At 59.2% G+C, this 115,343-nt stretch carries 102 protein-coding genes and 2 pseudogenes (1 of these 104 running past the window's edge); 41 read left to right on the top strand and 63 right to left on the bottom strand.

Annotation, left to right across the window (positions count from 1 at the left end):
- A protein-coding gene (locus tag RYH80_RS19375; RefSeq protein ID WP_370905739.1) for a class I SAM-dependent methyltransferase crosses the window boundary here: on the top strand, window positions 1-637 show its 3' portion. 5 nt of this gene lie to the left of the window's left edge; only the last 637 of its 642 coding nucleotides appear in the window; the start codon falls outside the window, past its left edge; it ends in the stop codon at window positions 635-637.
- Between the two features lie 642 nt (window positions 638-1,279).
- On the opposite strand, the gene RYH80_RS19370 is transcribed toward RYH80_RS19375, so the two are convergent.
- A complete protein-coding gene (locus tag RYH80_RS19370) occupies window positions 1,280-3,556 on the bottom strand; it encodes a methyl-accepting chemotaxis protein (RefSeq protein ID WP_370905738.1) in 2,277 nt (758 codons plus the stop codon).
- Between the two features lie 1,576 nt (window positions 3,557-5,132).
- Here RYH80_RS19370 and RYH80_RS19365 point away from each other — a divergent pair.
- Window positions 5,133-5,558 carry a hypothetical protein gene (locus tag RYH80_RS19365; protein ID WP_370905737.1) on the top strand — a complete coding sequence of 142 codons (426 nt, stop codon included), beginning with the start codon at window positions 5,133-5,135 and terminating at the stop codon, window positions 5,556-5,558.
- A gap of 378 nt (window positions 5,559-5,936) precedes the next feature.
- Here the strand turns inward: RYH80_RS19365 and RYH80_RS19360 are convergent, their stop codons facing one another.
- A complete protein-coding gene (locus RYH80_RS19360; protein ID WP_370905736.1) occupies window positions 5,937-6,590 on the bottom strand; it encodes a cysteine hydrolase family protein in 654 nt (217 codons plus the stop codon).
- Window positions 6,591-6,801: 211 nt separating this feature from the next.
- On the opposite strand from RYH80_RS19360, the gene RYH80_RS19355 reads away from it, so the two are divergent.
- Complete coding sequence (locus RYH80_RS19355) at window positions 6,802-7,173, top strand: winged helix-turn-helix transcriptional regulator (RefSeq protein ID WP_370905735.1); 372 nt, start codon at window positions 6,802-6,804, stop codon at window positions 7,171-7,173.
- A 397-nt stretch (window positions 7,174-7,570) separates the two neighbouring features.
- On the opposite strand, the gene RYH80_RS19350 is transcribed toward RYH80_RS19355, so the two are convergent.
- From RYH80_RS19350 to RYH80_RS19340, 3 genes are all read right to left on the bottom strand, one after another.
- Window positions 7,571-8,002 (bottom strand): acyl-CoA thioesterase, encoded by a 432-nt coding sequence (locus RYH80_RS19350; protein ID WP_370905733.1) that lies wholly within the window; start codon window positions 8,000-8,002, stop codon window positions 7,571-7,573.
- A gap of 143 nt (window positions 8,003-8,145) precedes the next feature.
- Window positions 8,146-8,490 carry a cupredoxin domain-containing protein gene (locus tag RYH80_RS19345; protein ID WP_370905732.1) on the bottom strand — a complete coding sequence of 115 codons (345 nt, stop codon included), beginning with the start codon at window positions 8,488-8,490 and terminating at the stop codon, window positions 8,146-8,148.
- Between the two features lie 267 nt (window positions 8,491-8,757).
- Window positions 8,758-9,441: a ferredoxin--NADP reductase gene (locus RYH80_RS19340; protein ID WP_370905731.1), complete on the bottom strand. Its 684-nt coding sequence runs from the start codon at window positions 9,439-9,441 to the stop codon at window positions 8,758-8,760.
- 327 nt (window positions 9,442-9,768) lie between these two features.
- On the opposite strand from RYH80_RS19340, the pseudogene RYH80_RS19335 reads away from it, so the two are divergent.
- Window positions 9,769-10,242: pseudogene (locus RYH80_RS19335) on the top strand (redoxin domain-containing protein).
- A gap of 59 nt (window positions 10,243-10,301) precedes the next feature.
- On the opposite strand, the gene RYH80_RS19330 reads toward RYH80_RS19335, so the two are convergent.
- Window positions 10,302-10,673, bottom strand: a complete 372-nt coding sequence (locus tag RYH80_RS19330; protein WP_370905730.1) for a winged helix-turn-helix transcriptional regulator — start codon at window positions 10,671-10,673, stop codon at window positions 10,302-10,304.
- 193 nt (window positions 10,674-10,866) lie between these two features.
- Here RYH80_RS19330 and RYH80_RS19325 point away from each other — a divergent pair, with 193 nt between their 5' ends.
- On the top strand, window positions 10,867-11,415 hold the full coding sequence (locus tag RYH80_RS19325; protein WP_370905729.1) for a hypothetical protein: 549 nt from the start codon (window positions 10,867-10,869) through the stop codon (window positions 11,413-11,415).
- Window positions 11,416-11,672: 257 nt separating this feature from the next.
- Window positions 11,673-11,930: a hypothetical protein gene (locus RYH80_RS19320; RefSeq protein ID WP_370905728.1), complete on the top strand. Its 258-nt coding sequence runs from the start codon at window positions 11,673-11,675 to the stop codon at window positions 11,928-11,930.
- A 185-nt stretch (window positions 11,931-12,115) separates the two neighbouring features.
- Here RYH80_RS19320 and RYH80_RS19315 read toward each other — a convergent pair whose 3' ends face one another.
- The gene (locus tag RYH80_RS19315) at window positions 12,116-12,682 is read right to left on the bottom strand and encodes a restriction endonuclease (RefSeq protein ID WP_370905861.1); all 567 of its coding nucleotides are present in this window, start codon (window positions 12,680-12,682) and stop codon (window positions 12,116-12,118) included.
- A 1,301-nt stretch (window positions 12,683-13,983) separates the two neighbouring features.
- On the opposite strand from RYH80_RS19315, the gene RYH80_RS19310 reads away from it, so the two are divergent.
- Together RYH80_RS19310 and RYH80_RS19305 are read left to right on the top strand one after the other, a co-directional pair.
- Window positions 13,984-14,376: a hypothetical protein gene (locus tag RYH80_RS19310; RefSeq protein ID WP_370905727.1), complete on the top strand. Its 393-nt coding sequence runs from the start codon at window positions 13,984-13,986 to the stop codon at window positions 14,374-14,376.
- A 49-nt stretch (window positions 14,377-14,425) separates the two neighbouring features.
- Window positions 14,426-16,270, top strand: a complete 1,845-nt coding sequence (locus RYH80_RS19305) for a DUF2264 domain-containing protein (RefSeq protein ID WP_370905726.1) — start codon at window positions 14,426-14,428, stop codon at window positions 16,268-16,270.
- 1,651 nt (window positions 16,271-17,921) lie between these two features.
- Here RYH80_RS19305 and RYH80_RS19300 read toward each other — a convergent pair.
- The 7 genes from RYH80_RS19300 to RYH80_RS19270 all read right to left on the bottom strand — a co-directional run bounded on the left by RYH80_RS19300 (window position 17,922) and on the right by RYH80_RS19270 (window position 25,318).
- The gene (locus RYH80_RS19300) at window positions 17,922-19,406 is read right to left on the bottom strand and encodes an acetyl-CoA hydrolase/transferase C-terminal domain-containing protein (protein ID WP_370905725.1); all 1,485 of its coding nucleotides are present in this window, start codon (window positions 19,404-19,406) and stop codon (window positions 17,922-17,924) included.
- Complete coding sequence (locus RYH80_RS19295) at window positions 19,403-20,029, bottom strand: MaoC family dehydratase (protein ID WP_370905860.1); 627 nt, start codon at window positions 20,027-20,029, stop codon at window positions 19,403-19,405. The genes RYH80_RS19300 and RYH80_RS19295 overlap by 4 nt, the downstream gene beginning before the upstream one ends.
- A 100-nt stretch (window positions 20,030-20,129) precedes the next feature.
- The gene (locus RYH80_RS19290; protein WP_370905724.1) at window positions 20,130-21,374 is read right to left on the bottom strand and encodes a methylaspartate ammonia-lyase; all 1,245 of its coding nucleotides are present in this window, start codon (window positions 21,372-21,374) and stop codon (window positions 20,130-20,132) included.
- On the bottom strand, window positions 21,364-22,830 hold the full coding sequence (locus tag RYH80_RS19285; protein ID WP_370905723.1) for a methylaspartate mutase subunit E: 1,467 nt from the start codon (window positions 22,828-22,830) through the stop codon (window positions 21,364-21,366). The genes RYH80_RS19290 and RYH80_RS19285 overlap by 11 nt, the downstream gene beginning before the upstream one ends.
- Window position 22,831: 1 nt before the next feature.
- Window positions 22,832-23,302 carry a methylaspartate mutase subunit S gene (gene glmS, locus RYH80_RS19280; protein ID WP_370905722.1) on the bottom strand — a complete coding sequence of 157 codons (471 nt, stop codon included), beginning with the start codon at window positions 23,300-23,302 and terminating at the stop codon, window positions 22,832-22,834.
- 157 nt (window positions 23,303-23,459) lie between these two features.
- Window positions 23,460-24,266 carry a transcriptional regulator TbsP domain-containing protein gene (locus tag RYH80_RS19275; protein WP_370905721.1) on the bottom strand — a complete coding sequence of 269 codons (807 nt, stop codon included), beginning with the start codon at window positions 24,264-24,266 and terminating at the stop codon, window positions 23,460-23,462.
- 245 nt (window positions 24,267-24,511) lie between these two features.
- Complete coding sequence (locus RYH80_RS19270; protein ID WP_370905720.1) at window positions 24,512-25,318, bottom strand: transcriptional regulator TbsP domain-containing protein; 807 nt, start codon at window positions 25,316-25,318, stop codon at window positions 24,512-24,514.
- A 492-nt stretch (window positions 25,319-25,810) separates the two neighbouring features.
- Here RYH80_RS19270 and RYH80_RS19265 point away from each other — a divergent pair, with 492 nt between their 5' ends.
- Window positions 25,811-27,124 (top strand): RNA-guided endonuclease InsQ/TnpB family protein, encoded by a 1,314-nt coding sequence (locus RYH80_RS19265; protein ID WP_370905719.1) that lies wholly within the window; start codon window positions 25,811-25,813, stop codon window positions 27,122-27,124.
- 280 nt (window positions 27,125-27,404) lie between these two features.
- Here the strand turns inward: RYH80_RS19265 and RYH80_RS19260 are convergent, their stop codons facing one another.
- The 4 genes from RYH80_RS19260 to RYH80_RS19245 form a co-directional block, all read right to left on the bottom strand.
- Complete coding sequence (locus RYH80_RS19260; protein WP_370905718.1) at window positions 27,405-31,001, bottom strand: UvrD-helicase domain-containing protein; 3,597 nt, start codon at window positions 30,999-31,001, stop codon at window positions 27,405-27,407.
- The gene (locus RYH80_RS19255) at window positions 30,994-32,235 is read right to left on the bottom strand and encodes a PD-(D/E)XK nuclease family protein (RefSeq protein WP_370905717.1); all 1,242 of its coding nucleotides are present in this window, start codon (window positions 32,233-32,235) and stop codon (window positions 30,994-30,996) included. Before RYH80_RS19255 ends, RYH80_RS19260 begins: the two co-directional genes overlap by 8 nt.
- Window positions 32,232-33,026, bottom strand: coding sequence for a hypothetical protein (locus tag RYH80_RS19250; RefSeq protein WP_370905716.1), 795 nt, complete (start codon window positions 33,024-33,026; stop codon window positions 32,232-32,234). Before RYH80_RS19250 ends, RYH80_RS19255 begins: the two co-directional genes overlap by 4 nt.
- Window positions 33,027-33,548: 522 nt before the next feature.
- Window positions 33,549-34,568 carry a Cdc6/Cdc18 family protein gene (locus RYH80_RS19245; RefSeq protein ID WP_370905715.1) on the bottom strand — a complete coding sequence of 340 codons (1,020 nt, stop codon included), beginning with the start codon at window positions 34,566-34,568 and terminating at the stop codon, window positions 33,549-33,551.
- Window positions 34,569-34,748: 180 nt separating this feature from the next.
- Between RYH80_RS19245 and RYH80_RS19240 the strand changes: the two genes are divergently transcribed.
- Window positions 34,749-36,170 (top strand): FAD-binding oxidoreductase, encoded by a 1,422-nt coding sequence (locus RYH80_RS19240; protein WP_370905714.1) that lies wholly within the window; start codon window positions 34,749-34,751, stop codon window positions 36,168-36,170.
- Window positions 36,171-36,269: 99 nt separating this feature from the next.
- On the opposite strand, the gene RYH80_RS19235 is transcribed toward RYH80_RS19240, so the two are convergent.
- Window positions 36,270-36,674, bottom strand: coding sequence for an HVO_A0114 family putative DNA-binding protein (locus RYH80_RS19235; RefSeq protein ID WP_370905859.1), 405 nt, complete (start codon window positions 36,672-36,674; stop codon window positions 36,270-36,272).
- Between the two features lie 23 nt (window positions 36,675-36,697).
- Window positions 36,698-36,943, bottom strand: a complete 246-nt coding sequence (locus RYH80_RS19230; protein WP_489753340.1) for a toxin-antitoxin system TumE family protein — start codon at window positions 36,941-36,943, stop codon at window positions 36,698-36,700.
- A 450-nt stretch (window positions 36,944-37,393) separates the two neighbouring features.
- Here RYH80_RS19230 and RYH80_RS19225 point away from each other — a divergent pair, with 450 nt between their 5' ends.
- The 4 genes and pseudogenes from RYH80_RS19225 (at window position 37,394) to RYH80_RS19210 (ending at window position 45,555) form a co-directional block, all read left to right on the top strand.
- Window positions 37,394-38,314 carry a helix-turn-helix domain-containing protein gene (locus RYH80_RS19225; RefSeq protein WP_370905713.1) on the top strand — a complete coding sequence of 307 codons (921 nt, stop codon included), beginning with the start codon at window positions 37,394-37,396 and terminating at the stop codon, window positions 38,312-38,314.
- A 486-nt stretch (window positions 38,315-38,800) separates the two neighbouring features.
- A pseudogene (locus tag RYH80_RS19220) lies at window positions 38,801-39,613 on the top strand (hypothetical protein).
- 525 nt (window positions 39,614-40,138) lie between these two features.
- Window positions 40,139-42,724, top strand: a complete 2,586-nt coding sequence (locus tag RYH80_RS19215) for a PD-(D/E)XK nuclease family protein (RefSeq protein ID WP_370905712.1) — start codon at window positions 40,139-40,141, stop codon at window positions 42,722-42,724.
- Entirely contained in the window at window positions 42,721-45,555 is a 2,835-nt protein-coding gene (locus RYH80_RS19210) for a UvrD-helicase domain-containing protein (protein ID WP_370905711.1), read from the top strand. The genes RYH80_RS19215 and RYH80_RS19210 overlap by 4 nt, the downstream gene beginning before the upstream one ends.
- A 281-nt stretch (window positions 45,556-45,836) precedes the next feature.
- On the opposite strand, the gene RYH80_RS19205 is transcribed toward RYH80_RS19210, so the two are convergent.
- Window positions 45,837-46,094, bottom strand: a complete 258-nt coding sequence (locus tag RYH80_RS19205) for a hypothetical protein (protein ID WP_370905710.1) — start codon at window positions 46,092-46,094, stop codon at window positions 45,837-45,839.
- A gap of 234 nt (window positions 46,095-46,328) precedes the next feature.
- Between RYH80_RS19205 and RYH80_RS19200 the strand changes: the two genes are divergently transcribed.
- Window positions 46,329-46,583: a hypothetical protein gene (locus RYH80_RS19200; RefSeq protein WP_370905709.1), complete on the top strand. Its 255-nt coding sequence runs from the start codon at window positions 46,329-46,331 to the stop codon at window positions 46,581-46,583.
- Between the two features lie 97 nt (window positions 46,584-46,680).
- On the opposite strand, the gene RYH80_RS19195 is transcribed toward RYH80_RS19200, so the two are convergent.
- The 8 genes from RYH80_RS19195 to RYH80_RS19160 form a co-directional block, all read right to left on the bottom strand.
- Window positions 46,681-46,998: a PD-(D/E)XK nuclease family protein gene (locus tag RYH80_RS19195; protein ID WP_370905708.1), complete on the bottom strand. Its 318-nt coding sequence runs from the start codon at window positions 46,996-46,998 to the stop codon at window positions 46,681-46,683.
- A 330-nt stretch (window positions 46,999-47,328) separates the two neighbouring features.
- Window positions 47,329-48,186 (bottom strand): phospholipase D-like domain-containing protein, encoded by an 858-nt coding sequence (locus tag RYH80_RS19190; protein WP_370905707.1) that lies wholly within the window; start codon window positions 48,184-48,186, stop codon window positions 47,329-47,331.
- A gap of 109 nt (window positions 48,187-48,295) precedes the next feature.
- Window positions 48,296-50,338 (bottom strand): DUF8724 domain-containing protein, encoded by a 2,043-nt coding sequence (locus tag RYH80_RS19185; RefSeq protein ID WP_370905706.1) that lies wholly within the window; start codon window positions 50,336-50,338, stop codon window positions 48,296-48,298.
- 45 nt (window positions 50,339-50,383) lie between these two features.
- Window positions 50,384-54,055: a DEAD/DEAH box helicase family protein gene (locus RYH80_RS19180; protein WP_370905705.1), complete on the bottom strand. Its 3,672-nt coding sequence runs from the start codon at window positions 54,053-54,055 to the stop codon at window positions 50,384-50,386.
- Window positions 54,056-54,197: 142 nt separating this feature from the next.
- Window positions 54,198-55,181: a DrmE family protein gene (locus RYH80_RS19175; protein ID WP_370905704.1), complete on the bottom strand. Its 984-nt coding sequence runs from the start codon at window positions 55,179-55,181 to the stop codon at window positions 54,198-54,200.
- Window positions 55,182-55,200: 19 nt separating this feature from the next.
- Window positions 55,201-56,415: a hypothetical protein gene (locus tag RYH80_RS19170; RefSeq protein ID WP_489753339.1), complete on the bottom strand. Its 1,215-nt coding sequence runs from the start codon at window positions 56,413-56,415 to the stop codon at window positions 55,201-55,203.
- A 74-nt stretch (window positions 56,416-56,489) separates the two neighbouring features.
- The gene (locus RYH80_RS19165; RefSeq protein ID WP_370905702.1) at window positions 56,490-57,500 is read right to left on the bottom strand and encodes a DNA cytosine methyltransferase; all 1,011 of its coding nucleotides are present in this window, start codon (window positions 57,498-57,500) and stop codon (window positions 56,490-56,492) included.
- Window positions 57,501-58,006: 506 nt separating this feature from the next.
- Window positions 58,007-58,408 (bottom strand): PhiH1 repressor, encoded by a 402-nt coding sequence (locus tag RYH80_RS19160; RefSeq protein WP_370905701.1) that lies wholly within the window; start codon window positions 58,406-58,408, stop codon window positions 58,007-58,009.
- 107 nt (window positions 58,409-58,515) lie between these two features.
- Between RYH80_RS19160 and RYH80_RS19155 the strand changes: the two genes are divergently transcribed.
- From RYH80_RS19155 to RYH80_RS19140, 4 genes are all read left to right on the top strand, one after another.
- Window positions 58,516-58,824, top strand: a complete 309-nt coding sequence (locus tag RYH80_RS19155; RefSeq protein ID WP_370905700.1) for a hypothetical protein — start codon at window positions 58,516-58,518, stop codon at window positions 58,822-58,824.
- Window positions 58,825-59,205, top strand: a complete 381-nt coding sequence (locus tag RYH80_RS19150; protein ID WP_370905699.1) for a hypothetical protein — start codon at window positions 58,825-58,827, stop codon at window positions 59,203-59,205. It begins immediately after the preceding gene.
- A gap of 608 nt (window positions 59,206-59,813) precedes the next feature.
- Window positions 59,814-60,710 carry a hypothetical protein gene (locus RYH80_RS19145; RefSeq protein WP_370905698.1) on the top strand — a complete coding sequence of 299 codons (897 nt, stop codon included), beginning with the start codon at window positions 59,814-59,816 and terminating at the stop codon, window positions 60,708-60,710.
- Between the two features lie 656 nt (window positions 60,711-61,366).
- Window positions 61,367-61,762 (top strand): hypothetical protein, encoded by a 396-nt coding sequence (locus tag RYH80_RS19140; protein WP_370905697.1) that lies wholly within the window; start codon window positions 61,367-61,369, stop codon window positions 61,760-61,762.
- Window positions 61,763-61,993: 231 nt separating this feature from the next.
- Here RYH80_RS19140 and RYH80_RS19135 read toward each other — a convergent pair whose 3' ends face one another.
- Entirely contained in the window at window positions 61,994-62,521 is a 528-nt protein-coding gene (locus tag RYH80_RS19135) for a carboxymuconolactone decarboxylase family protein (RefSeq protein ID WP_370905696.1), read from the bottom strand.
- A 291-nt stretch (window positions 62,522-62,812) separates the two neighbouring features.
- Entirely contained in the window at window positions 62,813-63,430 is a 618-nt protein-coding gene (locus RYH80_RS19130; protein ID WP_370905695.1) for a peptide-methionine (S)-S-oxide reductase MsrA, read from the bottom strand.
- A gap of 525 nt (window positions 63,431-63,955) precedes the next feature.
- Between RYH80_RS19130 and RYH80_RS19125 the strand changes: the two genes are divergently transcribed.
- Both RYH80_RS19125 and RYH80_RS19120 read left to right on the top strand, forming a co-directional pair.
- Window positions 63,956-65,542, top strand: a complete 1,587-nt coding sequence (locus tag RYH80_RS19125; RefSeq protein WP_370905694.1) for a methyl-accepting chemotaxis protein — start codon at window positions 63,956-63,958, stop codon at window positions 65,540-65,542.
- Window positions 65,539-66,288, top strand: a complete 750-nt coding sequence (locus tag RYH80_RS19120) for a hypothetical protein (protein WP_370905693.1) — start codon at window positions 65,539-65,541, stop codon at window positions 66,286-66,288. Before RYH80_RS19125 ends, RYH80_RS19120 begins: the two co-directional genes overlap by 4 nt.
- A 156-nt stretch (window positions 66,289-66,444) precedes the next feature.
- Here RYH80_RS19120 and RYH80_RS19115 read toward each other — a convergent pair whose 3' ends face one another.
- From RYH80_RS19115 to RYH80_RS19100, 4 genes are all read right to left on the bottom strand, one after another.
- Complete coding sequence (locus tag RYH80_RS19115; RefSeq protein WP_370905692.1) at window positions 66,445-67,779, bottom strand: methyl-accepting chemotaxis protein; 1,335 nt, start codon at window positions 67,777-67,779, stop codon at window positions 66,445-66,447.
- 218 nt (window positions 67,780-67,997) lie between these two features.
- Window positions 67,998-68,162 (bottom strand): hypothetical protein, encoded by a 165-nt coding sequence (locus tag RYH80_RS19110; RefSeq protein ID WP_370905691.1) that lies wholly within the window; start codon window positions 68,160-68,162, stop codon window positions 67,998-68,000.
- A 121-nt stretch (window positions 68,163-68,283) separates the two neighbouring features.
- Window positions 68,284-69,540, bottom strand: a complete 1,257-nt coding sequence (locus tag RYH80_RS19105; RefSeq protein WP_370905690.1) for an ABC transporter permease — start codon at window positions 69,538-69,540, stop codon at window positions 68,284-68,286.
- On the bottom strand, window positions 69,540-70,331 hold the full coding sequence (locus RYH80_RS19100) for an ABC transporter ATP-binding protein (protein WP_370905858.1): 792 nt from the start codon (window positions 70,329-70,331) through the stop codon (window positions 69,540-69,542). The genes RYH80_RS19105 and RYH80_RS19100 overlap by 1 nt, the downstream gene beginning before the upstream one ends.
- Window positions 70,332-70,643: 312 nt before the next feature.
- On the opposite strand from RYH80_RS19100, the gene RYH80_RS19095 reads away from it, so the two are divergent.
- Together RYH80_RS19095 and RYH80_RS19090 are read left to right on the top strand one after the other, a co-directional pair.
- Window positions 70,644-71,774: a hypothetical protein gene (locus tag RYH80_RS19095; RefSeq protein ID WP_370905689.1), complete on the top strand. Its 1,131-nt coding sequence runs from the start codon at window positions 70,644-70,646 to the stop codon at window positions 71,772-71,774.
- A gap of 475 nt (window positions 71,775-72,249) precedes the next feature.
- Window positions 72,250-73,992: a cbb3-type cytochrome c oxidase subunit I gene (locus RYH80_RS19090; RefSeq protein WP_370905688.1), complete on the top strand. Its 1,743-nt coding sequence runs from the start codon at window positions 72,250-72,252 to the stop codon at window positions 73,990-73,992.
- 66 nt (window positions 73,993-74,058) lie between these two features.
- On the opposite strand, the gene RYH80_RS19085 is transcribed toward RYH80_RS19090, so the two are convergent.
- From RYH80_RS19085 to RYH80_RS19070, 4 genes are all read right to left on the bottom strand, one after another.
- Window positions 74,059-74,583 carry a DUF5518 domain-containing protein gene (locus RYH80_RS19085; RefSeq protein WP_370905687.1) on the bottom strand — a complete coding sequence of 175 codons (525 nt, stop codon included), beginning with the start codon at window positions 74,581-74,583 and terminating at the stop codon, window positions 74,059-74,061.
- A 175-nt stretch (window positions 74,584-74,758) separates the two neighbouring features.
- Window positions 74,759-75,655, bottom strand: coding sequence for a sulfurtransferase (locus tag RYH80_RS19080; RefSeq protein ID WP_370905686.1), 897 nt, complete (start codon window positions 75,653-75,655; stop codon window positions 74,759-74,761).
- A gap of 122 nt (window positions 75,656-75,777) precedes the next feature.
- Complete coding sequence (locus RYH80_RS19075) at window positions 75,778-75,999, bottom strand: helix-turn-helix domain-containing protein (protein ID WP_370905685.1); 222 nt, start codon at window positions 75,997-75,999, stop codon at window positions 75,778-75,780.
- 42 nt (window positions 76,000-76,041) lie between these two features.
- A complete protein-coding gene (locus RYH80_RS19070) occupies window positions 76,042-76,497 on the bottom strand; it encodes a hypothetical protein (protein ID WP_370905684.1) in 456 nt (151 codons plus the stop codon).
- A 111-nt stretch (window positions 76,498-76,608) separates the two neighbouring features.
- Here RYH80_RS19070 and RYH80_RS19065 point away from each other — a divergent pair, with 111 nt between their 5' ends.
- A complete protein-coding gene (locus RYH80_RS19065; protein WP_370905683.1) occupies window positions 76,609-76,833 on the top strand; it encodes a hypothetical protein in 225 nt (74 codons plus the stop codon).
- Between the two features lie 72 nt (window positions 76,834-76,905).
- Here the strand turns inward: RYH80_RS19065 and RYH80_RS19060 are convergent, their stop codons facing one another.
- Window positions 76,906-77,829 (bottom strand): NAD(P)/FAD-dependent oxidoreductase, encoded by a 924-nt coding sequence (locus RYH80_RS19060; protein WP_370905682.1) that lies wholly within the window; start codon window positions 77,827-77,829, stop codon window positions 76,906-76,908.
- Between the two features lie 258 nt (window positions 77,830-78,087).
- Window positions 78,088-79,110: an arsenic resistance protein gene (locus RYH80_RS19055; protein WP_370905681.1), complete on the bottom strand. Its 1,023-nt coding sequence runs from the start codon at window positions 79,108-79,110 to the stop codon at window positions 78,088-78,090.
- Window positions 79,111-79,419: 309 nt separating this feature from the next.
- Between RYH80_RS19055 and RYH80_RS19050 the strand changes: the two genes are divergently transcribed.
- Window positions 79,420-79,779 (top strand): hypothetical protein, encoded by a 360-nt coding sequence (locus RYH80_RS19050; protein ID WP_370905680.1) that lies wholly within the window; start codon window positions 79,420-79,422, stop codon window positions 79,777-79,779.
- A 63-nt stretch (window positions 79,780-79,842) separates the two neighbouring features.
- On the opposite strand, the gene RYH80_RS19045 is transcribed toward RYH80_RS19050, so the two are convergent.
- From RYH80_RS19045 to RYH80_RS19030, 4 genes are all read right to left on the bottom strand, one after another.
- Window positions 79,843-80,235 (bottom strand): thioredoxin family protein, encoded by a 393-nt coding sequence (locus tag RYH80_RS19045; RefSeq protein WP_370905679.1) that lies wholly within the window; start codon window positions 80,233-80,235, stop codon window positions 79,843-79,845.
- Window positions 80,236-80,336: 101 nt separating this feature from the next.
- A complete protein-coding gene (locus tag RYH80_RS19040) occupies window positions 80,337-80,588 on the bottom strand; it encodes a hypothetical protein (protein WP_370905678.1) in 252 nt (83 codons plus the stop codon).
- Between the two features lies 1 nt (window position 80,589).
- Entirely contained in the window at window positions 80,590-81,591 is a 1,002-nt protein-coding gene (locus RYH80_RS19035; protein ID WP_370905677.1) for a cytochrome d ubiquinol oxidase subunit II, read from the bottom strand.
- Entirely contained in the window at window positions 81,584-83,026 is a 1,443-nt protein-coding gene (locus tag RYH80_RS19030) for a cytochrome ubiquinol oxidase subunit I (protein WP_370905676.1), read from the bottom strand. Before RYH80_RS19030 ends, RYH80_RS19035 begins: the two co-directional genes overlap by 8 nt.
- On the opposite strand from RYH80_RS19030, the gene RYH80_RS20185 reads away from it, so the two are divergent.
- On the top strand, window positions 82,965-83,459 hold the full coding sequence (locus RYH80_RS20185; RefSeq protein WP_489753338.1) for a DUF8073 family membrane protein: 495 nt from the start codon (window positions 82,965-82,967) through the stop codon (window positions 83,457-83,459). The genes RYH80_RS19030 and RYH80_RS20185 overlap by 62 nt on opposite strands.
- A 97-nt stretch (window positions 83,460-83,556) precedes the next feature.
- Here RYH80_RS20185 and RYH80_RS19020 read toward each other — a convergent pair whose 3' ends face one another.
- Window positions 83,557-84,048, bottom strand: a complete 492-nt coding sequence (locus RYH80_RS19020) for a ferritin-like domain-containing protein (RefSeq protein WP_370905674.1) — start codon at window positions 84,046-84,048, stop codon at window positions 83,557-83,559.
- 135 nt (window positions 84,049-84,183) lie between these two features.
- Window positions 84,184-84,723 carry a class I SAM-dependent methyltransferase gene (locus RYH80_RS19015; RefSeq protein ID WP_370905673.1) on the bottom strand — a complete coding sequence of 180 codons (540 nt, stop codon included), beginning with the start codon at window positions 84,721-84,723 and terminating at the stop codon, window positions 84,184-84,186.
- Between the two features lie 804 nt (window positions 84,724-85,527).
- On the opposite strand from RYH80_RS19015, the gene RYH80_RS19010 reads away from it, so the two are divergent.
- The 5 genes from RYH80_RS19010 (at window position 85,528) to RYH80_RS18990 (ending at window position 89,631) form a co-directional block, all read left to right on the top strand.
- Window positions 85,528-86,436, top strand: coding sequence for a ZIP family metal transporter (locus RYH80_RS19010; RefSeq protein WP_370905672.1), 909 nt, complete (start codon window positions 85,528-85,530; stop codon window positions 86,434-86,436).
- A gap of 170 nt (window positions 86,437-86,606) precedes the next feature.
- On the top strand, window positions 86,607-87,323 hold the full coding sequence (locus RYH80_RS19005; RefSeq protein WP_370905671.1) for a type 1 glutamine amidotransferase: 717 nt from the start codon (window positions 86,607-86,609) through the stop codon (window positions 87,321-87,323).
- 254 nt (window positions 87,324-87,577) lie between these two features.
- Entirely contained in the window at window positions 87,578-88,714 is a 1,137-nt protein-coding gene (locus tag RYH80_RS19000) for an aminotransferase class V-fold PLP-dependent enzyme (protein WP_370905670.1), read from the top strand.
- A gap of 79 nt (window positions 88,715-88,793) precedes the next feature.
- Entirely contained in the window at window positions 88,794-89,189 is a 396-nt protein-coding gene (locus RYH80_RS18995; RefSeq protein WP_370905669.1) for a helix-turn-helix domain-containing protein, read from the top strand.
- A gap of 220 nt (window positions 89,190-89,409) precedes the next feature.
- Window positions 89,410-89,631, top strand: a complete 222-nt coding sequence (locus RYH80_RS18990; RefSeq protein ID WP_370905668.1) for a YgaP family membrane protein — start codon at window positions 89,410-89,412, stop codon at window positions 89,629-89,631.
- Between the two features lie 420 nt (window positions 89,632-90,051).
- On the opposite strand, the gene RYH80_RS18985 is transcribed toward RYH80_RS18990, so the two are convergent.
- The gene (locus tag RYH80_RS18985) at window positions 90,052-90,513 is read right to left on the bottom strand and encodes a DUF6691 family protein (protein ID WP_370905667.1); all 462 of its coding nucleotides are present in this window, start codon (window positions 90,511-90,513) and stop codon (window positions 90,052-90,054) included.
- Window positions 90,510-91,007, bottom strand: a complete 498-nt coding sequence (locus RYH80_RS18980; RefSeq protein ID WP_370905857.1) for a YeeE/YedE family protein — start codon at window positions 91,005-91,007, stop codon at window positions 90,510-90,512. The genes RYH80_RS18985 and RYH80_RS18980 overlap by 4 nt, the downstream gene beginning before the upstream one ends.
- A 237-nt stretch (window positions 91,008-91,244) precedes the next feature.
- Here RYH80_RS18980 and RYH80_RS18975 point away from each other — a divergent pair, with 237 nt between their 5' ends.
- The 4 genes from RYH80_RS18975 to RYH80_RS18965 all read left to right on the top strand — a co-directional run bounded on the left by RYH80_RS18975 (window position 91,245) and on the right by RYH80_RS18965 (window position 93,615).
- Window positions 91,245-91,490 (top strand): sulfurtransferase TusA family protein, encoded by a 246-nt coding sequence (locus RYH80_RS18975; protein ID WP_370905666.1) that lies wholly within the window; start codon window positions 91,245-91,247, stop codon window positions 91,488-91,490.
- Between the two features lies 1 nt (window position 91,491).
- Window positions 91,492-92,073, top strand: a complete 582-nt coding sequence (locus tag RYH80_RS18970) for a DsrE/DsrF/DrsH-like family protein (protein ID WP_370905665.1) — start codon at window positions 91,492-91,494, stop codon at window positions 92,071-92,073.
- A gap of 362 nt (window positions 92,074-92,435) precedes the next feature.
- Window positions 92,436-92,582, top strand: coding sequence for a DUF7512 family protein (locus RYH80_RS20180; RefSeq protein ID WP_489753337.1), 147 nt, complete (start codon window positions 92,436-92,438; stop codon window positions 92,580-92,582).
- Window position 92,583: 1 nt separating this feature from the next.
- Window positions 92,584-93,615: a sulfite exporter TauE/SafE family protein gene (locus RYH80_RS18965; RefSeq protein ID WP_370905664.1), complete on the top strand. Its 1,032-nt coding sequence runs from the start codon at window positions 92,584-92,586 to the stop codon at window positions 93,613-93,615.
- A gap of 106 nt (window positions 93,616-93,721) precedes the next feature.
- On the opposite strand, the gene RYH80_RS18960 is transcribed toward RYH80_RS18965, so the two are convergent.
- The 6 genes from RYH80_RS18960 to RYH80_RS18935 form a co-directional block, all read right to left on the bottom strand.
- The gene (locus tag RYH80_RS18960) at window positions 93,722-94,912 is read right to left on the bottom strand and encodes an MBL fold metallo-hydrolase (RefSeq protein WP_370905855.1); all 1,191 of its coding nucleotides are present in this window, start codon (window positions 94,910-94,912) and stop codon (window positions 93,722-93,724) included.
- A gap of 278 nt (window positions 94,913-95,190) precedes the next feature.
- Entirely contained in the window at window positions 95,191-95,544 is a 354-nt protein-coding gene (locus RYH80_RS18955) for a hypothetical protein (RefSeq protein ID WP_370905663.1), read from the bottom strand.
- A gap of 484 nt (window positions 95,545-96,028) precedes the next feature.
- A complete protein-coding gene (gene feoB / locus RYH80_RS18950) occupies window positions 96,029-97,894 on the bottom strand; it encodes a ferrous iron transport protein B (RefSeq protein ID WP_370905662.1) in 1,866 nt (621 codons plus the stop codon).
- Window positions 97,891-98,127 (bottom strand): FeoA family protein, encoded by a 237-nt coding sequence (locus tag RYH80_RS18945; RefSeq protein WP_370905661.1) that lies wholly within the window; start codon window positions 98,125-98,127, stop codon window positions 97,891-97,893. The genes feoB and RYH80_RS18945 overlap by 4 nt, the downstream gene beginning before the upstream one ends.
- Window positions 98,128-98,248: 121 nt before the next feature.
- Entirely contained in the window at window positions 98,249-98,680 is a 432-nt protein-coding gene (locus RYH80_RS18940; protein WP_370905660.1) for a metal-dependent transcriptional regulator, read from the bottom strand.
- A gap of 237 nt (window positions 98,681-98,917) precedes the next feature.
- Complete coding sequence (locus RYH80_RS18935; RefSeq protein WP_370905659.1) at window positions 98,918-101,209, bottom strand: efflux RND transporter permease subunit; 2,292 nt, start codon at window positions 101,207-101,209, stop codon at window positions 98,918-98,920.
- 786 nt (window positions 101,210-101,995) lie between these two features.
- Here RYH80_RS18935 and RYH80_RS18930 point away from each other — a divergent pair.
- On the top strand, window positions 101,996-102,247 hold the full coding sequence (locus RYH80_RS18930; protein WP_370905854.1) for a transcriptional repressor: 252 nt from the start codon (window positions 101,996-101,998) through the stop codon (window positions 102,245-102,247).
- 218 nt (window positions 102,248-102,465) lie between these two features.
- Here RYH80_RS18930 and RYH80_RS18925 read toward each other — a convergent pair whose 3' ends face one another.
- Entirely contained in the window at window positions 102,466-102,984 is a 519-nt protein-coding gene (locus RYH80_RS18925; protein WP_370905658.1) for a cupin domain-containing protein, read from the bottom strand.
- A gap of 686 nt (window positions 102,985-103,670) precedes the next feature.
- On the opposite strand from RYH80_RS18925, the gene RYH80_RS18920 reads away from it, so the two are divergent.
- A complete protein-coding gene (locus RYH80_RS18920) occupies window positions 103,671-104,333 on the top strand; it encodes a DUF1028 domain-containing protein (RefSeq protein WP_370905657.1) in 663 nt (220 codons plus the stop codon).
- 29 nt (window positions 104,334-104,362) lie between these two features.
- On the opposite strand, the gene RYH80_RS18915 is transcribed toward RYH80_RS18920, so the two are convergent.
- From RYH80_RS18915 to RYH80_RS18895, 5 genes are read right to left on the bottom strand one after another with little or no spacing between them, the layout of a single operon-like run.
- Window positions 104,363-105,745, bottom strand: coding sequence for an ABC transporter ATP-binding protein (locus tag RYH80_RS18915; RefSeq protein ID WP_370905656.1), 1,383 nt, complete (start codon window positions 105,743-105,745; stop codon window positions 104,363-104,365).
- Window positions 105,742-106,815: an ABC transporter ATP-binding protein gene (locus tag RYH80_RS18910; RefSeq protein ID WP_370905655.1), complete on the bottom strand. Its 1,074-nt coding sequence runs from the start codon at window positions 106,813-106,815 to the stop codon at window positions 105,742-105,744. The genes RYH80_RS18915 and RYH80_RS18910 overlap by 4 nt, the downstream gene beginning before the upstream one ends.
- Window position 106,816: 1 nt before the next feature.
- A complete protein-coding gene (locus RYH80_RS18905; protein WP_370905654.1) occupies window positions 106,817-107,884 on the bottom strand; it encodes an ABC transporter permease in 1,068 nt (355 codons plus the stop codon).
- The gene (locus RYH80_RS18900; RefSeq protein WP_370905653.1) at window positions 107,881-108,837 is read right to left on the bottom strand and encodes an ABC transporter permease; all 957 of its coding nucleotides are present in this window, start codon (window positions 108,835-108,837) and stop codon (window positions 107,881-107,883) included. Before RYH80_RS18900 ends, RYH80_RS18905 begins: the two co-directional genes overlap by 4 nt.
- 3 nt (window positions 108,838-108,840) lie before the next feature.
- Window positions 108,841-110,520, bottom strand: coding sequence for an ABC transporter substrate-binding protein (locus RYH80_RS18895; RefSeq protein WP_370905652.1), 1,680 nt, complete (start codon window positions 110,518-110,520; stop codon window positions 108,841-108,843).
- Between the two features lie 87 nt (window positions 110,521-110,607).
- On the opposite strand from RYH80_RS18895, the gene RYH80_RS18890 reads away from it, so the two are divergent.
- From RYH80_RS18890 to RYH80_RS18875, 4 genes are all read left to right on the top strand, one after another.
- Window positions 110,608-111,351: a helix-turn-helix domain-containing protein gene (locus tag RYH80_RS18890; protein ID WP_370905651.1), complete on the top strand. Its 744-nt coding sequence runs from the start codon at window positions 110,608-110,610 to the stop codon at window positions 111,349-111,351.
- Window positions 111,352-111,862: 511 nt separating this feature from the next.
- Window positions 111,863-112,177: a YbjQ family protein gene (locus RYH80_RS18885; RefSeq protein WP_370905853.1), complete on the top strand. Its 315-nt coding sequence runs from the start codon at window positions 111,863-111,865 to the stop codon at window positions 112,175-112,177.
- Between the two features lie 15 nt (window positions 112,178-112,192).
- The gene (locus RYH80_RS18880) at window positions 112,193-112,696 is read left to right on the top strand and encodes a hypothetical protein (protein ID WP_370905650.1); all 504 of its coding nucleotides are present in this window, start codon (window positions 112,193-112,195) and stop codon (window positions 112,694-112,696) included.
- Complete coding sequence (locus tag RYH80_RS18875) at window positions 112,693-113,532, top strand: CPBP family intramembrane glutamic endopeptidase (RefSeq protein WP_370905649.1); 840 nt, start codon at window positions 112,693-112,695, stop codon at window positions 113,530-113,532. The genes RYH80_RS18880 and RYH80_RS18875 overlap by 4 nt, the downstream gene beginning before the upstream one ends.
- 168 nt (window positions 113,533-113,700) lie before the next feature.
- Here the strand turns inward: RYH80_RS18875 and RYH80_RS18870 are convergent, their stop codons facing one another.
- Together RYH80_RS18870 and RYH80_RS18865 are read right to left on the bottom strand one after the other, a co-directional pair.
- Entirely contained in the window at window positions 113,701-114,351 is a 651-nt protein-coding gene (locus RYH80_RS18870) for a helix-turn-helix domain-containing protein (protein WP_370905648.1), read from the bottom strand.
- A 32-nt stretch (window positions 114,352-114,383) separates the two neighbouring features.
- Window positions 114,384-115,343, bottom strand: a 960-nt coding sequence (locus tag RYH80_RS18865) for a hypothetical protein (protein WP_370905647.1), incomplete at its 5' end; no start/stop codon positions are given.

Here is a 115,343-nt window from a genome sequence, read left to right as displayed (position 1 = left end):
GGCCGAATCGGCCGAAGACGTGCCACTAGCCGATCATCCCGACGTGAATCCGACACGTGGTCAGTGGTACGACCGCTCACTGGCGTACCTGGAAGACGAGGTCGCTGACCACCGAGAGGCGCTGGTCGCCGACGTAGATGGTCAGGTACTCGATTTGGGCTGTGGCACCGGCACTGCTTTCGAGCAGTTCCCGGAGGAGGCCGAAGTCCACGCGCTTGATCCAGAACGTGACTACCTCGCGTGGGCGACGACGAAGACGGACGGAGTCCACCTCGCTGCCGGCCAAGCAGAGTCGTTACCCTACTCTGCAGACACGTTCGACGCCGTCGTCTGTTCACAAGTGCTGTGTTCCGTCGACGACGTTCCCACCGCACTCGACGAGATCGCCCGTGTCTTGTGTTCCGACGGCCGCCTCCACTTTCTGGAACACGTCCATTCCGACGGGGTGGCGGGTCACGTCGAGTCAGTTCTGACCCCACTTTGGAAGCGTGTCGCAGACGGGTGTCGGTTGAATCGTGACACTCTCTCCCGGATCGAGGCCAGCCCGCTCACTGTGACTGATGTCGAACGGTTGTCGCTTGGCCGTGTCCCACCGACGACACACATCAGAGGGGCCGCTCGGCAGGTCGATGACTGAGTCATCCGTTCATATCGATTCTCGGCTCCACCGTCTCACCGATCGCTTTCTCGAGTCCAAGCGGGGCAACTGGCTAAACTAAACGACAGTAACCGCGACGGGTGCCACAGCGAGTCGATCGGCCTTGATTTTGAAACCACAGTATGACCACATAGGGGCCCACATAGGAGGACAGCGAATCGTTGGATCACAGCGAACCAGGCACTCGATGAACTCACTGCCTAGACTGGCCACGTAGGAAGCAAGGGCACTCCGTCTTTCCACTGAATCGCCTCTATCGCCGCCGGGAACTATCGTAATCGGTCATCGAGAACTGGGAGGGGGTGTGCATCGAGAAACGTTGCACCGTACCGATCGACCGTTGTGTCCTTGTGAGTGAGTTGGACGTGACAGTGTCCGAGCTCCGAGAGACCGCATCGTACGCTTCTCGCGTGCCCTCGTCACTGTGATTCATACTCAGTGCTTGCTGGTCGTCCATCCCTATCGTTTCGGCTGTCAGTGCAGCGTCTTGGTTCGCACCGATGAATAGGAACTCCCAGCCGTCCTCCTCCTGATACGTCTCGATGCGATCTCGAACTACGTTTTGAGGCGTTTCTGAAGCGTTTTTTGCCGTCGGTCAGGATCGGCGAGCTTGTCGGGCCGTCAGTCGCCGTCGTCGTGGCGACCGCCGTCGGCCACGACGGGAGACTGTCCGCCGTCGACGGTCCGGTCCGTGAGCTCGAACTGTTCGGCGGTTACACGCAGCGTCTCGGCTTTTTGTGCGATCCCGTCCACGGTTTCGGCGACCTCGGTGATCGTCTCCACCTGTCGGTCGGTCGCGTCGACCGCCTCTTTCGCGTCCGCCGCGTTCTGTGAGCTGATCTCTTCAACCTCCTCGATCATCGCCGTCACCTGTTCGGTCGTCGCAGCCTGATCGTCCGTCGCCCGGTTGATGTTCTGAATGCGCTGGTTCGTTTCTCTGACCGACTCCCCGATTCGTTCTAACATCTCGATCGCCGTCTGAGTCGTCTCGTTCGACTCGCGGAGTCGGGCGTTCGCCGTCTGCATCCGCTCGGCGGTGTTTTCTGTCTGGTCGCTCACCTCCGTCACCAGCTGCTCGATGTCGTCGGCACGGTCGCCCGCCTCCGCCGCCAGTGACTTGATCTCGTCTGCCACCACGGCGAACCCGTCGTTTCCGCCGTCCGTGTCCGCCCGCGCTGCTTCGATGTTGGCGTTCAACGCTAACATGTCCGTCTGCTCGGCCACGTCGCCGATCACGTCGGCGAACGCTTCGATCTGCTCGACGTGTGCGACCAGTTGTTCGACCTGTTCGACCGCCTCGCTCGTCACCGTCTCCACCTCGTCCAGTGCAACGGTCGCCCCCCGTGCGGCGTCTTCCCCCCGGTCGGAGAGTTCGACCGCGGTCTCTGCTCCCTCGGCGATCTCGTCGGTGGTCGAGGCGATCTCCTCGACGGTCGCTGATAACGCGTTCATCTCGTCGACCGCCGATTGGAGTTCCGCACGCTGCGTGTCGGCGTCGTCACTGATCGAACGGACGGTCGCAGAGACGTTCTCGCCTGCGCGTGCGACCTGATCGGCGTTCTCCGAGAGGCTGTCCATCGAGTCGGCGACCTGATCGGCGAACGTTCGCAGATCACCGACCGTTTCCGCCAGCTGATCGGAGACGTCGTTGATCGCAACCCCCAGCTGGCGCATGCTCTCGTGGTTGGCGTCAGGATCGACCTGAACGGTCAGATCGCCGCTGGCGATCGCCGCGAGCGCGTCCTGATACTCGTCCGCCTTCGACCGGAGGTGTGTCGACATCTCCTCGGCCTCGGACCGGGCCCGTTCCGCGTCCCGTTGTGCCCGTTGTGTCGCCTCGATCTCGTCTTGGAGTTCTCGGCGCATTTCGTCGACACCGCCGTACAAATCCCCGATCTCGTCCGTTCGGTCGGAGGACACCCGCACGTCTAACTCACCGTCCTCGATGCGGGCCACAAGCGACTGGAGCCGGCGAAGCGGCCGAACCGTGTGACGGGCGAAGCCGACGGCTCCGACGGCAGTCGTCACGCCCACCACGCCGAGCAGGAGCAACAGATCGAGTCCGACGACCTGGCTGAGCGCGTACGCGTTCGACCGCGGAACGTGCGTCATGACGACCCAGTCCGTGCTGGCCACCGGCGCGTGTCCCATGACTAGTTGTTGTCCGTTCATCGTCATCTGCACGACGCCCGTGCGCCCGGCGAGTCCGCGCTTGACGGCCATCGAATCGACCGACTGGTCGTCCGACGGTCCCATGTTCTGTGTCCCGACCTGGTCGCTTCGCGTCGAGAGCACTACCTCCCCGTTCGAGTCCACGATATGCATCCACCCGCCGTCCGCGGACGGTTTCGTGAGCGTCTTGGCCCACCGCTTGAGATCCACCATCATCACCACGTACCGATCGGTGTCGGGAACCGGACTGATTACGGCGATCACGTCTCTCCCGCTCGGCGCGGTGAACGTGTCCGAGACCATCGCCTGACCGGCCGACAGCTCGTCGACCTTCGTCGCCCACGGCACGTCGTTATCCTCTGGGCGTTCGCCGACGAACTGGTCGTTGGTGCTTTTCGTGATCGTCAACGCGCCGTCTCGCGGCTCGACGAGGTGGATCGCGGCCACACGCTCCGAGATTCTGTCCGAGTCGAGCTGTGAACGGAGAAACTCGGAAATCGAGTCTGACCCCGAATCATACGACCCATCCTGTATCGAGTTGAGCGTCGGTGCGCCAGACAACAAAACCGCCTGTGACCGGATGCCCTGGACCTCCTTTTCCAACGCTACCGACTGGAGTTCCGCCTCCCGGGTCAGTTCCTCGTTCGTTGATGTGCGAACATTGTCCTGTGTCGTCTGGTAGGTGTACGCGCCCGCAAGAGCCACGATGGAAAAGATCAGTGTCACACCGACCAGGAGCTTTCGCTGGTAGTTCGATAAGAACGCTTCACGGACTGTTCCCGGAACGGTCGACGCTCCTCCCGACATTTTATGGTCTACTCTGAACGCTTCGGTATAAATGACTCCCGAAATCTATCATGATTGATAATAATGAATGGGGTTGGGAATGGGTCACGCATTAATTTTTATCTCTAAAATTACAGTATCACCACCCGCGACCCCCCACACGGGGGCACAGCGATCTGCTGTCGTAGAGCGAATTCAGTGATCGAAGTGGTCGCGAGGTACTCGCTCACGCAGTCAGGTGGACAATTCCTATCGCGAGCGACGAGCGATTGCACGCACTACTGGCGACGGTGAGACAGCGCGAGGTCCCGCTGAGACAGATGGGAAGACAGCAAAAAGAGGGTGGTACCAGTGCCGACATGACAGACACCGAGCGTAAGACGATTCGAGACACGCTGATGGACAGCGAGTACGCGATGAACGACGTGCACGTCAGTGGATCTCAAGCGTGACGAAGTGGGTGACGAACACACCGGCTACGACGGACGGCACCTCGCCTGATAGGAGCCACTTTACGGCTGGTAGCTGACCATTTGTTGACGAATGTGGTTCGCCAGTCCGTTCTCCACCCAAATAACCCCTAGAAGGCTACGATTGTCTGTGTCAGACTCACCCGACATCGATATAAAAACGGGCTGGAAAAACAGTGTACCCGAGACACTCGGGGCCAATGCGGTCAGCGAAAAGAGGATCGACGCCGGGAACACCCACCAGTATGTGGGGAACTGATCGACTGGAACCCCGGCACGATAATCTGTGTAAGTCCGTACGCTACTTTGACGACCGCGTGGGAGCCACCGACACTGACCCTCCTGACCCCTACGAGTCCTGTGACCATCACCAGGAAGGCACCACACGGAGTCGACTGATGAACACTACACGGCACCGCGACTCCATTACATACTCGAATCCTCAATGCGAGATAGTGAACGTCACGGGTGCCGAGAAATCAAAGTCATTGCCATCGTCGGCGAGGGTGTGCGGAGCGCCGCCAGGAGTCGCATACCGGTGTCGCCGACGGCGACTGGCCGGGTTCCAGGATGCCCGGCCAGTAACCGAGCTAGTGCACCCGTATCCCCACACGGGCACGTTCGCGTTTCCCTCGGGAACAGGGGGAAGGGGTGGCGAGGAGCCGGGGGCACCGGGGTAAGGTGACCCGTAGCCGGACGTGTTGAAGTACTCCTGCCACCCACAAACATATAATGTCCCCACACATTTGAAACCCAAATTGACGACTCGCTCACCCGGTAACGTGACCGTAACTCCCTGACAGCATACTCACTGGACGGGTTTGACCATCGAACGCTCACACCGGATGACCGTGAGTATTATTCCTTGAACGAGGTCGTCTGCCTGTCTCTTGTGTCGGATCCGGAGCCTGCACGTAGATTGATTCGGAACCGTTCCAACACGTCGTGACCCAGCAACACCGTGACTATGACCGTGGTAGCAACGGTTATGTCTCGGCTGGACATATCGGCCCCCAATTAAATTGGGTGGAACATTCAATATATATGTGACAGACAGACTCCTAGTATACGACGCTGAACCGGCGTGGGCACGACGCGTCGCGTCGTTAGTTGAGCGGACGGCGGTGGAACTCGAACTCGTACCATGGCAGGCACCCGGGGTGCAAGCGTTATTGAATGCGCAGTTTGACAGTCAACCGTTTGTCTTCTTAGTGGTTGATCTCGAATGTGACACGGTGTATGCGGGCAGTGAGACTGTGGGTCGCCTCTTCCGACAGTGGGGCGTGCCGACCGTAGTCGCCGAGTTGTTCGAGAACGCCTACCGAACAGTCGCGAACCCGGTCGGGCGTCGTCTCCACGGTCGTGAACCGGCTGATCTTGACGGGGTCTTCTCTTTGACCAAAGCGGCACGGGCCCACGCCGAATCACTCCACCGAACCTGCCAGTCACCGGCGTGTACGAACCGCATCTAGCCCCATCGGTCGTATATCGATAAGGACGGGAGCGCTAGAGTCTCTCACCCGATTATCCCAAGATGCCCTGACGACACCGACAGACGATGCGGTCCCGACATTCTCGGCGGCGGTCGGAAGGTGCGACCACGAACTGTTCAAATTAACGGACTACCTCAGCGACACGGCGGTGGTGTTGGTCTTCTTTCCCAGCGCTTCACATCGTCGTGTACTAACGGGAGACCATGCTCCAAAATCATCCTGACGCGTTCGGGAAGACCGGCGCGACCGTGCTGGATGTGAGCTGCTGCTTTTCGATTATTGAAAAATATGCAGGCTGGCAGTCTCACATTACCACCCGACGGCGATGTCCTCACAGTCTCGCCCGATTCAGGGGCCTCAGTCGTCGGCCGAAGTGGCCGCCGTCTCACTGTCGGCAGTTGCCAGCCTCTCGGTCACGTCTTCTGTCGTGACTGTTTCGTGAGCAATGAATCCGAAATTAGTGTGGGCGGCCTCTAGAGCTTCTTCCCCCGCTGCTGCCGTCGCGTCTGTCACGGTGATCACCTCGAAACCGTTCTCGACGGCGTCTCGGAGGTGGGACTCGACACAGAGGTTCGCGCTCATCCCTGCGAGAACGAGGGTGTCGATCCCACGCTGGCGGAGCTGCGTTCCGACGTCGTTACTCCAGAACCCCGAGAGTTGCTTGTGCGGGGAGAGGACGAACGTGTTGTCGTCCGGTTTGAGTTCTGGCACGAAGTCACTGCCAGTCCCGTCCGCGTCGAACATCCGCGTGTCGAACATGATCTGATCGATCGTGTTCAGTTTCTGCCAGCTGTCGAACTCATCGTCGGTGTACTCATGTGGTGAGTAGATCACCGGCACATTACCCTCGCGGGCTGCCTCACGGAGTGAGACCAATTTCTCGACGACTGCGTTCTCCTCAACTGTCTCACCGACTTTGTCCCACACGACGCTGTCGGGTTTCAGGAAATCCACCTGCGGGTCCGTGATCAGGAGTGCGGTGCTGCTCGCGTCGATGTCTACGTCTGCCATCTGGGTTACCTCCAGTAACTTGGTACGGGTCGGTAATGTAAGAGTCCGAGGTGAGGAGATGGTAACCTCCTGTGCTACCGGTTACGTCACAGGTTTTGAACACCTGTCTCGGTTCCTGACCGGTGAATTTCTGATCCATCGTTGTCCACTACCAGACGTAATCTCGTAACGTAGGGAAACCCTTTCGACAGCCCAGATTCTGTACACTCGTATGTCCAGTAAAGACTGCCTTCCAGTGTGGTGTCGAGGTGAGGAGTGGTGTCCGGTCACCTCGACTGCGTTGTTGATCGGAAAAAAGTGGCATCCGGTTGTTGTCCAGCGACTCTTGGCGGATGGACCGATGGGGTTCAGTGAACTCCAAGACGCGGTAGATGGTGTTTCCAGCAAAGTGCTCTCCGACGTGCTAGAAGACTTAGAAGAGAAGCAACTCGTTTCACGAGAGATCGTCAGCGAAAAACCGTTCCGAGTCAGTTACTCACTCACCGACCGGGGGGCGGAACTGGAGCCAGTGATCGAGGCGATGGACGAGTGGGGACGAACGCACCTCCGGCCTGCTTCTAACGAGGAGCAGTCTATCGTCTGACCACCGGGGAGTCTTGCAAACCGGATCCAGTTGTGACCTCTCTAGATGTTCAAAGACGAAAGGAGTAGATAGTAATGGTTTCGCAGAATTATCTGACTCACGGTCATAAGAATCGTACTTGCGAATGAGTCGCAAATACACACCCGGCAGGTGTTTTTGATTTGAACCCGAGCATAGTATGTTGGTTCTGGTTGCAGCCACAGGCACCTGCCCCGCCTGTGAGACGCTATTAGAGCCCGACGCCTCCGAGGGACGGTTCGTCCCTCTCCCTCGTCCAGTAGGACACCGCCAACTCGACCGACACGAACCCACAGCAGTCAGAGACGAACATCGTCTGACGGTCGCAGAGCCTGCTGCCTCTCGACTGTCGTGAGAAACCTCCAACTGGCGTAGTACCTCAACAGGGAGCACTCTCTACGAGTCGCTCACCACGGTCTGTCTCTGGGACGACCGATGGGACCTCGACTGGATCACCCGCCTCGTCCACAGCGACCATCGTGAAGCAGGCTGCGGTCGTCTGTACAGTCTCCTCTTCACGAGGGTCACGACTCTCGACATCGACACGGACCTCCAGACTACTGCTCCCCGTCTCGTAGACGTATGCGGACAATTCTGCGACGCTTCCGACCGGGATCGGATTCTGGAAGTCCACGCTACCGATGTGTGCCGTCACACATGTCTCTCCTGCGACTGTCATCGCCGCGATTGCAGCCAGTTCGTCCATCAATCGGACGACTTCTCCTCCGTGTGTATTCTCGTAGTTGTTCGCCTGATTCGGCTGGATTCGCTCGGTCGATTCGACGTAGGTGTTGGTCACTGGGACTGTCATCGTGTATCGAGTGATCTGTCGTTGAACTGTCTGTGAGCCTGTTCGACGACGATTGGTCCGCTCGTCTTGGCGGTGGGGGTTCGAGCAATCGGAGCCAGCGGAACCGCAGGTTTCTGTCCACTACGCCCCGGTCTGACGCGAGGTCAGATGGTTTCGATATCACCACGCATCCGGGAGTGGATGGTGCAGATGTAGTAGTCGGCTTCTGCTGCCAACTCCTCCGTGTACGTAAATGCGAACGTCTGACCGTCGTCGGTCCAATCGACGCTGTCGTCACCCTCGAACTGGCCGTCGGCCGACTGTGAGAGTAACGGCGTATCGTCGGCGTTGCGGATTGCGAACGGGTGAGCGCTCCAGCCGCCATTCTCAACCGCATATCGCTGTCCGACTTCGAGACTGAAGATTGGATTGCTCTCGTTTGTTGGAGCGACAGAGCCGCTCTCGTCCTTGACGACTTCCCAAGCCCGGGCACCGACGTTGTCGATCACGATTGTGACCGACGCTGGGGACGCTGCGGTCTCTGTTGGCGTCGCTGTTTCGGTTGGACTGGCGGTCTCGGTTTCAGTCGAAGTAGGGGTGTCCGACTGCGTCTCGGTCGCGGAGGCTGTACTGGTTGCTGTATTCGTCGGCGTCGAACTCCCCTCGTCTGTCACGGCGTCAGTTGAGCCGATGGATTGGTCAGCACACCCCGCTACAGCCGGGACGAATGCGATTCCTGTCGCCCGAAGAAGTGTTCGCCGTCGTTCGTCCATTGATCAGATATCTTCGACTACGTCGTCTTCCCAGCCTTCGCTATGGATGCGTTCTTCGGGCGCCCCGAGGTCTCGAAGCGTCTCTTTCGTCTCGACTACCATCGGCGGCACACCACAGACGTAGAAGTCACGCTCGGCGAATTCGGAGAACAGGTCCGAGAGGTGTTCTTGAACGTAGCCCTTTCGTCCTGTCCACTCCCAGTTCGGGGCAGAGAGTGTCACCGTCACGTCAAGCGATCCGTGGTTCGCAGCCAACTCGTTCAGCGTCTCTCGGTGGATGATTGTCTCCTCACGACTCTCACCGAACACTACGTGTGCGTGCCCTGTTCCCTCTTGGAGATACTGTCGAAGGATGGAGAGAAGGGGAGTGATCCCGGTGCCGCTGGCGAGGAGAGCGATATCTCGATCCTGATCGGCCAGCGTCAGGTTGCCTTCAATCGGACCGAGCGTCACCACGTCACCAGGCCGCTTCGTGTGCATGTACGACGAAGCCAATCCATCCTCGTACCGCCGGATCGTCAACGTCAGTTCGTCTGTTCCCGGAAGGTTCGTCGGCGTGTACGGTCGAACGACGGTCTCGCCACCGGATTCGAACCGCACAGTCGTATGTTGCCCTGGTTCGAATTCGAACTCACGTCCCGGGACACGGAGACGGAATCCTTTCACTCTAGGAGTGATCTCGTACACGTCTACGACTTCTGCTGTGTACGTCATTCAGCAGACACCTCCTCCGAGAGACACCGAGCCGTGTCAGGTGCCACCGTCCGGAGAACGCCCAGACCGAAGTACCCAGCTCGAATGTCAACTTGTTCGGTCAGTATCATACACACTGTATCTGAGGCCTAGAAATGGATAAGCGGTAGCCGACTGTCGAGTCACCCGGTTACCTCGAGGTCAACGCAACCGGAGCAACGACCGACCAGTCTATAGAGGAAAAGAATCTGTCAGCAACTGTGGACAGTGGGATCGAGGGACCACCGGTGGTTTTCTGAATCAGACCACTTTGCATTCTTGATGCCAGAGCCAGGCGACGCTGCTCCCACGTTCACCGCGACAGTCGGAACGAGCGATCACGAAGACTTCGATCTCGCTGATCACCTCGGTGACGGCACAATCGTCCTAGCGTTCTTCGCCGGTGCGGTCACGCCGCCGTGTGCCAACGGGATGGTCGCGTTCTAGGAGCGACTCGCCGAGATCACAGAAGCGGGTAGATCCATCTTCGGAATCAGCGCGGACTCCCCGTTCACGTAAGCGGCATTCCGTAATGACCACAGAATTGAGTCTGACTTCGTGAGTAATATGCCCGGCGACACGATCCATAGGTACGACATCGAAATCGACATCGGGAACCTCGGTCTGTTCGAAGTTGCCAACCGCGCCGTGTTCGTTCTTGACCAGGGGGGAACAATCACGTTCTCATGTGTTGTTGAGGACCCGACGAACGAACCACCGTATGACGGCGTGATTGACGCCGTGGCGGACACATAAGGAGGTCTCAGCACACAGTCGTTTCCGTTCCGAACCAGTTGAGCTTCAGTCTTCCCAGATCAAACGACCGACTCCTCTGGGGAGTCAGCGTCACGGAGGTACTGCTCGCCCCACGACACCATCTGCTCGATCACCGGGCGGAGACTTTCCCCGTAGTCGGTCAACTCGTACTCCACTTTCACCGGCCGGTCGTCAATGACGTGTCGTTCGACGAGTTGCTTCTCCTCTAAGTCTTCGAGGCTCTCGGACAGTACTTTGCCCGAGACGGTGTGCACCCGATCCTCCAGTTGTGAGAATCGAAGCGGTTCCTCGTCCAAGAGGTGATAGACGATCGCCGGGTGCCACTTCCGGCCTAGCACTGCGGCCGCAGACTCCATCGGACACCACTCCTCGTCTGTACACCAGGTAGGAAGTTGATCCACACTACTCACACCATGTGATCTGGTCTCATACCACTAAGGGTTTACGGAATGTAAGCCACTTTCAGATAGTTAGTGAGTGTTGACAGTCGAGCAAGAGTTAACGCTGATTGGCTCCCAGCAACTCTCCCCGTTTACCGGAAGGTAACCAGTTGAATCCTACGTCAGATGACACTTATCAGCAGGCAGGATTTATATTGTTCTGATGGCAGCAACACGACAGTCGACAGAGAGTGAGACGGCCTCGGGACGGCTCACCGCACGGCGAGTCGTCGGTCTCTGGGGCATCATCGTCGCCACTGGATGGATCGTTACACAACTGGCAATCCTCACGGCGTCAACCACAGAGACGATACAAGGCGGACTAACGGTGTTCTGGCTCGCCGGGTCGCTAGTGCCGATTACAGTGTCAATGTTGTGGATGCGACAGAACGGATTCACCGGACTATTCCCAGTCTGGACCGTTCTCGGTGTCTCTGGGCTCGTCGCTAGTTTCGCGGCGATCGGAGGAATAGTTAATGTGGAAGACGTGTTTGTCTTCGGATCACTGTGGTTCGCTGGTCCTGCAGTTGGGTTCTTTACCACTGGACAATACATGAACAATTGGAGTAGCCGACTGTACAACGTTGCCGGTATCTTGAACCTCATTGCGGCGCTCGGAGTTGTCGCCCCTGGTTTCGGAACGGTGTACGCCGCTGTCGCGGCAGTCATCCAAGGCGGTCCAATGGTGTATCACGCACTCAAAATGAATTGAGGTGATTGGACGACCGGTTACACTTCTTCGGTGTTCTCCCGGGGGCCCCTTTACTGCCTCATAGTCCAGTTCGAGTACAGGGGTACCGCTGCGACGTGTTCTTTGGCTTAGCTGAGGACTGCCTCTCCAGTATCCTCGCTTATCGATACTCCACAACCGCTGATCGCACAATCTTGTTCTCTTCCTATTATTTCACTAAAATTTTAAACTAAGATAACTTGAGGGCAAATTCAGCTGTGAGCCATGCTTCTGTCTGTGTGAGTCAGTATTGGACAACCCAGTTCTACCCGGGTTCCGGCGTCCACCTGAAGCGCCGCGTCGAACACGACCGTGCCGATCCCGCCCCTGAGATCCGCACTGGCGCTCGCGTGCACAACGACACGCCCGACAGCCCAAGCCACCGCGTGTGGGTCGTCGAAGTCCGGGAAGGCGGCTACGGCGAGTGGATCCCGCTCATCGAGTCGCAACGCCGATTCGACACTGACCTAACCTACAGCCCCGAGTCGACAAGGTGATCCAGTGAACTTTCTGTCTGTCTCTCGCAGGTGTATGGGAAGTTTGCGCCCGTCGAGAGAAATGTGCTTAGGATGAAGCTCTCGTAGACTCCGTACTCGCTCACGCCGGCTCAGGCGGCTCACAGTCGCCTGAAGCGCACCTCTCTCACTGGAATGCTGTGCGGACTAGCCGTAGTGGCAGCCGTTCACCACCCGAGCCATTCCCGAAGCCGATTCATCACACCCGCCTCAGTTCCAGTCATCCCACCACGGCTATGTTCGTCACCAGCAACGTGGATATCATCGAAGTGCTCGACAAACACTTCATACCCCTCCAGTTCATCTGGCATCTCCAGCAACGTCTCGTCGTCGACGAGTGTCACATCCAGCTCTGAAGCGAGCGGCCTTGCCTGCTGTGAGAACGTCTCCGTTGTGACGATCACCACGTCATCAACACCGTTTTCCTGGAGTTGAAGACTTGCATACTGTTGGACCTCCGGCGATCCCACGGTCGTCTCAGGCCCGTATCGCTTCGCTTGGATGAGTTGCTTTCCATCACCATCCGTCGCGATCACGTCGATGCCGCGGTCCCCGGGCTCGCCGACAGTCCGCGTCTCCCAGCCGAGTTCTCCCCAGGCATCCGCTACGAACTCTTCGAAGTGCGACGGATCCATCGTCTGGAGTCGCTGTCGGAGGTACTCGCTCGTCGGTGTCGCGTACTCTACTCCTTGGTCATCCGATGACGGAGTAGTAGGATCAGGGCCGGACATCATCACACTCACCGCACACAGTCTGCAGTCGGCTGGAGACATGCCGTTCGCCTCGGAAGGACGCGATGCCCCGATAACTCAGGGAGACTCGCATACACGTATCTGGACAGCATGTGCTGTCGAGATGTATCTCTTCGCACGCGAGGGAGTGACCGCCCATTGGAGGACACGAACCCACGTCCGCTGGACCATCGATCGACTACTTGCCTATTGTTGACCCGCTCAAAACACCCGCGGGGAAGTCCACCGCACTGCCCATCCACAGAGCTATTAAGTCGTGAAGCAAGATACACACGATGCTGGACGAGGACCCTACATGAGGCCTTCCCCCGGAGTCTTCCCCATCGACCCCCAGCCTCCCCTCGTCCAGCCGACCGCGACACCGCTTACGAGTCCCTCCGAGACACCGATCCAACCAGCATACTCTCCCAGTGCCAACTACCATAACTAGACGGATAGAAACGCCGCGGTAGTCTCACCGAACTCTCCGTAAATAGATTGTCATATAGATTCCTATATTTTCTAGACAAAACTCAGTTTTACAGTTTAATATAAAGAAATAAAATAAACAAACGGATATATTCAACCGCTTTTCATCTCCGAGATCGCTGAGTGGTTTAACAATGCGGGTGTTGAGTGCCAGGTTGCTTATGTGTTCGCACGCTTGCACTTTTGAAGGCCAGTGTCTCCTCCGGAAGCAGAAGTATGAGAAATAGTATATATTCGTAGGTCTGCCCGTCTGAGACCATCGTGAGCCACCCCGGTCAGAAGACCTCACACCCCGACCACAAGCGTGGGATGCTATCCAAGAGTTCTGTCCATTCATTGGGAACAGACGTTGGCCTGACCGAGTGAAAGAGTGGTCCTCCACTCAGTCTCAGAGAGTACACCACGCGAACAATTTGAGCACCTCGTCGACAGAGGTGAACGAGATTGTCGGTGTGCCTCAGTACGGTACAGACTACTGGTCACGATCCTGCTGCTGGGGTGGTAGCAAATAACTCAACGAGTGCAACGAGTCAGACGGATAGACCACACGCGCTACCTGAACTCCCACGTATCCGACAGTTGCTCACCGACAGCTACCGCTCACTACACCGTCAGCAACCGGGTGCAAGGCTCGGGGAAGCACCACACCAGTAACGTGCAGGCACACGATGTTCTGGTATGTGGAATGCACCCGGTATTAATGTTATATGCTTGCACTACTTGAACGCTTGGACCATCACGCCTCGCACACAGTCACATAACAATTAAATAGCAGACGTGGGCACCCACCGGTCAAACCGACTCCCATCTCTTGTGTGAGTGCGGTTCGCTTATTTGAACAGGAGTTACTCCTCTCGTGGGTCCACTACAAACTCATACAGTCCTATCACCGGCTCCCGAACCCACCCAGCTGTCATCAGAAGATCGACGAGTTGGAGTCCAAGTGTGACCGCCTGAAACGAGAACTCGAGAGTACGGAGACGAATCGGGAGGAAGCACACGACGAGATCCCACTCGACATAGACGACACGCTCCGGTCCCTCGAGACGGAGGACATGGACGACCTGCGTGGATTACTCAGTGCCATGGTGGTCGCCGAAGGTGCCGAACGCGCCAGAAAGGAGGTTGACCAGTCGTCCTCGTCGAATCTTCACGCCTACCAGAATCGACGGACAGTGTACGAATCCCCTCCAAGTTACGTCCGGTGACGGAGTTCTCGCCACAAAATCTAAGCGCTCGTCGTGCGGTGCCATTCGTATGAATGTCCCCGCTGGGGACGCCCCCCTTCAGAGCCGCAGCGACTTTCGAGAACTGTTCCACGACCTGTACGAGCCACTGCAGTCGCACTTCAGCAGTGGGAACGCGCGTGTCACTCCGGGAGTGACTGGCGCATTTTACCCGGAGCGGGACGCTCAGCTCGAAGGGTTCTCACGGTTGTTGTGGGGTGTCGCGCCTCTCGCTGCCGGTGGGTACTCGTTCGACGACTGGGACCGGTTTCGGACCGGGTTGGTCAACGGCTGTACGCCCGAGCACGCAGAGTACTGGGGGACTGCAGGAGACTACGATCAACAGCATGTCGAGATGGCGGCGATCGGCGTCGCGCTGGCACTCATTCCCGACGAACTCTGGACTCCACTCGCGGTCGACGAACGGCGTCGTGTCGCCTCGTGGCTCGGTCAGATCAACGACGCCGAGTTACACGACTGTAACTGGCTGTTCTTCCGTGTGTTGACGAACGTCGGTCTTCGAGCGGTCGGTGCCACACACGACTGGGACCGGGTTGAGGACGATCTCGAGCGGCTCGACAGCTACGCACTGACCGACGGGTGGTACGCCGACGGCACGGACGACGCGATCGGACCGCGAGACCACTACACGGCGTGGGAGATGCACGTCAACGGACTGTTGTACAGCGCACTCACCGACGAGGCGGGCGGCTACGGGGAGACGTTTCGTGACCGGGCGCGGCGATTCGCTACTGAGTATCTCCATTGGTTCGACGACACGGGGCGGGCACTCCCGTACGGTCGGAGCCTGACCTATCGGTTCGCACAGGCGTCGTTTTGGGGTGCTCTTGCGTTCGCAGGGGTCACACCGGCTTCGCTCGACTGGGGGGAGATCCGCGGGCTCTGGGCGAGAAACGTCCGCTGGTGGGTTTCACAGCCGATCTTCACCGACGGTGGTGCCCTCTCTATCGGGTACCGGTACCCAAATCTGAAGATGGCCGAGATTTACAACTCCCCCAGCGGTCCCTACTGGGCGCTCAAGGCGGCGCTCCCGCTCGCCCTGTCGTCGGACCACCCGTTCTGGCGAGCCACCGAGCAGCGACGGCCAGACACGAACGCAACGGTCGTCCAGCCGGCCGCGAACCACATCATCTGCCGAGACGAGAGCATGGGCCACCAGTACAGCCTGACGACCGGACAGCGTGGCATCGCGAGTGGGCTCAGCACAGAACGCGAGAAGTACAACAAGTTCGCCTACTCGACCGCGTTCGGCGTGAGTGTCGAGAGTCGCCAACTCGGACTGTCTGGCGCCGGCCACGACAGCACGCTCGTTCTCAGTCGCGACGGACGTCACTTCCGGATGCGAGAGGACGTGACCGAACAGTCTGTCTCGACCGACGCCGCGTACGCTCGCTGGACACCCTTCGACGATGTCGCGGTAGACACGTGGCTGATCCCCACACTCCCGTGGCACGTGCGCGTCCACCGAGTCGAGACCACAGAGTCGTTCGTCGGCGCAGAGGGGGGCTTCGCAATCGACCGAACGGGTGGCGAGGACGGCGACCGCTACACCGACGAGACCGACGACGCGACGGCCGTCGCTCGGTATCCAGCCGGGACCAGTGTCGTCGCCGATCTCACCGGCACGAGAGACGCGTCGGTGGTGTTCCAGGATTCCAACGTGAATCTCATGCACCAGCGGACAGTCGTGCCCACACTCACTGGGGAACTTGACGCCGGTGAGTCCTGGTTAGCCACCGGTGTGATCGCGACCCCGGACTCGGAAATAAAGGTACCGCTGCAGTCTCGTCCAGCGGTGTCGTTCGAAGAGGGTAGATTCACCGTCACAGATACAGAGGGGAAGCGGGTCTATTGAGAGCGGCCCGAGTAGCCCTGGCCTCGCTCGTCGGGACCGCACCGAGCACGATGGGTGCCGAACGAGAAGGTACCATCCGGGACCTCGTCGTTCTCGGAATCGGCGTCGTGACACCATCGTGAGCTACCCTGCTTGTAAGAGCTCACACCGCGACCACAGGGGTGGGATGCCCTCTGAGCTTCAACTCCCATGTATCCGGCAGGTGCTCACAGACAGCTACCGCTCACCACTCTGTCAGCGGCCGGGTGCAGGAGTCAGGGAAGCACCACACCAGTAACGTGCAGGCACACGATGTTCTGGTACGTGGAATGCACCCGGTAACCACACTAGGCCGGTGCACCACTTGAGTGCTTGGCGGCCAGCCCCGCACTCATCCGCACAAGACTGGGCTAGCAGACGTGAACGCCTGCCGATTGAACCACAGCGACTCCTTACTTCCCGTGTGAATGTGGCTTGCCCACTGGAACAGGAGTTACTCCTCTCCCGGGTCCGCTACAAACTCATACAGTCTCGTCACCGGCTTCCGCACCCACCCAGCTGTCACCAGACTTGACAGCAGCTTATTCGCGTATTGCCGCTTATGTCCAACTCCTCTTATAGGAATCGTGCCGGGTGCAGGATGGTGAGGGGGAATCAGGCACTACGCCAGCGGTGTGCAGGCACGCGAGACGCTGGGAAGCGGAACTGCACCCGGTATCGTGGTTGACTGATCAAGTCACTTGATGGCTTGGATGTGTAGCGTGAGCACTCACCCGGGAGAATGCTGGGCAGGTGGCGGCGAGTATTAGTCGAACTTTGACAGGGGCCCGCCGCCTGTGAGGCGGGATACCACCCAGCGTCCGCTGTAGGTGGTGACGCCGTTTAGAGTCTTGGCTGTCGTGTGCGTCGCGGTTCGTCAACATCCCGTTGCATGGTCGGGCTGTCGGCGAGCATCTCGGGGGTGCAACGGGGTGAATGGAGTTGGCGCGCTCGCCGTGGAGTCCACAAGCCCGACATCGTATACAAGAGTGTGACAGGGGTAGGTCTTACGCCGGGGCGACCGGCTGCCGGCCGCGGTATGGATCCCTTTCCTGATTCCTGCTCGTCGGACCAGCAGCTCCGCTTGTCTCACAGGCGTCAATGAGGAGCGCTCCCGTCGACACTAGCCAACAGTCGGGTGCGGACAGGCGGGTTGTTGGTTAGCCAGCCGGGGTGAAAACACGACCATCGCGCCTGTACAGACAGCAGACTCGCTACTCGTGAGGCGCGTCGAAGATCTCCTGCCGTTCGTTGATCAGAACGCGATTGTTTGCCGGATTGGCGGGTGAGCAGTCGAACGGACCCTAGCCCTATAGACTACTCAGATTCAGATCAACGCTACCACTCTTAATTGGTGAACCTCTGCCTTCCCGCCTTGACGAGCGCAGGACACGCTGTTTGAGATCGCGTCGTGCGTTTTTGACCACTACGGACACCGCTGGGTTCCAGCGTGTGTCTGTGCGTCACGTCATCGAAACGGGGAGTCTCGGGGCTTGACCCCAAAGGCGATTCACCCACGCATCAGTAGCTTCGATCACGGTTGCGATTGCATCGTGCAGTGCCATCTGCTCGCTTGGTGTGTACGTGTCGTCGATCGGGGTTGGATGCCGGTAGACGCACGTGAAACAGTTGGTTAACGTTGCCAGTCGAACGCGCGGTCAAGATCGTGTGGGACGTGTCCGCCACTCGTCCGGGCGTGGTCGAGGTACCGGCGGAGGTCAGGGCGGAAAGCCGGGTCGGCGATTCGAAGTATACGCTCGGCGCGCTCAACGGGCGAACACCCGCGGAGGTCGGCCACCCCATGTTCGGTGACGACCACGTCGATGTCGTGTTCCGTGTGATCGACGTGCGACACCATCGGCACCACAGTAGACACGTCGCCATCGGCAGCGGTCGCAGGGGTTGCGACGATTGAACAGTGGGCGTTCCGGAGGAAGTCGACGCTTCCTCCAACACCGTTGAGGACGTGCGTGGCGTTGAGGTGCGTGCTGTTGACGTGCCCGTAGATATCGACCGCGACAGCGGTGTTGATGGCGACGACACCGGTCCTATCGATGAGCGCGGGCGCGTTCGACACCGCAGACGGCCGCAACACGATGCGGTCAGCGTACCGCTCTGGCTCGGCGAACAGTCGTTCTTGGCCGTCTGCCGACAGGGCGAGCGAGGTGGCGGAGGCGGCAGCGAGCCTTCCCGTGTCAAGGATATCAAGCAGGCCGTCTTGGATTACCTCGCCGAAGTACCGCAGCGGCGGACCGTCACCGTTGAGGAGCTCGGTGTCGGCAAGTGCGCCCATCAGTGCGTTCCCAAGACTCCCGACACCAAACTGGAGCGTCGGCGCGTCGGCGACGACTGGGTCGCGGTCGGCCTCCGTTCGGAGGAACTGAACGACGTTGTCGGCGATTGCTCGATCAGCCGCTGTCGGTTCGCGAAACTTGTAGGGATCATCCGGTTCATTTGTCTGAACCACTGCCCGGAGCTTCTCGGAGTCGAACCGAACAAACGGGTCACCGATTCGGTCGCCTGGAGCCGATAACGGGATCGGATCACGATTTGGCGGCGCATCCGTAAGATACACGTCGTGGAACTGCCCGAGGGCAACCGGCTGTGCAGCGTTCACCTCAACGACGAGCTCGTCAGCAGCGGCGACGTACCCTGGCGTCTGCCCGAGTGAGGTTGATGGGACTAGCCAGTCGTGACCGACAGCGACCGCCTCTACGACAGCGATGTCTGGGTCTACAAGCCGACCGAACCGAACCTCGTCCGAGAGTCCGGCGATCCCGCGGTCGGCGAACGCGACCGAGCGATCGTCAACGGCCGTGCGGGCCGCACTCCGGGCCTGGTATGGGTATCGGCGCGCGACAGCGTCCGCTTGGATCAGTGCCGTATCGATCGGATCGCCGACACTGCCACCGGACACGACTGTCAGTTCCGGGTCGCGTTCCCCTGCTTCGGCTGCCTTGGCAATCTCCAGCGGGACTGCCTTTGGATCGCCGACACTCCCGAACCCAGAGACCAATAGCGTAGCATCGTCGTTGACGCTCGCGGCGGCCGTCGCGGCGTCAGTCACGGGGACATCGCCGACCCGCTGGAGGTCCTCGCTGAACGTCGGTGTCGTCACTGACCGTCACCCCTTGCTGCCCGTTCGTCGCCCGACTGCGTGCCGACTCCCGTCGGCCAGCCTGGCGGCTGTTCTGCCGACGGTGTTGCGTGTGCTCGTTTCAATACCATCGGTGACCGGGTGAGCGACAACACTTTCTGTCCGTCTTGGTTGTACGCTCGGAGTTCTGTCGTGACGATCCCAGCGTGGTCACGCGATTCTGACTCTCGTCGGGCGATCACCTCGCTCTCAGCGAAGATTGTGTCTCCGTGTCTGACTGGCGCGTGGTGGCGTATGTCGTCGTATCCCAGGTTGGCTGTGGCGTTGGCTGACACGTCGATCACACTCATCCCGACTGCTAGTGCGATCACGTACAGTCCGTTGACGATCCGGCCGTCGAACTCCGTGTCAGCCGCGTACGCCTCGTTGAAATGCATCGGGTTGACGTTCATCGTCAGATTGGAGAACCAGACGTTGTCTGTTTCCGTCACCGTCCGGCCGTATGGGTGCTTGTACACTTCTCCAACGGCGAAGTCCTCATAGTACCGTCCGTGCCACCCAGAAGCGAGCGTGACCGTTTCCGTGTCGTCGTCCGTGTGGCTGTCCGTGGTGTTCGTGTCAGTCTGGTGGGTGTCGTCAGTCATCGCTTGTGAAGTGTTGTTATGGCCGCGTGTCAGTCTCGTGGCTGTACTCCCTGAGACGGTGTCGGATCCGGGCTCGTGTTGTTGCGCCGCCATCCTGTCATCACCGATCACGGTGACGGGCGAGCGTCCGGCGCATCTCGTTGGTGACGACCGCGTACCCTTCGTCGAATCCCATCCCCGGTTTCGCCAGCAGTTGGGCGGCGCCGGTCGCCAGCGCGACGTGGGCACACGCACGGGCCGAGACGGTCGTCTCGTTGCATGTTCCTCCCAGATACGCCCGGCTGTCGGTTCCCGCACAGTCGCGGACGGCACGGGCGCTCTCCCGGAGCTCACCGAGGTCTGGGGTCTTCACTTGGACCACGTCGGCGGCGCCGGCGTCGACGAACGCCGCCACGTCGTCCCGGTCGTCACACCACTCATCGGCGACGATGTCGACATTGACACCGGCGTCGGCCAGCCCATCGCGCAGTTCCCCCATCGCGGAGATTTGTGATGCACGGTCGCCCGCGTCGACCGGCCCCTCGATTTGAAGCGGGTACGGCGCAGCGGCTGTCCGGAGATCGGCGAAGTAGTCGACGACTGCGGCACGATCGTATGGTGGGCCGAACAGATCACCAATGATGCCGTACACGTCGACGTGGAACCGCGGGGTGTAGCCCGGTGATCCGAGTTCGTCCGCGCGGTCGGACAACCATGAGAGGTACTCGCGGAGACGTTCTCCGCTCGTCCCGACTTTTGAGACGGCGTTGAACAGTCCGTGTGGGAGCACCGGGACGTGCTTGACCAGCATCTTTTCTGCTCCTCGCCGGCGGTCGTCGCCGCTTTGACCAAACACGGGCACGGGCTCAATCACCGGCTCGGTCCCAACCGCTGACGCGAGCACCCGCGTTCGGGTTGTCCCCTGCGCCGCCGCGGCCGTCGCCAACAACGCCTGTGAGACGCCGTAACGGAGGGCAGTGTGTGCGGTGTCGTCGGTGGCGTCGTCGGCCGCCGTCAGCGCCGCGTCAACGTTTGCGGCGAACGCGGCAGCGTCACGGCCGACGAGCGCGTCCGCGACTGCTTCGTTTACCACCGGCGCGTGCTCTGCTGCCCGAAAAAGTGGGTCTCGGTCACCGACGCCGGAGTACTGAACAGCTGCACAGTCTCCCTGATGTGTCTGTCCGTCGCTCGTCTTCACCGCGATGAGCAGCGCCTCGCCCGGTTCGCGGATTTCTTGATAACCGTCCGTCACTGGGCTGCCGTCGTAGACGAAGCCGTCCGGTGCCGCCCCATCGCGAATCGCCGCTTGATCGTCAAAAAAGAACCCCGCCACGCCCGGTGTCGCGGTCACGCGTTCAATCTGCATCCGTCCCCACCTCCTCGGCCTGGTCGGCGTCGTCACCGGGTCGTCCGACGAGACGGCCCTGGCTAATCGCGGACACGTCATCAGCGACCATCCGGAAGGAGGGCTCACGCCCCTCCGTTTGAGCCCGTTCGTCAAGCCTGTTGGCGTGGGTCGCGACCACGTCGTTGTCGACAGCGAGGTTGCCGAACTTTAGAAGTCGCACCCGGCCGTCATCGTCTCGGGCGGGCAACACGTCTCCGGCAGCAGCGTCACTGGGGGGGAACGGCACGTCCAATGCGCCGGTCTCGAACGCTCGAACCGTTCCTTGGGCCACGTCACCATCACCGAGTTCGCGCACACGCGCCAACAGTGATCGCACCGTCCGCTCAATCAAATCCCGTTCGCGTTCGACGCCGTCAGGATCGATCTCTTGAGGCGACAGCATCCGGAGGGTCTGTCTGGTCGCGCGGAGCCCCCGGGCGTTGGCGGCCGCCGTCGGCACGCCAACTGCTTCCTGCGGCGACTTCGTCACGACCTTGTCCGGCTCTGCGAGGGCAGCCGTCGCCGCACCCAGCCCGATCACGCCCTGTGCCCGGGCCTCGTCGCGGGGGAACCCCCCCATCCACTGGTGGAAGACGGTCGTCACTGTTACCGAGCTCGGTAACACTGATTCCCCGAGTGACTCCATCGCCTGGATCGCAGCCACATCTTGAACGACGTTACCAACCTGACCGTAACCGAGCGTCAGGCTCTCGACACCCTGTGTCGCCGCTAACAACCCCTCAATCAGACAGACGGTGATTGAGATGGATGGCGGGACAAGTGTCCCTGTGAGTGGACCGAACGGCTCTCTGTTGATTCGGACGCCGCGCTCTGTGTATGCTCCACACAACCGGTCGACGTACTGCCAGTACTCGATGGTCTCCGCCAACGAGTAGTGTGAGGTGTACGGGAGGTTATAGCTAATCCCACCACCTTCGAAGCTCTGGAACCCACCTGCGAGTGTTACCGCCGCCAGTGTCCGAGCGTCTGGCGTCCCGTGTCGTACTTGAACAGGGGCGTCCGTCGCTTCGACTATAGCACGACAGCCGTCAACACCGTGGTTGACAGCTGGGAATCCGTTGAGTTCGTTGTCGCCCGTTTCACGCGAGCGTTCAAGCCCAGCCGCCGCCTCGCTGTAGGCATTGTCTCGGGTGTATGAGTCTATAGTCGCCGGCAGAAGATCGGCTCCACCGTCCGTCTTCAGCTGTCGAAGCAATTCGATCTGACCGTCGACAGTCGGAACGCCGGCGCGCGGCTGGAGCAACACCCGATCTGCCGACTCCAAGACGGCCGCGAACCGTTCCGACTCGGGGACGGAGCGGTGGTACTCCACAGCCGTGCTTGGGTCTGCTGCCTCCGCCGTGGGCCACGCCTCGCGGACCTCACTGTCGATCTGCCGCAGTTCCTCGTCCGTGAGGCGAACGTCTTCGACCACGCTACGACCGGAGCCGTGTCGGCTCCGTCTGAGCGCCGGTTTGTTCATCTGCTCGTTCTGGGGCGTTGTTAACAGTCTCCCGGAGGCTCTTGACCACCTCGTCGAACCCGACTTCAGTCCCGAACACACGGTCAAACCCCATCTCGTGGAACTCCTGCCGGACGCTCTCGAACGTCGTCTGTCCAACAGCGAGGTTACCGCCAATGAACGTCACCGCGTCGACATCCGCCGCCGCGAGCCTATCGTGGAACCCCTCGCAGTCCTGTCTGGCGTGCCCGTACAACGAGGACACTAGGATCGCGTCGGCGTCCCGTTCGTCGGCTTCCGTGACGAACGCTGACTGTGGCGTCTGGGCACCAAGGTTGTACACCTCGAACCCACCCTCCCGCAGTGCGTGTTCCAACAGCGTGATGCCGACCGCGTGCGCGTCTGATCCGATCGTCCCGAGTACGACTGTCTGTGTCGATGTCATTGTCGGTAGGCGTTCGACAGAAGCGTATCGATGATAAACGTACTGCCGTTCGTCATGCGTCGACTATGCCGGAGAGTGTTCCAGAGCTGGCGCTACGGGACGAAGCCTCTAATCGGACCTACGTCGCACTCAAGACGTACTGACTGGCTCGGTCTGCCTACAACTTCCGTTGGGCGACATCTGCGAACGTGTCGAGATCAGCGCTCACGAGCTCGTCGTCAGCCAGCAGCAGTCGCAGTCGTGGCCGCCCCACGTCGGTCGGCACCTTCTCCGTGGTGATCAGGCCAGCGTCCTCAAGGTCGGTCTTCATCCGCGAGAACGTCGCTCGAGAGGCAAGCCCGACATCTTCCCCCCAGTGGCCGATCGTGTAGAGTTGCGCCTCGTTGCGGGCAGCCACCAACAACGCAAGTGTCACCTCGTCAATCGTCTCGTCACTCACCTCCGCGAGTGTCCCGAGAATGGTCTCAAGATCCTCTCGAACCCCTGTTCCAACATCAGCCCCGAGCCGCTCAAGTGCCCGCAGTCGCCCTGGTGTCCGGAGATTGAACGACTCTGCTTCACCGAACTGTTCGCGGTACGTCGCACACACGTCAGCAGTCACACTCGCATCGTCCTCGGAGAGAGCCACCGGCTGCAATCCCTCGCCTCCGACAATGGCGTACACGATCTCAGGAGTCGCGAGGATGGTCGTCTCTGGCGTGCCGGTGAACACCCGGAGTGTGAGGCGATCCGCAGCGATGTGGTCCGCGAGATTCGAGGCGACCAGAAAGTCGTCGCGGACAGTCTTCAGCACGCTCTCTCGTGCCAGCACATCCAGCGTCGGTGGGAACGTGTCTGTCTCGACCTCCCCGAGTGCAGCGAGCACCGACGCCGACGGATCGACAAGGAGTGCGTCATCATGTAGCTCAGCCAATAACTCAGTGAGCAATTCTACCCCTGCTTCGTCGCCAATGTAATGTGCCATATACGCACACTCGGTAACGGCGGAATTACTTACCGTTTCTGATGTGCGTGAAAACACGTTGATGACATAGCGTGAGTCTCTCACACTGTTCTCCGAAGAGTGCGGGTAGGTTGCGTAGCTACTAACCAACATACGGTGTTTGATCCTCGTCTGTTGGTTAGCTGGACCAGCACTGCCTGCCAGGACTGAGGCGGAGCAAGCGGAAGCCTGCCGATTCAAGCGAGAGTCCGAGCGTCTCGAATCGACTACAGCTTCTCTTGGGCGACAGTCGCGAACTCGTCGAGATCAGCGCTCGCGAAATCGTCGTCAGCCAGCAGCAGTCGCAGGCGCGGCCGACCAACATCGATCGGCACCTTCTCCGTCTCGATGAACCCGTTCTCCTCAAGCTCGCCCTTCGTCCGGGAGAACGTCGCCTTCGAGGCAACGCCTGTGTCTTCGCCCCACTTCGAAATATCATAGAGCTGGGCCTCATTCCGGGCCGCGATCAGTAGCGCAAGCGTTACCTCGTCAATCGTCTCCTCGGTTACCTCACCAAGACTCGCGAGCACTGCGTGGAAGTCCTCCTGGACACCTGCACCCACATCAGCTGCGAGTTGCTCCATCGCTCGCGTGCGACCTGGTGTACGGAGGTCGAATGCCTCGGCCTCGTCAAACCGCTCCTGATACGTCTCGTACACGTCGCCGATCACACCATCGTCGTCTGTCGCGAATGCAATCGACCGGAGGCCCTCAGTATCGACCACAGCGTACACCGAGTCTGCAGTCGCGAACAGCGGCGTCTCACCACTCTCAGTGAGTACGCGCACACCGATTCGATCTGCCTCAACGTGATCTGCAAGATTCGAGGCCACTAGGAAATCATCGCGAGCAGTCTTCAGCGGCTCCTCTCGAGCCAACACATGTAGCGTCTCCGGGAGTGCGTCCGTCTCAACCTCCCCGAGAGCCGCTAAGAGCGTCACCGGCGGGTCAACGAGCAGTGCGTCTCCCTCCTCGTCGGCAAATAGTGTCGTGAGCAACTCGGCTGCTGTCTCCGCGCTAATCTGATCTGCCATTGTATCGATGATTGGAAATCCCGGTTCTTACTATTAGCGGTGTAGACAGTATGTTGTAAGATGATCAGTAGGCTGGAACGACACTGTGACTGCCGAGAAAACAATGAAACAACAGGCTAACTAACATCACCGTTCTAGCCTGTCATTGTTAGTTAGCTAGTCAACTGAGAGGGCCACCAAATGCCAGGTGATAATCACATTTCGGCCGTGGTTCGACACTGCGTTCCGCTAGGACCCTACGAGGAAACGCTGATGCATCCGAGCGATGTGACCGACCGACCCATCGGCTGGGAGGTGGCGTAGATCCACAACGCCACTCGCTTGGTGTCAAGTTTATAAAGAACAAGGAGAATACCCGCGCCTTTAGGCGCGCGATGAATCCGACAACTCACTCCACATCCCACCGCCGATGATACATCTGGATATTCAACCGACTCCAAAGACCAACCTTTACAAGAAGCAAAAGTATAAGCGGTTATACGCGCGTTCAGAATGCTGGAAGTCCACCGCACTCACCGAGCGACAATCCGCAACCACTCACAGGTAGCGGACTCGCTCAACCGACATGGGTGGAGTGCTAGCAAACTCTGGAACGTCGCCAACTACCACTCCCGCCAAGTGTGGGAGGAGACCGGCGAGATTCCCGGTCACGGGGACTTGAAAGACGAGTTGAAGACCCATCCAAAGTACAACGGGCTGCATAGTCAGTCCAGTCAGCGGGTTCTGGAGGAACTCGCTGAAGCCTTCAACTCGTGGTACGGCTCCGACGATGAACGGGATAACCCACCCGGTTACCGCAAAGAAAACTACTACGACAACCAAGGTCGTCGCGTCCACGAAGAACACCCGCGTTCGACGGTGACATGGAAACAGAACGGCTTCCGCCACGACACCAAGAACAACCGTGTCCGCCTGTCAAAAGGCGCGAATCACAAGGAGTACCCCCGAGCGCGGGAATACATCCTTGTCGAATACGAAACCCGACCCGGCGTCACCGTTGAGAATCTGCAACAGGTTAGGGCCGTCTACGACCAGTCGAAGAAGCGGTGGGAGCTTCACCTCATCTGCAAGGACGAGATCGAGACGCCCGATGCTCCCGGTGACGAGACGGCGGGTGTTGACCTCGGTATCAGCAACTTCGCCGCCGTCGCGTACAGCACCGAAGAGGCAGACCTGTACCCCGGCAACCGCCTGAAACAGGACGGCTACTACTTCCCGAAGGAAATTGCCAAGTGCGACGACAGCAGTAGTGCGCAGGTAACTCGGTTGCACCGGAAGTGGTCAGAGCGTCGCACCCACTTCTTCCACTCCTTAGCGAAACACATCGTTGAGCGATGTGTCGAGCAAGAAGTGGGCCGAATCAACATCGGGAAACTCGCTGGTGTCCGCGAGGACAAGAACGGTGAGTCGAAAAACTGGGGCAAGCACGGCAACCTTGACCTGCACGGGTGGGCGTTCGACAGATTTTCGAACATCCTCGAATACAAGGTGAAAGTCGAGGGCATCGAGGTCGTGGACGTGTCTGAACGGGGCACGAGCAAGACGTGTTGCGTCTGCGGGAGGGAAGACGACAGTCAGCGTGTTGAACGTGGCCTATACGTGTGTGAGTCGTGTGACGCGGCATTCAATGCGGACGTGAACGGGGCGGAGAACATCCGTCTCGATATCAACCAAAGTAACTCCGAGTCTGCACCCGATTTGGGTGGAGATAGGAGTACCGGCTGGTTGGCACAGCCCGGAGTCTACCTTCATGACCTCTCCCGAGGATTCCAACCTCGGATAGAGGTGGTAGACTGCAAACCCTAATATCCCAACCCAGCGGTGTGGTACCGTGGGATTCCTCCGCCTTCAGGCGGAGGAGGATGTCAACAACCGTTTCGGATGCAGCCTACTATTATGTGTTGGTTTTTGTTGTGGAGAAAATACGGTCGGTGGTAGAGCAGGAAACAATCAGTCACAGGATTGTGACTCTGATTAGGGCGATGTTGCCCTCCGTTGTCCTCCAAGCCGACACGTGTACCATCTCCTAGGGGTAGTGACTGATCGGAACTACTTGATGTCGAATACGACAGACAGTTCGTCTCGATCACTCGGGACCGAGCCGACGGAGCCGTTGGCGGATCCGCTCGTCAACATCTATCTCGGGCGAGAGCTCTGATTCGTTGTTGCGTTCGCCGATGTTCGTGATCCGAGCGACGACCCGAGCCGACGGATCAACACCCTGTCGTTCCAGTATCCACCGGTAGGCGGCCAACTGGTGTCTGTAGCGGTCGTCGGTCTCGGCACTCCCCTCTGCGAAGGTGAGTTTGATATCCTCGATCAGCCACTCGTCGCCGTCGCGGGCGACGAAGTCTGCCTGCCCGCGGAACTCCACCCGGAGGTCGTCGACTTTGATCCGCGTTTCCAATGGTTCCTCGACGAATACCGTGCCGGCGCGACACAGTCGCTCGAAGGCGTCGGTCGCGACGAACGCCGGGAGCGCGGCCTCAAACAGGTAGTCTCTAATCCGGTTTCGTTGCGTGTCGTCGAGCCCGTGCTTGAGCCGCGCTCGATCGAGCGCCCAGTCGACGTGATTCGTGATGTCGGCGTGACCAGCACGAACCCGATCACAGTCCGGATCCGATCGAATTAGACTGCCGAACGTGTCGTGGGCGATCTGTCCGAGGACGCTAGGACCGACGACGCCCAGTGGGGCGTCCGTGTCCGTCGTCCCACTATCCGTGTCGAGTTGCCGCCCGAGGAGGTGATCGACGACGTACTGGTCGTGGTCCTCGGACAACGGGAAGAACGTGCTCGCGTCGACGAATCGCGGGAGCCAGTCTTGGGCTGTCGAATCGTACGTCGGCAACTGTAGCGACGATGGAGACCGCCCAGTCCACGGCCCCGAGAGTGACTCGAGGGGGTCACGCGCCGCGACATCGTCGATGGAGACACTTATCAGTCGATCTGCGGCGGCCGGTCGCCTCGTCACTTCGGACTGTACGTCGGCCTCCTTGGGCGAGAACGCATGCGCGAACGCGGCCGCCCAGGAGTCGCTCGGGTCCGGATCGGACTGTCGCGGAACCGGGACGACGAGATGGTCTCGGGGGCGTGTCGCGGCGACGTACCCGAGACGCCAGTGCTCCGCGCGTTCTTCGGCAGCGCACTTGGCGAAGCGCTCCGGCCCGACAAACGTCGTCTTCGAGTCCGTCCGCGACCGGTTCGTCACCCACCGCAGTCCGGAGTCCTTCCTCGAGGACCGCTCGGACTCGTAGTCGAACAAGCCACCGCCGTAGCCGTTCACCGGAACCCTCTGGACGTGTGCCGATGCAGACGCGTCGGTCGTCGCGGGGGGACAGACGGCAAGCGTCGTCCCACGAGCGACGACCGAGTCCGTGTACGACCACCCAGTCGGGTCGGACGCCGGATCCCCGAGTGCGACGACCTGCGTCTCCGCGCCTTTGAACGAGTGGATCGTCTCGAAGACGACATCGTACTCGTCTGGATCGACCGCCAGAGACGGGCCGTCGTCGGGGTCGTCACAGAGTGCAGTTAGGACACTGACGACCGACGACGGCGGGACCTCGGGGCCGTCGGCGTCGGCGGCGGCAGCCCGGAGTTCGTCACGAATGCGCCGACGGTGACGGACGGTGCTGTCCGGCTGAATCCCGAACGGGTCATCGTCAACGGCGAGTACCCGACACAACCGCTCGACGAGTTCTGACGGCGCACACCGCGCACGCTCGGCGGTGTCCGTCGCGAGCGTCCGCAGTTCGGTGAAGAGTCGCGCGGCGTCGCCGTCGAGCGCCGTGTCACCGGCACGGTCAGCTGTGCCCCACCCGGCGTCGTCAACGTAGTCCGCGACGGCAGTCAGCGTATCGCTGTGAGCCGTCGCGGCGGCGTCACGTATCGCGTCAGTCGCCCCGACAGCGAGCGGGTCGACGAGCCACTCGAGTAACGACACTATGGTCTGCGTCAACGGTTGCTCAAACACCGGCACTGCCGTCCCGACGGTGAGTCCGACGTCCGTGAGGGCGTCACGGACAGCCCCCATCGACGACTCACTTCGGAACAACACCCGGATCGGCGGCTGTCGATCGTCGCGTGTGCCAGTGGAATCGCCGTGTTCACTGGCGACGGCGTCGTCGTCGGTGACGGCGTCACTGTCACCGTCGTCGAACACGCCTTCTTCGAGTGCGCCACGGAGGTACTGTGCGAGCACTTCCGCCTGGTGATCGTCGTCGTTGTCGTAGCGCGGTCGGTAGGTAGCGAGGTGTAGGCGGGGGTCGTCTGTGGCGTCACGGTCGGGCGACAGCGGATCGTAGTCGACATCGAGACTAGGGGCGTCACCACGTCCGGGGTCGTCCAGTGCTGGACCAAACACACTGTCGACGGTGTCTGTGAGCGCCGGGCGTTGCCGGTAGGTTGTTCGGGCTTTCCTAACGACGTGCGTGTCCCACTCGCGGTCGAAGTACGTGCCGTCGGTGATCGCGCCGGCGAACGACGACGGCCGGGCGTTCCGCCAGGTGTAGATGCTCTGGAACGGATCACCGTACAACACTACCCGCGTGTCGTCAGTGACGAGCTGTGCCAGTGCGTCGTGTTGACCGGTCGAGATATCCTGTGCCTCGTCGACGACGAGCAGATCGACCCGGTTCTGCCACCGATCACGGAGGCGGGTGCGGCGTCGATCGACGACCGATTCAGACACCGCATCGTCGGCCCACCGGTGTGGACACGTGGAGTCGCCGAAGTACTGCCTGATCCAGTGGGCGCAGTCGACGTGACTCACGACATCCCGCTCTCGACAGGCCCGATCGTACGCGGCGACGTACGACCGGTAGACTGCGACGAGGTCGTCGATCCGTGCCGCCCAGGCGTCGTGGAGTGCGCGGTCTGCGGCGACGATCTCGTCCTCGCTCCACGTCTCGGTCGGCGACACGCCGGCGCCGTCGCCGGCGAATCGGCGTGCGTCGTCGATCACGTCCGCGAGCGATGACGGCGGACCGTCCGGATAGAACGCCCGTCGACTCTCGTGGAGTCGTTCTCTCACTTCCGACGGTGTCCACCCGTGGTCACGCGCCGTCTTCGTGATCGTTTCGAGAAGGTCCGCAACCCTGTCCAGCTCGTCTCTGTCGTCGTCCTCCGGTGGGTACGCGTCGCCGAGACGCTCAATCTCGTCGGTGAGCGCGGGGTCCCCACAGACCACTTCGAAGGCGTCGCGGTGGAGGCGGTCGACAGCGTGGCCGGCGTCGACAGTCGGGTCATCGAACCCCAGTTCAAGTGCGATGTCGCGGAACACGTGGGCTAGGAGGGCGTCGATCGTGCCGACCGTCTCCGAACGACGAAACGCACTGGCGAGGCGTGACACGTCGGCTACCTCGAGACTGCGAGCGGCCGGCGTCGCGTCGGTGGCGACGAGATACCGGAGCCAGTCTGTCACTTCCGGCTGGAGGTTCGCCGCAGCGTCGCGATTGAACGCCATGACCGCCAGTCCCGCGGCCGGGCGATCGATGCCGGCGGCGGCACGCTCAAGCAGAAACTCAGCACACAAGCGACTGCTCGCGTATGTCTTCCCCGAGCCCGGGACAGACGCCTGGACGAAGAGGCCTGCGTCAGCCGCGAGGGCGGCGTCGACGATCTCGCGTTGTGCGTCGTTCAGTGGTGGGCGCGTCGCCCCCGCGGCGGGCTCGGCGTCAGTCATCGGCGAACACCTCCGTGGGCGTCACAGTCGCAGTGTCGAGGGCTGCGAGCAACGGCGATGGCGGCACCGGCGTTCCGGTGGGGTCGCGTTCTGGCCGCGTACAGACGAGCGTGTCACACGCCGCCGAAACGGTGTCTTGGAAGTGGTCTCGCACCTGTGCTTCCGACCACGCTGCCCGGATCCCGACCGGGATGTCGGCACGGTCCACCAGTCGTGCTTGGAGTGCGGGTGGCAGCCGCCCCTGGCGTGATTCGATCCAGCCGCCGTGTCTGAGGCCGACCGCGATCACCACGTCTCGTGACAGCCCCCAGGTGTCGTTCGCGTCGATCACGTCGAGCGCGTGGGCGTTCGCGTGCTCGCGGCGGCCGGCACGAAGCTCCGCGATCGTTTCGGCGAGGTCACCAACAAGAGCCCACGACGGCGGCTCGCCGGCCTCGAGCCGGTCTGCGTACGTCGTGACGACTTCCTCAACGAGGTCTTGGGTCCGGACAACGCCCCGTGCTGTCTGTGCCGTCTGGCTCAACGTCGGGCCATCACGCTGATACCGTAGCGGTAGGACCGCGTCTTCGTACGCGTCCAACACGGGTGACAGCGCTGTGTCGACGGCGTCTGGCTGCGGGCGGCCCTCGTGGTGGTGCGCGGTGACCCACTCACAGTACGCCTCTACCACCGACGGCACCTCGCGGGTAGTGATCCAGCGACACCACTCCACAGGGTCTCGGGTTGATGTCTCGTCGCCTTGCAACGCGTCTCGGACCATCGCGCGAAGTGCTGACACCGCTGTGTCGCCTGCCGGCATGTCGCCCACAGCCCCGCTCGGGGTCCCGACTGAGGATGACGACGACTCGTCGTGGTCACGCGGTGTGGCAGCGTCTCGCGACGCGCCACTGGACGCCAGTGACGGCGGCGTCCAATGGTACACTAACGGCTTGAGGAACGTCTCACACGAGCAGGAGGTGGCGTCGAGCACGCGACAGCAGGCGGCGACGAGCCGATACGGCAGCGTGTCGGTGAGTGGGAGTTGTGTCCATGTCGCCGTCGCAAGGCCGTGTCGCGCCGCCGCGTTCGAAAGCGGTGGTTCGTACGCGTCTGGATCCGGGACGACGACGGCGATATCGCTGGGTGACCCGCCGCGGTCGGCATGCTCGGCGACCACTGCCAGGATACGTCGTGCCTCCGCCGGACGGCTCTCTGCGACGATCTCGACCTGTGTCGTGTCGGTATCGCAGGTCACGACTCGATCACCTCGTTGCCGGGGGTATCGACCGCACACAACGCCGGCAGTCGGTCGCGGGCCGTCGGACCCGTCGCCGCACGAAGGTAGAGGTGGATATCGACAGCTGCCTCGGTCGCCACGACACGGAGGAAATCGACCAACGCTGCCGGCAGTGACGCCATGCCAGCGACCGTGACGCGATCGACGGTCTCGTAGGCAGCCTGCCACGCGGCTGCACCCTCAGCGGCGAGTGTCCGCGTGGCGGCACGGATCACTGTGTCCGGTGTCGGCGCTGGGTCGACGCGTTGTGTGAGTGCCCGCTGCATGGCGACGGCCGCCGTGATGCGCGCGTGGCTGTCTTGGTCGGCTGGCGTCCCAATGCCGTCTGCTGCCGAACGGAGTGCCGCGAGTCGGTCTGGGTGGAACCCGGTGATCAGCTCGATCTCTGAGCGGATCGCCTCCGCGTCCTCAGGTCGCTCCGAGAGCCTGGTTCCCGTCGCTACCGCGAGGTCCCTAAACCACGCGGCGTCGGCTTGGCGCGCCTCTGCTAGAAGAGAGCGTAGGTGGTATAATCGGTCAACGGTATCGAGTGTCTCTGTCGGTCCGTCGCGTCCACTGACGCGGCGTGCGACCTCGAGTATCCGGGCGAACTCGAAATTCGTTTGCGGGCAGTCGTGCTCGCGTAGCTGGTTCCGGAGATTGCGCCTGTGTGCTCGTACAGGTGTCACGACGAGGTGCTGTGTGTCCGGTGTCCGTTGTGCCCAGGCGTGCAGCGGCGGCACAGTGTCGACATGGACGGTGAACGGCACGGACGCAGGCTGGGCGTGCTCTCGTTGGCGGGGATTCAGTTGTTGCATTATGTGTCGTGGGTGGCTGGTGGACTGCTGTGCGCTGGAGTGTCATCCGCTGGCTGACTGGTCGGCTCACAGGCACTATTTCGCGGACGTATATGCCGGTCAAATCGCAGGACGAGAGACCGACTGATGTGACATGACGGGTCAGATGGGGCGGCTCCGTCTGACCACGGAGACGCTGTCGTACTAATATCGGTTGCGATACCGCGGGCGGCGATGGGAGTCTCGTCTGGACGGGATCCTCGAAGCCGCCAGGGTGAGCCGGGAGTATGCTGCAACCGGATGCGCTCACACGCCGGAGCCGGAGACACCTGCCTGTCGAAGTCACGGCGACAGTGGTCGGACATCGTCCAGAGCAGGCGCCTTACAACACGGCGTCGTGAGGGCGCCCCATGACCGAGACCGGGGTCGCAAGCAGGTGTCGCGACCTGATCACGATGGCGTCTTCTGGCGCGGACGCGGATGAATAGACGCATCTCAGACAGCCTGTGGCGCGTCTCGCACCGGGGTGTACGTTCGCGTTGGGCCCTCCCCAGAGTATTCGACGAGGTTGTAGTGAGCGAGTTTCTGCAGCCAGGACCGGACAGTCCGCTTCGTGGGTGGATCCGACCGGGTGGCAGCGAACTCCTCGTACAACTCGCCAGGTGCAGTTTCGCCCGTTGCTTGAAGCAGGCGAAACAGCTCCTGTTGTGGTTCTCGGAGGGAGTCGAGTGTCCGAACGCGGACGCTCTGTTTCCCGCGCGGGATGGCGTCGGTGATGTCGCTGGTGGTGATCGTCGTTCGGTCGTTGTACGCGGCCGTTTGGGCGGCTGTGCGGAGGATCGAAAGTGCCACGCGGGCGTCGCCGGCCGCGGCGTCGCCGATCTCGAGGAGTTGGGGCTCTGAGATCGCGTCCGCGACGAGGCCGTGGTCGACACGCGCTTGGAGGATGTCCGCGAGTTGCTGGGAGGTGTAGGCGTCGAAGTGGATGTGATCGGCCGTCTGGAGGCGTGAACGAACGCGGTCGTCCATCTCGCGCAGGAGTTCACCTCTGTCGTTGGTGATCAGGATGGTGGTCACGCCTGCCGTGGCGTAGCAGTCGTAGATCAGACTGGTGTCGTCCAACTGATCCACCTCGTCGAGGATCAGCACTACCGGCTTGTCGATGGCGGCGAGGTGGTTGAGCAGTTCATCGTGACTCGTCGAGTTGCGGTGGAGGGCTGTCGCCACCTGGAGTGACTCGAGGGCGTCGAACAGCGCGCCGCTCCGGGTGTGACTCTCCCAGCAGTTCACGTGGACGGCCTGTGTCTCGGGGGCGCTTGCTTCGAGCTGGTTGACGACGAAGCGCGTGAAGGTCGTCTTCCCTGCACCGGATGGACCGGTCAGGAGGACTGGGTCCGGGATGTGGCCGCGTGTGAGCGGGTCCAGCGAGCGCGAGAGGGCAGTCACCTCGCGGTTCCGGTGAATAGAGTCGTCGGGGACAAACCCCTTCTGGAGGACGCTCGCGTCTGTGATCATACTGCCCTGGTTCGGTGCTAGCCTAAAAGGTCCGATGGGGGTGTTTCCGGGTTTTCCGGATTCAGGTAGCCCGTCCTGCGAGCCCTGAGGGGCTCGACAGCGTCACTGGTCAGACACTGCGTTTTTCACAGTTGTCTGACACGGACTATTATTATCATACGTCTCGACCTTTCCGCTGCAGTGTCTTCAGACATGCACCCGCTCGGTGTCGTGGGTACACTGGGCGAGGAGACGGTAGGGAAGTTCGCACAACAGTTGACAGGCGCGCTCGTCGCCCCGGACGGTGACAGCTACGACACTGCCCGGGACGTCTGGAACGGGCTGATCAACCGGTATCCGGCGCTGATCGTACAGGCGGCAGACAGTGACGACGTGGCTGCGGGCATCGCGTTCGCACGCAAGCACGACCTTCCACTCTCGGTCCGAGCTGGCGCTCACAACCAGTCTGGGACCGCTATTGCCGAGAACGGCGTTGTGATCGACCTCCAGGACATCGATCACCTCGACGTAAACGACGACGACCGGGTGGCGAACGTTGGCCCAGGGAACACAACCGCCGATGTCTTGGCCGCGACACAGGAACACGGGCTAGCGTTCCCGACTGGAAGCGCGGGCTGTGTCGGTATCGGGGGGACGACCCTCGGAGGTGGGATCGGCTGGCTCCGGGGCAAACACGGCTTGTCAGTCGATGCACTCAGACGCGTCGAACTCGTGACTGCCGACGGCGAGGTGGTGACGGCCTCACCGGAGTCTAACGCGGACCTCTACTGGGCTGTCCGGGGGGGCGGAGGCAACTTCGGCGTCGTTACTGACTTCGAGTTCGAGTTGTACGATGTCGGCCCTATGGTGGGAGGACTAAGCGTGTTCCATCCCCGAGCTGCCGCTGACGAGGTGTTCGCCGCGCTGCGGGAGTTCACTGAAACCGCCCCGCCGGAGGCGACAGTGATCTGTAACTACTCGGAGGTGCCGGCGGTCCCCGGTATGCCGCCGGAACTCCACGGTGAAGACGCCCTAGCCCTGATCGGCTGCTATGCCGGCGACCCTGAGACTGGTCTAGAGACATTCGCCCCGCTTCGGGATGCAGCGGAGCCGCTGGTCGATAACAGCGATGTCGTCCCATACGAGATGCTCCACGAAATGGGAACGCTGCTACACCCGTGGGGACGGAAGTACGTCCACCGATCGGTGTTCGTCGACGAGTTGACCGATGACCTCCACGAATTCATTCTCGACCGGACAAAAGCCGCCCCTGGACGGATGGACGGAATCGGGATCTGGCCGATGGGCGAAGCCGTTGGAAGCGGCAACTCTTCGGCGTTCGCGTGGAGTGACAAGGCCCACTTGATCGTCATTGAGGCCGCTTGGGAGTCACACGATAACCGCGCCCACATCGAGTGGGCCACCGAAACCGAACGCCGACTGCGCGACCGTGGCGGCGAGGGGGCATATCCGGGGTACGTCGGTGTTGAAGAGGCCGACTGGGAAGACTGGAGTGAGAAGGCCTACGGTGATAATCTTGACCGCCTACAAGAGATCAAACACGAGTTCGATCCCGAAAACGTATTCGACCACTCAACGCCTATCCACTCCGGGAACGACTGACTCGTCGAATCGGTGCGCCAGCTAATAAAACAACAAGGGAGCTGATATACCGTTACACAGCGCCTCCGTCACACGCGTTCACTCGACACCTCTCATAGATCAGGGAGCGACAGGATTGACATCTTCATCTGACGGCGTGAACGGGATATCAATCTCCAACCCGTCGTAAGCGAGCAGTGGTTGCTTCGGCTGTCCTGGTCCCATCTCGTCGAATTCGATTACGCCGATATCTGCGAGTTCGGTGAGGTTGCGATGCACCTGCTTGTAGTCACGGTCCACCAACTCAGCGGTGGCACTGATACTCTCGGGGCTATGCTGGGCAATCGTCTCCAGCAACTCTAGGTTTGCCGGACTGAGGAGCCGATTCAGCTCTGCGTATGAGCTGAAATTCAACACGGGCTGGGCGTCTTTGAGTTCCTCTCCGTCTTGGGCTGCCTCAATCCGACGACACGTTCGCTCGTTGAGGTGATCATGATTGCCGACAGTGACTGTGAGCGTGGGCATGGTTTGATCCTCTTGATGGTGTCCTATGTCGGCCAGTTCCATTCGATGGGTGTCATCTCCTCGGCCTCGTGTTTGAACCGATCGTACAGCGTCAGCATCCCGGGAAACTCGATCTCCTTAGTATCATTCTGAGTATGACGCTTGTGGCCCCTCGTGCGTTCGTGAGCATTGTCGTATCGCAGGAGGGTCTCTCCACCGACTTCCCCAAGGTGGTGTGCATAGTCCCACCCGCATGGATACGTCTCGTCTTCTGTACGGCAGATGGTCACGTCGACGACATAGTCGGCCTCAACCGCCTGCCAGTCTGCGGTCGTCGTGTAGGACGCCGTCCGTCACCCTATATTTCTAGTTCTACAGACATAAGCCTATGTACCCAGTGACATAGCAACGGTAACTGGGCGCTGGCGTCGGTCCACGATACCGACGAACGCATGACACACGATACTTGCGCTGGCAGACTCGCCGACACTGTATGCGTCCGACCGCATCGCCGCCGTCACGGTCGCCCGTGGCTGACTGCCATCGTGATATTGAGTGAGCGGAGGCCCACCGCTTCAGCGGTGGGATGAAGCCGACAACGCGGTGACGATCCACGGTCTCACAATCAACGTGAATGGACTACCGGAAGATTCCGTGGTGATTGCCACGCCGCCTATGTAGCGGTCTGACGTTGCAAAACCCCCAACTCATTTATAATCGCTTCGTAAATACGCAACACAGTGTACACGACGGCAGAGCTTCAGGCGCTAGAAGCTCTTCAGCGTGAGTCAACGGTTTCGGGACTCACCGAAGAACTCAACCGAAGCCGCAGCTACGTGTCCGAACTCGTTGGCCGGATGGAATCAAAAGGACTAGTTCACACCACTCGCGAGGGAAAGCGGAAGCAGATCAATCGGTCAGACGCTCGCGCCATTGAACTGTTCGAAAGGTTTGTCCAACAGTACACCCACATCCCGTTTCCTGAATTGCTTGGCGGCGCGACGCTGCGGATTCTGTACCACCTGCAGTCGCCGGCGACTGCTCCCCAACTCGCGAAGCAAGTCGATGTCCATCGGAGCACAGTACATCGGTCGTTATCCCCACTAGAGAACCGAGGGATGATCTACAAGACGAACGGGGAGTACACACTCAACGATGATTTCGAGGAACTGTCTACTGTGGCACGTGAGTTTGCGCACCTGCGCCACAGACATCGTGTCGAAGATCACGTCGAGTCGTTCACAATCCTCTGGGAGTCGCTAGACGAGGTTCTCGTCCAGACTCGCGCCGAGATTGAGGACGATGCGTTTCACCTGACGGGGCCGGAACTGTTCCAAGCGTACGATCTCCCATTGATGGCTCGCCAGCGTCGGTACTACCTGTACTCAGAGTTGGTTGATGACGTATCGCCGGCGGAGTTGTGTTGCCACATGCTCGTAATCGACGACGGACCGCGCTCGCAGTCCTACTGCCTGCTCCTGATCAGCGGGACGACAATCGGCCGCGACGAGTTGTTCGGAGCTGCACAAAAATACGATGTCGTCGAGCGGGCCTCGAATCTCTTCGAGTACCTCGACACCGAGGGAGAGAGTCGGGCGGAGCGCCTCCCGCGATGGGAAGAGTTCCGTGAACTCGCCGACGAATACGGGGTGGCAGTGTAAGCTACCCATGACTGAAGTCATGGGCTTTCCCCCACGGTGGGGTTTCGGCCCACGCTTTGTCCGCCGTCACAGGCAGGTTGCACGCACAGCGTTCTGCCGGTGGGAACGGGATGGTTCCCGCCGGCGTACTCCCGCCGGGCTTTATCCGGCGAGGCGCTGGCCCATGGAGAGGCACGTTCGGACGCAAAGCGTCCGACCGGCTGGCTCACACCACTTTAATTCTCGGTGGTCTCCCACCGCGTCACCGCCACGAGATGTGGCGAGAGCGGCGGCGCGTCATCTGACCCCGAGTTCAGGGCGTGCCTACGAACGCCCCTCCCAGCGAGCCAGTTTGGCTCGCTCAGAGTGCGTCCTGTTGTACTCACTCATGCCACCTAACAGCTCCGCATCGGTAGAAAACCCGACCCTCCCTATTCCGGCGGTTGCACAGTACCGTGTCGGCTTCCTCCCACAACTGAAGTCGTGGGTTTCCGCCTTGGGATTTCTATGAGGGGGCGCCTCGACAGCGAGTACATCGAGTCTGAATTGCGACGGGTCAGCAGGCAGCTCGAAATCGACCTGACCGTCTACCTGATCGGGGGCGGTGCGATGTCGTTCCGTGGTCTCAAGGAAACAACCAAGTACATCGATCTGATCGTCACCGACGCCGACAACCTCTGAGTCCTACAGGCAGTCTTGCTGGACAACGGGTACGACATCGTCAAAGAACCCGGGGAGGAGTACGACAATCTCGGAGCGCAGCGGATTCTCGAGAACGACGACGGGTGTCGGATCGACATCTTCAACCAACAAGTGATCGACAAGCTCGTTCTCTCTGAAGGGATGCGCCGGCGAAGTGAAGCCTACCTCGACGCCGGGAGGTTGTCAGTCGCGCTGGTCAGTTCCGAGGACATCTTCCTATTCAAGTCAGTTGCCGGGCGAACAGACGACATTGAAGATATGTTTTCGCTCGTGCAGACCGAACTCGATTTCGACGTTATCGAGGACGAGTTGGAACAGCAGATCGACTTGCTGGGACAGGAGTTATTCGTCACACACGCGAACGGGGCATTACTGGAACTCGAAGAGCAGCACAATATCTCAACGCCGTTGGCCGAGCGGGTCTCCGAAATCACCGAACGAGTCTACCGGGAACTCGAAGTGTTGCAGACCTTTGACAAATCGATTTCGCGGTCGGAGTTGGAAGCCGCGGTCGACCTTTCCCCCGGGGATATAGAGGATGCTGTTGAACACCTCATTGAGAAGGATGTCATCGCGGTAGAAGACGACGTGATTGTTCGAAGGTCAACCAACCTCTGAGAGATATGAGGGCGGTATGGGTTTCTTGTTAACTCTATTCTAACGCCAGAGTATCAGGGTAAACACCACATTTCAAGTGTAACGCCCAGCCGTGCAGCGTAATCTTTCAGAAGTCGTACCCCGGCTTTCGAGTGTACCCGGAGTGTCAGCCATATGTAACTAGTACCTCATCCGGTACACGTCGTGATCAGTTGTCTGTCCAGCGAGTGCCGATTGGAAGATACAGACAGTAACTCACATTCATTTGAAATGATGTTTGTGGAGTGTAAAGATGTCTGGTCTCTCCTTCTCGTCGGAAAGAGCGAAAATGGAAGTGTCCAGCTTTGCGTCACATCTCAAAAAGCAGTAGACTGAGGTAAGATCCCACGCACCCCCCGATTTCATATCGAAAAAGGGGTGTGGGTCCCACCTGTTTTCGCTATTCACAAATGGGGTAGAAGAGCGGGACCACTCGGTTGTAGACCTTGCTGCCACTCGAGTTTTCACCGTGCTGAATTTTATACCCGACGCCCGTCTCTTGCCGGCGTGTCATTTGCCCGGGCCAAGCCGATTGATGATCTCTACGAGGAAGTCGCAGACTACGATCTCGTCGTGGTGCCAGACGCGCCGCTGGCGAGTGCGTTGAATCGGCGGATCAAGAGACCCCATCTCGGCACGTTTGCGATCACACCACGCCGTCTTGCGGCGGGGCGGCGCGAGGAGGCCGAGGACCGGATCGCGTTCTTAGAACTGATCGAGCAGACCGACTTGGACTGGAAGCGCGGTGCCTACGCGATCGGGAATATACTCCAGTGCTGGGAGCACCAGGGTAGTCGTGAGGCGATCCTAGACTACGATGCGTACGTTGACGCCGCCACGCGCCAAGCGGTCGAACACATTGCTGATCTCGGGACGACCTCACAGCGGCTCACTGAGTATCGGATCGACGCCAGCCAGAACGTTGCCGTCGTTGGTGAGGACCAGCTGACGCAACTTGAACGTTCCATCCTCCCAGCCGAGTACGATGCCTACGACACCTTCGATCAACAGGTGTTCGAGTACCCACCGTTCCACATCTTTGACTCCTCGACAGCAATTGTCGACACAGTCGTGGACGCCGTCACCGACGAGAATGCCAACGACATCGCCGTCGTGCTCAATCGGGAAAGCGAATTCTCTGCACTCATCGAGGCTGTATTTGAGGCGAACAACATCCCGTTCTACGGTGGACCTGGGTTTGCAGACCATCCTGATCACCGGACGTTCGTACAGTTGCTTCGAGCCGCACACGGCGGCAGTGACACTCGCGTAGGCGACATTCGTCCACTGCTTGCACGGCTCGATATCTCGCTTGCTGTCGAGCATGACGAGAAGCGCCTGTACGAGGTCGAGGCTGCTGAGCTGGATTGGGTTGTCGACTTCTGCACCCACATCGAGGAGCGGACGTTTAGCGATGCGCTCACTCGATTCGAGGACAAGACCGATCGCCGTCTTGACGCATTCCGTGATGAACTCGACGCACTCGGTCTCGCCGACGCGAATGCGACCGAGCGTACTGTGGAGCAACTTGTCTTCTATCTCCAAAGCTACGAGGTGCCTGTCGATCGTGACAACGAAGGCGTGCTGCTCGCCGATGCGAAATCGGCAGCCTACGTCGACCGGCCAGTCGTCTTCTACTTGGGGCTGGATGAGGACTGGACGCATTCGCCGCCACGACGGCCGTGGGTCGATCAGGACGCGCAGTACACACGCAACATCACCCAGTTCCAACTCCTACTCCAGAGTGGGGCGACGCAGTACTACCTCGTTCAAGATGCACGAGGCGGATCATCAGTCACCCCGTGTCTCTATTTCGAAGAGTTGCTCGATGAGGAGTTCGAGCGGTTCAGCGACCTCGATGCAACCTCACACACGCGGTGGGATGGGCACGCCGGTCGTGGGTTCGAAAAGGAATCGGTCGACGTGACAACGAACGAGGTCTCGACGATCAGTCAATCGACTCTGAGTACGTACGTGAACTCGCCGCGCGACTACTTCTTTGACAGGCTCGTCGAAGGGCCTGACAAGGACTACTTGAAGGAAGGGAACCTCTTCCACGACTTCGCGGAGTTCTACGTCACCCACCCGGAGTTCGTCGACGCCGAGATCATCGACGATGTCGTGTCGTATATGCTCGCCGAGACACGGCCATTCATCCGATCTGTGGATGAGGCGACGCGGCGAACAAAGTATCGCGCTGGGTTAGAGACCATCGTGGCCTTCTTCGACGAGAACACGCCAGTCGACGGAGAGTTTCTCACTCCGACAAGCGGGTGGGGCAGCAATGCCTTTGCCGAGCGTTTCGACAAGCCCGTTGACTCGCCTGTTACCGAACGGTGGTTCGAGAATGAGACCCTGGGTCTGAAAGGGAAGATCGATCTGGTCCACTCGCCGACCCAGTTGATCGATCACAAGAGTAGCTCACGGAAGAGCGCCTCAGAGGTTGTCACGAACTCCGCACTCGACCCGCCCAATGATACGCCTGACTTCCAAGCGCTGTTGTATCTCGCCCACTGGCGGTCACAGCAGCCTGATCAGCACCTAGAGTTCACGTTCTTCCACTTCCTCGAGACGCTCGATGATATCGTCACCGGGGATGCCGATCTCGAGGACACGCTGACAACGATCTCGTATCACCCGGTCTCGTTCAAGGAGTACGCCGCCTCAGAGGCGTTCTTCGAGGAGGTCGTTGCAGATGGAGCGAACAAGTGTCAAAAGACACTCTCGCAGGTGGCGTACGCGGACTACGCCGCAGTCTTCGATGGAGCCTCGCTCCCGGCAACGACTGACAGTGAGGAACTCATCAACTCACCATTCGGCGCAGAACTGACGAGCCAGATGAAAGACCACGTTGGAGACTACAAATACGTCGAGACAGGCTGTGAACAGGTGATGCGGCAGCTGACACGCACTCGGGGGCAAGCCTTCTTCGAAGGCGATCTCGACGCCTTCGAGACGTTTGTCGACGAACGACTGGAAGAGCTGAACCGCCGGCGCGCCGGCGAGGAACGGTTCCCCGTTGAGGGATTGGGCGGGGAGCCAAACTATCGCTACGTGGACAATCGCGATCTGCTCTTGGAGGGTGACCGATGAGTGAGCCTACGCCGAACGACCAGCAAGGAGATCTGATCGAGAACATCGATGGATTGTATCGCGTCGACGCCGGCGCTGGCACGGGCAAGACCTTCACCGTCACACGTCGGTACGCTACCATCGTCTCGCAAACGGATGTTGATCCTTCGGACGTCCTGCTGGTGACGTTCACCGACAACGCGGCCAGCGAAATGAAAGAGCGGATCGTCGGACACTGTCACTACGGGATGCGGGAGCTTGCGGATGCACCGATTCAGACCTTCCACTCACTGTGTTACGACCTGCTCGACGAACACGGCCACGATGCGCCAACCTATCTCGGGATCGACGACCGGATCACCGGATCGACACGGATCATCGAGGACGAACTCGTCGAGCAAGCGTTGTTCGGCGAGTTTATCGACCGGTTCAGTGACGCACATCCCGAGTATGACGACGTCTTCCGCGCACTCGATGAGCCTGCGGAGCTTCTCGGATTACTCAACCAGTTGGCGGCGAAAGGCGTGTTCCCTGACGCGGACGGCTGGTACCGTGATGGAGAGCAGCACCTCGATGGAGACTTCACCGCGTTCAAACGGCAGTTCGACGCGATGAATCGCCCACGGAACGGTGGCAGCAAGCAGTCACGCCTTCGGTCGAAACTTGGCCGTTACGGCCGCAACAAGACCTATCTGCCCGATGCACCCGAGAAGGCAGCGATTCGCGGCAGCGGGAAGCAAGTCCCCGACAAGACGGCTGTCCGGGCTTTCGAAGAAGACCGAGAGGGGCTCAAACAGTTCGTCCACGACGTCTACTACGAGTACCTGCAGTTTGCCCTGCGACGCAACTACCTGAACTTCGGGATGCTCCAGCTGTTCGCGTTTGTTCTCCTCTGTGAAGACCACTCGGTACGCGATGAGCTGGCATTTGAGTACCTGATGATCGACGAGTTCCAGGACTCGAGTGAGATCCAGTTCAAACTCGCACTGCTCCTCGCAGGCACGAACAACATCTGCGTTGTCGGGGACTGGAAGCAGAGTATCTACAGCTTCCAGTATGCGGATGTCGACAACATCCTCGAGTTTGAGGACCGGCTGTCGCAGTTCGCTGCGCAACTGAACAGTGACCACGAGCGTGTCTCGTTCCCGACTCGTCCTGTGACCGATGTCAAACTCAAGGAGAACTACCGCTCGACACAGGAGATTCTTGAGTTCTCTGAACACGCTCTGTGTGTTCCTGCAGCCAAGCACGACGATGTTGACGTTGCTGCGATCGATGATCGGCTTGTCTCACTGCAGTCAAACACCGACCACGAGAACACCACCATCGAGGCGATCCGGAGTGACGAGGAACAGGAGGCAGTGCTGGCGAAGATCCAGGAAATCGTCGACAACGACGACTACCGGGTAGAGAATGAGGATGGAGAACTCCGGACGCCGGGGCCTGGTGACATCGCCGTGTTGACGCGGACGCGTGACTTTGGTCGAGAGCTGTTGGAGACCGCAGAGGAGTACGGACTGCCCATGGCGTACGAGGGTGGCATCGAGCTCTTCCGGACAGACCAAGCGAAGCTCTTGCTGGCTTGGCTCCGGATTCTTGAAGACGACACCGACCGTGGCTGGGCGGTGGTGCTCGAGCAGGCGGGCTACACACTCGATGAGATTGATGCGATTCTCGACGCAGAGACGTACCCTGAGAACATGGTCGCGTTCCGCAACGATGTCCGGTCGCTGGAGACACTCGGCGGTGTTGCACGACGCGTGTTTGCGCGCTACGGGTATGATGGTCCAACGGCCGACATGGTCCTCCACACGCTCGAGTCGGTTCACGAGGCTACCACGCAGACGCGCGGCGATCTCATCCAGTTCATCGAGCGTGCGATTACGGCTGGGAGTACCCACGAGGTGCACGCGAGTGCCGGGACGGACTCAGTGACCGTGCAGACGATCCACGCCACGAAGGGTCTTGAGTACCCGATCGTCATTCTGGCGAACATGAACAGCGGGCGGTTCCCGCCGAGTGGTGGGACTAGCGCTGGTATTGCGTATGACGACCCGATCGGATTGCGACAGCGCAAAGTGTACGCTGAGGAGGCGCACGGCCGTCCACACGTCTACGACAACTGGCAGGCTGATGTCCTCCGGAAGTGTCTGCCTCGCAACTACGACGAGGAACGCCGGCTGCTCTACGTTGCTATCACCCGTGCTGAGAGTCACGTCGTGTTTAGCGCTGGTAAGGACCCGAACAGTTTCATCGAAGAACTGCCGGTGGAGGTTGCGGAGATTTCCCTCGATGTCGACGAGCAGACGCTGGGTCCGTCGGAACAGACTGCGCTCCAAGTGGATATTCCTGTTCCGGAGGGCCCACAGGGGCAGACACCGCACACGCTGATGAATGACGACGTGTTTGAGGATGTCGACGGCGGGAGAGGAACTGAGTTCGGCTCACAAGTGCATGACTTCGCCGAGGCGTACGCCCTCGGCGATGCAGGTACGCCCCGGAATGCAGATGAAGAACACGTCAAGCGATTCCTCGACCAGTTGGAGGGTGAGCTGCTCGTCGAGGAGGAAGTCTATCTTCCAGTGTCCGTTGGTGATGATCGTGTGACGGTCTCAGGAATTGTCGACCTCATGCACGTGACGCCTGATCAGGTTGAGATTGTAGACTACAAGACTGACCATGGTCGGCACGCTGAAAGTGAGTATCGAAAGCAGCTGAGCGTGTACTATCATGTTGCGCAAGAGGTCTACCCTGATCGTGAGGTCACTGCTAGTATCTTCTATACGGAGACTGGCGATCGGCAGCAGGTTGACCCGCTTCCTACTCAGGAGATACAGCACTTGGTTGGGTAGCTGAACCTTGCGATTGAGTCGTTGGCCTACATTAAATCTTAGCAATTTGGTATAGGGCCGTGTTTGATCACGATCTTCAATCCATAGACGAACCGCGCGAGTACGGTTTCCAAAAACCGGTCGTCGACACCGTCGCGACACACATGGGGCAGTGGGAATTTGCGCCGGTGCAACAGCACTGGTAGGCAGCCAGCGACCGACCAGAGCGGGTCGTTGCACCGGCGCAAGTGGGGACCGGACGCGGGGGCGGGGGGTGTATGCAGCGCCAGCAACATCACTGCTCACAGGTGATCGAGCAGGCGGTCGTCGTCTTCGGCCATGAGGACGTGGCCCGCAATGAGGTTGTGCGACGGATCGACTGCTGTCTCGACTTTCCAACAGTCCTCCAGTTTGAGCATCGTCGCCGTCTTGCTGAGGACGCGGACGCCCAGCGAGTGCCAACTCTGGATCGGCCGGTAGTTGCCGACCAGCACGGCTGTGTCGCCGTGGAGCATCTCCAACAGTTCCAGGTGTTCGTCGCTGTCGACTTGTCGGCCCATTGGGTCTCTTAGTTGTTTCACGGTGTCAGCGCCGGTCCTGTCCGTTTTATAATGGGTACACTGAGACGGACAGGCATCCGGATGCGGGGTGGGTGTTTCCTCGCCAGCGTGTCGGTGGTCCGGTATGCTGCGACAGCGCGTCAGGCAGTTCGGCGGTGGTGACGAGCGGGTGGCAGAGGTGAAGCCACGCGTGGCGATCAGGATGCGAGTGGTGTGCGTCAGCGGGCGCACAACATGATCGGCACTGCGCTCACGTTCGGGATCGGCGTGATGGTGCTGATCCTCGTGATGATCGTCGTCGGGTTGTTCGTCAGCTACGTCCCGACGAGTGGTGCCTATCAGAGTCAGATCCGGACCACGATCGACGTGGCTGGGGCCGGGTTCATCATCACCGCCGTGGTGTTGCTGTTCGTCCCTGTCGACGGGCTGGTGGCGTACCTCTATCGGAGTGGCCTCGGTGGGTTCCTGCAGTCCGGTGGGGCGCGATAGAGAGCTTCTGGGGCACCCAGTTCACGACAGGTCTATTTACCAACAGGAAGGTTGGCAATTAAAACTCATACTGTACAAATGGGGGCCCTGTCTCACATTACTCAGGGGAACTATTGCCTGTGGGCTCTTCACGAAGTTGGTCTACGATGCTCGCGCGTATCCCGCTGAGTTCCTCCGAGGTGAACGCCGTCTGCCACGAAGCCCGTGCGTCGGTGAACACTAGGGAGACGGTCACGTCGCTGTCGGGATCGTGCTCGGAGAGTGCAGCGGTGTAGGCTCGTAACTGCGGAAGGTACTCATTTGCGGCTGCCTCGACACCGTTCTCCACTGGACCTGTCTTGTAGTCGACGACGTGGTATCCAGTCGACGTGACGAGCAGGTGGTTGATGAACCCGTAGATGTCTGCGTCCTCCACGGTCGCTCTCACGAACAGTTCGTCGTACTGCGCGACTGTGTCCAGTTCCGCGGCCAGCTCGTCGACGAACTGGATACCGTACTAGGCGTACCCCCTCAGTTCCTCCCAGAACTTGGCGACGTTCGCACGGGCCTGCTCAAGGCGATGAGTTGCACAACCACATTATACCAGGAGGAGTAGGGGTGACCTGCCTACGGTGGGGGAGCAGGGCTGTACAAAATTAAAAATCTAATCTCGCGGAGTAGTGGTCTTCTCTGAGAGTGGGTAGCCACACCCACTATATCGCTAATAAAATACGTCAGCAGTCTTTATAACTCAGCTGGTTGCGTGTTAGCACCGGTGGAACGATTTTCCCGAGACGGAGACTTGATAAAAGAACTCCGACTGCCGGAGATTTTCGACAAGCGTAGTGAGTCGTGACGCTGTATCGTCTCGGAAAATGACACCCAGTTCTAGATTGCCCCCGAGCCCTTTGTGTGTCAGGTTGGCTGTGCCCAGATAGGCCAGTTCCCCGTCTGCGATGACCATCTTCGCGTGAAACGTCGTCCATGTCTCGTCGTCAATATACTCGTAGTAGGCCGTTGCTGATGTGAGCCGCTGGTTGGTAGCCACTCCCCGGGCGAATTCACGGTTAAAATCCTTATCACCATAAGTAAGGTACCGCGTGATGAGTGTGATATCCGCGCCGTTGTCTGCTGCTGTAATAAGTGCCGGTCGGAGTCGCTCGTAAGCTTGCTCGCTGAGAAACGGGCTCATCAAAACGAGGTCATCCTCAGCCGAACGGATGAGTTCGAGCAGATTGGCATGAAGTGGCTCGAACATCCCGGGATCAAGTGCCCGATCATCATAAGGGATGGTAGCAACGACAGTGTTCTTGGGCGGGTCGACCTGCCCGGCGATCAGTCGGGCACCGACGAATGCCTCCCGAAGCGCCTCGACGTTGAGGTGCCCGTCGTCGAACACACCCTCAACGGCGAGTTGGTATACGATATTTTCAGCGTTCGTTGTCGAGAGGTCGCACGGGGCGATATCTCGAAGTGCCTCAGGAGTCACCTCGCAGTCAGCGTGGTGGAGATATTCAAGACTGGCACGCACGCCGTCGAGCGCGTCGGCTGGGACAGCCTGTGAGAGGATGCGGGCCGTTTCGAGTAGTGCGTCTTGGTCGAGGTTCGCTGGGTTTGATGGCATCGTTAATAGTAGCGGGTTTCAACGACGAATCCCCCAAGCAAGACGATATTGAACATCTTTGGACCGTGCAAGCCTCCTTGGGTTTGAAGAACTCCCTGAGCGGGTCGTGTCAGTCGTCGTCGAGGACGACGTGCCGGTAGCCGGTGAGGTCGCGCCCGTCGAAGTTGCCGCCGTAGAACGTCCCGCGTCCGAGATTGTGGTTGGCGTTCTCGGTGGAGATGGCGGCGAGGTACAGGCAGTCCTCGCACGCACCGTTCTCGTCGTGTATACACACCGGGTCGTACGAGCAGTCGTACAGTTCGTCGAGGTGGGCAGCGAAGTCGTCGAACTGCTCCTCAAACAGCGTCCACAGCGACCCGAGCGCGAAATCTGTATCTGGACGCTTGTAGACGACGAAGCTCATCGTCCGGGGCATCAGGTGTTCGACGAGCGACTCGCGCTGGTGGCCCGCGAGTGCCCCCATCCCGTTGATGAACAGGTGCGCGGTCGTGTTCAGAAGCGTGTAACAGTGTCGGGTGACGCACTCGGCGGTTCCCGGCGGGGCGTTGTCGGGGAGTTCGTCGTAGCGACCCGGCGGGTCGATGTTGGCGACGAACCAGCGGCGCATCTCCTCTGGGTCGTCCGTGTCCGGCTTCGAGACCGTCTCGGGCAGGCCGCTGGGGGCGTCGAACAGGTCGTTCTCGTCAAGCCACTCGACGACCGTTTCGTGGTCGAACTGGACGAGAACCGCCTCGGCGTCGTTCGTCTGAGCGAATATCTGTGGGGCGGAGTGGTCGCCCGTTCGGAACAGATTCAGTTCGACGGGCCGCCCGTCGCCTTCGCCTTTGCCGCCGGACGCTTCCGTGCTGGCGTCGTCGCCGTGCCGCCCCTCCTCCTCGGTGTTGGCTTCAGCGGGGTTGCGGTCTTCGCCCGGCGGGTTCGGGGCGGTGCGCGTGTAGCCGTACGTGGCGGCGGTGATGGGGAAGTCCTTGATGAGGCGGACCTCCGCGAAGTTGAGGTCCTCGCGCAATTGGTTGTACTTGCGCACTTTCGGGAGCGAGAGGTGGGTGTCTTCGGCGTTGTTGTCTACCATCTCCTGATAGGAGACGGACTCGATACCGCTGGCGGGGGCGTACTCGGGGGAGACGACGCTGAGGTGTTCGTACAGTTCCTCCGCGAGCGTCGTCCGGGCGTCGTCCTCGAAGCACCCACCGAGCCACTCCTCGGTCTGGTTGCGGTGTTCCTGCACGTCAACCATCAGTCGCTCGCGCGCCTCGTCGAGTGCCTCCTCGATCTCCTCTTCGTCGCCGTAGACGAGTGCATCGGTGCCTCCGAGGATGTCGGCAGCTATCTGGCGCTTCTCGCGGTCTGAGGGTTCGGTTTCCTCACCGCCCAGCAGGTAGTCCGAGACGATGCGCGCCTGATAGTGCTCGCTGGAGTGAAGATCGTCAAGCTGTGGCTGGACGTTGATTAGGTTCTTGACCTGCGGGTAGAACGCGCTACTGGAGGTGTGGTTCAGGACTTCCATGTCCTCGTTGTCGCAGTCTCCGTTCGGACAGTAGACAGGCGTGCCGTAGAACGACGTGGTGTCGTGGGAGGGGTCCACGGCACACTCCCAGTACCACGAGGCCATCTGGGTGGTTGGACGACGGAATCGCATCCCTGCGCCGCAACACTCGGGAACATTGAGCTCGTCGATGGTGCCGCATTCGCAGATGGCGACGAACGGCAACTGGTCACGGTCGGTGAGCCGCTGATTACAATTGGGGTTCTGGCAGACGGCGAGGTCGCGGGCGTCGTTGCCCTCCTCGGCCATCTCATCCATCTGGTCGCGGTCGAACTTCGTGACGGACTTACAGGCGTCGCACTCGAAGGTGAGTGGGTAGATGAGGTAGTTCGCCCAGCCCGGCTTGAGGAGTTCGGTGTTGGCGTACGTGAGGTCGTCGCGGATGGCGTCAGCGTTGGGCCACTTCGAGATGTGGCGGTGGACGCGGCTGATGACGTAGCTCTTGGGCAGGTCGAGTTCTACGTCCTGCCCGTACTCGTCGAGTTCGTTCTTCAGCCCGGCGACGCGCCCGCTGAGGTTGTTGTGCGCGTGGTTGAACGTGTTCCACGGCAGGTAGTCGTAAATGAACTTCGACTGCGACCGTTCCATCGTCTTGTTGTCTGACATCGTATCGTGTGTCCTTCTATGAAGGTGTGTTAGGGTGGACTCCGCTCAGTTCGCCCGGGTGAGGGCGTCGATGAAGTCCTCATGGTAGTCGTTGCTGGTGATTTTCGCGCTCTTCCCGATATCACGGAGACTCCGCATCGGCTCCACGTCGCCGTCGAACTCCGGCGTGTCCATCTGGGTGTCGAGCTTGTCCATCCAGTGTCGCCACGTCTCGTCGAGGCGGCTGGACTCCTCGCCCCGGCCCGTCAGCACTTTCTCCACGAAGTACTTGTTCGTGTAGAAGCCGGGGTTGCCGTCGGCGTCGGTCGGCATGTACGAGAGGTACGTGGGCTGGTCGCGCATCACGTAGGCGTCGCGCAAGTCGTCGGCCAGCGCGTCCTTCGTGAGTTCGGGAAAGTCCGCGTCGTTGTTCATCATCTCGTAGAGATGGTTCGCGGACTGGACGTTCGCGCGCTTGGTATTACCCTGCGCGGTGATGGTCATCGGGTCGCCGCTGGCGTCTGTCTTCCGGTACATCAGCGGGCGGTAGTACTGGATGAGGATAGCCATCAGGATGCCGGGGAAGGTCTTCTCGACGGCGAACTTCGCCCAGCGGTCGATGGGTACCGGCTCGACCGTCCGCGAGAGGTACTCGTGGAGCTTCTCGAAGTACTTGAAGCGGTGGCGGTCGCGCTTGTCGAACGGACGGAACACGTCCAGCACGTGACCCGGGACGCCCTCCTGTCGCCCGACCCGCGAAGATGCTTGGATGTACTGGAACGTCTGGGACGGGTACCCGAAGAACAGCATGAAATTGAACCTGTCCACGTCGATGCCGTGACCGACGAACGACGTGGCGGGCACCGTGTCGATGCGCTCCTCGAAGGGGTCGTCCGCGAACTCGCCCTCGCGTTCGAGGCGCGGGAGAATCTCGTCATTGCGGGTGTCCGCTGTCAACTGCTGAGCCTCCATCGGGGGTGCGTACCCCTCGTCGCGCATTTCGTCGTTAATCTGCTTCTGGATGTTCTTCCGGTAGGTGTCCTTCTCGCGCTTGTTCGTGAAGTACACCAGCGAGGTCTCGTAGGCGTCCAGCACGCCCGCGACCGTTTCGTCGATGTCGTCAATGTCCGTCGGGTCGAGTCCTGCCCGCGTTGCCACCGTCTCGGGTTGCTCGTCGTAGTAGTCGCGGATGACTTCGTGGTACTGCTTTACAAGATCAAGGACGGCGTACAGGTGGGTTCGGTTGTTCGGCGTGAGGCCGTGGTACTCGCGTTCGACTTCGCTCTCGGAGAGTTCGCCATAGAACGTTTCCCCGAGCTCGGGGCCCTCCTCGGGGAAGCGCGTCGCCTCCATCTGAAAGAGGTTGCGAATCTGGCGTTCGTACTCCGCGATGGTTGCCGTCGAGGTCAGCACCTTCGGCGTCACGTCGAACAGCTTCTGGCACAGCGTGAGGAACATCGTCTCGTAGTGGCTGGCGAACGCGCCGAGTTCCTCGTTCAGCAGGTGAACCTCATCCACGAGGTGGAGCGTCGGAACTGGGTCGAAGTACTCGGTCTCCTCGCGCTGTGCCGGGTCGCGCGTCCCGGGGTTGATGTCTATGAACTCCTCGGAGTCGTCCTCGTATTCGCAGAGGTGTTTCTCGGGACAGCGCCCTGAGTAGCCGATGCCGTGAACGGGGCACTTCGTGGTGAAGTTCCCAAGCAGGTTGGCGAACAGCGGTTGCATCCCCATCACCGCGATTTTGTCGAGCGACCCGAGCAGGACGCTCGGCGTGTAGCGGTAGATGTCGTGGTCGGTGACGTAGATGGGGAGTCGTCCAACGCACTTCTCGTCGTCGTCGAGGTTGCTCTCGGTACAGTGATGGTAGACGCTGTTGGCGTTTTGGTCGTACCGGACGTTCACGTCGCTTCCACAGAGCGGGCACTCGTCGAGGTGTTTACAGTCGTCTTCGAGCTTCTCTTGGCTTGCGCGGTAGTCCTCGTCGAGGTGGTTGTTCTTCCCGATGTCGTTCGGGGAGTCGCGCGAGCCGACGAAGTAGCCCAGCGAGAACGGTCGTCCGCTTCCGCCGAGTCCTCCCTCGTCCTTGGGGGCCCGACGGATGGCGTCGGCCTCCATCATCGCCTCCATAAATCGCTGTTTCTGCTGGCGACTGAGCAGGCGAAGCGGGAACCGAATCCAAGCGGTGACCCCATTGTCCTTCCCGCGCATCCGGTCGAAGAACAGGTTGAACAGCACGAGCCCGAGGTACGCCTCCGTCTTCCCACCGCCGGTGGGGAACCATAATACCTCGGCCATATCGTCGTATCGACTCTCATACTGCTCGAAGCGCGGGTCAGGGTCGCGGGTGACAATGCTTGAGAGGTTCGAGACGATGAACACCAACTGGAACAGCCGCCAGCCGTCGAAGGCGTCGGCCTTGACGTTGTGGACGGTGTTGTTCACGCGGTTCATCATCTGGAACGCGCGCCGCACGTCGTCCTCGTTGCGAAGTACCTCGATGCCCGCGTCGAAGCGATTGGCCTCCTCCTCGAAGTTGTCGGCGGCGTCCATGAATTCCGTGAACTCGTCGGAGTCCTCGCCGTACTCACGGATGAACTCCGACTTCTTCGAGCCGCGCCACTCTCCGAGGTAGTCGTCCATCCCCTCGGAGATGTCCTCCAGCACGTCGACGGTGGAGACACCAGACACGTCCCCTGCGAGCGCCTTGAACCGGGTTTCGTGGTCGTTGTTGAACTCGAACTCGAAGACGGGTGCGCTGGGCGTCGCGGTGGTTTCGACGCGGAATCGTTGGGCGTCCGCGTCGAGTTCATCGACGGTTGTCGAGCAGTTGTGCCCCTTCGCCCAGATGAACTGGTCGAAGCGGTAGTCGTCAGGGCCGAGGTCGAACTCGTAGCGGTCAACTGCGGCCTCGGTCGCGATTTTCGGGTTGAAGATGTGCGGCTCGTCCGCGCCCTCCTCGTCTTCCTCCCCGCCGACGGGTTCATTCATCAGGCGGAGTGAGACCTCAGTGTCCCGAATCTCGACACCGAACGTGACCGCCCATTCGAAGTCGCCGGGCGGCACCTCGTTGAATGAGTCGATGACTGTCTGGAACTCGTCCGCATCAAGGTCGTGGAGGTCAAAGTCGTCTCCCTCCCATTCCTCGGGGTCTGCGGTGTCGCGGGTGGCCATCACGCCATCCTCGCGGTCGGCGTGTCCTGTGGCAGCTTCGAGCGCGGCCTCGATTTCGTCCGCGATGCGTTCGGTCAGCCGCTCGCGTTCGTTTTGTGGGGAGGAGAGGTCGAGCTCAGTCTCGATGCGCACGTCCACGCGCCGGTAGAAGTCCTCGTCGAGCCGATACAGTTCGGTCTCGTCGAGGTCGGCCACGTCTATGTCGTCGGCGTCCTCGCCAGTGGCGGCCTCGCGTTCGAGCGCGGCGGCGCGTTGCGAGCGGGCGAGGATTGTCTTGTACTCCTCGAACGTCGGGTGGCTGGGGTAGTATAGGTCGAACTCGATTTTGAGCGGTTCGAGCGTCGCCTCGCGGTCGGATGGGCGGAAGTCCAGCGTGATGGCGCTGGGCTTGATTTGCGAGACGAACTCCTCGCCGTCGCTCACCCCGTGCGTCGGGGCGAGGTTCGAGACGTAGTACTCGCGCTTGGGCTCCTCCGAGATGCAGTACGGCTGGTGTCGTCCGCGCGCTCGGGTGAGCGAGTCGTTGAGAATCGATGCGCCGATGGCGTCGTGGTGGGTCGGATTCACCTTCGCTTCGTCGCCCGCCGAGAGAGGCGTTGCGTCTGCCTCAGCCTCGGTATCCGGGCTGGTGATTCGTCCCTCGTTTGGTGTTGTGTTTTGATCCACGTTGGATGGTCCTCCAGTTGAAGACAGCCTGACGACTGCGGCCTCAACCGCCGTCAGTTATGTCAACTTTAATGACGGTCTGTCTTTCGATGTCGCGTGCAATATTCTTTATCATATTCTCGTTGACATCCCCACCAAACTTCGCACTCGTCGAGGGGTTGAACTCGGCTTCAACCGCCCGACGGACATTACGTCCGATGCGTCGATGTAGGAGACGCAGGTGTTTCATCGCCTGCCAGACGGCCTCGTGTAATTGTTCAAGCAGTTCACCCTCCAGTTCTGGTCGGAAGATGTGGAGAACCCGGCGGCAGTCGCCCTCATCGAGGGGCCCGATGTAGCGCCCTTCTGCCCATGCGCGGACGGAGTGCCAACTCTCGATGTCCGAGCCATACTCCTGTAGGGTGTTCACCACATCTGAGTAGTTCATCCCCTCGCGCTCCATTCCGGTACTGAGCAGTTCCCGCCACTTCTCGACGAGGTCTTCGTCCTCGCGCACGGCATCGCGCTTGTGGGCGGATTCCAGCAACACGTCATAGAGGTCTCCCGCCACGCTGTCAAGGAGCAGAATCTCTTCGCCTTCGGATACATTCTTAGCCTTCTTGCGGGTGATTTTCGCTTTGTCCGAGTCGTAGACGGTGACGACGCTCGCCTCCGAGAACGTGCGCTGGTCGCCGTTCCCCAGATGGAATACGTAGTCGTCGCCTCCACTCCCGCCCGCAGAACGTTCGCTCGAAGATGATGACCCGCCACCGTCGAAGTCGGTGCGGCGGATGTAGCTCTCGATGTCGCTTTCCAGTGTGTCGATATCGAACACGTGGTCTTCTACGTCGCCAACCGCGCCTGAGGACCCGATGCTCGTCGTCTTGTACGAGGCGGTGATGTTCTCGGTAGCGTCCTGCGCAGCCTTCCGCACGTAGTTTGACCAGAGAGCGTTGTGGATGAACGCGACCTGTCTTGAAGGCGGGAATTCAAACACATAGTCGTCGCGGTACGGCGGGTAGAGGAACACGTAGCGCGTGTCCGGCATCGGCGTCACTTTTTGCCGCTCAATAAGTTCGACGTTTCTGGGGATGGCGTAGCCCGAGTCGGTTGCCGCGAGCCGGAGAGCCTTTTTTTTCGGCTGTGTTACTCACGACGAACCGCGAAGTGTCGTTGGTCTCGCCCGCTCGCTGGATCGCGTCGAGGACGGTGTTTTGGAGAACGTGCTTGTCGTTCAGGTAGCCTTGCACCTCATTGGCCTTCCGTGCGTAGTTGAACAGTAGGTTGCCTCCCGATGAGGCGTTCTCAGCGCGTCGTTTGATCCGCTTGATGTAGCCGGGGACATCGTCAAAGAACGCGTTCGAGCCGACCGCACGCGTCCAGTAGTGGGGCTTGAACGGCTGCTTCGTCAGCCGGTTGAAGACGCGGGAGACTTCCACATAAGCGAGGTCTCGGTTCTGGCACTTGTTTTTGAGTTCGATGAAATCAGGAATAAGAGATCCGAAGTCCTCGTCTGTAATGGGAAACTGGAGCACCTCCACACCGCCATTCGAGAGGATGCGCTCTTGGGTAGTCAGGTCGCTCTCGCCGGGAGACGCGTCGTCCTTGCTGAAGGCCTGCGCAAGCATCTCATTGGTCACTCGAAGCGTACTCGTGTCTATACGGTCGCGGGTGAGTTCAGCGGCGGGCCCCATTTCGTCGGTGTAGAAGATGGTCGGCACCTCAGGGTGTTCCTCACAGAATGACTCGATGCGGTCGAAGGCCCGGTCGTTCCACTCAGGCTTCTGTAGGTCAACGAACATCGCCCCGATGGGCGCGTCGTGGTCTTCTTCATCGAACACGAATCCATCCTTCGCGGTGTACACACCCCACTCGGCGTCCTGCTCGCTCAACGCGTCGATAGGGTGTCGTGGGATGAGCGGTGTCTTGTTGTCCTTGGCGTGTTTTGTCGTCTGGAAGTGGAAGTTGTCTACCTCGCTCAGGTACCCCCGCGACGGTGCCGGGAATACGAGCATTGGGAGGCCATCCGTTCCAGGGATGCTAGGTTTCTCCGAGTACGCATAAGAGGCGATGATGGCGACGGGTAGAGCAGTTGTCGGGAATGGGTTGTGGATGAGAAGCGAACGGCCTCCCTCAATGTTCCTGAGCGTTTCTTCAACGATTGCACATTCTGTCGTTCCAAAATGAAATGGAGTCCCATCGCTTCGGATGCTTCCTTGGTGGAATCCTCCTAAGAATGCGCGCTGACGACAGGCCTCAGCACGCTTTGTAATCGCCTCCATTTCTTATGTGACCCCGTGACACATTGGCAGCTATTTGTATTAAAAGATTGTGGACTGTTCACTCAGCCTACTACTCAATCTGACGTGGCGGTTCCGGCATCTACTGTTGTCGTGGAAGCAGTATCGAAGTCCAATTCAGCTACTAGCTCCTTCGCAACAGCGTGAATCATCGGAATAGGGACAGTATTTCCGGTGAGTTTTCTCCCTCGGCTACGGTTTGAATCGTCGATCTTGAACCATTCAGGGAAGCCCTGTAACCGAAGTTGTTCGCGAACTGTAGGACGACGTTCACCGTTTACGAGCAGATAGTTCCACGACGACGACGCCCGAAGCGTACCACAGTAGGGACGGGTCGTGATCTGTCCCGCACGATTCTCGTGCCAAATAGATGGCTCAGGAATGGCCGACACATCTTCAACATCCTCGCGCCGATCAGATTGTACCTTTTCGCTGGCGTAGTACCGCTCATCTACGTCATTCTTGTCTTCGAGGATATCTGCTAGTGCCTCGCGTTGGTCAGTCTCAGTTGCCAACTTCGCCTGATTCTGGGTCGGGATGGAGAAGGAATCCTCGTCAGGCGCGAGGTCATCATGGAACCCGACGACGATGAGCCGCTCGCGGTGCTGAGGGAGCCCGAAATTGAGCGAATTAAGCACTTTGTCGAATACAGTGTATCCGCATTGTTCGAGTGCGCTTCTAACGGTCTCGTATGCGTCGCCATCCTTAACGAATCGAAGGTTCTTGACATTCTCCAGCATGAACGCTTTGGGTTGCTTTTCTTTGAGTATACGTATAATATGATAAAATAACATTCCTCGCTCATCTTCGAGTCCGTCGAGCTTACCCATCTGGCTGAATGAAGGACACGGCCAGCACGCCAGCAGGAGGTCGTGTGAAGGAACGCTGTCTGCCTCAACTTCGCGGATGTCGTGCTCGGTGATGGGGTCCTCCCAGTTACGCTCGTACACTTCCTGTGCATCCTCGTCAATTTCACAGGAGAACACGCATTCGCCTCCAACCGCTTCGTAGGCAGCACGCGTTCCTCCGATACCGGCAAACAAGTCAGCAAAGGTGAATCGGCTCATTTTAGCTTTGGAATATGTTTCAATTTCTTTGGACGGGACAGATACCTGAGCGTATCAAGAGTGACAAGGCACGAACATTTCAAAAGAGTTGTGGTTACTTTGAGGGGTGTATACTTGACGACGTTGATATGGTGAACCGCAACCTCGCGGTGATAACGAGGTGTATTGGAACGCCGTATGAATCCGACCGAGGTAGTTACCGGAAACGCGGAACCACCCCAGAGAGCCTGAAGCCGCTCCCTCGCGACGCTCTATGTGATGCGAAGCACCGACCAGAATCAGACTCGCGGCGGCACCGAAGTCAAGATCAAAATCGTCGAACCCCTCTCGGGCGGTGGCTGTCGCCTCGACCTCACCGCCGACAGCAGAGAGTGACGCGTCGACGTAAGCGCGACCGGGACACCGGAGCTGGTCACCGGCTGGAACAGTCGCGGAGAGGTAGACGCAGACGCGGAGCTACCGGATTGGATCGAGGATGCGCTCGCCCACGTCGGGAGAAAGTGATGTCACTCCGCCTCGTCAACCGGCTCCAGCTCGCTCGCGTCCAGCTCCTCATTGAGGTAGGCGCGGCCCTCATCGGTCAATTTGTACAGCCCCTGGACAACACGCTCTATCAAACCATATTCCGCCAGGACAGCACAGCGGTCGTGTGCGTGACCAGACGATGGTCCACCGTAGTGTTCGATTCCTTTCGGAGTCAGGTGTTGGTTGTCGTGAAGGAGTTCCAGGATCTGATCGTCCGATGGCACCATCCACTCCGCGCGCTGGCGCATTTCATCTGTTGTCTGATGAGCATTCCTCATGATAGCACCGGTTGGGTGAGGATACGAGAGCTTCCTCCTTATTCCCTGTGACGTATCAGGTACTGACTGCAAAATCCTCAGTAAGGTATTTACGAAGTCGGGCATAATCTCGATTCGACCCGGCCCCTTGCGGGAAGGTCCCGCCCTGTTGGAGCAGGACGGGGGTGGGTCATCCCAGTGGATCCCCTCTTACGAGGGGTTTCGAACGACCCATGAGCAAGTCACACGAGCGGGGTCTTAGTCGTGGCCCCTCACGATCCAGCGCACCGGCTGTCGACCACCAGCGAACTGTCTGTGCCGTCTGCGGCGGCTCGCTCGCCTACCGATCCACCATCATCGAGGGCGACACCTGCGTCGAGAACTACCGCTGTCGCGGCGCCTGCCGAGGTGGCGGGCACCGCCTCCGCCAGCACGGGACACGCCTAGCGAGCGGCGGGCCAGTGTTCACCGGCGACCAGAACCACACGCCGACGTACCCGGGCGACCTGACCGAGCGCCTCGTCGACAGGGAGGTGGCGTAGATGCGCGACGCCACCCGACTCAACGGGCGGTCCACCCGCAGCGACCAGCGGGACCACCCGAACCCGGGGGAGATGTCCACCGAGGCACTCCGCAACGAGATCAAGCGCCTTGACGAGGAGGTGGACTGGTTCGGCTGTATCGCGGACACCCGCGAGCAGTGGCAGCGCTACCAGGCCCTCTCCGACGAACTATCCAACCGGGACCCGACGCGCGTCCCAGCCTGCGACGAGTGTGGCGCGCGCCAGTGGCGCACCAGCGCCGGCGAACCGATCCACTGCCAGTCCTGCCAGGTCACGCCGTCACGCGAACGCCGCGACGAGATCCGCCGCGCTTGGGCGAATATCAGCCCCCTGAACGAGGCACCAGATGGCGGCCGCTGAGACCGTCGTGTGGCTGCTCAGAACGTACACATGCAGCCACCGTGACTCACGCCCCTCAGGTACCAGCATAGCCTACGAAGACCTCACAGCGCGGCCAGCAGGGACTGACGGACAACGCACAGCGGGTACTGCTGACAGTCCTGACACGAGCGTCACCGTACATACCCGGACCGCCAGCCGAGTCTTCGCTCCAGCGCACACGAATGCTGTAGTTGGCGATCGTGATCGTCAACGAACACCCGAGATAGGCTCACCGGAACCCACGACCAGCTGCGCAGTGAATCACCGCCAGTACACATCGCAAACGGGGGGTGGACACCAGCTGCCACTCCGACTCCATATCCCTCGAGTTTCCGACACTGGCGGGCGTGCCCAGACAGTGATCGCCACCTCAGAGCGATGCCACCACCATCCCGCAGTAACGGACCAACGACCATGAGCGCCGGAGCTAACCAACAGATCCCCTCTCGGGGTAGCGCGTGTTGGTTAGCTGCTGCGCTGCAGAACGTACCCGATCAGCCACCAGACCACCACACGCGATCACCCCGGCCGGCAGACCACGGTTCGATTCCGTGGCGGGGAGTGCAGGCTCCCGCCTGCGGCTTGCGATGACAGATACAGAGACACCCACGACGGACGACCGACTCGCCGCACTTGAGGCGGCAGTCGAGGAACTGCACGATCAAAACGCACAACTTCGCGACCGCGTCGACGCGCTCGAAACCGAGGTCGACACCCTGGACGACGAGATTAACCAGCTCGAAGACCGCGTCGATCACCTCCAACGGGAGAACGCCACACTGCGTGGTCAGCTGTCTGACCTCGACGACATCGACGAGCGAGTCACAGCGCTCGAATCACGACCACACCTCGACTGGGACACGAAGGAGTTCGACGACGCCACGATCGTCCGCCCAGAGAAAGCAAACTATCCCATCGGCAGAGCACTGACCACGAGACCATCGCGGGATGAAGTCGAGAGTGAGATCGACGACGTGCTTGAGATGGTCGACGCTGGCGAACGTACCAACCAACAGAACGATACCCGATTCCGAGTCGCCCCCGAGACACCGCTCGAGGAACTGTGCGCTTGCCCGGATACGATCCAACAGCAGGCGACTGAGAAAGTCGATATTTATCGAGCCGTGACGTTCGCCGAAGAGCTGTACAGTCGATCGAAGGCCGTGCCAGGCGGTGAACAACGAATGGTCCGGGCATCGGACCTCTCGAGGTGGCTGGCGTCACACACGGACTGTCGGACTAACGCGACAGGCGATCGTGCACACGGGCAGACAATCACCCGTGTCATCGAAGCACTCGATGAGTTTGGGAAAGACGGGATCAGTGTCGAAGATGACGGCGGACGTGGTACAGAACGTCGAGTAATGATCGATGCCGAACTCGCGGATCGCTGTCAGAAGTTCGGGGCAGCCACCGTTGAGGCCGACGTGGTGAACCAACTGAATGCCGTCGACGCCGGGAAACACGAGTCCGTGACCGGATAATCACCGACCCCTCGTGATTCCACCATACCCAGCCGGGATTCCAGCACAAGGCTAACTCTCGTTCACACCGCACGTCGCGGCACGTAACTGTCGTGTAGCACCAGCAGGCGGGAACCGCTCTTGCGTTTCAGTAGGTGTTGACGGAGGAAACGCGAGAGTGGTCGCGCGGCGAGAAATCATCGATCACGGGTTCGTGATTCTCACTGGTCCAGTGTTCTTCTCCGTGAGTCGTGACGACTGACACGGGGTGTGTACAGTCTTTAATCCGTCTGTGGCAACCCAACCAGTCAACGGCTTCGAGAGCAAGCAAGTGTCGGTGGAGAACGGGTAACAAAGCGTGTCCACTGCCGGTGTGGACAGTGTCAGGGATCTATCTCGCGATAGGCGCCAAGCTTCGTCATGCGTGAGCGGTCGCTCGGTGACCGCCTGGTCACGATATACCCCCGTCTACTGAATGGCTCTTGGCTTGACGTGGTGGGAACACCAACTACGGCTAGCCTCCATCGTTCTGGTTAGTACTACAACTCCTATTGCCATTGACTCTGACTCGCGAGGTCTCGGCCTACCCCGACGCTACGTCGGCCGCGCCGTGACACCCGGAACCGACCACCGGGCTAACCAACACTACTAATCGGTATGCCGTCTTGTTGGTTAGCGTGACAGCGGACGACACCGACTGCCCGACCGGCGAACCCGACGCTCCGGACTCACTCCCGACGTACCTCGTCGACGGCGTGTCAAAACAGGACGCAGACACACTCCGCGAGCTCGCCGCGTACGCGACAGCGATGGCTGACTGGCAGGAGGCGGAGGCTCAGCAAAAACTCGAATCGGACGCAGAACACGACACTGACACCGTACCCGATGCGTGGGACGAAGACGAGTGGAAACAGCAACTCGAGGAGGCGCGGGCGGAGGCAGACGTGAGTGGCCAAGCCACGCTCACGACAAAGACAATCGACGGCCACGACTACTACTACCTCCAGTGGCGGGACGGCGACTCCACCCCAAGCAAGTACGTCGCACCAGTCGTTCCAGCGAGCAGCAACTAACCAACAGCGGGCCGGAAACGTAGCTCGTTGGGTAGCTGCCGAATATCCAGTCGCGAGCGATGACGACCCAGAGGATCAAGCTGAGACCGATTCCAAGTCCGTTCGCGATGACCTGTGGTCCGACTGGTACCGTCCACCGAGCCGGCGACTGACGATGGTGACCAGTTCTGCTGTCCACGAGGTGCGCGTCCAGTCCGTTCGTGGGCCGATCGGTCGCTTGCAGACTCGGACCTACTGATCGGGATCAACATCCAGTGCGTCGGCGAAGAGGTTGATCCCCTCGAACAACGCAGCAGTCCCGACAATCTCCGTGATTTCAGTGTCGGAAAACTCCCCAGTCAGATCCTCGTACAGGTCCTCATCAATCGTTTGTGGATCGTCTGCAGCGGCAGCGGCGAAGGCCGTCGCAGTAGCCTCCCGTTCGGACAACTCCCCGAACTGGCCGGTCGTGATCGCCTCAATCTCCTCTTCGGTCGCGTCGACATTTCGCAGCAACGACAGCGAGTGGGCATCGACACAGTACGAGCAATCGTTGGCCGCACTCACCGCGACGCCGACCTTCTCCAACAGTTCGTGTCCGAGCTCGCCACTGCCGAATAGTTCGCCTTCCGTCCCAATGAACCCGTCGGCCACGGCGTCACTGTGTCCCATCGTCCGAGCGATATTCGGGATCAATCCAAACTGGTCTTCAGCAGCATCGAAGATCGTCTCAACTCGTTCTGATGCCTCGTCATCGCCGACGTGAGCAATTCGTGTCACAGAACGAGTCAGTGGCTCCAGCGACAAAAGCCGTCGATCTCCGGAATATCGAGGACGAGTAGTCGATGAGCGACGACTAGGACTGGGACAGTGCAAGGGTACGCCTGTGGAGATTACGCTCCCCCTATTCACGGTATCGGGTGCTACCGATGTCGTGGATGGAAAGAGCGTCCGGGAAACGGAAAGGACCACTCTTGAGCAAGCCGCGCCAGCGGCTGAGTAGGGTGGGTCATTCATTCGTTGAACGAGTGGTCTAGGCAGACACCCACACCCGAGAGCCGAAACCGACGGCTATCGGAACCGGATCGTCTGTCGGTCCGGGAGGTCAAGCCCGTTGGTGTCGTGCCCGGCGGCGTGCGCGTTCACGACAGCGGCAGCCGGCGACTCGCGGATCGCCTCGTCGTCGTACCCGGCCTCAGTGAACGCGTTCAGCAGTCGATCCTCGCCTCGCAGGCTATGTTTCTGGTGATAGTCCTCTGCGAGGTGGAACTGTGAGAGTTGCTCAATGCGTGTCTCGATCCCATCGCCTGTGAGCCCGTTGGCCTCAAGCCACGCAGTGAGCGCGTCACGTTGGCTCGTCGTCGCGACGAAGACGATGTTCTGGTACTGGGTCGTCCGCGTCTGATTGTGCGGGTCGTGGAGCTGGAACGCGCGGTCAAGCAGTTCCGTGTAGGAGACAACCGTGGGGTCAAAATCCACCTGCAACGCCTCCGTCTGATCGCCCAATGCGTGGTACGATGGATCGCGTTTCGTCCCGCCGGCGTAGCCGACTCTCGTTTTGATGACGCCGTCTAAGGCCCCGAACTCCGCGTCCGGTCCCCAGAAACAACCGAGTGCGAACGTCGCCGTTTCTGTCGCTGCCCCCGCTTGTTCGTCGTACTCGCGTACGTCTGCTGGTGTGAGTGTCATACTGCGGTGGTCTCTGTCTAGGAGTACGTTCGGCAACCCGATAGTCGTTCGGCTGCCGTCTCCGCCGCGTTGGGCTGATGTGGGCTCACTCACTGCTCAGCCGCACCGAGCGGTACCGACAGCGGCAGTCTACAGCGCGTCGAGGATATTCAGAAGCCGCTCCCGTAGAACTTCTCGTCACAACCAGTCGGCACTTCTGCAGCCTTGACCTGATTCGCGTTGTACTTCGGGTTCGTACTCTTGACGAGCGCGGCCGTAGTGGTGAGCTACGAGGCCGCCATCGAGTACCAGTGAGATCGACGTAGGGGGGTAATGTCGATAGAGTAGACGATTACGTCAAGAAACTCTTTGACGGGAGGGAGCTGGTCAGGACGATGAGTCGGCATTTAAATTCTTACACAATATTTATTCTCCGGAATACAGCTGTGTAGTTCAGCGAAACGGCGGGAGGGGGTTTATTTTCGACGAGCCCCGTAAGCTGGTGGAATGGAACGAATCAGGTCACGGTACACGTACCGGTTGTTCGTGGTACTGAACGTGGTCGCGATTGCCACCATACTGCTCCTGTACATCGTGTGGCAGTACGCGGTCACAGCGGAGGTCGGTGTAACTGCCGTCGTCGCAACCGTCGCATATCTCTTCTTGCTTCACCTCGGACTACTCGGGATTGTTGTTGGTGGCGACGTTGCGACCGAACTGAGACAACTCACCGACGCCGCAGAAGCAATCGGCAACGAAAACCTGGATGTGGACCCACAGAGTTCCCGCTCCGACGAGGTGGGCCAACTCGCCGATTCCCTGCGGTCGATGCGAGACTCACTCCGTGAGGCGTTTGACAAGTCGGCACAGGCTCGCCAAGAGGCCGAGACAGCCCGAGCAGACGCCGAGGCATTCAATAACTCGCTCCTGACGGCTGCAGACGAGATTGGAGCGGCACTCTCAGCAGTCGCCGACGGTAACCTGACACAGGAACTCGATCTTGACGTGGACGCCGAGGCGACCGACCAGATCGCCGACGCATACACCGACATGACAGAAGAACTCTCGGTCACACTCACCCGACTCAGAGAGTTTGTCGTTGAAGTTGAAACGACCGCAGACACTGTCGCCCATGATGCCGGCAATCTCGCCGATGACCAAGCAGAACTGGCGGTCGAAATTCGGGCGGTCGCAGACGAAATTACTCAGCAGGCAGAAACTCTAGATACAACGACCGAGGAGGTCAGTGATGTCTCCGCGACCATCGAAGAGGTCGCAGCGACGGCGGACGAACTCGCAGAACAAGCTGGACAGGGCGGTGAGAAAGCAGAGATCGGTGCCAATCAGGCTGATGCTGTCGTTGACGCTATTGAAGCGATCGAATCGAATGTGGATCGGCTTGCAGAGTTAGTCCGAGGACTTGACGAGCAAATGACCGACGTTGGCGAGACGACAGAGCTCATCGATGACATCGCACAACAGACAGACATCCTCGCACTGAACGCCAACATCGAAGCGGCGCGAGCTGACACGGATGGTGATGGCTTCGCGGTCGTCGCCGACGAAGTTCGAAGTCTCTCCGAAGAGACACAGACTGCTATTGACGACGTGAACGCAATTATCACCGAGACACAAGCCGACGCGGCTGCAGTCAGTGAGGAGATGACCGAGACACGGTCACGGATCACTGACGGAAGTGAGACGATTACCGACGCGAGCCATACATTCCAAGAACTCGCTGAGATCGTCACGAGAATTGACGCCTCAACAGAGGAGATTGCTCGGGCGACAGATGACGGAGCAGCCTCCACCGAAGAAGTGACAGTTCAGATCAACGAAGCTCGTGACGCGGTGCAGACGGTCGCAGAGCGGAGCCAGACGTTGGCCGACACAGCGGACGCGACAGCCGAAACGATGAATGATCTTGAATCACTCGCCGAGAGTCTGGCCGAGCAGACTGCCGACCTCCGAGAGCGACTGTCCAACTTCAACCTTCGAGAAACGACAGCGACCACACACTATTCGGAGACACGGGAGGGCAACTCGGCTACCGTTGATGCTGGACACTCTAGCGCGGAGGGGCGTGCTTTGACACAACGCTCTACCGAAGCGACGGGGGTGACCGACAAATGATCTCTGTCGAACTGATCCAGGCGGTCTTCGCTGCACTCTACGGTATCGCTGCAGTGGTGTTCCTCGCGGCGACAACGCGGGTTCCCTCACGATTGCAAACGTACGCTGGGGTGTTCATCGTGGTCGTAGTGGCAGCCGCGTTAGACCTCGTCGCACAACTCCTTGGTGTCGGAAGTGTGCCTGTTGGGTCCGGTTCGTTTGGTGTGAGTACTCTCCTCTCACAGACGATCGAATACGTTGTGTTGTACGGTGCTGTCGTCCGCCTCGGCGGTGGGTCCCGGCGACTAACGGCGACGATGATCGTGGTCGCGCTGTTGCCAGTATTCGTCACTGAGATAGGGGCCTTGATCGCCAGTGGAGGGGCACTGTTATTGCTCATTACCGTTGGATTCCTACTCCCGTTTCCGCTCCTGTTGTACTTCTTCTTCGGCCGGCTAGAGCGGCTGTCAGCGTCTCTCCCCCCGAGTCGCCGGTTGCTCTACTGGAAGGCTCGCAATCTGCTCCTGTTCGTGTACGCAATGGTTCTCGTTTATGTGGGACTACTCTTATCCGGCGTGTTGACCGAGCAAGTGTTGAGTCAACTCCTCCTACAATACGTTGGATATATTTTCTCAGCAGGCCTTCCAGCCTTCTTTATTTACAAGTTCACCGGGTTCGACGATGAGTCGGTGCAGTTGCTGTTTGAGGCCGAGTACGACGGCAGTCAGTCAGCTGGTCGTGAAACGACTGGCTCGTCAGCCGACTGACGCCGACGGCCCCCGAACTAATATCCCAACGTGGAAATTCCACGGCTTCAACCGTGGGAGGATATCAATGCCCACTCAAACTTCAAGAGTCGTCGGACGCCAGGGTAAGATTAAAATAATACAGTACGGTCAGTCACCGGACCCGCCGAGTACCCACTACCTGATCTGATCAGAGACAGCCGCAATCTCCTCTTCGAGTGCTACAACGGTCTCGCTGATTTCGTCCGCCATCTCCCGTTGTTTGTCTGTCGCCGTGGCCGTCCGCTCAACAGCCGCGACAAGCTCGTCACTCTGGTCGGCAACCGTATCGACCATGCTGGCGACCTCCTCAGCACTGGTGGCTTGGTCACCGGTCGCGTTCGCGATTTCTGACAGGCCATTGTTCACCTCAGTGATCGCCGCCTCGATCTCCGCTTGGTTGCTCTCGACATCCTCGATTTCGTCGGCAATCTCGCTCACTGCAGCGTTCGACGCCTCGACGCGGTCGACAGTCGTCGATGCAGTCTCACGGACATCACTGACGATGTCCGCAATCTCCTCAGCCCGCTCCTTGCTCTGTTCTGCGAGGTTCTTCACTTCGTTCGCGACGACTGCAAAGCCATCTCCACCCTGATCCGCTCGAGCCGCTTCGATATTCGCGTTCAACGCGAGCATATTCGTCTGATCGGCGATTTCGTCGATCACGTTCACCACCTCACTGATCTCGTCGACGCGCTCGCCGAGTCGACGAGCATCAGCGGCCACCTCGTCAGCCTGTGCTGCAACGTCTTCGACAGACTCTGCTGTGTCGCGTGCCGACTGCGCGCTCTCCGTGGTCAACTGTTCGGCCGTTTCAGCCTGATTCGACACGGCTTCAGCCGTCGATGCAATCTCTTCGACCGTTGCTGAGAACGTTGCCACCTCCTGTTGGACATCTTGGATGCTCTCGGACTGCGCAGCAGCCGTCTCAGCGGCGGTTTCAGACTGGTCGGCCGCAGTAGCGGCCGCAGTTCGAAACGCGTCCACAGACGACTCAACGTCGTCTGTCATCCGCTCTTGCAACTCCTCAATCTCCTGCCGTTGCTCCACAAACGACGTAACCTGCGTCAACACTTCCACACCACCGACGATAGACCCGTCAGGGGCTGTGATCGGAGTAGCCAGCGCTCGCGCGTGTTCTGTCGTTCCCTTCGGTGTCTCCGCTGACCGGATAGAGTCTTCCTGAATCGTCTCCCCCGTCCGGAGTACTGTCTCAACGAGCGTCTCGTCTTCGCCTTCTGTGCCGAACAACTCGTACGCGCCCATGCCCTCAGCCTTGCCCGCAGGCACGCCCATCAGCTCGCTCGCAGCGTCGTTCCACAGCGTGATTGTCCCAGACGCGTCCACGATGAATGCCGGCTCAGGAAAGTGTGACACAAGCAGTTCGAACGACCGGCGCCAGTCCATCTCATCCGACTCGCCACTTCTCGACACGAGGTTGTCACCATCCTGAACATCTGTCGGTGCGGCCATACTCGTTCATACAGGGACGCCTACAAGACACCCCTGCCTGCCGACACTCCACTACAAGAATAGTTAATCAACGCTCCAGCCAGATGTCCTGCATTGTCTGCTATATCTAGGGTTCTAGATACGTGTTCATCAGTCATTAACACCGGTATCGGTCGTTGCCTACAGGCAGACAGGCCAAGTATCGGGGAACTTGTTTTATAATGGTTCTCCGCGCACGTTCACCGTTGTGTTGCGACCACATAGCCAGTCGCGTAGGTTGCAATACTTACCCCGAGCAACACCGTGCCGAACCCCCACGGCGGGGAGATGATACCCGTGACCAGGAGAGTCACAATTCCGGCGACGATTGCGCTCGTGATACCCGCTGCGTTCGCATCGTCCATACCCAGTGTTGATGCTCAAGAGGCCTAGTTCACCCGCCGTTCTAGCGTGATTGAAACACGCCGGTGAGTGGAGAACGCGCAACACTATCCGTTCGCTGATGTCGAGAGGCGGGGGCCGTCGTCACTCCTGTCGGAGTGCTTCGATCGGATCGACCCGAGCGGCACGCCACGCCGGGTACAATCCCGCCCCGACACCGACCGCAACACCGACAACGACTGCAAACACCATCCAGTCAAGGGCAAGGGTGAACCCGACCTCAGCGAATCGTGTCGCACCCCACGCGACAACGAGCCCGATAGGAATCCCCAACATCGCGCCGCCGGTGCCGAGCAATGCTGATTCTGTGAGAAACAGCTGCATCACGTCGCGGTTCTGTGCGCCGACAGCTTTCATAATCCCGATCTCGCGTGTTCGCTCGGTGACAGAGACGAGCGTGATATTGGCGATTCCAATCGCACCAACAACGAGTGATAGGACAGCGATCCCAGTGACGAACCGGGTAAGTTGGCCAAGGATGTCCTGAATCTGGCCGACAATTTCACCGGTTGTCTGAACACCGATCGTCTGCCCCGCTGGGAGGAGTGCTGCCGCGTCAGACTCCGACGCGTACGCCCGCACCGCGTCTGCAACCGTGCCGGTCTGACTCGGCTCCGCGATGACTGTCACCTGTGGGTAAGCAATCACTCTGACGCCGTCGGTCGTCCCTTCGACGCTTGTCTGGTAGAACGGATCCGAAGGGAGGTACAGTTGAGGTCCGCTCGGACCAAACTGTGATAACAGCCCACCGCGGGTACCGTCGGCGACACCGACAACGGTAGCGTTCTGACGATCACCGTCTGCGAATGTCAACGTGATCGTGTCACCGACCGAGAGGTTCTGCTCAAATGCGGTTCGTGCAGCCTCGTTCACCACTACTTCCCTGGCACCCGACTCGAATGCGCGTCCGTCGACGATATCATCATTGCCAAACGCTGCTGGCGTCGTCCCGATCGCCTGTCGTTGAGCGACTGTGTCACCGGCGTAACTCACCCCAGAGAGCCGGATAGTCCCCTGCGGGACGACCGTGTTAACACCGTCAATATCGCCCAGTTCGGTCACGTCACGCTCGGTGAATACCGGCCGTGTCGCGTCAGCGATTCCTGCTCCGGGTGGGCCGTTCTGGCCGCCGCCCTCAATGCTGGCCGGTGTGAGGAAGATACTATTTGCGCTGGTCTGGCCGATTTGTGAGACGACCGCCGCTTGGACACTCGCACCGAAGGTGGCGAAAACGATCACCGACCCGATCCCAACGACGACACCCAACATCGTCAGTGCTGAGCGCAGGTTGTGTGCACGGATCGAACGCACGGCGATCCGGAGTGTCTCTCTGAAATCCATTAGTCTTCACCCCCACCTGTTGTCGCCCTATCACCTTGCTCGCGTCCCTTGCTGCCTCGAGTGTTCGTGTCCGTATCGACATCGACCCCGCTTGAGTTGTCCGCAGCTGCCAGCACCGGTGCATCGTCTTCAACCCGCTCAATTCCTTCGATGGTGCCGTCACGTACGTGGACGATCTGTTGTGCGCGCTCGGCTACTCGACGGGCATGAGTGACAAGCAACACTGTGTTCCCCGACGCATGGACCTCATCAAGCAACGACAACACCTCATCACCAGTTTCGGTGTCGACGTTGCCGGTAGGTTCGTCGGCGAGCACAATCGACGGGTCTGCCGCGAGTGCACGGGCGATGGCGACACGCTGTCGTTGTCCGCCGGATAGTTCCGGGGGACGGTGGTCAAGCCGGTCATCCAGCCCAACATCGTCAAGCAGTGTTGTAGCTCGGTCATGGCGTTCGGTGCGTCCCCAGCCAGCAAACGTCAACGGCAATGCAACGTTTTGACGTGCCGTCAGCCGTGGGAGGAGGTCGAACGTCTGGAATACGAACCCAATCTCAGTCCCACGTACGTTCGCTCTTGTCGCCTCGTCTGTGTTATCAAGCCGGCTCCCGTCAACGGATACCTCGCCCGAATCGGGAGTGTCGAGCCCCCCGATGAGGTTGAGCAAGGTACTCTTTCCGGAGCCGCTCGGCCCCATAACCGCGGTGTATGACCCTTCAGGCAATGACAACGAGACACCGTCAAGGGCTGTTACTCTCCCGCCGAGTTGGTAATGTTTCGTGACATTCGAGATAGCAACTGCTGGTGTTGACTGTGTCGCCGCGTGATCCTCTGTCGACTGTGACACGCCACAGTGTACGGTCGGAATAGTTGTAAGCCAATGCCACGGCGGCAGCAGTAGTGAATGTACACCACAATTTAATAGCCTACAAAACCAGGGAGGATTGATGTCCAAAGTTGTTTGCCAGGCAGAGAAACCGCCTATGTCTGGAGGTATATAGTTGTTTCCCACAGGTTCGAGCTGTGTGAATGCCCTGTCTGGTCTTTACGGAGTAGTGCTATACTCTATATGATGGAAGGGCAACCAGACCGAAGACGTGGTATCGTGCGCAATGCAGTCGCCATCGGAATGGTGCTGCTTGGGGTCGTTACGGTCGGCGGTGCGGCGATGGCAGACCTTGGCGCACCGAGCGGTGATGCAATCCTTGACGATGCGGCAGCAACGTATGAGTCAGCAGATACGGTCGTTGGTGAGGCGACAGTGACCGTTGACAACGGAACGACGAATCGAACAACAACAGTATCGTACGCCGTCGCGACAAACAATAGAACACGATTGACGACGACGACAGAGAACCGGACCATCGTCGTTGGGACGAACGGCTCGGTTGCGTGGATTCACGATGAATCAAGTGGTGTCACGCGCGTCGTTGAAAACCGGTCGGAACTCCGGGCGCTTATGAATCAGACAGCTGGCGAGGACTGGCGTGAGCGGGTTCAAGAAAATACGACGGAGCGTCAGAGCCAGATGAGCAAAGCAGCACCCAGCGACCGAGTCAACTGGCACAATCGAACGGGCATGCAGCCCACAGCAGGCGCCTGGAATGAGAGTAACCGGACGGCAGATCGCGTCGGACAGACAACTGTCCGTGACACACAGGCGTGGATCGTCGAAGTTAGTTCAACCAACGATGAAGTCGACACGACGGTGACCAACTGGGTCAGCGTTGAGTCAGACCTGTTGCTCCGCCAGCGTATTGTGAGCGATAACGACACCGTGACTATTGATTATACTGAAACTCGGTTGAATGTGAGCGTCAGCAACGAGACGTTCCAACCACCCAGCGACGCCCGTGATCAGCCGGGTGCAGCCAGTGCCGTTGACTATGACAGCTTCAAGTCGCTTCAATCGGCGACCGAGGCGACTGTCCCAGAGCTCTCTGGCGAATCATACACGTTCGCCGGTGGAAGTGTTGTTAGCTTCGGTGGTGAGACAGCCATCGCACAGTACACTGGACCAGCGAACGTCTCGGTGGTTGCGACAACTGCTGACGAACTACCGACTAGCGATCGTGATGTCGAAAACACGACAGTGGCCGGTGAGTCGGTTCGTGTGACAGAGACAGATAGCCGGACAATCGTCGCGTGGAGAAGCGATGACGGACAGACAGTCGGGATTGCAACTGACGGAGGGCGTGACCTCGCTGAGCGACTCGCAAAGCGCCTACTGTCCTAAAACCCACATAACTTTTTTCTAGTGAATAAAAGCAGTAAACTGACAGCGACGAGAGCAGGCCATGGGAACAAGAGTGAGTTGCGAATCATAAAAGACACCAGACGAGTTCGGTCTGCGAACCGATGATTGCTGACTCCCCGTTTGCGAGATGAATCGACTCTGCTCTTAGCATGCCCAGCACAACGACGGTGACCACGAGAGGTCCCGTGGTGAGTTGATTGGGCTTTATCAACGTGCTGGTGAACTACGCGGCTGCTGCTTCTGCACCGGGCTGATGAAGTACCACAGGGACGAGTCTTGAGGCGTTCACCTCGATCTTCTTGACTTCCTCCTATCCCTGAGAAAATGGGGGTTTGTTTCATCTCGCGTTTCGAATTAACTCTTGTTTCCGACAGCGGCTATGTTCTTCAAGAGACAACAGATTTGGCGCGTGCCAACCGGTGCGACAAGTGTTCTCGTCTGGTGGGAAACACGCATGGAGACACAGGTGTTGCTCGGACTACTCTCGGCTGGGCTCTTGCTCGCCGTCGTCACCTTCCTCGCCAGGGTTGAGAACTGGCAGTCGGTGGCAGCGAGCGGGACAGCCGTGAGCGGCAACGAAGAGACAGACACGACGGTTGGAAACAAACCCTCTGGCCTGCTCCGGTGGCTCACGACCGTTGACCACCGGGATATCGGAGTTCTATACGGCGTGTACTCTGTAATAATCTTCGGGTGGGCCGGCGGCGCGGCAATGGTGATGCGTGCCGAGCTAATCGACCCAGAAATGACTCTCATCTCGACGACATTCTATAATTCCCTGCTGACGAGCCACGGGATCGCGATGCTGATCCTGTTCGGTACACCGATTTTAGCTGCCTTCTCAAACTACCTTGTGCCAATGCTGATCGGCGCTGATGACATGGCGTTCCCACGGATCAACGCTATCGCGTTCTGGCTGTTGCCGCCGTCGGCGTTGCTCGTGATCGCTGGGTTCCTCCCGCTAGAGGGGGTGATCCCAGCCCAGACTGCTTGGACAATGTATACACCACTGTCAGCTGGCGGTGGGGTTGGTACGCAGGGTAACGTCGGCGTGGATCTCATGCTGCTGGGGCTTCACCTTTCGGGAATTTCTGTGACGATGGGTGCGATTAACTTCATTGTCACTATTGTGACAGAGCGGAATCGCAAGGTAACGTGGGCAAACCTGGATATTCTGTCGTGGACGATCCTTACTCAGTCCGGACTGATTCTGTTCGCGTTCCCGCTTTTGGGTAGTGCAATCTTGATGCTCCTCTTAGACCGCAACTTCGGAACAGAGTTCTTCCTTGGTGGCGGCGACCCGATCCTCTGGCAACACCTCTTCTGGTTTTGGGGCCACCCGGAAGTGTACATCTTGATCCTGCCGGCGATGGGGATCGTGAGTTACGTCCTCCCGCGATTCGCTGGCCGGAAGCTGTTTGGATTCAAATTCGTCGTCTACTCCACACTCGCAATCGGCGTACTCTCGTTCGGCGTCTGGGCCCATCATATGTTCTCGACTGGGATTGATCCCCGACTCCGTGCGAGCTTTATGGCTATCTCACTTGCCATCGCAGTGCCGACAGCGGTCAAGACGTTCAACTGGATCACGACGTTGTGGAATGGAAAACTACGCCTGACCACGCCGATGCTATTCTGTGTCGGCTTCGTCTCAAATGTGGTCATTGGTGGTGTGACAGGTGTGTTCCTCGCGTCAATTCCAGTGGACCTGGTGCTGCATGACACCTACTATGTCGTCGGACACTTCCACTACTTCCTGATGGGTGGGACGGTGTTCGCTGTGTTCGCGGGCATCTACTACTGGTTCCCGTTGTACGCTGGACGATGGTATCAGGAGTCGTTAGGGAGAGTCCACTTCTGGCTGACAATGGTCGGTGTGAATGTGACCTTCTTTGCGATGGTGCTACTGGGGTACGGCGGTATGCCGCGGCGGTACGCTAGCTACCTCCCGCAGTTTACGACGCTCCATCAAGTCGCCACATTCGGTGCAGTAATCCTCACCATCGGCCAGCTCATCTGGCTGTACAATATCGTTGTCTCCTGGCGAGAGGGCACCCGTATTGAGAGTGGCGATCCATGGAACCTGGCCGACGATGATCTGAACACGGCTGAGTGGGATTGGTTTGCGTCCCGGCGACAGCGGCTCGTCGCTGACGGGGGTGAGGATGAAAACGACGAGACCGTGCGTGGTGACTGAGCTGAATCTTCTATATATCTTTTAATCCGGTTCAGCAAAGTAGCTGACACAGAATTCATACCACCATCAGGGGCGTTCTTCGAGACGATTATCTATGGTCTCGACCTGCTCTACGTCATCAATATCTCCTTGCATCGCTTCTGAGGGATCACCGTCACGCAAAGCCTGTTCAAGCCGTCGCTCAAATTCTGTCTCGCTGACGGCATCGTTGAGATACTCCGCACGGAGCTGTTCAACTGTGGAGTCTATGCCTGACTCGTTAGCTTCTGCAGTGAGTAGCTGTCCAACATACCCGCCGAGTGCACTCATCCCAGTTGTATATAGCGCCATACCGACCGTTCCGACAAGTATGGCTGCAGCGAGGGTCCATGATGTCGCTGCGATGGCAACACTCGCAGCGATAGCCAGTGGGAGTCCAAGTATCGACGCGACGATACCCGAACCCGCCCCGACAACCGCACCCCGCTCGGGCGACTCGTCGGTGTATCGCCCGGCGAATCCACCGCCGAGCAGTGGCGCGATTAGTCCAACCACGGGGACGACTGACAGCATGACGATGCTAGCCGCACCAACACCGATCTGACGCCGCACGCTCACCTCCACACCGTGACCGTATTGTCGGTCCCAGGTGTTTTAACACAGTTCTCGGTCGAGAGTAGCCGGCACTTGCTCCTGATCAGTGTATCGTTCACACCAATAGTAGGAGTTGAAACAGCCTAACTGGCCTGCCATTCCAACGCAGTGAAAACACACGTAGTGACTGAGATCACTCCCCGACGGCGACGGGAGCGCCGACGAGGTTCCCCCACTCTGCCCAAGATCCGTCGTAGTTGCGAACCGCGTCGTACCCGAGCAGTTCCGAGAGCACGAACCACGTGACCGACGAGCGTTCGCCGATCCGACAGTACGTGATCACGTCCTCGCCGCGACCGACACCAGCGTCTGCGTACATCGTCGCGAGTTCCTCGCGGGAGCGGAACCGTCGGTCTGGACCGACGTTCGCCGACCACCGGACGTTCACTGCCCCTGGGAGGTGTCCACCTCGGCGTGCTCCTTCGTCAGTCCCAGGTGGCGCGACGAGGTCGCCACGGTACTCCTCCGGCATCCGCACGTCGACGAGCGCCGTCTCCGATTCGAGTGCACGCGAGACCTCTCGGCGGTACGCGCGGATCGACTCGTCTGCGGTCGGCGTCGGGTACGTGACACGCGGGTATGTCGGGACCTCGTCTGTCGTCGGCATATCGTGTTCCGTCCAGTAGGTCCGGCCTCCATCGAGGAGCCGTACGTCAGCGTGCCCGTAGTAGCTCGCTACCCAGTAGAAGTGTGCTGCAAACCAGTTCGCGTTGTCGCCGTACACGACGATCGTCGTGTCGGGTCCGATCCCGTGACTCCCGAGCAGGTCCGCGAACGCCGACGGCGACGGGATGTCGCGTACCCGGTCGGCTTGGAGATCGTGCCGCCAGTCGAACCCGACGGCACCGGGGAGGTGGGCCACCTCGTAGAACGCCGGGTTCATATCCACTTCGACTAACCGGAGATCCGGATCGGAGGTGGCGAACTCGTCGAGTCGCTCACGAACCCACGCAGGAGAGACGAGCGGCGGTGTCTCGCTCGTCTCCCCTGTGTCCTCTGACAAGCCACTCGTGACCCCCTCAGTGTCCATTACCTGAGTTGAGACGGTCTGGCGACAAAGACCTACCGACAGTTCTGATTCCCCGGCGAGCCGGTTCGAGAGAGCCGGGATCGGTCCAGCCGGTCGACAAATCTCTCGACGGACGTTGTATGTCAGTACCACCCGTCGACGAAACCCTCTGCGAGCGCCGCGGTCGCACGACGGAGTCGATACGACGCCGTCGAGCGTGGAACACCGAGTTCGGTCGCGAGGTCTTCGATGGAAACGGCGCGTGGTTCCTCGAAGTAGCCACGCTCGACGGCGAGTTCCAGTGCCTCACGTTGTTCGTCTGGGAGCGACCCTCCGCCTAGGAGGTCGGTGTGCCATCCATTCACACTCTCGAGGTGTCCGAACTGAAACGTGATCCCGTCTGCGAGTCAACCGGTGATCGTGTCGTACACCATTCCAACTTTGTCGTCGTCTTGCAGCAACACCCGCCAGCGACTTGTGGTGCCGTCGCGGACGACTTCGAAGAGCGTTCCTCCCTCGAGGTATCGGGCGGCGATCGTCGGGACGGCGTCACAGTACTGGATGTCTCCGACGTGTGTGTACACGACTCGGTGAGAGGCGTCCGACTCGAGTACACTGTGTCGTCGCGCTCCACGACAGTCACGGCTACTGATCGACTCGCGGTCGACTGTTTTGTCGCGGAGCAACTCGTCGACTGCGGAGAGTGCCTTTCGGTCGCCGGTGACGAGTTCGAGCCGCCAGAACTCTGTCGGATCTAGACAGGAGACGAGAGCTTCCGAACGCAACGAGCCGTACTCGTCGAGACGGTCGGCGTACTTGTCCACGCCCGACTCGTAGTGGAGCGAGAACTGAAACTCTCGCATCAATGCCGCTACATTGTCTGCGGTCTAACTGGTTTCGGTCTCCGTCACGTCCAACGGTGGCTTAGCGTGTGCCAAGCGGAGACCTAGGTGAGACGGCTACGAAACTACAGTGTGATCAGACAGTGGGTCCACGAGCGGCTCCGTCACGTCAACGGACCACTCGTCGCGGCAACAGGTGTGGTGACAATGCTCGCCGCCGGGAGTCTGTGGTACGGGGTCCAACACGACGACATCGTCACCGCGCTCGGTGCACTGCTGTTCTTCCCGGCAGCCGCGCTCTTGGCGGGAATCAGTCTTCGCCCACCGGGTGGATTCCGCCGCGGTGGCACGGCCTGATAGGGCCGGCAGGAAATACGAACCCGATTTATCAAAAGCTATAACTAATTAATAGACTATGTGTGGTCGTTGTTATGCCGATTCGGCTGCCGTGTCCAGCTTCTTATAATCGACGTAGTCGGCACCGCGGAACTCTTCGAGTAGGTTCACAGCGGCGTCTGCTCCCTCGCCGACAGACGTGGCGACTTGTCGGTTCCCGCCGGTCAGGTCGCCGGCGGCGTACACACCGTCGACGGCGGTCGACTGGTCCGGATTCACCTCTAGGTAGGGGCCGTCTCGCGGGATACCGAGCGTCTCTGCGATGTCCGTCCCACCGGCCGCACCCAACGCGACGAACAGTCCCTCGACGGACAGTGTGTCTCCGTCTCGGAACACGACCCGCTCGAGGTGGTCGTCGCCAGCCACCCTGTCGACGGTGTCGGTGATGACTTCCACGCCGGCTGTCTCGAGTCGTGAGACGGTCGCCTCGTCGGCGTCGAGTGATTCGCAATCTGTCAACAGGTACACCTCATCCGTGTAGTCCAACAGCGCGGACGCCTCCTCGACGGCGTAGTCGCCCGCACCGACGACGGCGACCGGTGCATCCCGGTAGAAGTACGCGTCACACTCGACGCAATACGAGACGCCCTGTCCCTCGTAGTCATCGATGCCGCCAATCGCCGGCGACTCGTAGGAGGCCCCTGTTGCGAGGATCAGTCCCCGTGTCTGGTACGTGTTATCCGTCGTCTCAACAACGAATCCATCCCCGTCGGGCGTCACCTTGACCACTTCCTCTCGTCGAATCTCCGCGTCGAAGCGCTTGGCGTGTTTCTCACCACGTTCGACGATCTCCTCTCCAGAGATGCCGTCGGGGAAGCCGTAGAAGTTCTCCATCCAGTCGACCTGGCGAGTCGTTCCACCACCCTTGTCGAGCACGAGCGTGTCCTTACCAGCACGCGCCGTGTAGATAGCAGCACTCAAGCCCGCTGGTCCACCGCCAATCACTGTCACATCCATGCTTGTACGAATAGTACAATACTCAGGCACTTAACGCCGGCGACGGTCGTCGCGACGTGGGCATCGATGTGTCATCGAGTGAATGAGAGAATCACCCAGGGGTTCGCCGCCGGGCAGCCCGGAGACCAGCAACGAGGCAAGCGAGCGGTACGAGAGGGAGCAACAGGATCCCGAGACAGATAGTGAAGACAACACTGACAACGGTTGGGCCGAGGCGCCGTTGGTGGGTGCGGGTTGTTCCAGCAGAGCGCCTGTTAGTCACGCTGATTCCCCACGGACAAGACGCTGAACGGCCTCACGGAGGGTCAGTCCTTCGCCGATCACATCCCGGCGGTAATGCACGTAGACTGCTCCCAACGGCGGCTGGAGTAGGTATCCGAGTGCAATCGGGAGGACGGCCGCTGGGGGCAGTTCGTCTGCGGCGACGACTACCGCCAATGCGATTGAAAGGTTCCGCATGCTGGTGGCGTACACCAGAGCCGTCCCACGAGCGTGGTCGAACAGCACTCGCCCCACTACCGCACCGACGGCGAGTGTCCCGGCGTAAAATCCGACGAGTGGGACGATCACGCTCAGCGACGCCACTGGATCCGCGAGGATCGCAGTCGATCGCATGGCGGTTGCAACGAAGACGATCAGTGTCACACCGAGTGAGCTGACGCCTCCCAGTGCCGGTTTCAGGCGTCGGAAGCCGTCGGCCCCGTACCGACGGTGTAACAGCCGGCGCGTGACCGCACCGGCGAGCATCGGGACGACGACAACCTGTGCTAGTTGGCGGTACAGGCGTGTCGGTTCGAATCCCACGCTCCCGGGGATCAACACGGAGAGGTACGCGGGGAGCACGGCGACCGCGACGAGGAGGTTGACAGCCATCGCGACGAGCGCTGCCTCCAGGTCACCGTCCGCCAGCCCTGTCCACGCGGCCGTCATCCCAGAGGTTGGAACCAGTGCCACGAAGTACAGACCGACGGCGTAGCCGACATCGCCAGCGAAGAACAAGCGTGCTAAGCCGAGTGCAAGCACTGGGGTGACGAGGAAGTTTACTGCGAGACTAGCAAGTACGGGTCCCGCATGGTCGCGAATCCCGACGACCTCACGTACGTCGACGTTGATCATCATCGGGTAGATCATCACAAACAGAATCGGAACGACGCTCGCACGGAGCAGTCCACGTGTGCTTGCTCCGATGAACTGTCCGGTCGTTAGCCCGACAATGAGTGACGCAACAACCACGTACACCAAGTTCTCTTTCAACGCGACGAGACCACTCCGAACCGTCATACAGCCTCACCCCTCAGTACTTCGTCCGGATCCGTCTGATCCGCGTTATATGGCGTGTTTTCCACAATATACCTTAACCAGTAGTCATGAAGAGTGTTTCGCAGTTCCGACTTTGTGCCACTCATCTTGAGCAGAAGATGTAGTAGCGTAAGCAGGCCTCTCCACGTTGTTTCGCGCGTGCCACGCCTGTTCACCGCTGGCAGGTACAGGTTCTCGTCGTACCAGCGCCTGTATTCTAAGACACATCTACTGTCTCGTGTATTGTACAGTACCCCCATGCCTTTGTACCTGCAACTCATGTATTATCTCGTGTCGACCACAGACAGTAATTCGACTGTAAGCATTGCCGGTACAGAACTCACGAGCCTCGAGGCAGTCGCAGTCGGACTGACTCTCTTTTCGGCCGTGACACATGTATACGCAGGCGTTGTCGAAGGCGCGCCACCAGTGTTGTTAGCGGGTCTCGGGTTTGTTGGTGGTGCGGTGTTGTTCATCCGGGAGTATCGCCGACGATTGCTGACTGGACTCGCCATTCCGTTCACTGGGGTCCAGATCCCACTGTGGTACGTCGTGAAGGCAGGGAACTACACGATTGTTGGATACGTCGACAAAGTAGCGCAGATCGCGCTCATCATAGTGCTCGGACTCCTGCTCGTCGACCGGGACTGACCTGTCACGGTCGACCCCCGAGAATGCCCGCCGACCCAAGAGACGACGAGCCCGGGCCGGCACTCAGACGTACTCGTCGATCAGCTCCAGCAGGTCACTCTCGCTGCGGAGCCCGACGACGCGTTCGACCGGTTCACCGTCCACGAAAAACACCATCGTCGGAACTCCTCGGACACCGTACTTTGCCGCCAATTGTTGGTGCTCGTCCACGTCCACCTTCGCGACGGTAGCCGGCGAGTCGGCAGCAACGGACGCGACGATCGGTTCAAGCTGCTGGCACGGGCCACACCAGTCTGCGTAGAAGTCGGCCAATACCGGGTCGTCGCCGTCGACGAGTTCGGTGAGGTGGGTTCGGCTCCGCACGTGGATCGGCTCCTCCTCGGTGGAACTCTTCTCTGCCCCGTGCGTAGGCTGCGTTGCTGTCTGTCCGTCGTGGTCCGCAGTAGGCTCCGTCATGCGACTTGACGTACGTTCCCGACGCCGATAAGTATTGGGCTAATTGTACAATACGCAACATATCGGTGCGGGGGGCCGGTTGTCCGTGCCTGCCGTCGGGGTCACAGTCGTGCTGCGACGAGTCGGTCAACGTTGTACAGCAACACCCCGACAAACGCGAGCACACTAGCGAGGTACACCACCAACTGTGGCGGCCCACTCGTCGCCCCGCCGAGGGCAGCACCGGCGAACCCGACGACGATCAACTCGACCCACGTGACGAGGATCCGAGACAGCAGAAGACCGCGACTGTCGCCGGTCTCGTCGCCCCGCGTGCCGCCGGTCGCGCTCCTACGTCGTGTGCCGTCGGCCATCTCAGTGCACCTCCTCGGGTCGAACTGGCCCGGCGAACGCCGAGTAAAGGACGACGAAGTACGTCACGACGAGTGGCAACAACAGGGCGGCGCCGATGGACATCAGGTTCAATGGGAGTGTCGAGACGATTGCAGTCTCGACGGTGAGTCCACTCGCGCGGTCGATCGTCGGGTATGTGAGTAGCGCGACGACGGCCACCAGCCCGTAACTCAACCCCGCCGCCGATCCGAGTGCAGTGTGGTCTGCTCCACGTCCGAGTGCACGGAAGTACACCCAGGCGAGTCCCACCGACGCAAGGACGAGTCCGACGACCGGAGGTGTCACGACGGTGTCAACGCTACCGGGGAGTCGAGCGGTCACGACAGCCAGTGTCGCGACCACGGTGAGTAGATAGACGACGACCGCCCCACGTCCGATCCGGCCGACGCGATCGGGGAGGTGGCTCCCGGCTTTCACCCGGAGAAATGCCGCCCCGGAAACGAGGGTCAGTGTCGCGACCGTCACACCGGCGACGAGTCCGACGAGAGTGAGAGACCGAGCGCTCCCGACGACCCAGTTGCCGACAAAGACACCCAAGGTGAACGGGGCTGCGAGGCTTCCGGCGACGAACGACCGTCCCCACCATCGCTGCCAGCGCTCGTCCGACCGCTGTTCGTACATCTCCGGGGCGAGTCCTCGGAGAAGCAGTGCTCCGAGGATCGCGAACATCAGCAGATAGTGACGGCTGAACAGCGCCGCGTACACCGGTGGGAACGCCGCGAACAGTGCCCCGCCGAACACGACGAGCCAGACCTCGTTGCCGTCCCAGAACGGACCGATCGCCGCGAGGACCGTCTCTCGCTGTGTGGGCTCGGGGAGTGTCGCGAAGATCACACCGGCTCCGAAGTCGAACCCGTCGAGGAACAGGAACGTCCCCAACATCGCGAAGACGAGTCCGAACCACAGATCGGACAACGGGAGTCCAAACAGCGGACCTGCAGCAAGTTCTCCGACGCTAATCATCACTCGCCACCCCAGTCGTCGGCTCTGCCGGCGGCTGCTCGTCGTGGCTCGTGACGGGCGTCTCAAGCTCCTCACCGGTGGGCGGGCCGTCGCGGACGATTCGCGCCACGACGTACGTGTACAGCCCTAAGAGCGTGGCGTATACGCTGACAAACCCGAGAAGAGTCACGAGGGCCTCACTACCAGTCAGCCCCGGCGAGACACCGTCGCTCGTCTTCATCACACCCTGAATAACCCACGGCTGTCGTCCCACTTCTGTGACCACCCACCCGAGTTCGACGGCCACGATTCCCAAGACACTCGACCCCATCAGTGAGAGGTGGTACAGTCCATCCTCCCGGAGCCCACCGGTGAGCCACCGGTAGCCACCCCAGAACGCCAGCAGGATGAACCAGAATCCCAGTCCGACCATCGCACGGAACGACCAAAACACGATAGCCACTGGCGGTGCCTCCGACTCAAAGGCGTTCAGCCCACGTATCTCTGCCGTCGGGTCGCCACCACTCGCGAGCCACGATGCACCTCCAGGAATGCCGAGTCCGAACAGCTCCTTCGCACGTGGGTTCGTCAGTTGGTCAAGGTCGGTCGGCACCGCGACGAGGTACTCTGGCACGTACGTCTCCGTGTCCCAGACAGCCTCCATCGCGGCGAACTTCTGGGGCTGCGTCTCGTACACGTGTCGGGCGTAGAGATCACCGTGTACCACCTGAAGCGGAGCCGTAATCAACAGTGCGACAAGCGCGAGCTTCAGCGTCTTCTCCCAGAAGGCGATGGAGTCCGTCGTCACTCCGCGAACGTAATGACGGTGGAGGTGGTACGCAGCGATCCCGGCCATCAAGAGTGCGACGGACTCGACGGCGGCGTTCTGCATGTGGACGTACATGAACCCGAAGCGAGGGTTGAGATACGCCGCGACGGGGTCGACGAGATGGACGATCTGGCGTCCGTTCTCAGTCACTAGTTCGAATCCACGAGGCGTCTGCATCCACGAGTTGGCGATCAGGATCCACACGGCAGAGAGCCACGTTCCGACTCCGACGGCGAGACTCGACACGAGGTACAGTCTGTCGGAGACTCTGTCTCGCCCGAACACGAAGATCCCGAGGAACGTCGCCTCCAACATGAAGGCCATCATCCCCTCGACTGCGAGCGGGCCACCGAACAGTTCCCCGGCCGTCGTCGAGAATGCCGCGAAGTTCGTCCCGAACTCGAACTCAAGGACAATCCCCGTGACGGTCCCGACAACGAACGAGACGGCGAAGATCTTGGTCCAGAACCGGCGCAGCTGCTCGTAGACTGCAGGCCCACCACGCACGTCACGCCAGGTGACGTAGATCAGGAACGGTGCGAGCCCCATACTCACGACCGGGAAGATGATGTGGACGATCGTCGTGAGAGCGAACTGTAACCGACTGGCGACGACTGGATCAATCATCGTGGATCACCTCCGGAGACGGCGAACCGCAGTCGTCCCCGTACGATCATGTGACGTGCAGAGTCACCTACACCCACGGTTGGCGTGTGCCAACCCAATGATGGCGATACGTCTCTGTGGGTTGCGTCCACAGGCTATGGCATTCTCTCGGCTTCTCGGAATCCCGTGTGACTCAACCCTAGTCTCTCGGCGGCTACCAGTTGGCACACACCAACAACAGACTCTCGCCTGTTCGGTCGGTAGAAAGCATATGGATACGCCACACATCGTACTCGCTCTCGTTTCGATCGTGGGGATCGTGATGAGCGTCAGAGCTATCGTGGCGGCTGCCGCGGGCGACTTCGGGACGGTCGGACGGCAGATCGGAGTCGGCGGCATTGTCGTCGGGTTCGGTGTCGCGCTGTACCGGAACTGGAATTCGGTCGGCGAGTGATCCGCTTTGCGTACTATTGCCCTTCACAAGTGCCCTCTGGTACCCGCCGTCACACTCGACAGATCACTCCGACTGGCACTCCGTCACGTCCGGTAGGTCACTCAGACCGGTACTCTTTCGCGAAGCCGCGGAACTCCGTCCGGTGTGCCTCCTCGTCACCGAGAATCTCGACGGCGAGGTCCTCCGTCACCGGGTCGTTGGCTGCGTCAGCGGCGTCAACGAGTTCGCGGTATGTCGCGATTGCATCTTCCTCAGCGTCGAGGACACCGTCGATTACCGCGAGGACGTCTGTCGAGTCAGCAGGCGGCTGGAGCGACATCTGGACGGCTTCGAACTCGGCGGACCCTGGTGGTTGTGCATCCAACTGCTTGAGTCGTTGTCCGAGCCGGTCGGCGTGGGCCAGCTCTTCTTGAATATCACCGCGAAGACTCTCTTTGATTTCCTCTGCGCGGATACCATCGAGTACGATCGCGTTCGTCTGGTAGTTGATCACCGTCTCCAACTCTTCAAGATACGCACTCTGTAACAACTCCACGACCGTACCGTCTTGGGTCGGTTTACTGTTTCTCGTCTCGTCTTCTGTTGCCATTACATTCCCACTATGTCGGCGCAACGGTTGAGGACTCGCTTGGCATGCGCCAAACCATTGGCTGTAGTGTGAGAAGCACTCTCGTTGATCAGCATCTGTGATCAGCCACTCCGCGGTTTATCGATCGTACACCAACTACTGTGTTGCAAGCACGCTGAATGTGTTATACCGTTCATCAGCCACTTGTACAGTGAACTGATCCGCAAGTGCATCTGCGGCTTCCGTCGCAGTGAATAGTTTCTCACGTGGGGGGATTTCATCTGTTTCGGCATTTTTGCTCCAGTCAACTATTAGAACCTGTGCCGACTCTCCCACCATATTATTGAATTTCTCTATTGAGCTATCAATATCAATTTCGTGGAAAGAGAAAAGTGAGACGATTACATCAACCCCTGTGATGTCGACTTGGGATGCTTTTGACTGAATTGTCTGAACGTTGCCCGGGATGCCTTTCTTTTTATAATATTCGTGCATTTCGTCTTGAAAGTCAACAGCGAACACTCTCTGTGCATGTGTCGCTAAATCGTCAGTAAAGAACCCAGTTCCAGAGCCAATATCTACAACTACATCATCACTATCAACTATTCGCAGGATCTCCTCTCGTGAGACAGCCTGATATCTGGTTTCATCCTCAAGCACCTCCGCCCTCTCTGCGTCAATAATGTGTTCTTCCATAGTCAGTGACCTAGACGGTCTACTGTTACACGAGTATGAAAAACCCACTATTTCACAAGATTCACAACAAAGAATTCGCCTCCAGCTGCATCACAGGTGCTGGGCCTGCTGAGCGGGAGCAGCAACTAACTAACACACTTCATTCACATAGGTAAAGACATTGAAGCGTGTTGTTCGGGGGGAAACGGTCGTGATGGGGCCAGGGGGTCCCTCACGACCGCCGTGTCCGAAGATGACTCAGGAACTCGGGCACGCTGAAATACCTGTCACAGTTGTGGGACGGCCGCTTCCAGGCAACGAGCCACCGTGACAGGCACCCCAATATTGCACTTACTGTACTATAATGCTGTCGGCAGTGGTGAGATTGTCCGCCAGTTGGGTACTACCAGGTGGACCCGGCGCAACTACTCACTAGCAGGTTATTTTGGTGTTTCAAAAGAAGTTAAATGCCGAAGTAGCATCATTGCAAAACAATTAACAAGTATATACGAGGAGGTAGTTTGGACAGGGCCGATACCTTTTGGGGCGATCACATTATAAAACTATGATTGCAAATTTACTGCTGGTAGAATCCCGCCGACGCACGGCCTGTGTGTCAATGTGATCGTGTCGCCCACGCTGTCTTGACCTACCCCTCTCGGCGACGAGCGATTAGGCGAGCCAAAAGGAAATTTTGTGAATCAAAAATATCTTTTGTCTCCAGGTAGTATTTCGGACTGTGGACAATGCCATACAGTTCGGCGACGGCCTCGTTCACCGTCGGGACGTTTCGACGAGCGATAGCGTTCGGGGAGGTGTCGCATCGTGGTGACCCCCGGTAGCGTCGCGCTCGTTTTCTTCGCGGGTCTCGCAACTGCTCTCGCCACTGGACTAGGCGCAGTGCCGTTCTTTTTTATCAAGGAGATCGGCGACCGGTGGAACATTGTCCTGTGGGGGCTCGCTTCCGGAATCATGCTCGCCGCGTCGGGGTTTGGGCTCGTTGTCGAGGGACTAAACGCCTCGACTGGACTCCCAGTGCTCCTCGTGGCCGGTGTCGCTGCTGGAGTCGCGCTCGTCGTCGCCGCTGACGCGGTGATTGAGCGCGTCGATCTCGATGGTCTGTCCACGACACCACAGCCGAGCGAGGCGGACGTGACGACCAAAGAAACACCACAGACACGGACGAACAGCAGTGAGGTGGAAGAAGAGACACAACTGATCTCGACAGCGGTGACGGAGGGCGATCTCAGAAAACTCCTGTTGATTTTCGGTATCCTGACAATTCACTCGTTCCCAGAGGGAGTGGCTGTCGGGGTCTCCTTCGCAGATGTGGGTCTTGACGGTGGCCTCCCGCTATTCGGCGTCACGGTGCCACTGCTAGCCGTCTTCATGACAGTCGCCATCTCGATCCACAACATCCCAGAGGGAGTTGCGGTGTCGATTCCGCTCAGGTCAATGGGCGTCGACAATTGGCGGCTGGTGGCGGCGGCCGTGTTCTCCTCACTCCCGCAGCCTATCGGAGCGGCTGTCGCGTTCCTATTCGTTTCGTGGGCACGGGCGTTTCTTCCGTTTGGATTCGGGTTCGCCGCTGGCGCGATGGTGTTCCTCGTTGTCTCCGAGTTCCTTCCTGAAGCGCTGGAGCTTGGAGAGAATCTTGACAACGGTGGGTTTCGAGAGCTGGCCGGCGGCACTATCGCTGGCGTTCTGTTGATGCTCCCACTGTTAATGTTCTGATAGCATTCTTCCACCGTATTAAACTTCTCAAAGTCGGAACACATGCCTGTAGCACTCGTCTCCACTATGCAATTGGAGTCAAATGGGACCGGGTTCTGTCTGCCCCCGTGAGTGCGACTGTTGTACAATACTAAGAAACCAATATAGCCTCAGCCATTGTGCTGTCACATATGGCACAGGCGATTGCGGTGGTTGACGCGTCACTCGGAGATACACCAGCAGAACGGAATCTGACGAGAGAGATCGACACACGGACGGACGTATACAAAGCAAGTGAAGGACGGATACCGCCGTCACCAACAGCGTCGAAGTGGGACTACAGCGGTATCGTGATTAGCGGGTCACAGACGGCTGTTTACGACGATGCAGACTGGATCCACGAGTTAACTGAATGGTTCCGACAGGTTCACCGGAGCGGTGTCCCGACTCTTGGTATCTGTTGGGGGCACCAGTTCATCGCACAAGCACTCGGTGGGCGCGTCGTAGACATGGGTCAGTACGAGATCGGCTATCAGCCTGTTCGACGTCTTGGCACAGATCCACTATTTGACGATATCCCACAGTCATTTACTGCCTTCCAGACACATTCGGACCGGGTCGCCGAACTCCCGTGTGGCGCGGTCGAGCTGGCACACAACGATTACGGTATCCAAGCGTTCCGTGTCGATCACTCATACGGTGTTCAATTTCACCCAGAGTACGACCGACAGACCGCCGAGTGGGTTGTTGAGGGCAAAGACTTCTCACAGGACCGGATTCAAGCGCTACAAGAGGAAATCACCGAGGCGGCCGTAGATGAAGCTGCAGTTGCCGCACGTGTATTCGACAACTTCGTCTCACTGACAGAGACCCACCAGCCAACTCGCCAGTCATGTCCCACCTGCTAGCTACAGATCAATCCAACTTGTTGAGTTCACGTTACTGATAGTACTCATGTACTCCGTCCACCCGCAGTTGTACGTGGTATATATGCATCACCGACGGGGGCGACTGACCGATCACAGCTGTTCCGAATGACATTTGCCGAGCCCGCCCGGGAGCAGGCGTGATGTCGCTTCGATGTGGAACTGTGTATAGTGGACAATTTTATCAGTTTAGACGCCATCATCATAGATATGAGCATACAGGGATGGTGGGTGCAATGAGTGGACTCACGCCGATGGAACTCCGTGCAGACGTGCCAGCGCTTAGCGAGGAAGCATACTTTAATTACGGCGCCCACGGGCCAAGCCCACGATATGTTGTCGAGCGGGCAGAGTCATTTCTTGCCGATCATGAGTTTACTGTACCGGCAGCGAGCGACCCGTATCAGCACGCGTTCGACACATACGACGAGGTGCGCGAGCGGGTGGCCCGGTTCATAAACGCTGCACCCGCGGAGATCGCGCTAACAGAATCAACGACTGCCGGAATCAACGCGGTCGCAGACGGTATCTCCTGGGAGGATGGGGATGTGGTCGTCAGGACCGATCTTGAACACCCTGCCGGAACACTCCCATGGCGACGGTTAGAGCGTGCGGGTGTCGAGGTTAGAACTGTCCCAACAGAAGGTGGACGCATTAACCGTGATGCGTTTGCTGATGCAGTTGCAGACGCGAAGCTAGCGTGTTTCAGTGCGATCACGTGGACCCATGGTACTCAGCTTCCCGTCACTGAGTTGGTCAAGATCACACATGATGCAGGCGCGCTCGCGCTCGTCGACGCAGTACAGGTCCCTGGACAGGCCGAGTCGGATGTCGACGTGTGGGACGCGGATGCGGTCGCGGCAGCCGGTCATAAGTGGCTTCTTGGGCTGTGGGGTGGCGGGTTCCTCTATGTTGATCATGCAGTGGCAGACGAACTCGCACCCAGACGGGTGGGCTACCGAAGCGTCAACGACGCAAGCGGTTCATCGGTGTCGTTCGCGCCGGGCGCCGAACGGTTTGAGGTGGGATCAGCGAACCCCGCACCACACGTTGCGTTGTCAGAGGCAATGGACACGATCCGTGAAGTTGGAATCACCACGATTCGCGACCGAATTACCGCACTAACCGAACGGTTCACCGATGCGGTGCCGGACAAGCAACTGCTGACGCCAACGCCGGCGGAGTCCGGGCTCGTCACGATCGACGTGCCAGACCCACAGGCGACTGTCGAACGGCTTGGGGGCGCTGGAATCACCATCAGATCGCTATCGGACCCCGACGCTGTCCGAGCATCGATTCACGCTGTTAATACAGCAACTGAGGTAGATCGGCTTGCGCGGGAACTTGATAAGTCGACACCGACCGATCGGTAGGGTGCCCATTATCGGCGGTCTTGTCCAGTTGTTCACGAAACGCACAAGCCTTTTGACGCCACGAGATATACGCTCTGGTATGGCCAATTCAATTGACGACTACCTCCAAGAGGACCTAGAGTGCGAAGGACTGCTGGAGTGTTTCTACGGGTTGAAGGAACTTGACCGCGTTGTCTTTGACGAGTTGGCGTCAGCCGAAGAAGCATTAACCGTTGACGAAATCGCGGAGCGAATTGATCGAGAACGCTCAACTGCATACCGATCAGTGCGGCGGCTTGTTGACACCGGGTTTGTGGAACGCGAACAAATCAACTACGATCAGGGAGGCTATTACCACGTGTTCACGCTGACTAACCCTGACGAAGTCGCAGATGAGTTGAACCGGATGCTTAACGACTGGTACGCGCAGGTAGGACAGTTAATCAACAGGTATCGTGATGAATTCGATGAACCACCGGTGGTCGCGAACAGCTGACTGATATCGCGAATCATAGAAGCTGTTGATCGGCTATCGTCAACTGCTATCTTGGGTTTCTGTGACCTGTACAGGAATCGCTGCTAGTGATGATGGACGGTAAGATCTGATACCTCCCGATATCAAACTTTTCCATTTAGCCTGCAAGAGTATTGGGCATTTAGCCTGCAATTGTTGCCGGTAGTCGGGTTTTCAGGTGCTTGTGGGAGTATTGTCATATATGGAAAAGAACGTAGGCGGTTCCGACGGAACAGTACGAGTACTTGTGGGCGCAGTGGCCGGTGCATTATCGCTAGCCATACTGACACAGACGGTGGCATTGCCGGCGGTAGTGTCGCCAATCCTGGGTGTGCTGGCACTCGTATTGTTGGTGACTGGGACTGTGAACGTTTGCCCGCTGTATAATGTCCTTGGCATCGGTACGCGCGGGAACAGACGCTGACTGCAAGTCGGCTAGGTGGAGTCGTGAAGTACCTCGGGAGTAAGCCCCGAGGCTTCTTCCCATAGAGAGGGTAGGTTCGTGAACAGCCTCGGGTCAAGCCCAGAGTACTCGTCTTGCTCACGTGTAAAATTGGGTTAGTAACAGACGGTTGGCTTAATCATAGAATAGTCGGTGCAAATCAGTCTCCGGCTTTCGTGGCACGTGCATGTGATCCGCTTCGATTTACCGTGTCAAAAAGAACTTAATAAAGCGAGGAACCGGACGAACACCACTATTCCCAATAGTGTTTGTACAGCAAGGCTCACCGAGAAGCTCTGTCCAGATATCTAGAAGGGGCCAGCGACGGGCAGGGGAATAAAAACCGGCGGACAGGCAAATTGGTGACGGAGAATCTTGGCTACAAGTCTTTCACCGACTGAGTCAGTCGCCAGTTGCCGTGGGTGCAGCTCCGCGCTCGCTTTCGCGGGACCGCCAGACACCCTGGAGGTATGCACCAAGGAACATCCCGGCGAGCGCCCACAGGATTGTAATGTTCCCCACGCCCAAACTCGCGTATGCTGCACCCGGACAGATCCCCGACAGTCCCCAACCGACGCCGAAGACGATGCCGCCGACAGCGACGTTGCGATCCATCGACTTCAGTCGACGACCGTACGTGTCGCCAGTCAGCGGGGCGCGATCGCGGAGTCTGGGGACGATGAAGAAGAACAAGCTTGACACGACCGCCGCACCGCCCATCACGAACACCAGTCCGAGGTCGTCAAACTGGAGGAAGTCAAGCACGACCTCTGGGCGTGCCATCCCGCTGTATGCGAGTCCGAATCCCTCGATCAGCCCGCCAAGGACAATCAGCGGGTAGAATAGCGGGTGACGGTCGCTCACGGTGTTACCCCCAGTGCAGCGACGACGGCAGCGGTTGCAATCGCGACCCCGACGAACAAGATGACGTTGAGGATCGAGGTCTGTGATCCCGAGCCGAGTCCACAGACACCGTGGCCGGCTGTGCAACCTTTCCCGATCCGAGTGCCGATTCCGACGAGAGTTCCACCAACGAACAGCCGCCAGGGCTGGACCTCAGTGAGGAACGGACCGGGATCTAATATTAGTCCCCACAGTGCTGCGCCCGCGACGATACTGACAGCAAACACGACTCGCCAGTCACGCGATTCAACGAACCGACTCTGTTGGAACCGTGACTGGTCGGAGACATACGACAGCGTCGTCTCTAGAAACGTGCTGTTACCGGGGGAGATGGCCGTCGCAACATAGATCACACCGATCCCTGTTGCCACTAACAACCCACCAACGGCATATCGACTAATGCCGCGTGGGAACAACACATCAAAGCCGCCGAGTTGCGCAAGGACGCTCGTCACCACGGTTCCATCGTCCTCCCTGTGTGCGTCACCTGCATGTGACTCGTCTTTGTTCCTGCGTTGCAATAAGCCTTCACATCCACAACGCTCTCAATGCATCACAGTCCAGATATCCGGTCTCTGAGCCTCTGATGCCCCATATATGGAATGCAGCCCGATAAGAACGGATGCTAGATGGTGAGAAACCCACAATACAGTCGACAAAGTTATATTACCGCCCGAATAACAACCGGGTGGATGAGTTCGACTGTCGACGCGACAGAGACGCTTGACGTACAGGGTCAGAACTGCCCGATGCCGGTGATCAAGACCAAACAAGCGGTCGACCAATTGAGCACGGATGAGGTATTAGAGGTGCTCGCGACTGACCCCGGGAGCATGAGCGACATCGCGGGGTGGGCAGACTCTGCCGACGAGTTCGAACTAGTGGACCAGAACGAGGACGGCGATATCTACCGCCACTACATCCGGCGGACAGCCTGATATGAGTACCGACACTCCGAGCGGGCCGAGCGACGGACCAACTCGGGCGGAGTTGGCTGCCCGCGTCGCTGAGTTGGAGGATGAGCTGGCAGAACTCGAGGAGGATATCGCCGCCGCTCAGACACAAGATAAGATGGTGATTGTCGCCACGCAAGGCACTCTCGATATGGCGTACCCGCCATTGATTCTCGCGTCAACAGCCGCGGCGTTCGGCTATGATGTGACCGTGTTCCACACGTTCTGGGGACTAGAGATCCTCCACGAGGACCACGCAAGCGACCTATCGATGTCAGCGGTCGGCAATCCTAACCTTTCGGTGCCTAACGCCGTCGCGGCGTTGCCCGGGATGGACGCCGTGACGAGCCGGATGATGCGCCAGAAGATCGACGATGAGAATGTCGCTAGCATCGAAGAGCTGATTGAGACCTCGTTGGACGCTGGCGTCGATTTACAGGCGTGTCAGATGACGATGGACCTGTTCGACTACGACGAGACAGAGTTCTTCGATGGTGTCACGACGGGTGTAGGTGCCGCAACCGCGTTCCAAGAGATGGCTAACGCAGACGTGCAACTTCTCGTCTGAGTCTCCACGACACGGTCTTCCTAGAAGTAGTTAGTCGCGAGGCGGCGGCTCAGTCTGTTGCACCCTCAGCAGTTGTCGGATAATAGTACACGGTTATCCGTACTCTCAAGATTGGGGTACTAGTTGAGAATTGATTTCGCACCCCGCGTCACGCGCGTGACAGGATCAACCTAGAAGCACAATATGCGGGGCAACACCGCTGTCGCTTCCTGAATAACAACCCGATAACTTATGAGAGGGTACCCATCAGACACGGGAATATAGTATTGTGGGTTTGGTCCAACACTGTTATAGGCACCCGCGACAACTATCGGATATGCAGCGAACTAACAATACTACGGCAGCGATCGAACGGGGTACCGATGCTGGGTGTTGAGTCAGCCGCGGTAACGCAGGCAGGTGTTGTCATCGGTGCAGTGCTTATCGAGGCGTTGGTGTTGTACCTCGGCTATGGCGCCTTGGAACGGGTCATCGGTCCCTGGCTGGCACGCACATTGGAGGGCCAGTGATATGGAGCTGCTCGGTGTTGCGGTGAGTCTGCTCGGCACGTTTGCTGGGTTTGGGCTCCTTGTTGGACTTTTGTTCGGCTTCTTTGGGATGGGTGGATCGTTCCTTGTCACACCCGCGCTGCTCGTGATGGGGTACGAGACGGATGTAGCAGTCGCCTCCGGACTAGCGTTCGTGTTCGGAACGTCTGTGATCGCGACGCTGAAGCACCGCGATCTTGGGCAGGTCGACTACAAACTGGGCGTCTCAATGATCGTCGGCACCACTGCCGGAATCGAGGTGGGGAAGATCGGCCTCCACTGGCTCCAGCGAATTGGACTTGCTAATGTAATCGTCAACGTGTCGTACATCGGCCTTCTTGGCGGAATCGGAGCCTTCGTCACGTACCGCGCGCTCGGTGAGGGTAGCGGCGGGTTTGGTCCCAGCGAGGACGCCGACTCGTCCGACGACAGAGAGCTCCCACCGGTCGCACAGAAGATTCAGTCGTATCAAGTACCACCGATGCTAGAGTTACGTGGCGGAGTCGTCGTCTCACTGTGGATGGTCTTGTTCGTCGCGTTCGCGACCGGACTTTTATCAGGGTTCCTCGGCGTTGGCGGCGGCTTCATCAGGATGCCGGCATTATTCTATCTCGTCGGTGTCCCGGTACCAGTCGCTGTCGGGACAGATCTGTTCGAAATCGTGTTTTCTGGCGGGATCGGGAGCTTCCTTTACGCACTCGACGGAGCAGTTGACCTCACGATTGTCGTCCCACTGCTGAGCGGGTCAGCGCTGGGCGCGCGGCTAGGTGCAGCCGCAACGAGCGTCGTTGAGGAGGACGATATTCAGGTGTACTTCGGGGTAATGTTATTGCTCGGTGCTATTGCGGTCGCGATTCGGCAGGTTGGTGGTGTAGTCGACGCCCCCGTGTTGGACACAGTCGCGCTCGTTGTTATCGTCGGAGCAGCACTGCTTGTCAGCGGAGCGATCGTTGTCAATTCCGTCCGCGAACTCCGCACAGGCGAGCGGACAGACACGACACGGGCCGCCGACTAAACAGCTCGTCGTACCACATTAGTCAGTTCAACTACTCAACACTTCACTGGCTCATTTACTTAGAAGTTTAGTCATCCTACAAAAAGCGACAGAAATTGAACGTGAGCTAGTCGCCTGCCATCGACTCCTGGCTTGCAGCGCAGTTGTTCGGGCCAAGTTCAAGCCGGAAGGCTTCTTGATCGTCCACTGTCTGTTTGCCGAGATTAGTTGCGATAATGTCCTCGTAGTTTGCTGGACGGGGCGGCATGTCAGCCAATACTGTCTCGACGAACTCGCCTTTCTCGTACGTCAGTGCGTCCATCTCCTCGACGAGTTGGCCGAGCGGTGCGGTGTAGCTCCCGTCGGCAGCCGGTTCTGCGGCGTCGCTGACGTGTGCACCTCCGATCAACACGTCGTCGTCAAGTGACAGGATACGCTCTTGGAGAGTCTCATACAGTTGTCGAGCTGCGTCAGGCGCCCCCTCGTCCCCTTCTTCAAGATCCGGGCGAGCAACACTCTCAATGAACAGTCCGTCACCTGTCGCCAGCAGCGAGTCACCGACGAGATACGAGGTCATCCCAGAAGTGTGACCCGGCGTGTGCACTGTCTCGATTTCAACATTGCCGATAGAGAACGTGTCGCCGTCAGCGGCGGTCGACACCTCCTCATCGTAAGTGACGCCTCGTGGGACGGCCTCAGCAGGAATCACACCCACACTTGTCTCATTCAGATCACGGACACCACTGACGTGGTCTGCGTGCACGTGTGTGTCCAGCGCGTACACAAGCTCTGCATCCAGCGCTGCGGCATCATCCACGTACCGATCGGTGAACGACCGCAACGGGTCGATCACCGCTGCCTCCCCATCGGAAACAACGAGGTAGCCGAGACAGCCTGAGGAGGGACGGTGGTACTGATAGACTGCTCCAGGACCATCATAGTCTTCGATTTTGATACGCTCGTATATTCGTGCCCATGCCTCCATCCCCCCGTCCAGATGGACGACATCTCGGCCAGCCTCGATCAACTCACCAGCAACGTACTCACTCGCGCCGCCTTTCGCACACAAGACTACCAACGGGTCACCGACCGGTACCCGATCAAGGAGTGCCTCGTCAACCTCCTCGCCGAGGAACTCGTAATAGGGAACGTTCTCGATCTCGACGTTTGGACCGTCTACGTGCCACTCTTGGAAGTCAGAATCGTTCCGTGTGTCGAGAACGGCCACGCTATCGCCGTCGGTAATCGACTGTCTGAGTTCGGACGCCGCGGTCGACGGAACGTCGACATCCGGCGTCGGAAAGTCGTCTGGGTTCATCTCCACCGACACGTGGGGCCGGGAGGTAGTTAAGAATTGTGGGTGAATTACAATACTAGTGGAAACAGATGCAGACCAGAAGGCCGTGCCAAAGTACACTACTCAATGGCGAGAAGTGGCAATAGGCTGCGTGAAATGGGGTGGTCCCCCGGTCACTGTAGTGTGGTAATTGCTCATTCCTACACTCATGAGAGTAGTAGGAGATCTGTTGCATCTGATGCTACACAGGACGGCATACACGCAGTAGGCACCTTCCCCTGCCTCAGTCCAAGAGGCAGTCACGTACCCGCCACGCGCGTCGTGATCAGCGTCGTCACGGCAAGCACTGGGATTGTGAGGATGGCGCCAGTGATGACGATGAACGGGGCTGTTGACGCGACAGGGTAAGCCAACACACCGACCGCTAAATCGACGATCGATACGAGTATTCCGTACGCGACTGACGCGAACGTTACCACGACTGCGAATACGGGCACCGCGACTGCCAACGGTGACTGGCCTGCTCCATTCTCGTCTGGTGATCCAACATCGTCGTTCGCCTCCGGCGTACTCATATAGAATTGTATTATCTCCACACATTTCAACCCGTCTTCTTGCTGTGGCTGTGTCGTTGTTGACTCTTTTGCTGCCACTACTGCCTCGCAGTATTGCTGTTAGAAATTCACCATTCTCTGTTTATTAGGGCTCTGAGTGCACCCGATAACACGAAGTCAGACGACGGTCAGAGAGACTGGACTCTCAACCACAGAAAAAGTCGGCGGGACTGCTCGCGCTCACGAGGCTGCTCCACGTCTTCACGAAGGTTAGAGCGGGGTTCTATGCTGTTGGCCCGGTGCAACTTTTCGGCGGTAACAAGCTCTATGCGCAAAACCGATGGCTGTCGCAATGTCACGAATAGGCCATCGGAACGGCCGCCGTCTCGTGCGACTTCGGCTGGTGTGCGTAGCTAGCTATTCTCGTCGCGTCACCGGTCAGTCAGACGACGGAGTTGTGCTAGGAGGCTGGTGCACTGATCACAGTTCGCGCACGAGACGACCGAGCAGTCGAGCGAGTCACCACACCGGGGACACTGGCGTGTCTCGGCCGACTCGAAGTCGTATCCACAAGTGGGGCACTTCACGTGTTCATCACCCCAAGTACAGCGGCAACGATGCTACCAACGCCGAACGCAACGACCCACGAACCAACCCATGTCGTGAGCGCGGTCTTCCAACCCCGTTCTTCGAGAATCATTCCCATCGAAAGGATACACGGGACAAAGAGGGTGATGACAAGGAGTCCAACGAACGTCTGTGTATTCGACAAAGCAAGGTCGGTCATTCCGGCGGCAGCGAAATCACGTCGAATCAGCCCCACCACAAGGATCCGACCGAACTCTCTCGGCAATCCGAGTACGCTGGTCAGCGGCTGGAATCCGTCGACGATCATATCCAACGCGCCGAGATAGGTCCCTCCAGAAACGACTACCGCCGTGGCCCCGAATAGCCGCCCGGCCTCCAAGAGAAACCGACGTGTCCGGTGGGCAGTTTTCCGAACGATATTGCGCGGCTGTGGCACACGGACTGGCGGGAGTTCCGTCAGTAACGGCTCCCGTTCGCCCGGAAGCACCCGGTCTAAGAACATTCCCACGACACCAAGCACGGTCAGCAGAATCAATAGGTACGCAGCCCACCACTGGAGTCCGAGCCCAGCCAGCAGTCCCACGATCACGCCGATCTGAGCGGAACAGGGGACGCCAAGACCTAACAATGCGGTTGCAATGATCCGGTCTCGGCGTGAGCCGACCATCCGTGTGGTAACGACCGCCATTGTCACACAGCCCACCCCGATGATTAGCGGAACGACGGCGCGCCCATTGAGTCCTACCCGACCGAGCCCACGGTCGGCCAACACTGCGAGTCGCGGCAACACACCAGAGTCTTCAAGCGCTCCGATTACTAGATAGAAACTAGCAACTAATGGCAAGAGGACGCCGACCACGTACTGAACGGTAGTGGTCACCAATCCGAGTTCCTCGTTAATCAGGATGAACCGCGTTGGTTCGCCCCACGTGGTTTGCGGGACGAGCGTTTTGACAGTGGTTGTAACATTCGGAATATAGTACTGGGTGAATATGCTCTCTGTGAAGCCAACGAACGTCTGTGCCACGCCGACACCGATCACGTAGAAGATTGCCACCAGCAGTCCCACCGCAATCGGTGTCCCTGTCGCCGGCCGAACCAGCAGCCTATCGATGATTTCTGCAAGTCGCCTGTCGCCAGTAGTCGTCTGGCACACATCTTTCACGAGAGATTCCACGCGATCCCGACGGTGTCTGTACACTGTCTCACGCATCGCAGCGGAACTACCACCGCCTCTGACCGATAGTTCCTGTTGGACATCCTGCGCGGTTTGCTCGTCGCCCTCGAGTAACAACACTCGCTTGGCGCGGGACGCCGCCACGTCGTCTGGGAGTTTAGATTCGTAGCGTTCAATCGGAGTCGACTCGGGAGCGGCAGCTTCGGGAATCCGTTCGCGTAGGTCCTCAATTCCAGCGCCAGTAATGGCGACAGTCGGGACGACCGGTACACCAAGCCGCGTTTCGAGCGCAGCGACATCGATGTCAATTCCGTCTGCCTCCGCCTCGTCGAACAGATTCAGCGCAACCACTGTCGGAATTCCCATATCGAGCAACTGCAACGTCAGGAAGAGGTCACGATTGAGTTGAGTGGCATCAACAACGTTGATCACTATGTCTGTTGAGAGGGCAACCTCACGCGTGATCCGTTCTTCCTCGTTGAATGAGGAAATCCCGTGGACACCGGGTGTATCAATCAGTCGGTAGTCGTCGGTAGCTGCTGTCGTCGTCTCAATGGTGGTCCCTGCATAGTTCGAGACATCAGCGTACGCCGTCGCGAGTTCGCTGAACACGACGCTTTTACCGACGTTTGGGCAGCCGACCAATGCGACAGTTGTGGACGCCGCTTCAACACCGTTGGTCATCGCTGCTGGTGTTCGGCCCGCTCGATCTCGATTCGGTCCGCGAGGCCAGCCCCGATTGCTAACTGTGTCCCGCTTCGACGAACGATAGTTGGTCCGCCACGAAGTTGACGACGACACTCAACAACTCCGTCATGGAGTCCAAGTCGACGCAGTCGTGCCTTGATTTCCTCGTCTGGGACTGTGACGAGTTCGAACTGCTCATTCTGACGGACGTCTCCCAGTGCCAGCGTCATTTTAGGCCTGCCTAAAGCATATGCAGCAAATAAACCGCCGGGGATTGCAGGGTGCCGGGAACCACCTGCGAGTGCGCCATCGGTCTTCGTTACTGGATCGAAGGTCGGTTGTCGTCCCTGATTAGCCGGAAAGTCGGTCGCAGTCTGTCAGACTGGTCGCCACACACCGGTCATCACAGGGCCGTGAGAGGTGCTCGTCAAGTCCATTGAATTGATCTGGGGAGACAACGCTGGCGACCCAGAAGGCGTCATCGTCGGTGAATGAGAGGCCAGCAGTTGTCTCAAAGAACTGCTGAACGAGACACCGACGCCAGACGAGGCGGCGGGCAATTTGTTCACCCCTGTCAGTTAATTTCGTACCGGTGTACGGTTCGTGACGCGCCAGTCCAGCGTCATCGAATCGCTTGACTGTCTCTGTAACGGTCGCCGGGTCCACACCGAGCCGGTCGGCCAACTCGCCGTTTCGAACTGGGGTCCCGTCAGCCAACGTCGCAATGAACAACCGACAGACGTGTCGTCCCTCGCCTGGACTCAGGTGGCTGTCGGTCATCATACCACTCCTCTCAGGTATACTATTATTTAGTAAGCCAACCGAGTGTTGGCCATCGCTTCCCATAGTGAAGCCCCAGCCGTGTGGTCATTTAAGCTTATGAGCGTCTCCAATCGACTTGGAAGCGGCCGGTGCCCGCTCTCTGGCTAGCCCGGTGAGGACTTCTCAACTGTACTATGCGTTTATGATTTCATTAATCTGAAATAAAAAAGCAAGTGCATTGTGGCAGTGACGGAGCCGTCAGTCAGCTCCCGATACGCTCTCAGTACTTTCAGTAGCCAAGAGCCCACGACGGGACAACAGGACGATCACAGCGGGGAGGAAGACGAACGATGTGACCATCGCCAGACCCATTGCTAAGCTGATCGCCACGCCGAAATTCGACAGCACGGGGAATTGAGAGACGATCAACACACCGAATCCGAACATCGTCGTCGCACCTGAGCCAAGCACGGGGCGACTTTTCTGCACGACTGCTGTTTGGACGGCTGCAGCAGGAGCTGTTCCGTCTGTAGTCTCTTCGCGGAACCGTTCGTACACGTGGACACCGTAATCGACACCGATTCCCAACACGATGGCAGCCGTCGTCACCGTCAACGGATTCCACGGCACATCAAGTAGGTACATACCGCCGGCAACCATCGCCAATGTAGTCGCCGCAACACCGCCGACCAGCAGTACCGACTCACGAATTGACCGTAACGCAAACGCAAGAAAGACGCCTCCGGCTAAGAAGCTCACGAGTGTTGTGCGAGTCAACCCTGCCGTGACGTTCTCAATGACATTCCGGTTGATCACCATCTCACCAGTGACGCGACTGTCCATCGAGGCAGGGAGCGTAGCGTTCGCTGTCTCTTTGGTGTAGTCGATCACCTCTCGTTCGGTCTGGCCCGTGATGTCACGAACGAACACCTGCACGACCACTCGATCGGGGTGATCGGAGGGGGTCTGCCCTAGCGTGGGTGGGCGATCCACCTTTGCCCGTTTGGCGAGGTTCTTGTCGAACGCCTCTCCTTTGGGGATTTTGTCGTGGTTCGTGATCTCCATCCCCCGGACCGGGCTCATCGGCGTGACGATCTCTTCGTGTTTTTCGAGTTCTCGTTGGAACTTACGGATCTCGAGAAACGTTTCTCGGGTGTATGCATCGTCCGTCTCTACGATTGTATAAATAATGTTCGGACTCAATAGCCGTTCTTCCATCTCTCGGATGTCCTGCCGCTCCTCAATGTCAGGCCAGTAATCGAGCATATCGGTCTTTGTGTCGACCGCCGGATAGGCGGCAGCACCACCAACAACTGCACTCCCAACGAGCAACACGACGAGAGCCGGACGGAGACTCAGGACCCGGCCCAGTGAGGTGAACACTGACTCTAGCCCGCCACCCGAGGGTCGCTCGTGTGCCGATGCGCTCGTCGGGTGTGACTCTCCGTCGTCAAACTCCACGAGCAACGCGACAAGGAGCGTCGTGGACAATACCATCGCCACGAGGACGCTGAATGCTGTTGTCGCACCGAACTGACGAACTGGCGGCACCTTGGCAACAAACAGCGAACCGAGTCCAACGAGTGTTGTTCCAAGAGCCAGCGCGACAGCTCGACCAGCCGTCTGCGTGGCGGTCGCAGCCGCCTTAACCGGTGACTGACCAGCACGCCGTTCTTCAATATAGCGGGTCTGGATCTGGAGCCCGTAGTCAATCCCGAGGCCTAGTGCGACTGGAAGCACCGTCAACATAACGGCATTGAAGTCAAACCCAACGTATCCCATCATCCCGGTCATTGCCAGTACAGATACCAGCGTAGTCACGAGTGGAAACACGACGCGACGGGTTTTCCTGAGCTTTCCCCGCATCACGACGATTACCAGCACCAGGATAACAACCAATGCGACCCCGAACAGCGTGATCATCTCCGGCAACAGCAATCCGAACGCCGCCTGTTCGAACACCGGCGTTCCAGTAATCGTAACATCCATTTCATCGGGTAGGTTCGCCTCGGTAGTGACTTCGCGAACCTGTTGTTGCGCGATTTTATCCTCACTCGGCGGCAACAGGCCGAATAGTTCGCCTTGGTGATCGCCAGAGACTTCGACATCACCATACTGGATCATCACAACAGCGGTGTCACCGCCATCGAACTGCCCAGTCTTGCGTGCCTCTGGGTGAAGATTATATATGACCTTCTCGTTCGATCGGTGTTCTTCCTGCGTGACACGCAACGAGTGCAGCACACCTTTCTTCGTGTCAGGTATCTCACCACCGCCCGGTCCCGCTTGAATCGGATGTGCAAAGCTCGTTACCAACCCGGCTGCCTCAAACTCGTCGTAGTATGACTCGTAGAGTGTGACGATCGTCTGTGCATTTTCGGGTTCGTATAGGTCAAAAGACTCAGGAGACTCAATAACGACAAAGATGACATTCCCGTACTTGAAATCCGATTGAATCTCCTCCCAGTTGGCGGTTGTCTCGGAGTTGTCCTCAAGATACAGTTCCATCCCGAGGCTCATCTGCACGCTTGCTGCTCCAACACTGGACACAATGATCACCGCGACGGTGAATGTGTACACTGCTCGTCTGTGCGTTGCCGCCCATCGACCAACGGCGGCGAGTGTTCGGCCTAACGAGCTTTTTATCATAAATATTTCTCCTGACAAAGTCGGTCCATCGACAGTGCTGCCGCTGTTTGAATCACGGTTTGATCCATCCGCATCAGTACATGGCCGGGATAGCATTTAGTAGCTTTGGGAATATAGCACAATTCCAACTCAGACACCAGTTATTTGGCTCGAACTGTCTCCGGGGTCCAGATGCCCTATTGCCGGATTAACTGCTACTTGCAAACGGAGGAGATCCGCAGTGAGAGTTGTGCGTAGTAAGCTATATTCAACTGTGTTCAGCCGGCGATGACGACTCCTGTGGCGTGAGGGATTTGAGCTGGTTAGTTACAGCAATCACGTCGGCTGAGTGTTCTGCTTGGGCTAACCAACGGCCTGTATTGTAGGCAAAGGGAGGTTAGTTAACCGTGTGTTCTAACCTGTTTTGCGATGGTACTTATGTTTGTTATAGATTAATTTGTCGCTTGCTGATGGCGGCTACCACGGGCGGAGCAGGGCGAGCACCTCGAGCTACTCTGTGACGCGTCACGTCCACGACAGCGTTTGTACAAGCAGGAGTGGGCGAGCCGATTCGGGTTCCCGGTCGGCTGAATCGCCTATGACTCGGACCCACACAGTCACTGAGTGTCCAGTATCACGACCCCACCGCCGCCGGCCGTGGAGGTGGTTGCAGTGCGGTTGTTAGATCAATCGGCGACCGAGCGGGATATGCTTGCCGTCGTCGCTGATCTCCAGGTACAGCCCCAGAGTCCAACAGGAAGCGAGGTGATCACATATGTGCGCGACTACCGAGACATGTCGGTCAGCCAGTCAACAGTGTATGATCACTTGAACCAGCTAGCGTCGGCTGGATATCTCGAGGTCACACGACGTGGCAATACGAAGCGCTATCGGTTGTCGCCAGTCGGCACGCAGGCACTGCAGACACATATGCAAACGCTGTCATCGCTGTGTCGGTGAACACACAGCACAGTGTCGACTTGAGAAGACAAGATTGTTGATCGTGATCTGCTCAAGACTGTCCGTCATCGGGGTCGCTGTTTCTAATGGACTAACCTCGCTCAGCAGATGTTGCTCCAGACTTGAGCACCGTCTGGCACGCATTCGCCTCCACCACGTCGACATCCCTGACACAGCCAGCGATACAAGACCGAACCTGAACCACTCTCAGACGAACCTCACAACGACGGCTGTTCGACATGCGCCCGCCAGAACGCCGGCGTTCGGTACTCCGCGTAGGCGGCACGATACCCAGCTGCACGCCCGACCGGAGCGAGGAGATCGGTCGCGACGCCCTGCAGCCCGCCTTCGGCAGCGGTGAACACGGTGTTATCCGCAAGCCGATCGGCGATCACCGCCTGCTGGAGCGGGTTGTCTGGGTCGCGATCATCGTCGTGGGCTAGTCCACCGAGCGTCGGCAAGACATCACGGAGCCGGCCGGGCGTCTCGATCTCCGTCACGACAAGCGCCCGCTCGTCCGTGTCGACACGGAAAGAGTGTGTAACGCCAGTAGGGACAGTTTTTGATTCGCCGGCAGTGATGCGGTGTTCACGCTCGTCCAACTGGAGCAGCAGTTCACCACGCTTGACGCTGAAGCGCTCGCGACTCTGGGTGTGATAGTGTGGCGGCGGCCCGCCATACCCGCCGCCGACAACGGAGACCGTCCGGACGGTGTCACCGTCGGCCGCGACAGGCACCCCCCAAATCGATCGGGTCGGGTGTGACTGGATCGGACCGATCCGCTCGCGAATCCGGTCGGCCAGCCAAGAGTCAGGTTCGACCTCGAATCCTGTGCCGGGGATTGGGTCGCCATCGCTGTCTAGCGTACGACCTGTCGTGATCGTGGACACAGCCGTTGTACGACCGGCACGAGTGTGAACCCTCTGAATTTGAGGCAACACTATACCATTTCGCGGCGCACGTACTCCGGACTCTGTTTACCGAACCCCGTGTAGCATCGATATGTACAATAGGAATAGGTCGCCACGGTCACTGCCTCACTAACCTCACTGATGCTCTGGCTCTTAATACAAAACTCTGGATGGTAGTGATCATGACCGACGACGCACAAGCCGACAGTGACTAATCAGACACGACTACCACCCGCAGAGACCACACTATCTCAAAGCCTGCGGCGGTGCCTAGTGGCTCGTATACACGCTCGGTGGCCTCGCCGCCCGTCGCGTCCTCGGGAGCGATCTCATGGGTCAAAGACCCCACGAGTGATCGGTGTGATGGACAACCCGTCGACGCGCTTGCCCTCTTAGCCGACTGAGGGAGACGGAATGTTGGCGGACGTACAGGGTGTCGACCACCGGTACGGACGTCGGAACCGAAACTATTCGGTTCCGGTTACTTTACTGGGGCGTGAGAGTTTGAGGATATGACGTTTTCACTCTGTGCTCGCATCCCGTCGTCAGCCCATGATGTCGGCGACGGGACGGCGTACGCCGTCGCAGTGACGACGGACGCACCAGCCGTCGGCGCCTTCTGTCCGTTCGTGAGCAGTCATGGTGTGGTTGCCACACAGGCGTTCGTCAATGTTAGACTCGGTCGTCGCGGGATCGCCCTGCTTGAAGATCTCGCCGTCGAGGACGCGCTTGCCGGGCTACTCGCGCAGGACGACCACGCAGAGAACAGACAGCTCCACGGCGTCGACGACGACAGCCTGTTCGGGTTCACCGGAGAGAACACGGATCCGTACGCGAACCACCACTGCTACGAGAGCGAGGGCCTGACGGTTGCCGGCAATATCCTTACTGGTGAAGGGACACTGACAGCGGCCGGCGAGACGTTCATGGAGTCAGAGGGACGGATCGGCGAACGACTGTTGGACGCACTCGCGGCCGGAGTCGAAGCTGGCGGCGACGAGCGTGGCCACAGTTCTGCGGCGCTGCTGATCTGGGCGCCACAGACGACCCCCTACCATGACCTCCGGGTCGACGAACACGAGACGCCGGTCGCTGAACTTCGTCGTGTGCGGGCAGCGGCAGTCGAGGCCAGCGACGGGTTCAGCGAGGCGTCGAAACACCGGATCTTCGACTGACGGCGTTGTCGAGGACGGCGCGTCCCGTCTCACTCCAGTGTGCTACTCGGGTGATTCGGGTCGACGCGGTGACAGGCTGCCGTTTCGTCATCACCGCGAACGACAGCCGTCGGGGCGTCGTCGACACACGGCGACGGACAGAGATCACGGACGAGTTCGAGCGCCTCCTGTCTATTGCCGGCGGCGACAGCCGTCGCCGCCTCGTGGATAGTCGTGTGTGCTGCCTTCGGCAGGTCGTCCGGGTCCCCAGGTAGGGTCGTCTCGACCAACCGGTCGGCGACGGATGCCTCATCAGGGTCGCCGCCATCTGCGGCCAACCGTTCGCGGACCGCCTCCGGCTCTAATTCGCCTTCCTCCAGTCGGACGCGGAAGGTGAACGCCTGTCGGAAGGATGCTTGATCTCCGGTCCAGTCGTCGCCTGGAATCACCTCCGGACACCGGGTGTGGAACCGACATCCCGTCGGCGGATCGATCGGTGAGGGGACCGTCCCACGGAGGACCACACGGTCCGTTCGGGCAGATGGGTCGATCCGCGGAACTGCCGATAGCAGTGACTTGGTGTACGGGTGCTGTGGCGCGGTGAATAGTTCCTCAACGGGCGCGGTCTCAACGATTTCGCCAAGATACATCACTGCCACGCGGTCAGCGACCTGCCGGACGACCGAAAGGTCGTGCGTAATAAACAGGATCGCCAATCCGAACTCCCGCTGAAGATCCTGAAGCAGGTTCAGAATCTGTGCTTGGACAGAGACGTCCAGTGCCGACACCGGTTCGTCAGCAACGATCAGGTCCGGGTCGACTGACAGCGCGCGGGCGATCCCGACACGCTGCTGTTGGCCGCCGGAGAACTGCTTCGGGTACCGCTCGGCGTGTTCCGGCTCCAACCCGACACGCTCAAGCAGTTCCTCTGCCCGCTGCCGTCGATCAGCCGCCGAGTCACCGATGTCGTGAACAGCCATCGGTGCCGTGACAATCTCGCCGACAGTCTGGCGCGGGTTCAACGACGCGAGCGGGTCCTGAAACACCATCTGGAGTTTCTGCCGGTACGGACGCATCGAACTGTCGTCAAGCCCGGTGATGTCCTCGTCGCGGTACTGGATTGACCCGGCAGTCGGCGTATGGAGGTTCAACAGCGTCTCGCCAAGCGTCGACTTCCCGCAGCCGGACTCGCCGACAACCGCAAGCGTCTCGCCCTCACGGACGGTCAGGTCAACGCCGTCGACCGCGCGGACCGTCCCTCCGGCGCCGAGGAGTCGGTCCAAGAGCCCGTCCGATTGGTCAAAGTGCTTCTTTATCCCCTCTGCCGCCAGCACGGGGTCGGCCTGGTTCGACGAGTCGTCGGCCCCTGCGGTGGTTCCTGTGTCTGTCTTGCTGCCGTCTGTGCGGTCTCGGTCGTCTGTGTCGAGACTCACGAGACATCACCCTCCCCACGGCGGAGACACGCCGCCTCGTGGTCGTCCGTCTCACCCACCGCCCGGAACGACGGTGCTACCTCGAAACAGTCACGTTCCGCCTCCGGACACCGCGGCGCGAAGTGACAGGCGTACGGGATGTCGATCAGGTCCGGAACGTTCCCCTTGATGGGCTGGAGATCGCGGTCCGGGTCGTCGATCTGTGGTGTACTCGCGATCAGCCCCTGTGTGTACGGGTGCTGTGGGTTGTCGAACAGTTCGCGCGTCTCGGCCCGTTCGACGATCTCACCGGCGTACATCACGTTCACACGGTCGCACGTCTCGGCGACGACGGCGAGGTCGTGTGTGATCAGCAGGATCGAGGTGTCAAAGACCTCTTTCAGGTCCTCTAACTCCTCTAAGATCTGCGCCTGGATCGTCACGTCGAGCGCAGTCGTCGGCTCGTCTGCGACGAGCAGGTCCGGTTCACATGACAGCGCCATAGCGATCATTGCTCGCTGGCGCATCCCGCCGGAGAACTCGTGAGGGTAGTCCGTCGCTCGGGCATCCGGCTCAGGAATCTCGACCGTCTCCAGCATCTCGACGGCGCGGCGCCACGCTTCACCGTTCTTTGCGGCGCCGACGAGTTTGCGTTTTATTTCCGCCGGTAACGATACGGACTCACCCACGTCCTGGTGGAGGCGGACGGATTCAGCGATTTGTTCCCCCACAGTGAGTGTGGGGTTCAAGCTGTTCATCGGGTCTTGGAACACCATCGACAGTCGGTCGCCACGGAGCTGTTGGCGCCGGGCGTCCGACATCTCCGACACCGGTTCGCCACGGAATCGGATCTCGCCGTCCACGATGTCGCCCGGCTCCTGTAAGATCCCGACGACACTCTCGGCGAGGACAGACTTGCCGGAGCCGGACTCGCCAACGAGTCCAACGATTTCACCGGGTTCGATGGTGAGGTCGACGCCGTTGACGGCAGTTACCGTCCCGCGGTCTGTCGGGAACTCCGTCCGGAGGCCGTCGACTTCCAAGACGGTATCGTCGTCGTGTCGATCTTGTGTGGTGTCTGTCGTCGCCATATCAGTTCACCTCCTGCTGTGAGATGTCGAAGGCATCCCGTAGCCCGTCACCGACAGTGTTGAACGCGAGGACGGTGAGCATAATCGCTAGCCCGGGCATCACGGAGATCCACCACGCTTGTGAGATGAACTGGCGGCCGTCCGAGATGAGCAGCCCCCAAGTCGGAGTCGTCGGCTTCACCCCCAGCCCGAGGAAAGAGAGCCCAGCCTCGGCGAGGATGGCGAGCGGAATCATCAGTGTCGCCTGGACGATCAACGGCGCCACGGCGTTCGGGAGCATCTCCTTGAACATGATCCGCGCGTCACTCATCCCGACGGCGCGGGCGGCGACGACGTACTCCTCTTCCCGGATCGACAACACTTCTCCCCGGATAATCCGCGCGAAGTCGTCGATGAACGCGATTCCGATCGCCAAAACGACGTTCACAACCCCCAGTCCGCCCATCACTGCGATGATCCCTACGCCGAGGATGATCTCCGGAAACGCCCACTGGAAGTCGACATACCGCATAATGACGCTGTCGACCCAGCCGCCGTAGAACCCGGCGATGATCCCGAGTGTGGTGCCGACGGTGAACGCGAGCGCGACTGTCGCCAGCGCGACGAGCAACGACACCCGGGCGCCGTAGATGATCCGCGTGAGCACGTCGTGACCGAACGAGTCCGTGCCCAAGTAGTGGGTTGCTGTCTCCATCTGCCCGTCCTCGTCGAAGTCACCCGTTGACTGACTCATCGGCTCTTTCATGAACCCGAACGTCTGTTCCGGGCCGTACGGCGCGACGAACGGCGCAAACACGGCGACGAGAACGAGTGTTACGACGACGACTGCTCCCGCGAGCGAGAGTTTGTTCCCGAGCAGGGCCGACACGATCCGTTCACGGGCGGAGTCGTGTTCGGCGACAGTCGTCTCTGTCTCGTACTCCGGGGGCACTTCGCCGACGCCAAACTCACCACGGTTCTGGGCATACTCCGGGTGGTCGTCCGCCACACCGCCGTCTGTGCGGGTCGCCTCAGTGCTGTCAGTGTCCGTCTCTGTCGCGTCTGTCGCCTCAACATCGTCTCTCGTCACGCTTCGTCACCTCCGTACCCTACCCGCGGATCGATCGCGGTGTAGGTGATGTCGACGAGCAAATTCATGAACACGAAGATCCCGGAGACGAGCAGGATCGCCACCTGCGTCACCGGGTAGTTTCGTTCGAGAATCGAGTTGACCAACAGCCGGCCGACCCCCTTTACGCCGAAGACGATCTCGACGGTGACGGTACCGCCGAGGACGAGGGCCAGTTGGATGCCGGCGATGGTCACGACCGGCATGAGCGCGTTCTGAAGCGCGTGCTTGTACAGTCGCACAGTGCTCCCGACACCCTTCGCTCGAGCCGTCCGCATATACTGTGCGTTCAGAGTCTCGATCAGCGACGACCGCATCATCCGAGTCACCCCGGCGGCGTACGGGAGGCCGACGGCGACACCGGGGAGCACGATGCTCTTGAGCCACGCGACGATTCCCTCCGACAACGGGGTGTAGCCGACCGTCGGGAACCAGCCGAGCCAGACTCCGAAGACGATCGCTAGCAGGATGCCAACGAAGAACGCCGGCATCGAGATTCCAAGGAACGCCGCGAGCGTCGCCGCGTAGTCGGCCGGCTCGTTGCGGCGCGTGGCACCGACGACGCCGGCTGGAATCGCCACGAGCAGTCCCAACACGACCCCAAAAGCCGCGATCGACAGCGTCTTCGGCAGCGCTTGTGCGACGAGTGTCGCCACCTGTTCGCTAGACGTAATGCTCGTTCCGAATTGGCCGACGAGCAAATCCGTCATCCAGTCGACGTACTGGATCGGGAGCGGACGGTTGAGACCGAGTTCCCTCCGGAGAGCCGCGACGGCTTCGGGTGTCGCCTCTTGACCGAGCATCGCACGGACCGGCCCCCCGGGGACAGCACGCAACCCAAAGAACACCGTCGTCGCCACTAGCCACATCACGAAGAGAGCGTGCGCGACGCGCTTCGTGAGGTATCGCCACATACGCTACTCCTTGAGGAACACCCTGTGGAAGTTCCGGAGTCCGGGGGTGTGCGTGAACCCACCGACCTCGCTGCGGATGCCAGCGATGTCGTCCTCGTGGGAAAGGTAGGCGTGCGGAGCGTCCTCGATAAGCTGGTCCTCGATGTCGTGGAGAACCTGCGTTCGCTCCTCGCGATCCGTGGTCTGACGCTGTTCTGCGAGCATTTCGTGGACCTCCTCGCTCTGGTAGTTTACCCAGTTCCACACGCCACCCTCGTCGGGGAGCCGGTAGAAGTTCCACAGCCCCTGCTCGGGGTCTGGATCAACGACACTCCCGGAGATCGTCACGTCGTAGTCAAGGTCAGCGTAGCGGTCCCAGTACGTGGAGGAGGTAACCTGGTCAATCTCCACGTCGAACCCGGCCTCGGTGAGCTGTTGCCTGATCGCCTTCGCCTGTCGGAGGTTCCCAGAGTTCGCCAAGATAGCGAAGCTGGCGCCATCGGCACCCGCCTCCTCGATCAGCTGTTTCCCCTCCTCAGGAGCGTACGCCTGATCTTGTGGTTTGTCCTCCCGCCACGCCCAGCGGGTCCCTTTCGAGATCACGCCCACATCCGGCAGCGCGTTACCGAAGAACGCCGTTTCAACGAATCGTTCGCTGTCAATGCTCTTGGCGATGCCGCGTCTGGCCTTCTTCGAACCGAACGGCTCACGATTCTGGTTCATAGCGACGCCGAGCCAGTTGATCCCAGGCGCACGGCTGATCGAGGTGGACCCGTCCTGTTCGATCTGGTTCAGATTCTGGAGCGGGACGAGGTTCGAGAACTGCACGTCACCGGCACGCAGCGCATTCACCAGTGACGCTGGCTCGGCGATGGGCTGAACATCAATCCCGTCGAGGTACGGGAGCTGCACCCCATCATCGTCCGTTTCGAAGTAGTCGTCGTAAGCGTCCAGCGTGACACTCGACCCAACCTCGTGACCGCTGACCTGGAACGGACCAGTACCGACGGGCGTGACGGAGTACTGATCGGACCCCATCTCCTCGATTGCCTCCTGGCTCACGATGGTCGCGGCGCGGCCTGGACCACGGGTGAGGTACACGAGCAACACCGCGTTCGGGTCTGTGAGGTTCAGCCGGACCTCGTAGTCACCCAGCACCTCGACACCGCCCTCGTCGAGCGGCTGGAGTGAACTCAGCTTCGAGGCCGCCGGTGCTTCCTCTTCGATGGTCCGGCGGATGGTGTACTCCACGTCTGCAGCCGAGAACTCCGCCCCGTTGTGGAACGTCACGTCGTCACGAAGCTGGAACGTGTACTGGGTCCCGTCGTCGGAGACCGTCCAGTCCGTCGCTAGGTCGCCGACGATGCTCAAGTCGTCGTCAAGCGTCGTCAGCCCGCTGAACACGTTCGACGCCAACTGGAAGTACTGACCGACACTGATGTACGGTGGATCCAACTCTTCGATCGAGCCGGTGAACCATGCCGCCTGGAGCCGACCACCGGTCTTGTTCTCCGGTGTCGGCGTCGACTCTGTCTGTTCACTCTCGCCGTCTGTCGGCGTGTCTGTACCTCCGGAGCTGTCGCCACCGCTAGCACAGCCGGCCAGACCGCCCATGCCGGCCGCAGCCAGCAGTCCGGCTGCCGTCCGCCTGCTCACACGCGGGCCGCTCAGTTTTTCGCTGTCGAAGTCGTCATCCGCTGTCATGCCATACGTTACAAGCTGTCACACACAGGTGAAAGATACACCAAATTATTTCGGGGTATGAATGTCACCTCCATACGGTGATTCGCAGTGACACGAGACGACAAGACAACAGACGATGTGGCCGGTGAGACGCCGACACAGATGCGACAGGTCACCCTCCGGATCCGACACTACGGTGAGCCGGAGTCGGATGTGTCGGCAGCCTTCCCGAGCGTGACACTCCGGTCCGTCTCGTCAATGACCGGTAGCGGCGACCGGCGCAAGCGGATCATCGAACTCCAGGGAGACCCGGACAAGATCAGGGCGTTCGTGTCGGAGTTTCGGGAGACCGAGTCCATCATCACCGCAGAACCGCTGTCACCACTGTCTCGCAACCAGGTGTACGTGATCTTCGTTTACGACGTGACGACGTGGGACAGCATCTCGGAGTTGCTGAGGGAGTTAGGTGTTCACTACAAGGTCGGGACGACAATCAGCGCTGGGTGGGAGCGGTGGACCATCTACCTGGAGGACCCCAACGAACTGTCGCAGGTGATGGATCATCTCCGAGCGGGAGGAAACGACGTGGAACTGGTATCGAATGTTGAGATGAGTGAGCTATCGTCGCCTGGTCAGCTCCATGTTGACCAGATGCTCGGTGAACTAACGACGAGACAGCGCGACGCACTCGCGGCCGCCATCGCGATTGACTACTACGGATATGACGGCGACGGAGCGATTGCGGATGTGGCGGACGTACTCGGGGTTGCCGAGACGACCGCTTGGGAACACCTCTCGCGTGCGGAAGGAAAGGTCATGCGACACGTCGGCCGGTATCTCAACCAACAGTGATCCGGCTCACCGAGCGTCTGAGTGTTCATTTACTCCGTCGCCAGCGTCACCGCGAGCCTCGCCGGTCTGCTCTCCGCTCGCCACGCTGTGACACTAGCAAAAGACAGTTTATAATCGGAACCAGTCGATGACCGCCTGATTCTCACAGAGTTGACGCGGAGCTGACTGCTGTACGCACCACGAAAGCAACTCTGAGTCCGGTGAGGTCTGCTGAACTTCCCTGAGCAAAAAACAACTCTGGAATTCCATATATGACAGAGGATAGGAGTACCGGGAGCTTGGCACTCCCAACAGTCTCATCCGTTTAAGACCGCAAACCATTCTGATAGATTCTCACCGTCAGGATGCTTTGCGAGACTGTAGACCTGAAATCTCCAACGCTCAGGATTCCTCCGTGTGAACGCGGAGGGAGATGTCAGTGCCCTGCCAAGGTATCTGTTGGAGAGACAGCACATCACCTATTTATATTAGTAGTGTATGTCACGGTGTATAGATGTCGGATCAAGTGGATATGTATACGACCACAATGGCGACAGTTCCAGGTGAAAGCATAGAGCGTACGCTTGGTGTTGCAAAGGGTAATACGGTCAGGGCACGAAATGTTGGAAGAGACATTACACAACAGCTGCGGAACTTGTTTGGTGGTGAACTAAAGTCGTACTCCAACCTAATGTCAGAAGCACGTGACGAATCGCTAGAGCGGATGAAGGTTCAGGCAATAGAAATGGATGCTGACGCCGTCGTCAACGTCCGATTTGATACATCAGCAGTCGCACGTTCATCGGCAGAGATGCTGGCATATGGGACTGCGGTCCGCTTGGAGTGATAGTCTTCTCTAGCGATGGTATCAACACGTCTCTACTCCGCGCTCCCGGTCAATATCGTTGACAAGCCTGGTGACGCCGGTGCTCGTGGTGCAGCAGTCGCTGGAATCCCGTGGTCAACGTTCGTCTTAGTAACAACTCTACTTGGTCGGTCTGAAGTGATTGCGACGATAGACACTACTCTTCGAGAAACGGGACAGGCACAGTCACTACCAGTGTCTGCCGAGGCACTGTACTGGATGAGTGTTGTTGTCGGCCCATTAAGTGAATTATTCATCCTTATTGTTGTCGGATCTATAGCAGCAATTGTTCTTGAGAGAGCTAACCTATTTGAGTTCAGGATTGTAGTTCCGGTCTGTCTACTCCTTGGCGTGATCGATTCAGCACTAACAAGTCTCGTGGCTCCGAAAAGCCTGGTTTATGTTGTGCAAACGCTCACTTGGGTCGTATCTGGGGGCCTATGGATTGTGATGTACAAGCCTACCGAGTTACCCTGGACTGATACTGTATCAGAGACATGAACCGGTCTAGAGTGATATTATATATCGGGCTGCTGGTTCCTCAGATGGGGTTTGCAGCCGTGGCTTTGCAGGTTCTAAATGTACCACTAGTTATTATTACTCCAGTATATATGTTTACCCCAGCAGTCGCAGCTGTAGGGGCAAATTTATTGATGCGCGATTCCTTATCAAACCTCGGTTTAACCGTCAGTCTTAACCGGTGGTACATGGTCGCTTGGATACTGCCGCCAGCGCTCACCGCGGTAACAATATTTGTTGGGCTTTCTTTGCCTGGCATAAATCTCTCTTTTACGCCCGCACTCTTTGAGCAGTCTGGCATTTCAGCAGGGTCACCGATCGCAGCCACTGCCGTCTTGTTCAGCCGGGGAATGCTCTTCGGGGCAGTAATTAACACCGGATTTGCCGCTGGGGAGGAGGTGGGCTGGCGGGGCCTACTACAACCGGAACTGGATACCTATGGGTTCTGGAAGGGGTCAGTGGCCGTCGGAATTGTGTGGGGACTCTGGCACGCACCACTAATACTTGCAGGCCACAACTACCCTAACCACCCATACCTCGGGATGCTTCTGATGATATTGTTCACAATATCACTTTCGCCAATCTTTGGATATCTTCGTTACCGGACACAGTCTACGATTGGTCCATCGCTTGCGCACGGAACACTTAACAGCGTAGCGGCAGTACCACTACTACTACTCACCGGTGGTACCAACATAGTAATTGGGATACAGGGGATTAGCGGTATCGCCGTGCTAGGAATTGCCAATATCGCCCTATACATCGCCGATAGAACTCATATGGATGAACGTCTGTCCAATAAAAGAATTAAGATTTGATTATATATTACGCAAATATATACTATGGTTATTTTCAATAAGTTCTTAAATTTTATTTATGTTTTCATTTTCCAAAATGATATCTACACCAAGCCAGTCGCTATTAGACGTGCAATAGACGTTGAGCCCTGTCAGGCGTGGTCTGGTCGCAGTGGGGGCCTGAAGTTATCACAAACGTTTGTCCAGTGTGGCCGCTACGATTTGTCGTTCAGCCCGTCGGAGCAGGTCTGAAGCCGTCGACGTGGCACAGTCCAGTGCCCCAGCAACCGCCTCGATATCGCCTTCACGAGGGACTTCATAGTAGCCGGCCTCCCACGCTGCGATGAGTGCCTCTCGCTGACGGCTGCTTACTCGGGCACCACGTGAACGGTTGTAGGTACCAGTTCGAAGCACCTCAATGTCAACGTTGTCTGGGAGCGCCTCAATAGCCGCAGAGAGACTATCGCCCTGGCCGACGATGGTCTGCCTGACGGTTCGGTCCGAACGCAGCTCAACCGGTGGCACTACAAGTACGGCGTCACGGTCCAGTGCCTGTCGGTACTGCTGCTCGCGGGTGCGCAACTGTGTTCGGACATAGACGTAGAAACCCTCGTCCTCAAACTTAGTAGTCGTCCACTCCTCAACCTGAGGGACCTCGTCGATGGTCTGTTCGTAGCGTTGGCGGTCTCCTGCTACGTGGAGCAACAGCGTCGTCACCCCACCACCAGCGTCCCGTTCAAGGATGGTCTCTTGATCAATCGCCGGTGATTCGCAGACGAACTCATGCATCGGATGAAGATCCTCAGCCGGGATTTCCAGTGCGATTCGGGCAGCGTGCATACCAGCCCTTGCGGGTTGGACTGGTATAGAAATCAGGGCCGTTCAGGATCAACGGCGTGAAGCAGTACCTCGCAATCCGTCTTCAGCGGTGGTTCAAGGAATGTCTCAGGATTTTCTAGCACCCGCCGCAGTAGCCACTCAGAGAATCGTGCTTCCCAATCATCGGACTCGTAGAAAGCCTCGTAGAGCCGGTCCATATCTTCGGTCTCCATATAGTAGTGAACCACCTGGCGGCCACCAACCGCTTCTAGCAACAGTGATTCGGTGTACATCCCCTCCGCTTCAGCTGTGTCCGTTTTATTTCGAGCCCAAGACTGTACACGGTCGAACTGTTTGACCCAGTTGACGAAGTCAACGGCTCGTGCGACCAAGGTGCTGGTGGGTCCGGCGTTCAACGCAAGGGAGGTGATCACAATCGGTATCGGTAATTCGTCACCAGCAATAGGTGCGACAAGCGACTGCCCGACGGTGTCGGCATACCGTGTCTGCCGGTGGGGGTTGGTTAGGTGGGTTACATACCGGTGGGTATCACAACCGTCAGCGTGGATCATCACCTCACCCGTAAGCAAGTCTGTCAATCCACGCTCAAACAGCGGGGACGCAGCCCGGATGGTTGCGTTCGGCTTCATCCATGCCTCGGTGTCTGTATCAACCACCTCAATATACCACAGCAGTGCGTCGCCACGCTGTGGGTCATGTTCAGGCTCGTCGGTCCAGCCGAACCCACCGCTGTCGAGAAACAGCGTCACTAGCGTCACGCTGTTAACCGGCAATAGCGTGTGGACATCGCCGTCAGCATTATTCGTCGCCCAGTCTGTTAGCAGCTTCCTGACGGCCTCGATCTGCCCGTTAGCAATCGGTTGACGAACCAGTAGCGAGTCGAAGACATCAATACCACCGCGCTCGGGGTACGTTGGGCGATTGCTCGGGCCATTGCTTGCATTCTCTGTTGATACGTCTGTGGCACGGTTATCTGCCTCTTGATGATCCAT

It is taken from the genome of Halobaculum sp. MBLA0147 (genome assembly GCF_041361345.1).
Lineage (GTDB): Archaea > Halobacteriota > Halobacteria > Halobacteriales > Haloferacaceae > JAHENP01.
The sequence above is the reverse complement of the archived record's forward strand: the minus strand, read 5'-3'. Positions and strand labels throughout refer to the sequence as shown.

What these genes read in the sequence shown, in the direction of transcription:
- RYH80_RS19040 (WP_370905678.1), bottom strand. Translation starts at nt 80,588, where the DNA reads ATGGCCGACGGCACACGACGTAGGAGCGCGACCGGCGGCACGCGGGGC.
- RYH80_RS18970 (WP_370905665.1), top strand. Translation starts at nt 91,492, where the DNA reads ATGAGTACCGACACTCCGAGCGGGCCGAGCGACGGACCAACTCGGGCG.
- RYH80_RS19080 (WP_370905686.1), bottom strand. Translation starts at nt 75,655, where the DNA reads ATGGACACTGAGGGGGTCACGAGTGGCTTGTCAGAGGACACAGGGGAG.
- RYH80_RS19270 (WP_370905720.1), bottom strand. Translation starts at nt 25,318, where the DNA reads ATGGCAGATCAGATTAGCGCGGAGACAGCAGCCGAGTTGCTCACGACA.
- RYH80_RS18895 (WP_370905652.1), bottom strand. Translation starts at nt 110,520, where the DNA reads ATGACAGCGGATGACGACTTCGACAGCGAAAAACTGAGCGGCCCGCGT.
- RYH80_RS20180 (WP_489753337.1), top strand. Translation starts at nt 92,436, where the DNA reads ATGCTGGGTGTTGAGTCAGCCGCGGTAACGCAGGCAGGTGTTGTCATC.
- RYH80_RS19265 (WP_370905719.1), top strand. Translation starts at nt 25,811, where the DNA reads ATGCTGGAAGTCCACCGCACTCACCGAGCGACAATCCGCAACCACTCA.
- RYH80_RS19030 (WP_370905676.1), bottom strand. Translation starts at nt 83,026, where the DNA reads ATGATTGATCCAGTCGTCGCCAGTCGGTTACAGTTCGCTCTCACGACG.
- RYH80_RS18990 (WP_370905668.1), top strand. Translation starts at nt 89,410, where the DNA reads ATGGAAAAGAACGTAGGCGGTTCCGACGGAACAGTACGAGTACTTGTG.
- RYH80_RS19200 (WP_370905709.1), top strand. Translation starts at nt 46,329, where the DNA reads ATGATCGGCACTGCGCTCACGTTCGGGATCGGCGTGATGGTGCTGATC.
- RYH80_RS19175 (WP_370905704.1), bottom strand. Translation starts at nt 55,181, where the DNA reads ATGCCGGACACGCGCTACGTGTTCCTCTACCCGCCGTACCGCGACGAC.
- RYH80_RS19155 (WP_370905700.1), top strand. Translation starts at nt 58,516, where the DNA reads ATGAGCAAGTCACACGAGCGGGGTCTTAGTCGTGGCCCCTCACGATCC.
- RYH80_RS19045 (WP_370905679.1), bottom strand. Translation starts at nt 80,235, where the DNA reads ATGACGGAGCCTACTGCGGACCACGACGGACAGACAGCAACGCAGCCT.
- RYH80_RS19105 (WP_370905690.1), bottom strand. Translation starts at nt 69,540, where the DNA reads ATGGATTTCAGAGAGACACTCCGGATCGCCGTGCGTTCGATCCGTGCA.
- RYH80_RS19000 (WP_370905670.1), top strand. Translation starts at nt 87,578, where the DNA reads ATGAGTGGACTCACGCCGATGGAACTCCGTGCAGACGTGCCAGCGCTT.
- RYH80_RS19245 (WP_370905715.1), bottom strand. Translation starts at nt 34,568, where the DNA reads ATGATCACAGACGCGAGCGTCCTCCAGAAGGGGTTTGTCCCCGACGAC.
- RYH80_RS19160 (WP_370905701.1), bottom strand. Translation starts at nt 58,408, where the DNA reads ATGCCCGACTTCGTAAATACCTTACTGAGGATTTTGCAGTCAGTACCT.
- RYH80_RS19260 (WP_370905718.1), bottom strand. Translation starts at nt 31,001, where the DNA reads ATGACTGACGCCGAGCCCGCCGCGGGGGCGACGCGCCCACCACTGAAC.
- RYH80_RS19325 (WP_370905729.1), top strand. Translation starts at nt 10,867, where the DNA reads ATGGCAGCAACACGACAGTCGACAGAGAGTGAGACGGCCTCGGGACGG.
- RYH80_RS19235 (WP_370905859.1), bottom strand. Translation starts at nt 36,674, where the DNA reads ATGCCCACGCTCACAGTCACTGTCGGCAATCATGATCACCTCAACGAG.
- RYH80_RS19290 (WP_370905724.1), bottom strand. Translation starts at nt 21,374, where the DNA reads ATGCAGATTGAACGCGTGACCGCGACACCGGGCGTGGCGGGGTTCTTT.
- RYH80_RS19190 (WP_370905707.1), bottom strand. Translation starts at nt 48,186, where the DNA reads ATGCCATCAAACCCAGCGAACCTCGACCAAGACGCACTACTCGAAACG.
- RYH80_RS18975 (WP_370905666.1), top strand. Translation starts at nt 91,245, where the DNA reads ATGAGTTCGACTGTCGACGCGACAGAGACGCTTGACGTACAGGGTCAG.
- RYH80_RS18885 (WP_370905853.1), top strand. Translation starts at nt 111,863, where the DNA reads ATGTATACGACCACAATGGCGACAGTTCCAGGTGAAAGCATAGAGCGT.
- glmS (WP_370905722.1), bottom strand. Translation starts at nt 23,302, where the DNA reads ATGACATCGACACAGACAGTCGTACTCGGGACGATCGGATCAGACGCG.
- RYH80_RS19165 (WP_370905702.1), bottom strand. Translation starts at nt 57,500, where the DNA reads ATGAGCCGATTCACCTTTGCTGACTTGTTTGCCGGTATCGGAGGAACG.
- RYH80_RS20185 (WP_489753338.1), top strand. Translation starts at nt 82,965, where the DNA reads ATGATGTGGACGATCGTCGTGAGAGCGAACTGTAACCGACTGGCGACG.
- RYH80_RS19305 (WP_370905726.1), top strand. Translation starts at nt 14,426, where the DNA reads ATGAATGTCCCCGCTGGGGACGCCCCCCTTCAGAGCCGCAGCGACTTT.
- RYH80_RS19005 (WP_370905671.1), top strand. Translation starts at nt 86,607, where the DNA reads ATGGCACAGGCGATTGCGGTGGTTGACGCGTCACTCGGAGATACACCA.
- RYH80_RS19115 (WP_370905692.1), bottom strand. Translation starts at nt 67,779, where the DNA reads ATGGCCGCACCGACAGATGTTCAGGATGGTGACAACCTCGTGTCGAGA.
- RYH80_RS19120 (WP_370905693.1), top strand. Translation starts at nt 65,539, where the DNA reads ATGATCTCTGTCGAACTGATCCAGGCGGTCTTCGCTGCACTCTACGGT.
- RYH80_RS19315 (WP_370905861.1), bottom strand. Translation starts at nt 12,682, where the DNA reads ATGATGTCCGGCCCTGATCCTACTACTCCGTCATCGGATGACCAAGGA.
- RYH80_RS19055 (WP_370905681.1), bottom strand. Translation starts at nt 79,110, where the DNA reads ATGACGGTTCGGAGTGGTCTCGTCGCGTTGAAAGAGAACTTGGTGTAC.
- RYH80_RS19350 (WP_370905733.1), bottom strand. Translation starts at nt 8,002, where the DNA reads ATGACAGTCCCAGTGACCAACACCTACGTCGAATCGACCGAGCGAATC.
- RYH80_RS18920 (WP_370905657.1), top strand. Translation starts at nt 103,671, where the DNA reads ATGACGTTTTCACTCTGTGCTCGCATCCCGTCGTCAGCCCATGATGTC.
- RYH80_RS19150 (WP_370905699.1), top strand. Translation starts at nt 58,825, where the DNA reads ATGCGCGACGCCACCCGACTCAACGGGCGGTCCACCCGCAGCGACCAG.
- RYH80_RS19035 (WP_370905677.1), bottom strand. Translation starts at nt 81,591, where the DNA reads ATGATTAGCGTCGGAGAACTTGCTGCAGGTCCGCTGTTTGGACTCCCG.
- RYH80_RS19205 (WP_370905710.1), bottom strand. Translation starts at nt 46,094, where the DNA reads ATGGGCCGACAAGTCGACAGCGACGAACACCTGGAACTGTTGGAGATG.
- RYH80_RS19020 (WP_370905674.1), bottom strand. Translation starts at nt 84,048, where the DNA reads ATGGCAACAGAAGACGAGACGAGAAACAGTAAACCGACCCAAGACGGT.
- RYH80_RS19170 (WP_489753339.1), bottom strand. Translation starts at nt 56,415, where the DNA reads ATGGAGGCGATTACAAAGCGTGCTGAGGCCTGTCGTCAGCGCGCATTC.
- RYH80_RS19110 (WP_370905691.1), bottom strand. Translation starts at nt 68,162, where the DNA reads ATGGACGATGCGAACGCAGCGGGTATCACGAGCGCAATCGTCGCCGGA.
- RYH80_RS18965 (WP_370905664.1), top strand. Translation starts at nt 92,584, where the DNA reads ATGGAGCTGCTCGGTGTTGCGGTGAGTCTGCTCGGCACGTTTGCTGGG.
- RYH80_RS18930 (WP_370905854.1), top strand. Translation starts at nt 101,996, where the DNA reads ATGCTTGCCGTCGTCGCTGATCTCCAGGTACAGCCCCAGAGTCCAACA.
- RYH80_RS18875 (WP_370905649.1), top strand. Translation starts at nt 112,693, where the DNA reads ATGAACCGGTCTAGAGTGATATTATATATCGGGCTGCTGGTTCCTCAG.
- RYH80_RS19275 (WP_370905721.1), bottom strand. Translation starts at nt 24,266, where the DNA reads ATGGCACATTACATTGGCGACGAAGCAGGGGTAGAATTGCTCACTGAG.
- RYH80_RS18900 (WP_370905653.1), bottom strand. Translation starts at nt 108,837, where the DNA reads ATGTGGCGATACCTCACGAAGCGCGTCGCGCACGCTCTCTTCGTGATG.
- RYH80_RS19295 (WP_370905860.1), bottom strand. Translation starts at nt 20,029, where the DNA reads ATGACTGACGACACCCACCAGACTGACACGAACACCACGGACAGCCAC.
- RYH80_RS18870 (WP_370905648.1), bottom strand. Translation starts at nt 114,351, where the DNA reads ATGCACGCTGCCCGAATCGCACTGGAAATCCCGGCTGAGGATCTTCAT.
- RYH80_RS19060 (WP_370905682.1), bottom strand. Translation starts at nt 77,829, where the DNA reads ATGGATGTGACAGTGATTGGCGGTGGACCAGCGGGCTTGAGTGCTGCT.
- RYH80_RS18995 (WP_370905669.1), top strand. Translation starts at nt 88,794, where the DNA reads ATGGCCAATTCAATTGACGACTACCTCCAAGAGGACCTAGAGTGCGAA.
- RYH80_RS18960 (WP_370905855.1), bottom strand. Translation starts at nt 94,912, where the DNA reads ATGAACCCAGACGACTTTCCGACGCCGGATGTCGACGTTCCGTCGACC.
- RYH80_RS19355 (WP_370905735.1), top strand. Translation starts at nt 6,802, where the DNA reads ATGTCCAGTAAAGACTGCCTTCCAGTGTGGTGTCGAGGTGAGGAGTGG.
- RYH80_RS19130 (WP_370905695.1), bottom strand. Translation starts at nt 63,430, where the DNA reads ATGACACTCACACCAGCAGACGTACGCGAGTACGACGAACAAGCGGGG.
- RYH80_RS19015 (WP_370905673.1), bottom strand. Translation starts at nt 84,723, where the DNA reads ATGGAAGAACACATTATTGACGCAGAGAGGGCGGAGGTGCTTGAGGAT.
- RYH80_RS19360 (WP_370905736.1), bottom strand. Translation starts at nt 6,590, where the DNA reads ATGGCAGACGTAGACATCGACGCGAGCAGCACCGCACTCCTGATCACG.
- RYH80_RS19145 (WP_370905698.1), top strand. Translation starts at nt 59,814, where the DNA reads ATGACAGATACAGAGACACCCACGACGGACGACCGACTCGCCGCACTT.
- RYH80_RS19090 (WP_370905688.1), top strand. Translation starts at nt 72,250, where the DNA reads ATGGAGACACAGGTGTTGCTCGGACTACTCTCGGCTGGGCTCTTGCTC.
- RYH80_RS18945 (WP_370905661.1), bottom strand. Translation starts at nt 98,127, where the DNA reads ATGACGCTGGCACTGGGAGACGTCCGTCAGAATGAGCAGTTCGAACTC.
- RYH80_RS19185 (WP_370905706.1), bottom strand. Translation starts at nt 50,338, where the DNA reads ATGTCAGACAACAAGACGATGGAACGGTCGCAGTCGAAGTTCATTTAC.
- RYH80_RS19070 (WP_370905684.1), bottom strand. Translation starts at nt 76,497, where the DNA reads ATGCGAGAGTTTCAGTTCTCGCTCCACTACGAGTCGGGCGTGGACAAG.
- feoB (WP_370905662.1), bottom strand. Translation starts at nt 97,894, where the DNA reads ATGACCAACGGTGTTGAAGCGGCGTCCACAACTGTCGCATTGGTCGGC.
- RYH80_RS19210 (WP_370905711.1), top strand. Translation starts at nt 42,721, where the DNA reads ATGAGTGAGCCTACGCCGAACGACCAGCAAGGAGATCTGATCGAGAAC.
- RYH80_RS18940 (WP_370905660.1), bottom strand. Translation starts at nt 98,680, where the DNA reads ATGATGACCGACAGCCACCTGAGTCCAGGCGAGGGACGACACGTCTGT.
- RYH80_RS18910 (WP_370905655.1), bottom strand. Translation starts at nt 106,815, where the DNA reads ATGGCGACGACAGACACCACACAAGATCGACACGACGACGATACCGTC.
- RYH80_RS18880 (WP_370905650.1), top strand. Translation starts at nt 112,193, where the DNA reads ATGGTATCAACACGTCTCTACTCCGCGCTCCCGGTCAATATCGTTGAC.